Origin of the sequence: Streptomyces sp. NPDC002580 (assembly GCF_042889485.1) — a bacterium.
GTDB lineage: Bacteria > Actinomycetota > Actinomycetes > Streptomycetales > Streptomycetaceae > Streptomyces.
This window is the reverse complement of the sequence record NZ_JBIAQZ010000008.1, coordinates 160,975-276,317: the sequence shown is the minus strand read 5'-3', so window position 1 is coordinate 276,317 and position 115,343 is coordinate 160,975. Positions and strand designations below refer to the sequence as shown.

89 protein-coding genes (1 of these 89 running past the window's edge) are annotated in these 115,343 nt (G+C 73.0%); 55 read left to right on the top strand and 34 right to left on the bottom strand.

Annotation, left to right across the window (positions count from 1 at the left end; all coding sequences use genetic code 11):
- The 4 genes from ACFYW7_RS25120 to ACFYW7_RS25105 form a co-directional block, all read left to right on the top strand.
- A protein-coding gene (locus tag ACFYW7_RS25120; protein WP_389506056.1) for a non-ribosomal peptide synthase/polyketide synthase crosses the window boundary here: on the top strand, window positions 1-4,722 show its 3' end. 17,556 nt of this gene lie to the left of the window's left edge; 4,722 of the gene's 22,278 nt are visible here — the last part of the coding sequence; its start codon lies off the left edge, out of view; the stop codon is at window positions 4,720-4,722.
- Window positions 4,723-4,817: 95 nt separating this feature from the next.
- Window positions 4,818-5,033, top strand: coding sequence for an MbtH family protein (locus tag ACFYW7_RS25115; RefSeq protein ID WP_389506054.1), 216 nt, complete (start codon window positions 4,818-4,820; stop codon window positions 5,031-5,033).
- A gap of 8 nt (window positions 5,034-5,041) precedes the next feature.
- The gene (locus ACFYW7_RS25110; protein WP_389506052.1) at window positions 5,042-6,616 is read left to right on the top strand and encodes an amidohydrolase; all 1,575 of its coding nucleotides are present in this window, start codon (window positions 5,042-5,044) and stop codon (window positions 6,614-6,616) included.
- Entirely contained in the window at window positions 6,613-6,843 is a 231-nt protein-coding gene (locus ACFYW7_RS25105) for a hypothetical protein (RefSeq protein ID WP_389506050.1), read from the top strand. The genes ACFYW7_RS25110 and ACFYW7_RS25105 overlap by 4 nt, the downstream gene beginning before the upstream one ends.
- On the opposite strand, the gene ACFYW7_RS25100 is transcribed toward ACFYW7_RS25105, so the two are convergent.
- A complete protein-coding gene (locus ACFYW7_RS25100) occupies window positions 6,819-7,514 on the bottom strand; it encodes an isochorismatase family protein (RefSeq protein ID WP_389506048.1) in 696 nt (231 codons plus the stop codon). The two genes, ACFYW7_RS25105 and ACFYW7_RS25100, sit on opposite strands and share 25 nt — an antisense overlap.
- 277 nt (window positions 7,515-7,791) lie before the next feature.
- Here ACFYW7_RS25100 and ACFYW7_RS25095 point away from each other — a divergent pair, with 277 nt between their 5' ends.
- Window positions 7,792-8,295 (top strand): NUDIX hydrolase, encoded by a 504-nt coding sequence (locus ACFYW7_RS25095; RefSeq protein WP_389506046.1) that lies wholly within the window; start codon window positions 7,792-7,794, stop codon window positions 8,293-8,295.
- A gap of 112 nt (window positions 8,296-8,407) precedes the next feature.
- Here the strand turns inward: ACFYW7_RS25095 and ACFYW7_RS25090 are convergent, their stop codons facing one another.
- Together ACFYW7_RS25090 and ACFYW7_RS25085 are read right to left on the bottom strand one after the other, a co-directional pair.
- A complete protein-coding gene (locus tag ACFYW7_RS25090) occupies window positions 8,408-12,478 on the bottom strand; it encodes a molybdopterin-dependent oxidoreductase (RefSeq protein ID WP_389506455.1) in 4,071 nt (1,356 codons plus the stop codon).
- A 348-nt stretch (window positions 12,479-12,826) separates the two neighbouring features.
- Window positions 12,827-14,404, bottom strand: coding sequence for a hypothetical protein (locus ACFYW7_RS25085; protein WP_389506044.1), 1,578 nt, complete (start codon window positions 14,402-14,404; stop codon window positions 12,827-12,829).
- 619 nt (window positions 14,405-15,023) lie between these two features.
- Between ACFYW7_RS25085 and ACFYW7_RS25080 the strand changes: the two genes are divergently transcribed.
- From ACFYW7_RS25080 to ACFYW7_RS25070, 3 genes are all read left to right on the top strand, one after another.
- Window positions 15,024-15,170, top strand: coding sequence for a twin-arginine translocase TatA/TatE family subunit (locus tag ACFYW7_RS25080; protein ID WP_389506042.1), 147 nt, complete (start codon window positions 15,024-15,026; stop codon window positions 15,168-15,170).
- Window positions 15,171-15,629: 459 nt separating this feature from the next.
- Window positions 15,630-15,833, top strand: a complete 204-nt coding sequence (locus tag ACFYW7_RS25075) for a cold-shock protein (RefSeq protein ID WP_037751662.1) — start codon at window positions 15,630-15,632, stop codon at window positions 15,831-15,833.
- 1,216 nt (window positions 15,834-17,049) lie between these two features.
- Window positions 17,050-17,589: a lamin tail domain-containing protein gene (locus ACFYW7_RS25070; protein WP_389506040.1), complete on the top strand. Its 540-nt coding sequence runs from the start codon at window positions 17,050-17,052 to the stop codon at window positions 17,587-17,589.
- A gap of 315 nt (window positions 17,590-17,904) precedes the next feature.
- On the opposite strand, the gene ACFYW7_RS25065 is transcribed toward ACFYW7_RS25070, so the two are convergent.
- The gene (locus ACFYW7_RS25065) at window positions 17,905-18,777 is read right to left on the bottom strand and encodes a UbiA family prenyltransferase (protein ID WP_389506038.1); all 873 of its coding nucleotides are present in this window, start codon (window positions 18,775-18,777) and stop codon (window positions 17,905-17,907) included.
- Between the two features lie 142 nt (window positions 18,778-18,919).
- Between ACFYW7_RS25065 and ACFYW7_RS25060 the strand changes: the two genes are divergently transcribed.
- The 4 genes from ACFYW7_RS25060 (at window position 18,920) to ACFYW7_RS25045 (ending at window position 22,291) form a co-directional block, all read left to right on the top strand.
- Complete coding sequence (locus tag ACFYW7_RS25060; protein ID WP_389506036.1) at window positions 18,920-19,978, top strand: type III polyketide synthase; 1,059 nt, start codon at window positions 18,920-18,922, stop codon at window positions 19,976-19,978.
- Window positions 19,979-20,030: 52 nt separating this feature from the next.
- Window positions 20,031-20,564 carry an isoprenylcysteine carboxyl methyltransferase family protein gene (locus tag ACFYW7_RS25055; RefSeq protein ID WP_389506453.1) on the top strand — a complete coding sequence of 178 codons (534 nt, stop codon included), beginning with the start codon at window positions 20,031-20,033 and terminating at the stop codon, window positions 20,562-20,564.
- Window positions 20,561-21,574, top strand: a complete 1,014-nt coding sequence (locus ACFYW7_RS25050; RefSeq protein ID WP_389506035.1) for an NAD(P)/FAD-dependent oxidoreductase — start codon at window positions 20,561-20,563, stop codon at window positions 21,572-21,574. Before ACFYW7_RS25055 ends, ACFYW7_RS25050 begins: the two co-directional genes overlap by 4 nt.
- A gap of 96 nt (window positions 21,575-21,670) precedes the next feature.
- On the top strand, window positions 21,671-22,291 hold the full coding sequence (locus ACFYW7_RS25045) for a dihydrofolate reductase family protein (protein WP_389506033.1): 621 nt from the start codon (window positions 21,671-21,673) through the stop codon (window positions 22,289-22,291).
- Window positions 22,292-22,804: 513 nt separating this feature from the next.
- Here the strand turns inward: ACFYW7_RS25045 and ACFYW7_RS25040 are convergent.
- On the bottom strand, window positions 22,805-23,593 hold the full coding sequence (locus tag ACFYW7_RS25040) for an SAM-dependent methyltransferase (protein ID WP_389506030.1): 789 nt from the start codon (window positions 23,591-23,593) through the stop codon (window positions 22,805-22,807).
- 155 nt (window positions 23,594-23,748) lie between these two features.
- On the opposite strand from ACFYW7_RS25040, the gene ACFYW7_RS25035 reads away from it, so the two are divergent.
- The gene (locus ACFYW7_RS25035) at window positions 23,749-24,945 is read left to right on the top strand and encodes an RNA-guided endonuclease InsQ/TnpB family protein (protein ID WP_389506028.1); all 1,197 of its coding nucleotides are present in this window, start codon (window positions 23,749-23,751) and stop codon (window positions 24,943-24,945) included.
- A gap of 96 nt (window positions 24,946-25,041) precedes the next feature.
- On the opposite strand, the gene ACFYW7_RS25030 is transcribed toward ACFYW7_RS25035, so the two are convergent.
- Entirely contained in the window at window positions 25,042-27,099 is a 2,058-nt protein-coding gene (locus ACFYW7_RS25030; RefSeq protein ID WP_389506026.1) for an NAD-binding lipoprotein, read from the bottom strand.
- A gap of 253 nt (window positions 27,100-27,352) precedes the next feature.
- Between ACFYW7_RS25030 and ACFYW7_RS25025 the strand changes: the two genes are divergently transcribed.
- Window positions 27,353-28,801 carry an MFS transporter gene (locus ACFYW7_RS25025; RefSeq protein WP_389506023.1) on the top strand — a complete coding sequence of 483 codons (1,449 nt, stop codon included), beginning with the start codon at window positions 27,353-27,355 and terminating at the stop codon, window positions 28,799-28,801.
- 503 nt (window positions 28,802-29,304) lie between these two features.
- The gene (locus ACFYW7_RS25020) at window positions 29,305-30,261 is read left to right on the top strand and encodes an Ig-like domain-containing protein (protein WP_389506020.1); all 957 of its coding nucleotides are present in this window, start codon (window positions 29,305-29,307) and stop codon (window positions 30,259-30,261) included.
- 28 nt (window positions 30,262-30,289) lie between these two features.
- Here ACFYW7_RS25020 and ACFYW7_RS25015 read toward each other — a convergent pair whose 3' ends face one another.
- Window positions 30,290-31,171, bottom strand: a complete 882-nt coding sequence (locus tag ACFYW7_RS25015) for a YegS/Rv2252/BmrU family lipid kinase (RefSeq protein ID WP_389506018.1) — start codon at window positions 31,169-31,171, stop codon at window positions 30,290-30,292.
- A gap of 146 nt (window positions 31,172-31,317) precedes the next feature.
- Complete coding sequence (locus ACFYW7_RS25010; RefSeq protein ID WP_389506451.1) at window positions 31,318-32,907, bottom strand: FAD-binding oxidoreductase; 1,590 nt, start codon at window positions 32,905-32,907, stop codon at window positions 31,318-31,320.
- 72 nt (window positions 32,908-32,979) lie between these two features.
- On the opposite strand from ACFYW7_RS25010, the gene ACFYW7_RS25005 reads away from it, so the two are divergent.
- The 3 genes from ACFYW7_RS25005 to ACFYW7_RS24995 all read left to right on the top strand — a co-directional run bounded on the left by ACFYW7_RS25005 (window position 32,980) and on the right by ACFYW7_RS24995 (window position 37,369).
- A complete protein-coding gene (locus tag ACFYW7_RS25005; RefSeq protein WP_389506016.1) occupies window positions 32,980-33,579 on the top strand; it encodes a TetR/AcrR family transcriptional regulator in 600 nt (199 codons plus the stop codon).
- The gene (locus ACFYW7_RS25000) at window positions 33,576-35,174 is read left to right on the top strand and encodes a glycerol-3-phosphate dehydrogenase/oxidase (protein WP_389506014.1); all 1,599 of its coding nucleotides are present in this window, start codon (window positions 33,576-33,578) and stop codon (window positions 35,172-35,174) included. Before ACFYW7_RS25005 ends, ACFYW7_RS25000 begins: the two co-directional genes overlap by 4 nt.
- Window positions 35,175-35,545: 371 nt before the next feature.
- On the top strand, window positions 35,546-37,369 hold the full coding sequence (locus tag ACFYW7_RS24995) for an FAD-binding dehydrogenase (RefSeq protein ID WP_389506012.1): 1,824 nt from the start codon (window positions 35,546-35,548) through the stop codon (window positions 37,367-37,369).
- Between the two features lie 69 nt (window positions 37,370-37,438).
- Here the strand turns inward: ACFYW7_RS24995 and ACFYW7_RS24990 are convergent, their stop codons facing one another.
- Entirely contained in the window at window positions 37,439-37,861 is a 423-nt protein-coding gene (locus tag ACFYW7_RS24990) for a hypothetical protein (protein ID WP_389506010.1), read from the bottom strand.
- Window positions 37,862-38,118: 257 nt separating this feature from the next.
- Between ACFYW7_RS24990 and ACFYW7_RS24985 the strand changes: the two genes are divergently transcribed.
- Complete coding sequence (locus tag ACFYW7_RS24985; protein WP_389506449.1) at window positions 38,119-38,793, top strand: YoaK family protein; 675 nt, start codon at window positions 38,119-38,121, stop codon at window positions 38,791-38,793.
- An 87-nt stretch (window positions 38,794-38,880) separates the two neighbouring features.
- Here ACFYW7_RS24985 and ACFYW7_RS24980 read toward each other — a convergent pair whose 3' ends face one another.
- Window positions 38,881-40,275, bottom strand: coding sequence for an alkaline phosphatase PhoX (locus tag ACFYW7_RS24980; protein WP_389506008.1), 1,395 nt, complete (start codon window positions 40,273-40,275; stop codon window positions 38,881-38,883).
- A gap of 231 nt (window positions 40,276-40,506) precedes the next feature.
- On the opposite strand from ACFYW7_RS24980, the gene ACFYW7_RS24975 reads away from it, so the two are divergent.
- Both ACFYW7_RS24975 and ACFYW7_RS24970 read left to right on the top strand, forming a co-directional pair.
- Entirely contained in the window at window positions 40,507-41,880 is a 1,374-nt protein-coding gene (locus ACFYW7_RS24975; RefSeq protein ID WP_389506006.1) for a hypothetical protein, read from the top strand.
- A 145-nt stretch (window positions 41,881-42,025) separates the two neighbouring features.
- Window positions 42,026-42,841 (top strand): hypothetical protein, encoded by an 816-nt coding sequence (locus ACFYW7_RS24970; RefSeq protein WP_389506004.1) that lies wholly within the window; start codon window positions 42,026-42,028, stop codon window positions 42,839-42,841.
- 106 nt (window positions 42,842-42,947) lie between these two features.
- On the opposite strand, the gene ACFYW7_RS24965 is transcribed toward ACFYW7_RS24970, so the two are convergent.
- Both ACFYW7_RS24965 and ACFYW7_RS24960 read right to left on the bottom strand, forming a co-directional pair.
- Window positions 42,948-43,829, bottom strand: coding sequence for a ribonuclease BN (locus ACFYW7_RS24965; RefSeq protein ID WP_389506002.1), 882 nt, complete (start codon window positions 43,827-43,829; stop codon window positions 42,948-42,950).
- A gap of 151 nt (window positions 43,830-43,980) precedes the next feature.
- Window positions 43,981-45,882, bottom strand: coding sequence for an arabinofuranosidase catalytic domain-containing protein (locus ACFYW7_RS24960; protein WP_389505999.1), 1,902 nt, complete (start codon window positions 45,880-45,882; stop codon window positions 43,981-43,983).
- A 490-nt stretch (window positions 45,883-46,372) separates the two neighbouring features.
- Here ACFYW7_RS24960 and ACFYW7_RS24955 point away from each other — a divergent pair, with 490 nt between their 5' ends.
- The 9 genes from ACFYW7_RS24955 to ACFYW7_RS24915 all read left to right on the top strand — a co-directional run bounded on the left by ACFYW7_RS24955 (window position 46,373) and on the right by ACFYW7_RS24915 (window position 57,504).
- The gene (locus ACFYW7_RS24955; RefSeq protein WP_389505997.1) at window positions 46,373-49,156 is read left to right on the top strand and encodes a phosphoenolpyruvate synthase; all 2,784 of its coding nucleotides are present in this window, start codon (window positions 46,373-46,375) and stop codon (window positions 49,154-49,156) included.
- Window positions 49,153-50,805 carry a hypothetical protein gene (locus ACFYW7_RS24950; protein ID WP_389505995.1) on the top strand — a complete coding sequence of 551 codons (1,653 nt, stop codon included), beginning with the start codon at window positions 49,153-49,155 and terminating at the stop codon, window positions 50,803-50,805. Before ACFYW7_RS24955 ends, ACFYW7_RS24950 begins: the two co-directional genes overlap by 4 nt.
- Window positions 50,806-50,864: 59 nt before the next feature.
- Window positions 50,865-51,956: an SDR family oxidoreductase gene (locus ACFYW7_RS24945; RefSeq protein WP_389505993.1), complete on the top strand. Its 1,092-nt coding sequence runs from the start codon at window positions 50,865-50,867 to the stop codon at window positions 51,954-51,956.
- The gene (locus ACFYW7_RS24940) at window positions 51,953-52,897 is read left to right on the top strand and encodes a nucleoside-diphosphate kinase (RefSeq protein ID WP_389505991.1); all 945 of its coding nucleotides are present in this window, start codon (window positions 51,953-51,955) and stop codon (window positions 52,895-52,897) included. Before ACFYW7_RS24945 ends, ACFYW7_RS24940 begins: the two co-directional genes overlap by 4 nt.
- A 10-nt stretch (window positions 52,898-52,907) precedes the next feature.
- The gene (locus ACFYW7_RS24935) at window positions 52,908-53,888 is read left to right on the top strand and encodes a ScbA/BarX family gamma-butyrolactone biosynthesis protein (RefSeq protein ID WP_389505989.1); all 981 of its coding nucleotides are present in this window, start codon (window positions 52,908-52,910) and stop codon (window positions 53,886-53,888) included.
- Window positions 53,885-54,829, top strand: a complete 945-nt coding sequence (locus tag ACFYW7_RS24930) for a hypothetical protein (protein WP_389505987.1) — start codon at window positions 53,885-53,887, stop codon at window positions 54,827-54,829. Before ACFYW7_RS24935 ends, ACFYW7_RS24930 begins: the two co-directional genes overlap by 4 nt.
- Entirely contained in the window at window positions 54,826-55,470 is a 645-nt protein-coding gene (locus ACFYW7_RS24925; RefSeq protein WP_389505985.1) for a nitroreductase family protein, read from the top strand. Before ACFYW7_RS24930 ends, ACFYW7_RS24925 begins: the two co-directional genes overlap by 4 nt.
- Before the next feature lie 130 nt (window positions 55,471-55,600).
- Window positions 55,601-56,149, top strand: coding sequence for a SigE family RNA polymerase sigma factor (locus ACFYW7_RS24920; RefSeq protein ID WP_389505983.1), 549 nt, complete (start codon window positions 55,601-55,603; stop codon window positions 56,147-56,149).
- Window positions 56,146-57,504 carry a PQQ-binding-like beta-propeller repeat protein gene (locus ACFYW7_RS24915; RefSeq protein WP_389505981.1) on the top strand — a complete coding sequence of 453 codons (1,359 nt, stop codon included), beginning with the start codon at window positions 56,146-56,148 and terminating at the stop codon, window positions 57,502-57,504. The genes ACFYW7_RS24920 and ACFYW7_RS24915 overlap by 4 nt, the downstream gene beginning before the upstream one ends.
- Before the next feature lie 128 nt (window positions 57,505-57,632).
- Here the strand turns inward: ACFYW7_RS24915 and ACFYW7_RS24910 are convergent, their stop codons facing one another.
- Window positions 57,633-58,220, bottom strand: a complete 588-nt coding sequence (locus ACFYW7_RS24910; protein WP_389505979.1) for a DUF1990 family protein — start codon at window positions 58,218-58,220, stop codon at window positions 57,633-57,635.
- Between the two features lie 163 nt (window positions 58,221-58,383).
- Window positions 58,384-59,124, bottom strand: coding sequence for a DUF4142 domain-containing protein (locus tag ACFYW7_RS24905; RefSeq protein WP_389505977.1), 741 nt, complete (start codon window positions 59,122-59,124; stop codon window positions 58,384-58,386).
- A 465-nt stretch (window positions 59,125-59,589) separates the two neighbouring features.
- Between ACFYW7_RS24905 and ACFYW7_RS24900 the strand changes: the two genes are divergently transcribed.
- From ACFYW7_RS24900 to ACFYW7_RS24890, 3 genes are read left to right on the top strand one after another with little or no spacing between them, the layout of a single operon-like run.
- Window positions 59,590-60,252: a TetR/AcrR family transcriptional regulator gene (locus ACFYW7_RS24900; protein WP_389505975.1), complete on the top strand. Its 663-nt coding sequence runs from the start codon at window positions 59,590-59,592 to the stop codon at window positions 60,250-60,252.
- Window positions 60,249-61,616, top strand: coding sequence for an MFS transporter (locus tag ACFYW7_RS24895; RefSeq protein WP_389505973.1), 1,368 nt, complete (start codon window positions 60,249-60,251; stop codon window positions 61,614-61,616). The genes ACFYW7_RS24900 and ACFYW7_RS24895 overlap by 4 nt, the downstream gene beginning before the upstream one ends.
- Window positions 61,613-63,115, top strand: a complete 1,503-nt coding sequence (locus tag ACFYW7_RS24890) for a pyridoxal phosphate-dependent decarboxylase family protein (protein ID WP_389505971.1) — start codon at window positions 61,613-61,615, stop codon at window positions 63,113-63,115. The genes ACFYW7_RS24895 and ACFYW7_RS24890 overlap by 4 nt, the downstream gene beginning before the upstream one ends.
- A gap of 170 nt (window positions 63,116-63,285) precedes the next feature.
- On the opposite strand, the gene ACFYW7_RS24885 is transcribed toward ACFYW7_RS24890, so the two are convergent.
- On the bottom strand, window positions 63,286-63,459 hold the full coding sequence (locus ACFYW7_RS24885; RefSeq protein WP_389505969.1) for a hypothetical protein: 174 nt from the start codon (window positions 63,457-63,459) through the stop codon (window positions 63,286-63,288).
- A 75-nt stretch (window positions 63,460-63,534) separates the two neighbouring features.
- A complete protein-coding gene (locus ACFYW7_RS24880) occupies window positions 63,535-63,891 on the bottom strand; it encodes a PRC-barrel domain-containing protein (protein WP_389505967.1) in 357 nt (118 codons plus the stop codon).
- 283 nt (window positions 63,892-64,174) lie between these two features.
- On the opposite strand from ACFYW7_RS24880, the gene ACFYW7_RS24875 reads away from it, so the two are divergent.
- The 4 genes from ACFYW7_RS24875 to ACFYW7_RS24860 all read left to right on the top strand — a co-directional run bounded on the left by ACFYW7_RS24875 (window position 64,175) and on the right by ACFYW7_RS24860 (window position 67,274).
- The gene (locus ACFYW7_RS24875) at window positions 64,175-64,552 is read left to right on the top strand and encodes a hypothetical protein (protein WP_389505965.1); all 378 of its coding nucleotides are present in this window, start codon (window positions 64,175-64,177) and stop codon (window positions 64,550-64,552) included.
- A gap of 147 nt (window positions 64,553-64,699) precedes the next feature.
- The gene (locus tag ACFYW7_RS24870) at window positions 64,700-65,011 is read left to right on the top strand and encodes an NIPSNAP family protein (RefSeq protein ID WP_389505963.1); all 312 of its coding nucleotides are present in this window, start codon (window positions 64,700-64,702) and stop codon (window positions 65,009-65,011) included.
- Window positions 65,012-65,243: 232 nt separating this feature from the next.
- Window positions 65,244-66,071 (top strand): DUF427 domain-containing protein, encoded by an 828-nt coding sequence (locus ACFYW7_RS24865; RefSeq protein ID WP_389505961.1) that lies wholly within the window; start codon window positions 65,244-65,246, stop codon window positions 66,069-66,071.
- 63 nt (window positions 66,072-66,134) lie between these two features.
- Window positions 66,135-67,274 carry a winged helix DNA-binding domain-containing protein gene (locus ACFYW7_RS24860; protein ID WP_389505959.1) on the top strand — a complete coding sequence of 380 codons (1,140 nt, stop codon included), beginning with the start codon at window positions 66,135-66,137 and terminating at the stop codon, window positions 67,272-67,274.
- 180 nt (window positions 67,275-67,454) lie between these two features.
- Here the strand turns inward: ACFYW7_RS24860 and ACFYW7_RS24855 are convergent, their stop codons facing one another.
- Complete coding sequence (locus ACFYW7_RS24855; protein ID WP_389505957.1) at window positions 67,455-68,987, bottom strand: alpha/beta fold hydrolase; 1,533 nt, start codon at window positions 68,985-68,987, stop codon at window positions 67,455-67,457.
- Between the two features lie 96 nt (window positions 68,988-69,083).
- On the opposite strand from ACFYW7_RS24855, the gene ACFYW7_RS24850 reads away from it, so the two are divergent.
- Window positions 69,084-69,998 (top strand): MerR family transcriptional regulator, encoded by a 915-nt coding sequence (locus ACFYW7_RS24850; RefSeq protein WP_389505955.1) that lies wholly within the window; start codon window positions 69,084-69,086, stop codon window positions 69,996-69,998.
- Window positions 69,999-70,069: 71 nt separating this feature from the next.
- On the opposite strand, the gene ACFYW7_RS24845 is transcribed toward ACFYW7_RS24850, so the two are convergent.
- Window positions 70,070-70,627, bottom strand: coding sequence for a pyridoxamine 5'-phosphate oxidase family protein (locus ACFYW7_RS24845; RefSeq protein WP_389505953.1), 558 nt, complete (start codon window positions 70,625-70,627; stop codon window positions 70,070-70,072).
- Window positions 70,628-70,761: 134 nt separating this feature from the next.
- Here ACFYW7_RS24845 and ACFYW7_RS24840 point away from each other — a divergent pair, with 134 nt between their 5' ends.
- Window positions 70,762-71,094, top strand: a complete 333-nt coding sequence (locus ACFYW7_RS24840) for a hypothetical protein (RefSeq protein WP_389505951.1) — start codon at window positions 70,762-70,764, stop codon at window positions 71,092-71,094.
- Here the strand turns inward: ACFYW7_RS24840 and ACFYW7_RS24835 are convergent.
- Window positions 71,064-71,321, bottom strand: coding sequence for a hypothetical protein (locus ACFYW7_RS24835; protein ID WP_389505948.1), 258 nt, complete (start codon window positions 71,319-71,321; stop codon window positions 71,064-71,066). The genes ACFYW7_RS24840 and ACFYW7_RS24835 overlap by 31 nt on opposite strands.
- A 208-nt stretch (window positions 71,322-71,529) precedes the next feature.
- On the opposite strand from ACFYW7_RS24835, the gene ACFYW7_RS24830 reads away from it, so the two are divergent.
- The 3 genes from ACFYW7_RS24830 (at window position 71,530) to ACFYW7_RS24820 (ending at window position 74,690) form a co-directional block, all read left to right on the top strand.
- A complete protein-coding gene (locus ACFYW7_RS24830; protein ID WP_389505945.1) occupies window positions 71,530-72,474 on the top strand; it encodes a sigma-70 family RNA polymerase sigma factor in 945 nt (314 codons plus the stop codon).
- A gap of 57 nt (window positions 72,475-72,531) precedes the next feature.
- Window positions 72,532-73,089: a dihydrofolate reductase family protein gene (locus ACFYW7_RS24825; protein WP_389505943.1), complete on the top strand. Its 558-nt coding sequence runs from the start codon at window positions 72,532-72,534 to the stop codon at window positions 73,087-73,089.
- A 767-nt stretch (window positions 73,090-73,856) separates the two neighbouring features.
- A complete protein-coding gene (locus ACFYW7_RS24820) occupies window positions 73,857-74,690 on the top strand; it encodes a hypothetical protein (protein ID WP_389505941.1) in 834 nt (277 codons plus the stop codon).
- Window positions 74,691-74,801: 111 nt separating this feature from the next.
- Here ACFYW7_RS24820 and ACFYW7_RS24815 read toward each other — a convergent pair whose 3' ends face one another.
- Window positions 74,802-76,121 (bottom strand): MFS transporter, encoded by a 1,320-nt coding sequence (locus ACFYW7_RS24815; protein WP_389505939.1) that lies wholly within the window; start codon window positions 76,119-76,121, stop codon window positions 74,802-74,804.
- Between the two features lie 311 nt (window positions 76,122-76,432).
- Here ACFYW7_RS24815 and ACFYW7_RS24810 point away from each other — a divergent pair, with 311 nt between their 5' ends.
- Window positions 76,433-76,933 carry a GNAT family N-acetyltransferase gene (locus ACFYW7_RS24810; RefSeq protein WP_389505937.1) on the top strand — a complete coding sequence of 167 codons (501 nt, stop codon included), beginning with the start codon at window positions 76,433-76,435 and terminating at the stop codon, window positions 76,931-76,933.
- A 24-nt stretch (window positions 76,934-76,957) separates the two neighbouring features.
- Here ACFYW7_RS24810 and ACFYW7_RS24805 read toward each other — a convergent pair whose 3' ends face one another.
- The 8 genes from ACFYW7_RS24805 to ACFYW7_RS24770 all read right to left on the bottom strand — a co-directional run bounded on the left by ACFYW7_RS24805 (window position 76,958) and on the right by ACFYW7_RS24770 (window position 92,383).
- Entirely contained in the window at window positions 76,958-77,563 is a 606-nt protein-coding gene (locus ACFYW7_RS24805) for a hypothetical protein (protein ID WP_389505935.1), read from the bottom strand.
- Window positions 77,564-78,159: 596 nt separating this feature from the next.
- A complete protein-coding gene (locus ACFYW7_RS24800; RefSeq protein ID WP_389505933.1) occupies window positions 78,160-78,777 on the bottom strand; it encodes a TOPRIM nucleotidyl transferase/hydrolase domain-containing protein in 618 nt (205 codons plus the stop codon).
- Window positions 78,778-78,959: 182 nt separating this feature from the next.
- Window positions 78,960-79,532, bottom strand: a complete 573-nt coding sequence (locus tag ACFYW7_RS24795) for a hypothetical protein (RefSeq protein ID WP_389505931.1) — start codon at window positions 79,530-79,532, stop codon at window positions 78,960-78,962.
- 151 nt (window positions 79,533-79,683) lie between these two features.
- A complete protein-coding gene (locus ACFYW7_RS24790; RefSeq protein ID WP_389505929.1) occupies window positions 79,684-81,600 on the bottom strand; it encodes a hypothetical protein in 1,917 nt (638 codons plus the stop codon).
- Complete coding sequence (locus tag ACFYW7_RS24785) at window positions 81,597-85,364, bottom strand: DUF5682 family protein (RefSeq protein WP_389505927.1); 3,768 nt, start codon at window positions 85,362-85,364, stop codon at window positions 81,597-81,599. Before ACFYW7_RS24785 ends, ACFYW7_RS24790 begins: the two co-directional genes overlap by 4 nt.
- A complete protein-coding gene (locus ACFYW7_RS24780) occupies window positions 85,361-86,521 on the bottom strand; it encodes an AAA family ATPase (protein ID WP_389505925.1) in 1,161 nt (386 codons plus the stop codon). Before ACFYW7_RS24780 ends, ACFYW7_RS24785 begins: the two co-directional genes overlap by 4 nt.
- 88 nt (window positions 86,522-86,609) lie before the next feature.
- Window positions 86,610-91,520 carry a DNA-binding protein gene (locus ACFYW7_RS24775; protein WP_389505923.1) on the bottom strand — a complete coding sequence of 1,637 codons (4,911 nt, stop codon included), beginning with the start codon at window positions 91,518-91,520 and terminating at the stop codon, window positions 86,610-86,612.
- Complete coding sequence (locus ACFYW7_RS24770; RefSeq protein ID WP_389505921.1) at window positions 91,517-92,383, bottom strand: DUF4132 domain-containing protein; 867 nt, start codon at window positions 92,381-92,383, stop codon at window positions 91,517-91,519. Before ACFYW7_RS24770 ends, ACFYW7_RS24775 begins: the two co-directional genes overlap by 4 nt.
- A gap of 176 nt (window positions 92,384-92,559) precedes the next feature.
- On the opposite strand from ACFYW7_RS24770, the gene ACFYW7_RS24765 reads away from it, so the two are divergent.
- Together ACFYW7_RS24765 and ACFYW7_RS24760 are read left to right on the top strand one after the other, a co-directional pair.
- Window positions 92,560-93,198, top strand: a complete 639-nt coding sequence (locus ACFYW7_RS24765) for an SMI1/KNR4 family protein (protein WP_389505919.1) — start codon at window positions 92,560-92,562, stop codon at window positions 93,196-93,198.
- 355 nt (window positions 93,199-93,553) lie between these two features.
- The gene (locus tag ACFYW7_RS24760) at window positions 93,554-94,363 is read left to right on the top strand and encodes a spermidine synthase (RefSeq protein ID WP_389505917.1); all 810 of its coding nucleotides are present in this window, start codon (window positions 93,554-93,556) and stop codon (window positions 94,361-94,363) included.
- Window positions 94,364-94,620: 257 nt separating this feature from the next.
- Here ACFYW7_RS24760 and ACFYW7_RS24755 read toward each other — a convergent pair whose 3' ends face one another.
- Window positions 94,621-95,652, bottom strand: coding sequence for a saccharopine dehydrogenase NADP-binding domain-containing protein (locus tag ACFYW7_RS24755; protein ID WP_389505915.1), 1,032 nt, complete (start codon window positions 95,650-95,652; stop codon window positions 94,621-94,623).
- Between the two features lie 110 nt (window positions 95,653-95,762).
- Between ACFYW7_RS24755 and ACFYW7_RS24750 the strand changes: the two genes are divergently transcribed.
- The 4 genes from ACFYW7_RS24750 (at window position 95,763) to ACFYW7_RS24735 (ending at window position 101,140) form a co-directional block, all read left to right on the top strand.
- Window positions 95,763-96,749 (top strand): helix-turn-helix domain-containing protein, encoded by a 987-nt coding sequence (locus ACFYW7_RS24750; protein WP_389505913.1) that lies wholly within the window; start codon window positions 95,763-95,765, stop codon window positions 96,747-96,749.
- Between the two features lie 396 nt (window positions 96,750-97,145).
- Window positions 97,146-99,545, top strand: a complete 2,400-nt coding sequence (locus ACFYW7_RS24745; protein ID WP_389505911.1) for a beta-L-arabinofuranosidase domain-containing protein — start codon at window positions 97,146-97,148, stop codon at window positions 99,543-99,545.
- Window positions 99,546-100,160: 615 nt separating this feature from the next.
- Entirely contained in the window at window positions 100,161-100,853 is a 693-nt protein-coding gene (locus tag ACFYW7_RS24740) for a hypothetical protein (RefSeq protein WP_389505909.1), read from the top strand.
- Window positions 100,847-101,140, top strand: a complete 294-nt coding sequence (locus ACFYW7_RS24735) for a carbohydrate ABC transporter permease (RefSeq protein ID WP_389505907.1) — start codon at window positions 100,847-100,849, stop codon at window positions 101,138-101,140. Before ACFYW7_RS24740 ends, ACFYW7_RS24735 begins: the two co-directional genes overlap by 7 nt.
- 10 nt (window positions 101,141-101,150) lie before the next feature.
- Here ACFYW7_RS24735 and ACFYW7_RS24730 read toward each other — a convergent pair whose 3' ends face one another.
- Window positions 101,151-102,437, bottom strand: coding sequence for an MFS transporter (locus ACFYW7_RS24730; protein ID WP_389505905.1), 1,287 nt, complete (start codon window positions 102,435-102,437; stop codon window positions 101,151-101,153).
- Between the two features lie 133 nt (window positions 102,438-102,570).
- Between ACFYW7_RS24730 and ACFYW7_RS24725 the strand changes: the two genes are divergently transcribed.
- The 3 genes from ACFYW7_RS24725 to ACFYW7_RS24715 all read left to right on the top strand — a co-directional run bounded on the left by ACFYW7_RS24725 (window position 102,571) and on the right by ACFYW7_RS24715 (window position 105,429).
- Window positions 102,571-103,506: a LysR family transcriptional regulator gene (locus ACFYW7_RS24725; RefSeq protein ID WP_389505903.1), complete on the top strand. Its 936-nt coding sequence runs from the start codon at window positions 102,571-102,573 to the stop codon at window positions 103,504-103,506.
- Window positions 103,507-103,749: 243 nt separating this feature from the next.
- Window positions 103,750-104,862, top strand: a complete 1,113-nt coding sequence (locus tag ACFYW7_RS24720) for an ABC transporter substrate-binding protein (protein ID WP_389505901.1) — start codon at window positions 103,750-103,752, stop codon at window positions 104,860-104,862.
- 195 nt (window positions 104,863-105,057) lie between these two features.
- Window positions 105,058-105,429 carry a winged helix-turn-helix transcriptional regulator gene (locus ACFYW7_RS24715; protein ID WP_389505899.1) on the top strand — a complete coding sequence of 124 codons (372 nt, stop codon included), beginning with the start codon at window positions 105,058-105,060 and terminating at the stop codon, window positions 105,427-105,429.
- A 125-nt stretch (window positions 105,430-105,554) separates the two neighbouring features.
- Here the strand turns inward: ACFYW7_RS24715 and ACFYW7_RS24710 are convergent, their stop codons facing one another.
- Window positions 105,555-105,893 carry a hypothetical protein gene (locus ACFYW7_RS24710; RefSeq protein WP_389505896.1) on the bottom strand — a complete coding sequence of 113 codons (339 nt, stop codon included), beginning with the start codon at window positions 105,891-105,893 and terminating at the stop codon, window positions 105,555-105,557.
- Between the two features lie 565 nt (window positions 105,894-106,458).
- Between ACFYW7_RS24710 and ACFYW7_RS24705 the strand changes: the two genes are divergently transcribed.
- The 3 genes from ACFYW7_RS24705 to ACFYW7_RS24695 all read left to right on the top strand — a co-directional run bounded on the left by ACFYW7_RS24705 (window position 106,459) and on the right by ACFYW7_RS24695 (window position 112,436).
- On the top strand, window positions 106,459-109,677 hold the full coding sequence (locus tag ACFYW7_RS24705; RefSeq protein WP_389506447.1) for a TIM-barrel domain-containing protein: 3,219 nt from the start codon (window positions 106,459-106,461) through the stop codon (window positions 109,675-109,677).
- Between the two features lie 347 nt (window positions 109,678-110,024).
- Window positions 110,025-110,495: a GNAT family N-acetyltransferase gene (locus tag ACFYW7_RS24700; protein WP_389505894.1), complete on the top strand. Its 471-nt coding sequence runs from the start codon at window positions 110,025-110,027 to the stop codon at window positions 110,493-110,495.
- A gap of 732 nt (window positions 110,496-111,227) precedes the next feature.
- Window positions 111,228-112,436 carry an MFS transporter gene (locus ACFYW7_RS24695; RefSeq protein WP_389505892.1) on the top strand — a complete coding sequence of 403 codons (1,209 nt, stop codon included), beginning with the start codon at window positions 111,228-111,230 and terminating at the stop codon, window positions 112,434-112,436.
- A gap of 48 nt (window positions 112,437-112,484) precedes the next feature.
- Here ACFYW7_RS24695 and ACFYW7_RS24690 read toward each other — a convergent pair whose 3' ends face one another.
- The 3 genes from ACFYW7_RS24690 to ACFYW7_RS24680 all read right to left on the bottom strand — a co-directional run bounded on the left by ACFYW7_RS24690 (window position 112,485) and on the right by ACFYW7_RS24680 (window position 115,042).
- On the bottom strand, window positions 112,485-112,856 hold the full coding sequence (locus tag ACFYW7_RS24690; protein ID WP_389505890.1) for a hypothetical protein: 372 nt from the start codon (window positions 112,854-112,856) through the stop codon (window positions 112,485-112,487).
- 238 nt (window positions 112,857-113,094) lie between these two features.
- Window positions 113,095-113,718, bottom strand: coding sequence for a histidine phosphatase family protein (locus ACFYW7_RS24685; RefSeq protein ID WP_389505888.1), 624 nt, complete (start codon window positions 113,716-113,718; stop codon window positions 113,095-113,097).
- A gap of 484 nt (window positions 113,719-114,202) precedes the next feature.
- Entirely contained in the window at window positions 114,203-115,042 is an 840-nt protein-coding gene (locus tag ACFYW7_RS24680) for an endonuclease/exonuclease/phosphatase family protein (RefSeq protein ID WP_389506445.1), read from the bottom strand.
- Window positions 115,043-115,343: the final 301 nt, after the last annotated feature.

Here is a 115,343-nt window from a genome sequence, read left to right as displayed (position 1 = left end):
CTGGCCGCCGTCGCCGCCGACCTGGACGGTGCCGCGGGCACCTTGTCCGACACGGAACTGTTCGCGGCCCTCACCGAGGACGAACGCGCCGAACTCTCCGGGCTCGGCGCCGCCGAGGTCCTGCCGCTGTCGCCCCTCCAGGCGGGCCTGCTGTTCCACGCCTCGTTCGACTCCGGCGCCGACGGCCCCGACGTCTACACCGTCCAGGTGTCCTACGACCTCGACGGCCCGCTGGACACCGGGCGGCTGCGCCGTGCCGGTCAGGCACTGCTCGACCGGCACGGCAACCTCCGCGCCGGCTTCCGCTACCTCGCCTCCGGCCGTCCCGTCGCGGTGGTCCCACGCACGGCGGTACTGCCCTGGCGGCAGCTCGACCTCTCGGAACAGGAGGAGGCCGCGCGCGAGGAACGGTGGAGCCGCTGCCTGGCCCAGGAGCGGCGCCGGTTCGACCCCGCCGAGCCCCCGCTGCTGCGCCTGATGCTGGTCAAGGTCGGACCAGCGGCCCATCGGCTGGTCCTGTCCCACCAGCACCTGCTGCTGGACGGCTGGTCGGTTCCGCGGCTGATGCGCGAGCTGTCCGAGCTGTACGCGGGCATTGAACTCCCCGCCCCGGCGCCGTACCGCGACTACCTGTCCTGGCTCGGCCGCCAAGACGCCGCGGCCTCCACCGCGGCCTGGGCGGCGGCGCTGGACGGCCTGGAAGAGCCCACCCACCTCGTGCCCGCCGACCCCGGCCGGACCCCGGCGGTACCCGAGACGCTCACCACATCACTGACCCCGGCGCTGACCGAGGCGCTGACGGAACTCGCCCGCTCGCGCGGTCTGACCGTCAACACCCTGGTCCAGGGCGCCTGGAGCATCCTGCTGTCCCGGCTCACCGGACGCGCCGACGTCGTCTTCGGCGCCACCGTGTCCGGACGGCCGCCGGAGCTGGACGGCGTGGAGTCGATGATCGGCCTGTTCATCAACACCGTGCCCGTGCGGGTCCGGGTCGACGACCGGGAACCGGTGTCCGCGTTCCTGGACCGCCTCCAGGACGAGTGGTCGCGGCTGATCGTCCATCAGCACGTCGGCCTGTCCGACATTCAACGGAGCGCAGGACTGGGAGAGTTGTTCGACTCGCTCATCGTCTTCGAGTCCTATCCCGATGCCGGAGGTCCCGGTCTCGGGTCCGACGACGGGTTGCGCACCGAGGTGCGCGACCACCAGGACTCGACCCACTACCCGTTCACCTGGGCCGTCGAGCCCGCCGAGCGGCTGACCCTCACCGCCGAGTACCGCACCGACCTGTTCGAGCGGGCCATGGTCGAGCGGATCTCCGCCGCGATGGTCCGCCTCTTCGAGGCGATGACCGCCGACGCCACACAGCCGCTCGGCCGGATCGACCTGCTCACCCCCGAGGATCGTCACACCGTCCTGGAGACCTGGAACGACACGGTGCTGCCCGCCGCCCCGGGCGCGCCGGCGACCGTACCGGAACTCTTCGAGGCACAGGCCGCCACCGCCCCGGACGCGGTCGCGGTGGTCTCGGGCACCGTCACCTGGAGCTTCGCCGAACTGAACGAGCGCGCCAACCGGATCGCCGGACTGCTCGCAGAACACGGAGCGGGCCCCGAGGAGATCGTCGCCCTGTCACTGCCTCGCACGGCGGACTTCATCGCGGCGATCCTCGCGGTGATGAAGTCCGGCGCGGCCTATCTGCCCATCGACGCGGACCTGCCCGCGGAACGCGTCCTCGCCATGCTCGACGACGCCCGGCCCCGGCTCGTCCTCACCACCACCGCGCTGGCCGCCCACCTGCCCGACAGCGACGTACCGCGGCTGGTCCTCGACGGGGACGGCACCGCCGTACGCCTGGCCGGTCAGCCCGCCGACAACCGGGCCGGCGGCCCGCACCCGGACCACCCGGCCTACGTCATCTACACCTCCGGCTCCACCGGGCGGCCCAAGGGCGTGGTGGTCCCCCAGCGGGGCGTGGTCAACCTCTTCCACAGTCACCGGCGCACGCTCCACGACCTCGCCAAGTCCCTCACCGGCCGCCGTAGGCTGCGGGTCGGCCACGCCTGGTCGTTCTCCTTCGACGCCTCCTGGCAGCCGCAGTTGTGGCTGCTCGACGGACACGCCCTGCACGTCCTGGACGACGAGACCCGGCGCGACCCGGAGCTGACGGCCGAGGCGATCCGGTCCCAGGGCCTGGACTTCATCGAGGTCACGCCCTCCTTCCTGGCGCAGATGGCCGACACGGGTCTGATCACGGACGGCGCCTGCCCGCTCGCGGTGGTCGGCGTCGGCGGCGAGGCCGTGCCCGACGCCCTGTGGAGCCAACTGGGAGCCCTGGAGTCCACCGTCGCGTTCAACCTCTACGGACCCACCGAGGCCACCGTCGACACGCTCGCGGCACGTGTGGGCGAGAGCGACCGGCCCCTGGTCGGCCGCCCGGTCGGCAACACCCGCGCCTATGTGCTGGACGCCGCCCTGCGGCCCGTACCGCCCGGCGTGACAGGCGAGTTGTACCTCGCGGGAGCGGGACTGGCCCGCGGCTACCTGGGCCGGCCCGACCTGAGTGCCGAACGGTTCGTCGCCGACCCCTACGGTGCACCGGGTACCCGGATGTACCGCACCGGCGACCTGGCCCGCTGGAGCGACGACGGCCGGCTCGACTACCTCGGACGCGCCGACGACCAGGTCAAGATCCGTGGATTCCGCATCGAACTCACGGAGATCGAGGCTGTGCTGGACCGGCACGAAGAGGTCGGGCAGGTCGTGGTCGTGGCCCGTGAGGACCGCCCGAGGGTCAGGCAACTCGTCGCCTACGTCGTTCCCGCCGAGGGCGCCCCGGTCCCGGAACCGGCGGGCCTGCGCGCGCACGTGGCCGCCGTCCTGCCGGACTACATGGTCCCGGCCGCCGTGCTCGTCCTGGACGAACTGCCCCTGCTCTCCAACGGCAAGCTCGACCGCAAGGCGCTGCCCGTCCCGGAGTTCACCCGCACGGTCGGCGGACGGCCGCCCGCGAACGACGTCGAACGGGCCCTGTGCGCCCGGTTCGCCGAGGTACTGGGGCTTCCCGGGATCGGCGCCGACGACGACTTCTTCGCCCTCGGCGGCGACAGCATCGTCGCCATGCAACTGGTCAGCAGGGCCCGCGCCGCGGGACTGCGCGTCACCCCGCGCCAGGTCTTCCAGCACCGGACGGTCGCCGCCCTGGCCGCCGTCGCCGTGGAGCTGGGCCCGGACGCCGGACGCCCGGCCCGCGACGACGGATCGGGCACCGTGCCGCTGACCCCGATCATGCACGCGCTGCGGGAACAGGGCGGTCCGATCGCGCGCTACCACCAGGTCGCGTTCGTCCAGACACCCGCAGCCCTGGACCTGGCCGCGTTGCACCTGGTCCTCCAGGCACTCACGGACCGGCACGACCTGCTCCGGGCACGACTGGAACGGACCGGGACCGCGGGCGCCGAAAAGTGGTCGCTCCAGGTGCCCGAGCCCGGCGGCCAGGACGTCGCGTCCTGGCTGGCGCGGGTCGAGGTGGCCGGCGCCGACGAGCCCACCCTGCGCGCGGCCGTCACCGAGCACGCCCGCGCCGCACAGGACCGGCTCGACCCGGACGCCGGACGCATGGTGCAAGGCGTCTGGTTCGACGCCGGCCCCGACACCCCCGGACGGCTGCTCCTGCTCATCCATCACCTGGTCGTCGACGGCGTGTCCTGGCGCGTCCTGCTGCCGGACCTGGCCGCCGCCTGGCAGGACGTCACGGCCGGCCGCACCCCGGACCTGGCCCCCGTCGACCTGTCGTTCCGCCGCTGGTCGCGGCTGCTCGCCGAACGGGCCGCCGATCCGGCCCGCGAGGACGAACTGCCGCTGTGGACCTCGATCCTGGCCGACGCCCCCGAACTGCCCCTGACCCGGGCGCTCGACCCGCGGCTCGACGTCACCGAGACCTCGCGGAGCCTGTCCCTCACCCTGCCCGCGGACATCACGGAACCGCTGCTCGGCCGGGTGCCGAGCGTCCTCGGCGGGACCCTCAACGACGTGCTCCTCACCGGCCTCGCGGTGGCCGTCGCCGACTGGCGCGGGCGGCGGAGCACGACCGGGGACACCGGTGGCGAGGACTCCGGCGGCGCCGTGCTGGTCGACCTGGAGGGCCACGGCCGCGAGGAGGAACTCGCGGGCGACGCCGACCTGTCCCGCACCGTCGGCTGGTTCACCAGCGTCGTCCCCGTCCGGCTCGACCCCGGCACCCTCGACCTGACCGACGCCCTCGCGGGCGGTACCGCGCTCGACCGGGCCCTGGCACGGATCAGGGACCACCTGGCGGCCCTCCCCACGGCTGGCGTCGGCCACGGTCTGCTGCGCCATCTCAATCCGGTCACCGGTCCCGGCCTGGCCCGACTCGCCCGCCCGCAGATCGAGTTCAACTACATGGGCCGGTTCGGCGTCCCCGAGGCCACCGACTGGTCGTACGCCCCCGAGGACGACGCGGCGGACCTGGACGGCGATCCGCGGATGCCCCTGTCCCACGCCCTCACCGTCAACGCCCTGACCGAGGACCTGCCCACCGGTCCCGAACTCTCCGCCCACTGGACCTTCGCCCCGGGCGTGCTTCCCGAGGAGTCGGTCCGCGACCTGGCGCAGACCTGGTTCCGCGCGCTCCGCGCCCTGGTGACCCGGGCCGCGGCCCCGGACGCCGGCCGCAACCCCCGGGGGCCGGTATCCCCCTGACCCCCCACCGTGCCGAACCCCCGACCCGTCCGCTCCCGACCCCGCCTCCCGCACCCTGAAGTTCCCGACCCCCGACAGATCGTGAGGAAGACCCGATGACCAACCCGTTCGAGAACCCCGAAGGCCTCTACCGCGTACTCGTCAACGACGAGGGCCAGTACAGCCTGTGGCCCGACTTCGTCGACGTCCCGGCCGGCTGGACCGTCGTCCACGGCCCGGGCCCGCGCCGCGAGTGCCTGGACCACATCGAGACCAACTGGACGGACATGCGCCCCAAGAGCCTCGTGGAGTCCATGAAGCGGACGGGCTGACCCGGGCGATGCTCTGTACTCGACTGACGAACGCACGCTTCGTCACGATGGACCCCGCCCGTCCCGTGGCCCACGACCTCGGGATCTGGCGGGGCCGGATCGTGGGCCTGGACGAGGCGGTGACCTCGCTGCCGGCCCGCAGGGTGGTGGACCTCCAGGGCGCCACCGTGCTGCCCGGGTTCATCGACAGCCATGTCCACATGGCCTGGACCGGCTTCAAGGCCGGGACGCCGAGCATCGCCTCCTGCGACAGCGTGGAGCAGGTGCTCGACGCCGTGGCCGGAGCCGTGGCCCGAGTTCCCGAGGGCGGCTGGGCGCACCTCGCGGGGTACGACCAACGAGCCCTGGGGCGCCATCTGACCGCCGCGGAACTGGACAAGGCCGGCGACGGGCGCAAGGTGTTCCTGATGCACGACTCCGGACACGGCTGTGTGGTCAACACCGCCGTCCTGGACCTGCTGCCCGCCGAACTCCCGCACGAGGACGGCTTCCTCGCCGAGGCCGCGATGGGTGCCGCACGGGCCCTGTGCCTGCCCCGCTCCCAGGAGGACCTCGCGGACGCGATCGGGCGTGCCGCCCGGGGCTGCCTGGCCGAGGGAGTGACGGCCTGCGCCGAAGCCGGCATCGGAGGCGCCCTGTTCGGCCACAGCCCGGTCGAGCTGGGCGCCTACCAACTCGCCCGCGACACCGGCAGACTGCCCCTGAGGGTGCAGTTGATGGTGGCCGCGGACCGGTTGCACCCGGTCGCCGCCCACCCGGCCGACGGCATTCCACGTGCCCTGGACCTCGGCCTGCGCACCGGGTTCGGTGACGCGTGGCTGTCGGTCGGAGCCCTCAAGGTCTACACCGACGGCGGCATGATGGCGCGCACCGCCGCACTGGGCAGACCCTACGAAGGGCTCGACCACGCCGGTCAGTTGCAGGACGATCCCGAAGTGCTCGCGGAGGCGATCGTCGACGGGCACCTGGCCGGCTGGCAGCTCGCCGTCCACGCTATCGGGGACCGGGCGGTCGATGTCGCCCTCGACGCGCTGGAACGGGCCCAGCGCGTCCGGCCGCGCCCCGACGCGCGGCACCGCGTCGAACACGCCGGTCTCGTCCGGCCCGACCAACTGGCCCGGTTCGCACGGCTCGGCGTGCTCGCGGTCGTCCAGCCGAACTTCCTGCGCTCCTTCGGCGACGACTACGCCGCGATCATGGGCCTGGAGCGGGCCCCCTGGCTGTACCGGGGGAAAGGCTTCCTGGACCACGGCGTCACCCTGGTGGGCAGCTCGGACCGGCCCGTCACGGACGGATCCCCTTTGCGGGCCGTCCAGTTCATGGTCGAGCGGGCCTCCGGATCGGGCAACACGATCGGCCCCGACGAGGGCATCACCGTGGAGGAGGCGCTGCACGCCTACACGGTCGCCGGAGCCCACGCCTGCCACTGGGAGGACACCCTGGGCAGCCTGACCCCGGGGAAGCACGCCGACCTGGTCGTACTCGGCGACGATCCGCGAGACGTCGAGACCTCGGCCATCGGTGACATCGAGGTGGTCGCGACCTTCGTCGACGGCCGGGAGACCGAGGAGGCGACGCCGTGAACGCACGGACGGAGGGCACCGATCCCTACGCGGACCTGGCGGAGCCGTCACCGGACCCGCTGCGATGGGTGATCTGGAACACCACGCCGGAGGCCATGGTGTTCGACAGGGACGTCAACTGCCCCTGGCTGATCGACGACGAGGCGACCCTGCGCGAGGTCCTTGGCCGGATGCGCGCGGCGGGCGTACCCGAGAGCGACGGCTATCCGGGCCGCCGCTGCTCCTGAGGCGGACACGCCCTCCGGTCCTGCGCCGCGCCGCCGTGCAGCAACTCGCGCAGCAACTGGTCGGTGGCGCACACGACGCCGGTGCGGGCGACCCAGCGCAGTGCCATGGCGTGGTCCTCGGCGCTGAGGTCGGCGACCGCGTCGGCGACGACGAAGGGCTGGATGTCGTTCACGAAGGCGTCGGCCGCGGTCAGCAGGATGCCGAGATGGGCCCGTACTCCGCAGAGGATCAGCTGGTCGCGCCCGGTGGAACGCAGCAGCCGGCCGAGATGGCTGCGCAGGAACGCGTTGTGACGGGTGTTGATCAGGACGTCCTCACCCGTTCGGGGGGCGAGCTGTCCGACGATGCCGGCGGCGTCGGGCCCGGGCCCCCTGTCGGCGGGGCCCCAGATCCCGTTCGCCACCCCGGGCATGTCTGGTTCCCGCGGGGCGGGTTCGGCGCTGAACACGACCGGTGTGCCGAGTGTTCCGGCGAGTTCGCGCAGCGTGGAGATGTTGTCGATGAGTTCCACGACGGGAGAGCACTCCGCCGGGAAGGCGTCGACGAAGTGGTTCTGCACGTCGTGGATCAGCAGCGCCGCGCGGGACGGGTCGATCGCCGAGGGCGGCGGGGACACGGGGACCGCGGAGATGGCGGGCATCGGATACGAGGTGACGGCCGGCAGACCCATGGGAAGGTCTCCTCCCTGATCGAATGCGGGCCGGGCCAGGGGAGCGGACGCGCGTGGGCCTGAGGGACGACGTCCGACAACCCTGGGGGGTTGTCGGCGGGCCTCGCCGTCGGATCCGTGATCAGACCCAACACCGTTATGGAAAAGGCTAGTTGAGGCCGGGTCGAGTGGGTGGCCGGATGGACGCCGGACGGTACGCGGGGCGCGGCGCGGGACCGGCCACATCCTGTCTCCTTCGCCGATCGACAGTGCTGGCGGCCTCTGCCAGGGTGAGGTGATGCGGACACCCAGACAGGCGGCCAGAGTCGTGGTCCTCGACCCGACCGGAGCCGTCTTCATGTTCCGGTACGACAACGAGGAGGTCGGCGTCCACTGGGCCCTGCCGGGCGGCGGGATGGACCCGGGCGAGACGCCGCTCGAAGCGGTCGGGCGCGAGTTGCGCGAGGAGACCGGCTGGACGGACATCGAACTCGACGGCACGCTGCTCTGCCTGTGGGAACACGACTTCACCCGGGCCGGGGTGCCGGTCCGCCAGCACGAGCACATCTTCCTCGCGTACGGGCCCCGCCGGGACCTGACCGGTGAACTCGGCGCGGCCCATGCGGCGGACGGGATTCTCCGGGGGAGATGGTGGTCGCCCGACGACCTGGCGGACGCCGTGGAGCAGCTGTGGCCGCCGCAGCTCCCCGAACTGCTGGCCGCCGTCCGACGGGACGGGCCACCGGCGGCACCCGTCGACCTCGGCCTCGTCCCGGTCCGGCTCGCCGGCGAATCGCCCTGACCGCGAGCGACGAGGGACGAGGTGACCCTGGCGCGGGACGGCCCGCGTGCGTCCGTCGGCCGGAGCCCCGACGCCGGTCCGGCGCCGGCGTCACCGGCGGTCGCGCGGACCGTCAGTACACGTCACGCACGTACCGCTTCTCCGCGGCCAGTTGCTTGACGTACGCGGCGGCCCCCTCCGCGCTGAGGCCGCCGTGGGTGGTGGCGATGTCCCGCAGCGACCGGTCGACGTCCTTGGCCATGCGGGAGGCGTCCCCGCACACATAGAAGTGCGCTCCCTCCTGGAGCCAGGACCACAGCTGGGGGCCGTGCTCGCGCATCCGGTCCTGGACGTACACCTTGGCGCGCTGGTCGCGCGAGAAGGCGGTGTCCAGACGGCTGAGGGTGCCGTCGGCGAGGAACGCGGTCAGCTCGTCCTCGTAGTAGAAGTCGGTCGCCCGGTGCTGCTCGCCGAAGAACAGCCAGTTGGGCGCGCGATGGCCAAGGGCGCGGCGCTCGTGCAGGAAGCCGATGAAGGGCGCGATCCCGGTGCCGGGACCCACCATCACCATCGGCGTGGCCGGGTCGGCCGGCGGCCGGAACCGCGGGGCGGACCGGACGAAGACCGGCACCGGCGTCCCGGGGGCCGCGTCGGCGAGGAAGGGCGAGCAGACGCCCTGACGCGGCCGCCCGGCCGGGTTCTCGTACCGGACGACGGAGACCGTGAGCGAGACGAGATGGGGGTCGACGCGCGGGCTCGACGAGATGGAGTACAGGCGAGGCTGGAGCGGCTTGAGCACGTCGGCCCACTCCTGGGCGCTCACCCGCACGGGGTGTTCGGCGATCACGTCGACCGCCTGGCGGCCCCAGGACCACTTGGCCAGCTCGTCCTTGTTGTCGGGGCGCAGCAGCTTCTTCAGCGCACGGTCATGGGTGCGGTCGGCGACGAAGCGCAACAGGTCCGGGGTGACGCGGGTGATGTCCAGGCACTGGTGCAGGGCTTCGTGGAGCGGGACCCGCCCGGTGCCGTCCAGGTCCACCTCGGACAGGGCGTCGAGCCCGGTGGTGGCCAGCCACTCCGTGACCAGGTCCGGGGAGTTGACCGGCCGGACACCGAGGGCGTCCCCCGCCTCGTAGACGAGGGGCGTGGCACTGTCCCGGGTGTCGAAGGTGAAGCGGCGGACCTCCTTGCCCGCGCCGGGCAGGCTGAGCAACCGGTTGCCGGTGAGCCGGGTCGTGACGGGGGCGGGCTTGCCCGCCCGGGAAGGGGACACCGACGGCGGAGCGGGCGTCGGCGTCGGCGCGAACGCTGGCGCGGAGGGCGCCGCCGCCTGCGTGGTGTCGGTCAGCGAGGCGAGGACCTGGTCGAGCCAGGCCGTGGCCGAGGGCGTGTAGTCGGGTTCACAGTCCGTGCGCGGGGCCAGCCGTACGGCGCCCAGCTCGTCCAGACGCAGGTCGAGGCGGCGACCGTGGCCGCAGAAGTCGTCGTAGGAGGAGTCGCCGAACGCCAGGACCGCGTAGCGCACTCCCTCCAGCCGAGGCGTGTCGGCCGCGGCCAGGGCCTCCCAGAAGCCGGTGCCGTTGTCGGGGGCGTCACCGTCACCGAACGTGCTGGTGATCAGGAGGATGTCGGCCCCGTCGGGCAGTTCGCCCGGGTGGGCGTCGTCCATGTCGACGAGGGTGGTCCGGTGCCCGGTCGACGTGAGGCGGTCGGCGGCGGCCGCGGCGAACTCCTCGGCGTTGCCGGTCTGCGAGGCCCACAGGACGACGACCTCCCGGACGGAGGCGGCCGGCGCCGCGGCCGGGAGGGCCACCGCCGGGACGGCTCGGGAGTACATGCCCGCCAGGACGCCGTTCACCCACAAGGCGTGCGCGGGGCTGAACGGCGCGCCCGGCGGCAGCACCGGCACACCGGGAGCACCCGATTCGATCCCGGCGAGGAAGCCGACCAGGTACTGACGCTCGTGCTCCGCCAGCACCGGCGGTGGAGCGGGCTCGTACCCGAAGGCGCCCGCGGCCGCGGGCGGCGCGGTCGGCGGGTGCGGCACGGAGGGGGCAGGCGCCGTGGTGCCGGGGAGGGCCTCGGGGGCGGCCGGAGTCAGTGCCGCGACGGAGACCGGGGTCGCCACCTTCGTCAGTGACACCGCGCAGACCTTGAACTCGGGCTGGAACGAGAGGGGGTCGACCGCGTCGTTGGTGACGGCGTTGACACTGAGGTACTCGCCGAACAGGTCGTTCCAGTGGAAGGGCGCGAAGCAGCAGCCCGGCCGTACCCGGTCGGACACCACGGCGGGCAGCACGGCTCGCCCGCGCCGCGACGCGACCTCCACCGAGTCGCCGCCCGTGACACCGAGCGCGGCGGCGTCGTCCGGGTGCAGCTCCACGAACGGCCCGGGGTCGAGCCTGTTGAGCTTGGCGACCCTGCCGGTCTTGGTGAGGGTGTGCCACTGATGCTGCAGACGCCCGGTGTTGAGGACGTACGGGTAGTCGTCGTCCGGCATCTCGGCCGCGGGGAGGTGCGGACGGGCGTGGAAGACCGCCCGGCCGCTCGCCGTGGGGAAGACGGGACCGCCGCCGTCCTCGGCCACATAGCGGATCGGGTTGCGGTCGGGCCCGTCCTCGTCGGCGGCGGGCCACTGCACCGGGGTGGACCGCAGCCGTTCGTAGGTCACGCCCCGCAGGTCGTAGCCGGTCTTCGGGTTGTGGGCGCGCTTGATCTCCTCGAAGACGTCTTCCGCGCTGTCGTACGAGAAACCCCGTTCGTAGCCCATCGCGCGGGCGACGGCGGCGATGATCCGCCAGTCCGCCATCGCCTCCCCGGGCGGCTCCACCGCGGGCCGGGCGAGGGTGAGGTTGCGCTCGCTGTTGACGAGGACGCCCTCCGTCTCCGTCCACAGGGCGCCCGGCAGGACGACATCGGCGTACGCGTTCGTCTCGGTGTCCGCGAACACGTCCTGGGCGACGACGAACTCGGCCCGCTCCAGACCCTCGATGACGGTTCTCCGGTTGGCCACGGAGGCGACGGGATTGGTGCAGATGATCCAGCACGCCTTGATGTCCCCGTCCGCCATCTTCCGGAACATCTCGATCGTGCCCTGGCCGACGCCGTCCTCGCGGACCGTGCCCGGGGGCAGGTCCCACAGTTCCTCGACGAAGGCGCGTTCGTCGTCGACGAGCACCGACCGCTGGCCGGGCAGCCCCGGGCCCATGTAGCCCATCTCCCGGCCGCCCATGGCATTGGGCTGGCCGGTCAGCGAGAACGGACCGCTGCCGGTCCGGCAGATCGCACCCGTCGCCAGATGCAGGTTGACCAGCGCGTTGGTGTTCCAGGTGCCGTGCGTCGACTGGTTCAGGCCCATCGTCCAGCAGCTCATCCACTCCCCGGCCTCGCCGATGAGCCTGGCCGCCTCGCGGATGTCGTCCTCCGGGACACCGGTGATGTCGGCGACCGAGGCCGGCGGGTAGTCGGCGAGGAACTCCGGCATCGCCTCCCACCCCTCGGTGCGCGCGGCGATGAACCCGGCGTCGGTGTGCCCGTTCTCGTGCAACAGGTGCAACAGGCCGTTGAGCAGCGCCAGGTCCGTCCCGGGGCGGACCGGCAGGAACAGGTCCGCCTTGTCGGCGGTCGCGCTGCGCCGCGGGTCGACGACGATCAGCTTGGCGCCGCCCGACTTGACCCGGTCCATCATCCTGAGGAAGAGGACGGGGTGGCAGTCGGCCATGTTCGAGCCGATCACGAGGAAGACGTCGGCGTGCTCGAAGTCCTGGTACGAACCGGGCGGGCCGTCCGCGCCCAGCGACAGTTTGTATCCGGTGCCCGCGCTGGCCATGCACAGGCGGGAGTTCGACTCGATCTGGTTGGTCCGCACGAAGCCCTTGGCCAGTTTGTTCGCCAGGTACTGGGCCTCCAGGCTCATCTGCCCGGAGACGTAGAAGGCGAAGGCGTCCGGGCCGTGCTCGTCGATCACCGCTCGCAGCCGCCGGGCCGTCTCGGCGATCGCGGCGTCCACCGGGGCGGGTTCGGCCTGCGCCCCGCGTTCGGCGCGCACGAGGGCGGAGACCAGCCGCCCGGGGGCGGCGAGCATGTCCGCCGTGGTCGCGCCCTTGGTGCACAGGCGACCGAAGTTGGCGGGGTGCGCCTTGTCGCCGGACGCCTTGAGGACCGTACGCCGCCCGTCGGGGCCCATCTTGATGTCGAGGACCATCCCGCAGCCGACACCGCAGTACGAGCAGACCGTCCGCACCTGCTGGGTGGTCGTGGTCACGAGCGGGCCTCCGGATGATCGGTTCCTTGCTCCACCGACGCTACGAAGATCCCATTACGCGGCTGTCACACCGTGTGATCACACGGGGTTACGCGCTCCACACACCTGCGCTCGGCTGCTTGTGAGGAGGGGCGGGGCCCGGGAGGACCGGGTCGCCGCGTGCCGGGCCCGGACGGTTCCCGCCCCGGGCCGGCCGTCGTGCGACGGCCGGTCCGGCGCGGTCCGGTCCGGCGAGGCAGGTCCGCTCCGGTCCGGTCCGGGAGACCCGGGCCGGACCATTCCGGACCGTCAGTAGCCAAAACTCGTCGTGTACGCGCACTCGGTGTAGACGTAGCCCGACCGCAGTTTGGCGGTGTCCGAGGCCGGGGACGTCCCGGTTCCGGTCCCGGTCCGGGACTTGTGCACGAAGTACGTGGTGCCGACGGGCAGCCGGATCGTCTTCTGCGGGTAGCTCTTGCCGCTGCTGCACGGCTTGAAGAGGCTCGACGACGTCGTGCCGAGCGGGTACGAGGTGCAGCTCCCGCAGGCCTTGAGCGTGAAGCTGCCGGTGACCGGTCCCGTGAACAGGACCCTGATGTCGTCGGGGCTGTCGTTCTTGACCGTGACGGAGATGCTGCCGCCCGACGCCGTGGTCGGCAGTCGCTTGCCCGCCGCGGGCACCGTCTGCGCCACCTCCGCGGCGATGGCGATCTTCTGGGCGCGCGCCCGGTTCCGGTGGTGCGGGTTGTTCTTGGCGAAGGCGTTCATGCTGGTGACGGCGTCACTGAACTTCTTGTCCCGGTACTGGTCCACACCGCAGGCGTACGTGCCCGAACTCGCGCTCTTCGAGGCCCGGTCGGCGTCCTTGCCGAAGGTGTCGGCCAGGCCGGCCTTGTCGCCGGGCAGCCCGCGCACCTGGTCGCCGAGGCCCTCGAGCCGCTCGACGGCCGTACAGGGGTCGTCCCCACCGACGGACGTGACCGCCTTGTCGACCGCCGTCTTCACCGCGGGGCCCGTCCTCCCGGCCTGAGCGGACCTGGGGAACAGGGTGAGGAGCTCGCCGAACCCGGTGGTCCAGTCCCCGCTCCCGCTCCCGCCGCCGAGGCGGTCCGCCGCACACTCGTAGAGCGAGGTGGCCAGCCGGTCGTCGGGCCACTCGGTCAGGGACCCCAGCTGTTTCTCGTCCATCGTGCGCGGAACCGTTCGGAGGTACTTCAACGGCGCCACGGCGGCGCAGTAGTCCTTCTTCGTGTAGGGGGTGGCGACGGTGGCGTAGTAGGTCTTGAGCCGGTCGGGAACCTGGCGGGCGGCGCGTGAACCGGGGTGGTCGTCGCCCAGGGCCCCGTACACGCGCAGGGCGCGGCGATAGTCGGACTTCGCGGTGTCGAAGGACTGGTCGCCGGCCTTCTCCACCAGTTCGTCGGCCTGTTCGAGCCGGTCCAGGAGCATCTGCTCGGTGGCCTCGTCGCGCGCTCCGTCGTACAGGGCGACGCCTCCGGCGGGCACGGCCAGCAGGACGACGCCGAGCACGGCCGCGATCAGCGCGCTCGGCAGCAGGGCCAGCGGGGTTCGCAGGCCCACGGCGGCGCCGTGCGCGGCCGCGAGCACCAGGAAGATCAGGTAGAGCACGAGCGCCGCGCCCGGAACCCCGTCCGGATCGGCGGGCAGGGCCACCAGGAGCAGGAACGCCGTGGCGGCCCAGCACACCGCCGTCAGCCCCCAGCGCCGCACGACGGCGTAACCGAGTCCGAGACCCGAGAGGTTCAGCAGGGCCACCGCGACGGCCCGCCAGGGTTCGGCGGGAGCCGGTGGCGGAGAGGGCGGTGGTCCGGGCGGCATCGGTGGCACGACGAAGCCGCCATGAGCGTCATGGTGGTCCCAGGACATGACGGTTCCCCCCGTCAATCACGCCTGAAGTTCTGTGGCTTGTCAGAGTACGGTCAGTCGGCGATCGGCGACAGTGCCCTTTCCGAAGCGCTTGCGCCCCGCCTGTCACGCCGGGTGACTGACACCCCTGGCGCCTCGGCTGACGGCTCGGCCCGGGCGCCGGACCGGCCGAGGCCGTCGGGCCGGGCCCGCTCATCGCGCTCTGTGTCTCCTGGGAGCGTCCCGGCTGGTACGTCGTCTGGGTGCTGTTCGCGCTCACCGGGATGGCGGCGCCCCTCGCCGTCCGCCGGGCGGAAGGCCGGCGGCCCGGCCGAGATCCTCGCCCCGGCCTTGCCGCACCGTCCCAAGTCCCTTGCCCCGGGGCCTTGTGGGCCTCGGTGGGCCAGCCGTTCCGCCCCGGTGGGACGTCCTGCCCGACAAGCCCCTCGCGGGCGTCCCCCGCCTGTCCCGCGACGACGTCCGCGCTCACACCCCCGGCCCTCCCGGTTCGCGCCAACGGCCGGACGGCGGGCTTGTTGAACGATCACGCGGCGGGAGACACTTCTCCGGCAACGCAGAGAGCGGTGCGTCACCGGCTCGCCGGTCGGCCGCCGTCCGCCCCCGGCAGAGAGCAGCCCCGATGTTCGGCCTCAGTGAACTCGTCGTGATCCTCCTCGTCGTCATCGTGATCGTCGGGATCAGGAAGCTGCCGGAGCTCTCGCGTTCCGCGGGCAAGGCCGCCCGGATCTTCAAGGGTGAGGCCGAGGCGCTCAAGCGCGAGGAGTGACGAGTTCGCCGCCCGGCTGTCCGGTGGTGACCCCGGCCGAAATCGGGCCGACCGTCGGGGACGGCACTCGGCGGCAGGGAACGGATCGGCCGGGAGGACCTCTCGGGGCCTGATCATCGAGGCCGGGGAGCGGTATGGCCGCCTCCTTGATCCCGTTTGATGCCGTCTTGCCGGGCGGCCCCGGACGGCGAGCCGTTCGCAGCCCGCCCGTCGACCGCGTCCCGCGGCCGAGCGCCCGTGTCGGCGGGACACATGAGTGTCGGCGCAACCGCTCCACCTCAGGGCCCTTGCTCTCTGGTGAGTGGCGCTCTCGCCGTGTAACGTCGCTGGCAGATGTCGTGGTTCGCAGTACCTGCCCGCGCCGTGGTGCGGGCGTTTTGCTGTGCAGTGCCCGAGGACCAGGACGACTACCTCCGGGTCCGCGCGGTGCGGATCCGTCATCGAGTGAGAGGCACTGGCATGGCCAGCGGAACTGTCAAGTGGTTCAACGCCGAAAAGGGTTTCGGCTTCATCGCGCAGGACGGGGGCGGCCCGGACGTCTTCGCGCACTACTCCAACATCAACGCCAGTGGCTTCCGTGAGCTCCAGGAGGGCCAGGCGGTGACCTTCGACATCACCCAGGGTCAGAAGGGCCCGCAGGCGGAGAACATCACCCCTGCCTGACGCCTGAACCACGCAGGCACGGTGCCTCACGCGCGACGCGCTCGAGGCACCGTGCACCGCGGCTGATTCACCCGGGCTTCGCCGGTCCCCCGACAGGGCGGCGAGCCATGAACGACACCACGGCGGCGTGCCGACCGCCCGTGGGGCAGGATTCCCCCGCCCCTCCGGTGTCACCGGCGCCGAGCGCCGACCGGCCCAAGTGCCGTCCCCTCGGGTCCCTTTCCCGCACGCATCCGACCCTCGCGGGGGATCGCCGCGAGCGGGCGGACCCTTCCGATACGCGGCCGACGGCGACCGTCCGGACCGAGACGCCCTCGTCCGCCGCGAGGATCACCGAGCACCACCCTTCGATCGCGCGGCCCGTGGCGGTGTGGACACCCGCCGGTGCGCTCCCCGAAACCGCCGAAGCGATCGTCGATCCGCTTCCTGGGCGGTGCCGTTCCGGTCCCGACGGACGCCCCTCTCCACGACCGGTCCGGCGTGAGCCGCGCGGACCGGCACCGCGTCGACCCGGGCCGCCTCGCGGCCGGTTGGGATCCGCCGGCACCGGGCCCGCACCACTGCCGGTCCTCGCGCGGTCCGCCCGGCGGCTGTTCGCCCGCGGGGCCTCCCCGGGCCCCCGGCCCGCGAGGCCCGAAGCCCGACCCTCGGAGTCCGGCCACGAAGCCCCCTTCCGAGGCCGAGTGCCGGGGTCCGGGGAGGTGGCGCGTGTCCCGCCCTCCGCGTCGACCGATCGGCAGTCGAGGCCGTTCGGGACATTTGCTCGTCGAACACCCGTTGCAGATGCAGGGTGTGTCCTCTCGGCGGGGAAGTGCGTCGCGACGGGGTTCCGTGGAGCGGCAACTCCGGTCGCGTGCCTGCCGTGTCGTCGGATCGGACCGGAGGGGTGTTACCCACTTTCGAGTGACGGGCCTGTGAGGTCTGACGATCCGCGAGATGCCCGCTTATGGCCTGGAAGCTTCAGGAGTAAGGGAGTTGGCGATGACAACCACGTACTCTTCGGCTTTCAGTACTTAAAGGCCTGCTACAAGTGCCTGTAACCGACATGTTCGCAATTGGTAACAGGGGTCGGGTATGGCTCGTACCGAGCCGGGAGGAGGAGGAACTTATGAGTCCTCGGCCACCGGGCCGGGACTCGCACAGGGTCGCACCGTGCAGTTCCCCGAGGGGGGTGCTGTTTTGGGGTGTGCCGGCTCTCGAACCTTGAGGAGCATTCATGTCCGTTTCCACGTCTGTCACGGTCCGCCGTCTGGTGGCCACGGCCCTTGCGGCCGGCACGTTGATCGGATCGGCCGCGGTCTCCGCCACCGCCGCCGAGCCGCGCCACGAGCGCACGCGTGTCGACATCAGCAGGGTCCAGAGCGACGCGCCGGGCTTTGACGACCGCTCCCGCCGTTCCCTGAACGCGGAGTGGGTGGAAATCACCAACACGGCACGCCGGAGCGTGAACCTGGACGGGTGGACGCTGTCCGACGAGGACGGCAACCGCTACACCTTCCGTCACTTCCGTCTCGACGGCCGTTCCACGGTCCGTGTCCACACCGGCTACGGCCGTGACACCCACCGGGACCTCTTCCAGGACCGCCGCAACGAGGTGTGGGACAACCGCTCCGACACCGCCACCCTGCAGAACGACCACGGTCGCTTCGTCGACAGCGTCTCCTGGGGCCGCCACCACGGTCACGACCGTGGTGACAACCGTGGTCACGACCGTGGTGACAACCGTGGTCACGACCGTGGTCACGGTCGCGGCTGAACAACCCTCGCCCGCACGCCCGTTCATCGCGCGTGCCGACGGTGACAGAGGTTGGAGGAGGCTGGTGACCGGCTGACGGAAGGGCCCTGCCAGGCCCCCGGACACCGGCCCCCGACGTCCTCGTCGGGGAAGACCCGCACCACTTGGTGCGGGTCTTCTGCGTGAGGGGCCCCCGGGCTGCTCCCTCCGAAGGACCTCAGGCCGAGAACCGCCCGCCCGGCCCCCGGCGGGTCCGAATGCACACGTCCCGGGGTCGCCCAGGTGGTGACCGCGAGACAACCGCCGCTGGCCACCGGCTCGACAGGCGCCACCGCCTCAACGAGGGCCGACCCCGAGGCCGTCGAGCAGCAGCGCCACGTCCACCGCCGCCACCGCGACGGCCGTCGCGAACGCCACCCGCTCCCAGCGCCGCCCCAGCACCGTCCCCGTGACCGCGAACAGGCCGACCAGCGTGAGCGCGACGGCCTCGCGTCCACCGGGCCGCCCCGCGGGCCCCAGCGCCAGAAGCGCCGACGCGATCACCAGCGGCACCGGAAGCAACCGCCGGGCACGATCGGCTCCCAGCCGCTGCGGCCACCCCTGTACGCCCGTCGCCAGATCCCCACGGATGTCCGGCAGGACATCGCCCAGATGCGCTCCCACACCCAGGAGCGCGCCGGCGGCGACCACCCACCAGGCCGGCCACGGATGCCCCGGCAGCCCGAGGGTCACGAACGCCGGGAGCGCGGCGAACGCCAGCGCGTACGGGACCCAGGACCAACGGGTGGCCTTGAGCCGCAGGTTGTACGCCCACGCCGCGGCGACCGCGGCCAGGTGAACGGCGCCGGCCGTCGGACCGCAGCCGAGCGAGAGCGGCACGCACAGGGCGAGCGCCGTGTACGCGGCGGCCCAGAGCCGCGGTACTTCGATCGCACCGTCGGCGACGGGTTTGCCCCGGCGACCCGTGGCGATGTCCCGACGCGCGTCGAACGCGTCGTTGCACCAGCCCACCGACAGCTGACCCGTCGCGACGGCGGCGGTGGCCAGGACGCACCCGCCGGCCCCCCGGCCGGCGCCGACGGCCAGCGCGGCCGTGAGCGCGGTGACGGCCACGGCGGGTCCCGGGTGACAGGCCCGGCCCAGAGCGACCGCCCGGCCGGTCCGACGCCCTGCCGCGGGACCGGGCGTCACGTGCTCGGGAGTACCCATCCGGCGATGGTAGGAGGCCCGGCCCACCGGGTCGGCTCGCGCCACGGACGAACCGCCGGACGGGCGATCCCTGGTGGCGGAGCGACGGTACGGGGAAGGCCTGTGGAGCAGCCCACCCCAGTCGGTTCCGGACGGGAGCTCTATGACGCGGATCGCCGCCGTGCACGGTGCCCTCGCGCCGCACCGCCACACCCAGGGCGAGATCACGGACATGGTGGCCCGGACCTGTCTGCCCGAGGGCGCGGACCGCCGGCTGCTGGACCGGCTGCACCGGGGCGCACGGGTCGACACCCGCCACATGACCCTGCCCCTCGACCAGTACGAGGCACTGGACGGGTTCGGCGCCGCGAACGACGTCTTCATCAGGGCCGCCACGGAGATGGGGACCAAGGCCGTCCGGGAAGCGCTGCGCGTCGCAGATCTGACCGCGGCCGACGTGGACCTGCTGATCTTCACCTCCGTCACGGGCATCGCCACGCCCTCCATCGACGCCCGGCTGGCCGGCCGCCTCGGACTGCGACCGGACGTCCGGAGGCTGCCGCTGTTCGGCCTGGGCTGTGCCGGGGGCGCCGCGGGCCTCGCCCGGATGCACGACTATCTGCTGGGCCGGCCCGACCAGGTCGCGGTGCTGCTGTCGGCCGAGCTGTGCTCGCTGACCTTCCAGCGCGACGACGCCTCGCCGGCCAACCTGGTCGCCACCGCGCTGTTCGGCGACGGCGCCGCCGCGGTGGTGGCCTGCGGCGCGAACCGTCCGGGCGGGGCCGCCGGTCCCACGATCGTGGACACGCGCAGCCGGCTGTATCCGGACACCGGTCGTGTCATGGGCTGGGAGATCAAGGACTCGGGCTTCCAGGTCGTCCTGGATCCGGAGATCCCCGATCTGGTGCGCCGTCACCTCGCCGACGACGTCGAGGGGTTCCTCGGCGACCACGGTCTGAAACCGAAGGACGTGACCGCCTGGGTGTGCCACCCCGGCGGCCCCAAGGTCCTGGAGGCCGTCAGCGAGGCCCTCGACCTGCCCGCCGGAGCCCTCGACGTGACCTGGCGTCATCTGGCCGAGGTGGGCAACCTCTCGTCGTCGTCCGTGCTCCATGTGCTGCGCGACACCCTGGCCACCGGCCGTCCGCCCGCCGGTACACCGGGTCTGCTCCTGGCGATGGGTCCGGGCTTCGCCTGCGAGCTGGTACTGCTGCGCTGGTAGGCCGACCGCGCACGGCGACCGGCGCACGAACGGAACGGTGGGACACGGACACATGATCTGGTACGGACTGCTGGTGGCCGCCGTCGCCGCCGAACGGGTCGGCGAGCTGATCGTCGCCCGCCGCAACGAGCGGTGGAGCCTCGCCCGCGGCGCGATCGAGACGGGCCGGGGCCACTACCCGGCCATGGTCGCGCTGCACGTCGGTCTGCTCGTCGGCTGTCCCCTGGAGGTGTGGCTGGCCGACCGGCCCTTCGTCCCCGCCCTCGCCTGGCCGATGGTGGCCGTGCTGGCGGGCGCGCAGGCACTGCGCTGGTGGTGCATCGTCACGCTGGGACCCCGCTGGAACACCCGGGTGATCGTCGTGCCGGGCCTGCCCCTGGTGGCCGGCGGCCCCTACCGGGTGCTGCGGCACCCGAACTACGTGGCGGTCGTCGCGGAGGGCGTGGCGCTGCCGCTCGTCCACACCGCCTGGGTCACGGCGATCGTCTTCACCCTGGCCGACGCCGCCGTGCTCACCGTGCGCGTCCGGTGCGAGAACCGGGCACTGACCGCCGTGAGCACGCCGCTCACCTCCGTTTCGGCATGATCGACGTCCTGGTGGCCGGTGGCGGACCGGCGGGGCTGGCCGCCGCCGTCCACAGCGCGCTGGCGGGCCTGGAGGCCGTGGTCGTCGAACCACGGGCCTCACCCGTGGACAAGGCCTGCGGCGAAGGCGTCATGCCCAGCGGTGTCGCCGCGTTGCGGAGACTGGGTGTCGAGGCCGACGGAAGGGAACTGCGCGGCATCCGCTACGTGGACCACGCGACCTCCGCCGAAGCGCTCTTCCACACAGACCGGGGGCTGGGCATCCGCCGCACGGAGCTGCACCGCGCCCTGCACGAGCGCGCCCTCGGCGTCGGCGTGCGGATCGTGCAGGGCAAGGTGGGGGAGGTGCGCCAGTCCCCGGACAGCGTCACCGCCGCCGGTCTCACGGCGCGTTGGCTGATCGCCGCCGACGGTCTGCACTCGGGTGTCCGCCGTGGCCTGGGGCTGGAGCTGCCGGGCGGCGCGCACCGGCGCTACGGACTGCGCCGGCACTACCGCGTGGAGCCGTGGACGGACTTCGTGGAGGTCCACTGGACGGGGCACGGCGAGGCCTATGTGACACCGGTCGCCGGCGACCTGGTGGGCGTCGCGGTCCTCAGCCGTGCGCGCCGCGGATACGACGAGCACCTGGGCGAGTTCCCCGCCCTCGGCGCGGTGCTGCGCGGGACCGCCGCGACCGAGGTGCGGGGTGCCGGGCCGCTGTCGCAGCGGGCGCGCCGCCGGGTCGCCGGGCGGGTCCTGCTCGTCGGCGACGCGGCGGGCTACGTGGACGCGCTCACGGGGGAGGGCATCGCCCTCGGGCTGGCGACCGCCGAGGCCGCGGTCCGCTGCATCGCCGCGCACCGCGTGCCCGCGTACGAACGGGCCTGGGCGTCGCTGACACGGCGTCACCGGTTGCTGACCGGGGCGCTGCTGGCCGCGAGCCGCCGTCCTCGCACCGCCCGCCTGATCGTGCCGGCCGCGTCCCGGATGCCGCCGGTGTTCGCAGCGGTCGTCCACGCTCTGCAGTAGGCCACGGAATCGTTCGCATCGTTCGTGTACGACCGGATCGCGCCGTCCGCCCGGCCAGGGTGGCAGACGGCGCGGCAGAGGAAGGGAGGAAGCACGGTGAGGTTGGTTCTGCAGGAGTTCCTGTCGCTGGACGGCGTGTCCCAGGGCCCCGGATCTCCCGAGGAGGACGTCAGTGACGGGTTCACCCGGGGAGGCTGGATGGTGCCGCACCTCGACGACGCGTTCATGCGGATCGCCAGGGACTGGATCGGCGCGGCGGACGGGTTCCTGTTCGGGCGCCGTACCTACGTCAACTTCGCGCGTGACTGGCCGCAGATGAACGACCCGGACGACCCGGTGGGCTCCAGGCTCAACGGCCTGCCGAAGTACGTGGCCTCCAACACGCTGACCGAGGCCGGCTGGGAGCCGACCACGATCCTCTCCGGCGACGTGCCGGGCCGGGTCGCCGAGCTGAAGCGGCGACCCGGACGGGAGTTGCAGATCCACGGGAGTGCCCGCCTCGGCGCGTCACTCCTGGCGGCCGGTCTCGTCGACGAGGTACGGCTGATGATCGCGCCGGTGGTCGTGGGCGGTGGCAGACGGCTGTTCCCCGACGACGGCGTTCCGGTCGGGCTGCGTCTGCTGAGCAGCGAGACGACACCGAACGGGGTCACGGCCCAGCGGTACGAGCCGACCGGGCGGCCCCGGTTCGGGACCTACGAGGCCGACGCCGGGTGAGACGGCCCCGGCGGCGGCCCCACCCGTGAGGCCGCCCGATCGCTGCGCCGTCGCATGCCGGGGGCGACGTGGGATCAGCGGTTGCGGATGGCGCTGGTGGTGAAGAATCCGGTGGCCGCGGCGGCGACGAGGGCGCAGACGGACAACAGCATGGTTCGACGCATGGGACGTCCTTTCCAGGTGATCGTTGGCAAGCGATCTGCACAACGCCCGTCAGGCCTTCGGGGGCTCGCCGCCGTCTCATACGCCACCCGCATGGACGCGCCCGGCCCCGGGTGCCGACGGAGCCGAGCCCCCGGCGTTCCGCTCGCACCAGGGGCCTGCCGAAGGACCCGAGCATCCACATCACCCGGACCCCGAGCGTCGTATGGACCACCAGGGCGGGGGCCGGGCCGCGTGGCCAGGGGCCCCGGAGCGGCCGTCTCCCGCCACAAGTCACCGTCCCGGCCGTGGTGTTGGACCGTGACCGTGTCACCGGCCGGCGACACGGTGGCCGGGTCCGGCCCGTCCGGCTCAGCGGACGCGGGCCACTCCCGCGTAGATGCCGCTGCCTTCCGGCGTCGGTGCCGAGGACGACGTGAACCACTCCGTCGCCGTCACCAGGCCGGGCCCGACGAGATCGAGGCCGTCGAAGAAGCGCTCCACCTCCGCCCGCGTGCGGAAGCCGAGTTGGATGCCTCCCTTGGCGTACTCGGCGGTGACCTGTGCCGCGAGTTCCGGATACAGGTCGGACGCGGCGTGCGACAGCACCAGGTAACTGCCCGCAGGCAGCGTGTCGATCAGGTCGCGGACGATGCCGTGGGCGTCCTGCTCGTCGGGGATGAAATGCATCAGGGCTATCAGCGACAGCGCGATCGGACGGGAGAAGTCCAGGATGTGCCGGGCGTGTTGGACGATGTCCTTCGGCCGCCGGACATCCGCCTGGATGTAGTCGGTGACTCCCTCGGACCCGCTGACCAGCAGCGCCTCGGCGTGCCGCAGCACGATCGGGTCGTTGTCGGTGTAGACGACCTTCGCCGTCGGCGTGATGTCCTGGACGATCTGGTGGAGGTTGGGCTTGGTGGGGATCCCCGTTCCTATGTCCAGGAACTGGTCGATGCCCTGCTCGGCGAGCCAGGCGGACGCCCGGTGCATGAAGGCGCGATTCTGCCGGGCCGCGTCCTTGGCCTCGGGCGGCAGCTGCTCTCCCACCGCTTCGTCGACCGGGTAGTTGTCCTTGCCGCCCAGGAGCCAGTCGTAGACCCGCGCGGGATGCGCCCTGCTGGTGTCGAGCGGTGGAAACGACTGCGGATCGATCGTCATCGGGATACCTCCGTGGATACCCCGGCCTGCAGGCCGGGGAGGAATCGGACTCCTGCGGAGCAGGGTGGGGAATGCCGGTTCGCCTTCAAGGCGGACCGACGGCCACCCCGACAGGCGTGCCGGGTTTCACCATCCGGCCTGCTAGCTTGTGAGGCGTGACCACTCGCGTGAAGCGGACATTCAAGTTCCGCTTCTTTCCGACGGATGCACAGGCGGCTGAGCTGTCGCGCACCTTCGGATGCGTGCGGAAGGTCTACAACATGGCGCTCGCAGCCCGTACGCAGGCGTGGGCGCGGCAGGAGCGGGTCAACTACAACCAGACGTCGGCGATGTTGACGGCCTGGAAGAAGTCGGAGGAACTGGCTTACCTTGCCGAGGTGTCCAGCGTTCCGCTCCAGCAGGCTCTGTGGCACTTGCAGGTGGCGTTCACGAACTTCTTCGGCAAGCGGGCGAAGTACCCCCGTTTCAAGTCGCGGAAGAAGTCCCGCAGGAGCGCGGAGTACACGACCAGCGGGTTCCGCTTCCGTGACGGGAAGCTGACCCTGGCCAAGATGTCCGAGCCGCTGGACATCGTGTGGTCCCGGCCGCTGCCCGAGAGTGTGGAGCCGTCGACCGTGACCGTGTCGCAGGATCCGGCCGGCCGCTGGTTCGTCTCCCTCCTCGTCGAGGACCCGACCGTGAAGCCGCTGCCCGCCCTCGGCACGGCGGTCGGCGTCGATGTCGGCCTGACGCACCTGCTGACCCTGTCCACCGGGGAGAAGATCGCCAACCCGCGGCACGAGCGCTGTGACCGTGTCCGCCTTGCGCTCGCCCAACGGCGTCTGGCGAAGAAGGCCAAGGGCGACGGAGCCAACCGGGCCAAGGCCCGTCGAAAAGTCGCCAAGGTCCATGCCCGGATTGTCGACCGCCGTCGCGACTGCCTGCACAAGCTGACCACCCGACTCGTGCGTGAGAACCAAACGCTCGTGATCGAGGACCTGAGTGTCCGCAACATGGTCAGAAACCGGAGCCTCTCCCGCGCCGTCAGCGATGCGGCATGGGCCGACTTCCGGATGATGCTGGAGTACAAAGCTGCCTGGTACGGGCGGGAAGTGATCGCTGTCGACCGGTGGTTCCCCTCCTCCAGACTGTGCTCCCGCTGCGGCACCCTCCAAGGGAAGATGCCGCTCGACATCCGTGAGTGGACGTGCGCCTGCGGCATGGTCCACGACCGTGACGTGAACGCCGCGAAGAATTTGCTGGCCGTCGGACTGGCGGTGTCTGCCTGTGGAGCCGGTGCAAGACCTCAACGGGAGTACTCCCGGACGGGGCAGTCGGCGACGAAGCAGGAAACCCCACGGCGCGAGCCGTAGGAATCTCCCTCCTTCAGGAGGGGAGTAGTCAAGGTTGCTCCCATCGCACCACGGAAACGCGCCAGGCCAAGTGTTCGATCATCCTACTCGGACGGGTCATGTGGTCTGCGTGGTACGGGAGTTGGATCGAACGGTGGAGTCCTGGGCGGCCGCGGCCCGCGCGGCGGGGTCCGGCGTCCGGTCGGCGTGCCGGTCGGGACGGACCGACTCGGTGGCCACGACGACCACTTGGTCCTCCGGACCCCACGCGCGGCGCTCCTTCTTGTGCGGGTTGAGCCGGACACCGTGGTCCGGCGGGGACGACCACCGGTCGCGACTGCGGTAGCCGATCGCGCACTCGCCGCGGTCGCGTGCCGCCGCCACCACGGTCGCGAAGGTCGCCGTCCGGCCCACCCGCACGTAGTGTCCGGCCGGCCGCAGGCAGATGCCGCTGCCCTCCGCGGAGAACAGCTCGTCGAACACGGGGGCCAGCCGCGGATCGTGCGCGATCTGCGCCATCAGCAGCCCGGTCAGTTCACCGCTGACCACGACGTCCGAGCCCGGCGTGAGCGGGGCCAGGGCCCGGTTGCGGTCGTCGGTCAGCTCCGTGACCACCCGCACGTCGTACCCGGCGCGCTGCTCGAGGAGGCGGAGGCCCAGCAGCGTGACCAGGGTCCAGTCGTCGGGGCGGTCGGGTCCGGTGCCGGGATCGGGGCCGAGGACCACGACCGTGTCGTAGGAGGCGAGGTCGAGTCCGAGGAGGGACTCGGGCCGTGACAGGGCCGCCGAGCGGAAACGCACCCGCAGCCCGTCGGCCCGCACGGCGGCGGGGTCCGCTTGCCGGGCGGGACCGGGCACCGTCCTCTCGACCCCGGACACCTCCCCGGACACGTCCGCTTCGGTGAGAGCACCTTCGGTGAGGACGTCCAGCACCGAACCGGGGCGGGCGGTGTCGCGTAAGTGGCCGAGGACCAGCGGTGCCCGCCGGTTCCAGCCGAGCAGGAGCAGCCGGGCGGTGTCCCCGCCCGGTGCCGGCCCGGTGACCCGGGCCGAGGGATCGACGAGGTGCCGGCAGTCCTCGGTCTGCGTGGAGGTGTCGTCGCGGGTGACGACGATCAGACGACTGCCCGGCTCGACGACGGTCCGGGGGCAGGGGTTGAGCACCGGGCGCCCCTCGGGGGTGAGCAGCCCGACCACGGAGGAGGTGGCATGACCCAGCAGGGTCGCGCCGAAGGGCCGTCCGTGGAACGCGGTCGCGTCGCCGAGATGGAACTCGTCCCCGGCGAAGTCGAGGAGGTCGCGCAGCACGAGGGAGAGACCGGGGCGCCCGGCGCACTGTGCGATCAGCCGGGCCGTCACCGCGTCGGACTCCAGCACCGTGCCGTGCGGCCCGGCGGCCAGCCGGGCCGGCGCCCGGAACCGGGCGTCCCGGACCGCGGCGAGCACGGGCGGTCCCCCGGCCCCCTCCCCGAGCACCGTCCGCAGCGCCAGGAGCACCCGCAGCACCTCGGCGTCGCCCGTGGCCCCGCCCGACGGCAGCACCAGCACCGTGCGCGCGGTCCCCGGACTGACCAGTGCCAGAACGGCGGGGTCGCTCGCGGGACCGCTGCGGCAGACGACGCGCCCACGCCCCGTCGCCCCGAGGTGGGCCGCCAGGGCCCGCTCCATCTCCGTATTGTCCCGGTCGGCGAGCAGGACCACCGCCCGCGACCGCTGCGCCGCGACCAACTCGGCGACCACCGTGAACACCTGGTCCGACCAGCCGAGCACCACGGTGTGCCCCCGCTCCAGCACGGTCGACCGTCCACGGCTCAGCTCGGCGAGGCGTTCCCCGAGGCCGGTCGTGATGACACCGACCAGTGTCGAGACGCACAGCAGGGCCACCAGGCCGAGCAGCGCCGACAGCGCCATGCGCGTCGGCGTACCCGTCACCTCGCCCAGCCGAAGCGTCCGGGCACTCGTCCGCCACACCGCCGCCAGCCGCCCCGGAAGGGCCCGTGGCGAGCCGGGATCCGTCCACACCAGCAGCGCGCTCACCGGCACGACGACAGCCAGGCAGGCGACGACCAGCCAGCCCATCAGCGTGCCCGTACTGCGCGCCAGCGTCCGGTCGAACCGGTACCGCACCCGCTCCCGCAAGGAGACCGGACGCCGTCCCTCCCGCTCCACTCCCACCCCCACACGGAACCCGGCACAGCCGGACCCGGCCGTCGCCCTCACCTGCCCGCGCACCGCCGGGCCGCGCTTGCACAGTGCGGGTTCCGCCACCGGGACACGCGGTTTTCGCGAGGCGATTCATTCTTTCGGGCTGCCCGGAAGGCCGCCGGTCACCGCCCCGGACCTGGAGCGGACGCCGGGAGACTCGGTTTGCGGGCCCCCGCGAGCACACGCAGGCTGAAGGGGACACCCGTGGCAGGGGATGGTGCTCGTGAGCGGATCCGCAGGCCGACGGGCCGGGCTCTTCTCGCGCCGGGACCGTGCCGTCATCGCGGCCGCCTCGATCGCGGTGCTGCTGGTGGAGATGGACTGGTTCGCGCTGAACCTGACGCTCCCGGTCATCGCCCGTGACTTCGGAACCCCGGCGACGGACCTGCAGTGGCTGGTCAGCGGCTACATGTTGACGCTGGGCGCCCTGATGGTCGTCGGCGGCCGGGCGGCCGACATCCACGGCCGCAGGCGCGTCATCGTGTGGGGGCTGACCGGCTTCGCCGTGATGTCGGTGGTGTGCGGTGCCGCGCAGAACACGGTGTGGCTGACCGCCGGACGAGTGGTCCAGGGGATGACCGGGGCACTGATCCTGCCCATCGCGGTGGCGGTGGTGACCTCGCACTTCCGCGACGATCGGCAGGGCCGGGCCGTGGGGACGGTTCTGGCCTTCAGCGCGGTCGGAACCGCGCTGGGGCCCTTCGTCGGCGGGGTGTTCGCCGAGCGCGTCAGCTGGCGCGCGGTGTTCTTCCTGAACGTGCCCTTCTGCGTGGTCGCGGTCGTCCTGATGCTGCGATGCGTGACGGAGTCGCGGGACGAGAACGCGGCGCGGGGCATGGACCTGCCCGGCGCACTCGCCCTGGCCGGAAGCCTGACGGCGATCATGCTCGCAGTGGACCAGGGGGCGGGCTGGGGCTGGGGCTCGGCGGCCACCGTCCTGTGCTTCGCCGCGGGCGGGCTCCTGATGTGCCTGTTCGTGGCCATCGAGCGGCGTACGGCGGAACCTCTGATCGATCTCTCCCTGCTGCGCAACCGGCCGTTCGTGACGGTCACGGCGGCCGGCACGGTGTCCAACATCGTGTACTGCCTGGTGGCGGTGTTCTCGGCGCTGTACCTGGAGCAGGCGCGCGGGCTGTCGCCGTTCGAGTCGGGGCTGGTCTTCCTGGCGCTGTCGGCGGGCGGGGGCGCGGCGAGTCTCTGCTCGGGGCACCTGGCCCGCCGTTGGCGGGCGGAGGCGCTGATGGCGGTGGGGCTGGTGCTGAGCGGGGCCGGTCTGTTCGTGCTGACCTGGGTGGATTCGCTGCCGCTCTACACGGCCGTCTTCGCTGTCGTCGGATCGGGCCTGGGCCTCGGCTGGGCGCTCACCAACATGGCGACCCAGTCGTACGTCTCCACCGGGCGGCTGGCGGCGGCGTCGGGCCTCGTCCTGACGTCGCTCGTGCTCTGGGGCGCGGTGGCCGTGTCGGTGGCCGCGACCGTCCTGGAGGTGCTGAGCGGCACCGTCGCCGGGGCGGCCTCCGACGGTTCGGCGATCGAGGGGGTGCTGCGCGTCGCGGCCGTGCTGGCGGTCGCCGGTGCCGGTCTGCTCGTGCCGCGCATCCGCGCCCGTGCCGGGACGGCCCCCGGGGAGAGCGCCACGAAGGAGCCGGAGGCATCCCCCGGAATCCGCTGACGGGCCCGCCCGGAGTCTCTGCTCGCGCGCCGTCGTTCGCCCCGCTGGAGCCGCTGGAGCCGCTGGAGCCGCTGGAGCCGCTGGAGCCGCTGGAGCCGCTGGAGCCGCCGGAGCCGCTGGACCCAGAACCGCGCCCGGACCCGGACCCGGAGCCCGGTCCTGTCCCGGATTGGCTCAGCCGCCTCAGTCGGCCCAGCCGTCCGAGGCGGCGGAGACGGCGTCTTCGAGGGCGGCCGGCCCGCCCGGCGGACGAGAAGCAGCACGCCGGGACGTCCACCCGCCCCACCGGTCTCGTCAACCGGCGTTCCGTGTACGTGACTTCGGACAGCCGGTGACCTCGCCCCTCCCGTCACTCCGCGTGTCCGGTGACGTGGCGTGTCCGGTTTTGAACCGTGCTTTACGCGCGGGTTGCAACCGCGGACGGGTACCCGGAGTCCAACAGTGTAGTGAGGCAGGGACGATTGCGAGCCGGGGTAGATGTGAAGCGACGTAGCGGTATATCGATGGCACTCGTCATGGTCGCGGTGCTGGCGGGCACCAGCGCCTGCGGCGGTGGGGGGACACCGAAGGCTGGTTCCGACGACGGGAAGGGCGCCTCGCGGAAGGCGACGGCGACCGCGAAGCCGTCGCCGCCGAAGCCCTCGGGACCGCCCATGCTGCTGGAGACGATCACGCCGCAGACCGGAGCCACGGTCGGTGTCGCGATGCCGATCTCGGTGATCTTCACCAACCCGGTGGCGCAGAAGGCCCGGGCCGGCATCGAGAAGCACATGAAGGTGACGTCCTCCCAGCCGATGACGGGAGCGTGGCACTGGTTCGGGGACCGGCGCGCCGACTGGCGGCCCAAGTCGTACTGGGCCAAGGGGACGAAGGTGAAGATCGCCGCGGACCTGGAGGGCGTCGCCAACGGCAACGGCCGCTACGGCACGCGTTCCTACGTGCACGACTTCACCGTCGGCGACGACGTCCGGGCGGACGTCTCGGTCACCGGGCACACCCTGAAGGTCACGAAGAACGGCGCGCCCGTACGGACCCTGTCGATCAACGCGGGGAGTGCCCAGTACCCCACCTGGAACGGCGTCATGGCGGTGATCGACAAGCAGGAGGAGGTCCACATGACCTCGTGCAGCGTCGGCATCAGCTGCAACAAGGGTGACGCCGACTACTACGACCTGACCCTCCCCTGGGACGTCCACCTCACCCAGTCGGGCACCTACGTCCACTACTCGACGGGTGACCCGAACCCCGGCAGCGGCAGTGCCCGGGGCTCGCACGGCTGCGTCCACCTGTCGCTGTCCGACGCTAAGTGGTTCTACGGCCAGGTCAAGCAGGGGGACCCGGTGACGGTGACGGGCTCCCCGCGGGCGAAGGCCTCGGCCGACAACGGCTACGCCGCGTTCAACCTGTCCTGGGAGCAGTGGCTTTCGGGCAGCGCCGGCGGAGCGGTCACCGCCGGGTGACGTGATCCGACGTGCCGGGTCCGGTCCGTCAGAACAGCATGGCCAGATCGCCCGGCCGCACCCGGGCCGTGACGGGGAGGTCGGCCTCGACCTCCCCGTCGGCGCCGTACGGCACGGGCCGGTCCGCCTCGATGCGGATCTCCCGGCCCCGCAGGATGACGACTTCGGGCCGCTCCGTGTGGGCGCCCGTCCTGAGCTCGTTCATCAGGGTGAAGAACAGCCGGCGCGGGGCCTCCCGGATCATGACCACGTCCAGCAGACCGTCGTCCACGAGGGCCGAAGGGGCGATGATGCGCCCCGAGCCGTAGTAGGCGGAGTTGGCGGCCACGACGGTGTAGCCGCGGTGACGGTGTTCGGTTCCGTCGACGGTGACGCGGTAGGACGCAGGACGCCAGCCGGTGACCGCGCGCAGCCCGCCGGCGTAGTACGAGGCGGCTCCGCGGAGCACGCGCGCGTTGTTGGCGTGCCGGTTGGCGAGCGCGTCGACCCCCGCGTACACACTGCCCAGGACCACGGACCGGGGGTGCCTCGCCGATTCCACCTCGATGGTGTCGACGCGGCGCGGCTCGTGCCGGAGCAGGACGCGGGCCAGGTCCACGGCGGCGGTGGGCAGTCGCAGGGCCCGCGCGAAGTCGTTGCCCCGGCCCGCCGGCACCAGGCCCAGGACGGTGTCCGTCCCGCTCAGAGCGCCGCCGATGCCCCCGGCGATCCCGTCACCGCCGACGGCGAGGACGATCCTTCCCCGCTCGCCGGCGCTCAGCGCGAGTTCCCGGGCATGGGCGAGGCTGCGGCTGTACTCGGTGTCCAGCTCGGCTCCGGACTCCCGCAGCAGGCGGGCGACCTGGAGCAGCGCCGCCGCCCCGGTGGAGCCACCCGCGGTGGGATTGACGACGGCGGTGAACTGTCGCATCGATGTGCCTCCGGGCGGTGACGGGTGGGGCGGGCGGGTGAGTGGCGGAACGTGTGCAGGGCAGGGGCGGCGCCGATGGCGCCCGGGCCGGGGCCCGATGACGGACCGGCGGGTCCACGGCCGGCGGCGCGGCCGGGCGGCGGGAGTCAGTCCACGGGCAGCAGGATCCCGGGATTGAGCAGGCCGTCCGGGTCCAGTCGCTGCTTGACGGCGCGCAGGGCCTCGATGCCCAGCTGTCCGGCCTCCCGGACGTACCAGTCGCGGTGGTCGGTGCCCACTCCGTGGTGGTGGCTGATCGTTCCGCCCGCGTTCAGGACGGCCTCGTTGGCGGCCCGTTTGGCCGGTGCCCAGTGGGCCACGGCGTCCTCCCCCTGGGCGGAGACCACGGTGAAGTAGAGCGAGGCACCGTTCTCGTAGACGTGCGAGATGTGGCACATGACCAGGGGCGGGGTGCCCGCCGCGGTGAGCGTGTCGGTCAGCGCGGCGCGCACGGCGGCGTAGAGCTCGGGAACGCGCGACCAGAACGCCGCGGTCTCCAGGGTCTCGGCGAAGGCACCGGCGTCGAGCAGGGAGTCCCGCAGGTAGGGCGCCGAGTAGCGGCCGTGCGCCCAGCGTTCGCCGGGCTCGGCCCCCAGGAAGGTGCCTCCCGCGGCGCGCAGGACGGCGGCGGCCTGTTCGCGGCGGAGGGCCGTGTCCTCCTCGGTCCCCTCGTACCCGGCGATCGCCGTGCATCCGGCGCTCACCGTCGCCTCGGTGGACCCGATGGCATCGGGCTGGGCGAGTCCGACGAAGGTCTCGGTCTCGTCGGAGAGCCGCAGCACCGTGGGGCGCGGCCCGTCCTGGGCGAGCCGGCGCAGGGCGGTGGCGCCCTCCTCGAAGGTGGCGAACCGCCATCCTTCGTAGACCCGGGTCCGAGGCTGCGGCCTGATCCGCACGGTGACGGCGGTGATGACTCCGAAGGCGCCCTCGGAGCCGAGGACGAGCTGCCGCAGATCGGGCCCGGCCGCCGAGCGGGGCGCCCGGCCCGCCTCCAGGGTGCCTTCGGGAGTGGCGACGGTGAGGCCGAGGACCATCTCGTCGAAGCGGCCGTATCCGGCGGAGGCCTGTCCGCTGGAACGGGCCGCGGCGAATCCGCCGATGGTGGCCCACTCGTAGGACTGGGGGAAGTGGCCGAGGGTGAACCCGTACTCGGCCAGCAGCGCCTCCGCGTCGGGGGCGCGCAGGCCGGGCTGGAGCGTGGCCGTGCGGGAGACGGTGTCGATGTCGATCAGGCCGTTCATGCGGCGCAGGTCGAGGGCGACGAACGCGCTCCGCTCGGGGGCGAGGCCACCGACGACGGAGGTGCCGCCACCGAACGGGACGACGGCGAGGCCGTGCACGGCGCACGCGCGCAGCACGGCCAGCACCTCGTCGTGGGTGGCGGGCAGGACGACGGCGCCGGGGGCGTCCCGGGCGTCGCCCGCGCGGATCCGCAGCAGGTCGGGGGTGGACTTCCCACGGGTGTGCCGGATCCGGCTCTCCGCGTCGGTGCGTACGTGGGCCTCCCCGCCCACGGCGTCCGCCAGCGCCCGCAGGGCGTCCGCCGGCGGGGGCTCGGGGAGGGAGATCTCCTCGAGGGCGTACGTGTCGGTGTCCCGCGGCTTGACGCCGAGCAGGTCCCGCAGCAGCCCGGTCACCGAGTCGGGCAGCGGTGCCGCCTTGGCGGGGTCGCCCCAGCCACTCCACAGCATGTCCATGAACGTTGTCCTCATCGGTCGGTTCGTGACGCCGTCTCCCGCACGGCCGCACAGGGCGTTACACTGTGACACATGACGCCTATTCGTCACAACCACTCGGACAGCGATCCCGTCCTCGACGCCGTACGCGACTGCGTGCTGGCGGTAGGGGTCCGGCGCACCACCCTGACCGACGTGGCCCGCCGCGCCGGCGTCTCGCGCATGACGCTCTACCGGCGCTGGCCCGATGTGCGCTCGCTGGTCGGCGACCTGATGACCCGTGAGTGGATCGACGTGGCCACCGGCTCCATGCCCCGACGGCAGCCGGGCCGGGAGGCGCGCGCCCTGATCGTGGACGGGCTGGTCGACGGGGTCGAGGCCTTCCGCGCCCACCCGCTCTTCCGCAAGATCGTCGACGTCGATCCCGAACTCCTGCTGCCCTACGTGCTGGACCGCCGCGGAGCCAGCCAGGAAGCCCTTCTGGATCTCCTCGCCGAGGCGCTGAAGGAGGGCCACGCCGACGGGTCGGTGCGGCAGGCCCCGACGAGGCGACAGGCCCGCGCCGTCCTGCTCGTGGTGCAGTCCTTCACCCTGTCGCTGCGGACCATGACCGACGAGGACGACCCCGAACTGACCGCCGCCGCCTTCCTCGGCGAGCTGCGCACCCTTCTGGAGAGGACCCTCGCGCCATGAGCCCCAGCAGCACTCCCTCCCGTCCGGCCGCCCCGGTTCCCGGGTCGTCGCTCTCCGCCGCCCGCCGACGCCGCGAACTGACCGAGGCCGTGGGCGGCGACGTGGTGGACGTCCTGGTCGTCGGACTCGGCGCCACCGGGGCCGGGGTCGCCCTGGACGCCGCCGCGCGCGGACTGAGCGTCGTCGCCGTCGACGCCCACGACCTCGCCTTCGGCACGTCCCGCTGGAGTTCCAAACTCATCCACGGAGGACTGCGCTACCTGGCCTCCGGGCAGCTCGACGTCGCCCACGAGAGCGCGGTCGAACGCGGGGTCCTCATGGGGCGCACCGCCCCTCACCTGGTGCGCGCCCAGCCCTTCGTGCTGCCCCTGACCCCGTTGGTGTCGCGTGGTCAGGCCTCCCTGGCCTGGGCCGGCTTCCGGGCCGGGGACACCCTGCGACTGGCGGCCCGCACCTCCCGCGCCACCCTGCCCGCACCGCGCCGGCTGTCCGCGGTCGAGGCCCGTCACCTGGCTCCCTCCGTACGCCCCGGCGGGCTGCGCGGCGGCCTGCTGTCCTGGGACGGCAGGGTGACCGACGACGCCCGCCTCGTCACCGCGCTCGCCCGGACCGCCGCCGCCCGCGGCGCGAAGATCCTCACCCGGGTCAGGGCCCTGGAACTCGGCGGGACCGGCGCCCGCGTCCGCGACGAACTCACCGGGGAGCGCGGCGAGATCAGGGCCCGCGCGGTGATCAACGCGTCCGGCGTGTGGGCGGGCGGCCTGGTCGACGGCATCGGCATCCGTCCGTCGCGCGGCACCCATCTGGTCCTGCGCGCCGACCTGTTCGGGCACCTGCCCACCGGACTGCACATCCCGATCCCGGGCGAGACCAACCGGTTCGTCCTCGTCCTGCCGCAGGACGACGGCCGGGTGTACGTGGGCCTGACCGACGAGCCGGTCGACGGAGGGATACCGGACGTGCCGGAGGTGCCCGAGTCGGACATCGGCTTCCTGCTGGACGTCCTCGGCTCGGCCCTGGACACCCCCGTGCGGCGCGACGACGTCGTCGGCGCCTTCGCGGGCCTGCGCCCCCTCCTGGACACCGTGCCCGCGGGGTCGTCGCAGACCGCCCGCACCTCCGACATCTCGCGCCGGCACGCCGTACTCACCTCCGGCGAAGGGGTGATCACCGTGGTCGGAGGCAAGCTCACCACCTATCGGCGCATGGCCCAGGACGCCGTGGACGCGGCGGTCGAGGTCCGCGGCCTCGATGCCGGTGCCTCGACCACCGCCTCCCTGCCCCTGGTCGGAGCGGCGGCTCCGCACCGGCTCGCCTCCCTCGCGGCCCCGGACCACCTGATCCGCCGCTACGGCGCCGAGGCTCCCGCCGTCCACGCCCTCGAGGCCCGCGACCCCCGGGGCGACGAACCCGTGGTGCCCGGACACCCCGTCACGCGGGCCGCCCTGCTGTGGGCCGTGCTGCACGAGGGCGCCCTGGACGAGGCCGACCTCCTGGACCGGCGCACCCGTATCGGCCTCGTGCCCGAGGACCGGGCCGCGGCCCTGACAGCCGCCCGCGAAGCGCTCGAGGCGGGAGCCGCCCAACCCGCCTGACGCCTCGTCACGAATGGCCCCCTGCGCGGACGGTGGGGCCGGTGCGCCGCAGCACTCTTGTGCCGGCACTCGTTCGTGCCGCCACGGTCTCGGTGCCGTTGCCGTTGCCGTGCCGTGCCGTGCCGTGCCGTGCCGTGCCGTGCCGTGCCGTGCGGTGCCGTGCCGTCGCGCCGCAGCCGTGCCGCCCGTCCTGACGTCCGGGCGGGTGCGGTTGATGCCTCAACTCCCTTTATTCCAAGGTCTGTTGTAGGGCGGACCTCATGAGCTACCGTCGGTAACACCTGGCGGTGACCCATCGGTAACACCGTGGCGCCCCGGCATCCCGCGCACCCATCTCCCGTACCTCCGGCACCTCTTGACGAAAGGCAGCCATGGAGAACTCCAGAGGCAACTCCGCATCAGGCCACGGGAACGACGCGGAGGCGGGAGGGGGCATCACTCGCCGGCGCGCCCTCACGGTCACCGGCGGAGTGCTCGCCGGAGCCGCCCTCGCCGCCCACGCCTTCCCCGCCTTCGGCGCCGAGTCGCAGGACGCCGACGCCATCGTGGTCGGCCACGGGCTCGCCGGACTCGTCGCGACCGCCGAACTCGCCGCGGCCGGACGGAAGGTGCTCCTCCTCGACCAGGAGCCGGAGACCGGCCTGGGCGGTCAGGCGTTCTGGTCCTTCGGCGGACTGTTCTTCGTGGACTCCGACGAGCAGCGGCTGATGGGAGTCAAGGACTCCCGTGACCTCGCCTGGCAGGACTGGCTCGGCAGCGCGGGCTTCGACCGGGGCGTCGGCGATCCGGCCGGACAGGACCACTGGGCGTACAAGTGGGCCGAGGCGTATGTGGACTTCGCCTCCGGTGAGAAGCGGTCGTGGCTGTCCGGCCTGGGCGTGCAGTGGTTCCCGGTCGTCGGCTGGGCCGAGCGGGGCGGTGGGCTCGCGGACGGGCACGGCAACTCGGTGCCCCGCTTCCACGTCACCTGGGGCACCGGTCCCGCGGTGGTCGAGCCGTTCGAGAAGAAGGTGCGCGCCGCGGTGGCGGCCGGCAGGGTCACCTTCAGGTTCCGGCACCGGGTCGACGGGCTCGTCACCACCGGCGGTGTCGTCACGGGCGTACGGGGAGCGGTCCTGGAACCCAGCGGCGCGGCCCGCGGGAAGCCCAGTTCCCGTACCGTCGTCGGGGACTTCGAACTGCGCGCCCCGGTCGTCGTCGTCACCTCCGGGGGCATCGGCGCCAACCACGACCTCGTACGGCAGAACTGGCCGGCCCGCCTCGGCACCCCGCCCAAGTTCATGGCCACCGGAGTGCCCGCGCACGTGGACGGCCGCATGCTGGCCATCACCGAGAAGGCGGGCGGCCGGATCGTGAACCCGGACCGGATGTGGCACTACACCGAGGGGCTGCGCAACTACGACCCGATCTGGCCCGGCCACGGCATCCGCATCCTGCCCGGTCCGTCGTCGATGTGGTTCGACGCGCGGGGCCGTCGCTTCGGCAGTCCCGACATCCCCGGCTACGACACCCTCCACACCCTCAAGTCGATCACCGACTCCGGCTACGACTACTCCTGGTTCGTCACCACGCAGAAGATCCTCGCCAAGGAGTTCGCGCTCTCCGGATCGGAGCAGAACCCCGACCTCACCAACAAGGACGTCTGGAAACTGCTCTCGCGGATCTGGCAGAGTCCGGAGCCCATCGAGAAGTTCAAGAAGAACGGCGCGGACTTCGTCGTCGCCACCACCCTCGCCGACCTCGTCACCGGGATGAACAAGCTCACCGGCGACAACCTCATCGACCGTGCCGATCTCCAGCGGCAGATCGAGGCGCGGGACCGCGAGATGGACAACCCGTACACGAAGGACGTCCAGGTCATGGGCATCCGCAACGCGCTCGCCTACGTCGGCGATTCGCTCAGCCGCACGGCCCCCGCCCACAAGATCCTGGATTCCGGTGCCGGGCCGCTCATCGCCGTACGGCTCAACGTCCTCACGCGCAAGACCCTCGGCGGCCTCCAGACCGACCTCTCGGGCCGGGTCCTGAACGCCTCCGGCAGCCCGGTCCCCGGCCTGTACGCGGCCGGCGAGGTCGCCGGCTTCGGAGGCGGCGGCGTGCACGGCTACCGCTCCCTGGAAGGCACCTTCCTCGGCGGCTGCCTGTTCTCCGGCCGGCAGGCGGGACGCGCGGCGGCGGCCGCCACCGCGACCTGACGGCCGACGGCCGGGGAGGAGCCGCGTGGCCGGCTCCTCCCCGGTGCCGAGGGTGGGCTCGCGCCCGGCTCAGTCCGAGGTGACACCCCAGTAGCCGATGAGCGCCGGCTCGCCATCGGCGTACAGGACCGTGCATCTGCCCTGCGAACGCCAGGGGAAGTCCAGCCGCTCGGAGTCCAGGGCCTCGTCCCATTCGGCGTAGGTGGGGTGTCCGTCGGGGGCCCAGGCCCGGATCTCCTCGTCCGTCAGAGGGCGCATGTACGGGCCGTCGCCGGAGTACGTGGCCTCGACCAGCTCGGGCTGGTCCAGGACGGTGCCGGTACCGCCGGTGAAGATGTACTCGTGCCACTCCGGGTCCCGCCACAGCTCTTCCACCGTCCGGCCGGGGAAGCCGTGGTCCTCCTCGGCCAGTTGTTCCTCCTGGGCCCGGCGGAACGCGGCCGCCAGATCCTTTTCGTACGGGCCCGTGTGTGTCCAGGCGTTGCCACCCATGCCGATCCGTTCCCCTCAGCTCATCGAGTCTGTCGGCGGGCAGCCTAGAAGAGGGCACTGACAGGGGGCCCGGTGCGCCCGCTGGTCCCGCCGCACCGTCCATTGGCGGCACGACCGGCGTGTGTCGGCCCTGACACCCCGGTCGGGGACCGGGTGGTGCCGAGACTGACTTCATGAGCGAAGAGTCCCCACCACATCCGCCACCGCCGCCCTCGGACGGGCAACGCGAACGACGCGAACGTCAGGAGACCGTCGTGATGGCGACCCTCACGGTTCTGGCCGGAGCGGTCGACGCGGTCAGCTTCCTGACCATGGGGCACGTCTTCACCGCGCTGGCCACGGGCAACGTGCTCTTCCTGTCCTTCGCCGTCGCCGGTGAGGGACAGGTGCCGGTGGCCCGGCCCGCGATCGCCCTGATCGCCTTCGTCCTCGGGGCCGCGACCGGAGCCCTGGCCACCAAGGGGCTCGTCGCACGACACCGGCACTGGTTCGCGGCCGCGCTGACCGTGGAGGGCCTGCTGCTGGCACTCGCGGGCGCGACAGCGCTGTGGCGGCACGGCTCCGGCTCCCTCACCGAGCACCCGGACAACCTGGTCATCGCCATGGTCGGCTTCGCCATGGGGCTGCGCGCGGACACCGCCCTGCGCGCGGCCGTCCCGGGCATGCCGACCCTGCTGGTCCAGGTCTCGCTGGTCCGCCTCATCCACGGACTCTCCGGGGCCGTTCCCGTGACCCCGGAGCGGCGGACGATCCGGGTCCGGCTCGTCGCGACCGTCGTCGGCATCTTCGCGGGTGGGGCTCTCGGGACCCTCATCACGCCGTGGGGCACGGGCCGCGCCCTGCTCGCCGTCGCGGCCGCGGTCCTGCTCATCGCCGTACTGAACGTGCTTCTGGCGCGGTATCACCGGCTCGCGCCGGAACTCATCGGCTGAACGCCCTCCGGGACAACCCCGCCCCGCGACGGTGCGACGCACACGACGCGGGGCGGGGCGGGCTGTCGCCGGTTCCGCGACCGGAACCTAGCCGCGCCAGGGACCCGTCACCGCGAACGTCGTTCCGGGCGTGTAGCAGTTCACGTACATCGTCTCGCCGTCCGGGGAGAACGTGACGCCCGCGAACTCGCCCCACTCCGGGGCTTCGGGGCTGCCGATGTTCTGGGCGCCGCGGGCCAGGGCGTAGACCTCTCCGCGCCGTGTCACGCCGAAGACGTGCTGGGCGCCGTTGCCGTCCTCGCAGACCATGAGACCGCCGCCGGGGGCGAGGCAGATGTTGTCCGGGGATTCGCCGGGCAGCTGGACGTCGGTGTCGGGGCCGAAGGCGATCACGAGGGTGAGCCGGCGTGCCGACGGGTCGTACCGCCAGATCTGGCCGTAGTGGTCGGCCGAGGATCCGTCGGCGCCCCGGGCGAAGGAGCAGACGAAGTACACGCAGGCGCCGCCCCAGTAGCAGCCCTCCAGCTTCTGCGCGTGCGTGATGCCCTTGGGTCCGAAGTCCTGGAGACGGACGGGTGTCGTGGTGGCCAGTGGATCCGGCACGTCCACCCATTCGACGCCGTGGAACGCCGTGCCGATCTCCTGGACGGAGGAGAGGTCCGGGACACCGGGGACGCGCATGGCCTGGAGCCGGCCTCCGGCGCGCAGTGAACCCGTCCCGCCTCGCGGCCTGTCGGGCAGGAAGCGGTAGAAGAGGCCGAAGGGCGCGAGAAACGCGTCCTCGGTCTCGTAGACCACGCCCCGTTCCGGGTCGACGGCGATCGCCTCGTGCTGGAAGCGCCCCATGGCCGTGAGAGGTACGGCACCGGTCCGACGCGGGTCCGCCGGATCGATCTCGAAGACGAAGCCGTGGTCCTTGGTGTAGCCGTTGGTCCCGGCCTTGTCCTCGGTCTCCTCGCACGTCAGCCACGTTCCCCAAGGCGTGGGCCCACCGGCGCAGTTGACCGCGGTGCCGGCGACGGCGACGCGCTCCGACAGGACGTTCCCCCGCCGGTCCAGTGTCAGGGCCGTACACCCGCCCTTGCCCGCCGGGTCGTAGGTGAGGCCTTCGACGGTGGGGACGGGGATCTTCGCGGTGACGCGGTTCTCGTGATTGCGGACCAGGTGGACGAGGCGCCTGCCGTCCCGGGACCGCCCGGCGAAGGCGGCCATCCCGTCGTGGTTGCTGGGCACCGGACCCTCGCCGGAGCGGAGCGGGTCGCCCTCGCGGGACAGGACGCGGTAGCGGAAGCCTTCCGGGAGGTCGAGCAGACCGTCCGGGTCGGGGAGCAGCGGGCCGTAGCCGCGGTGGCCGAGGGTCTGCGCGGCGGCGGTTCCCGCGAACAGTTCCGAGAGATTTCCCGCGAAGGCGAGGGAACCGCCCAACGCCGCCGTGCGAGCGATCATCTGTCGTCTTGTCGTGGAGGGGGTGTTCTCGGGCATGGGGCGACCTTCCTGTTGGCGGACAGGACTGTGACCCAGCTGTGTGTATCACGCGGGGGAGGTCGCCGGAACCACTCCCGTCATCGGGGTCACTCGTGCCTCCGGACTCGCGTGGCCGTGGGCACGGTTACCGAAGGGGCGCGACGACGGCATCGTCTGTGCAGGTCACGGCCCTGCATCGGGAGGGGGAGCGGTGCGTGGCCGAAGACCGGCGGCGGCTATTCTCCGCCTATGTCCCCAACCGCCGGGCCGCGTCCGCTGCGTGACGACCCGCGCACCGCCGACGTGGCCGCCCGCGAGGTCGTCCCCCTTCCCCTGGGCAAGGCACACGCCCTGCTCCGGGCGCTCGGCCCCCGGGAACGGGTGCTCGCGCTCTACCACCAAGGGCTCGGGTACGCGGCGCTCACCGAGGACGCGCTGATTCTCCTGAACGGGGAGGCGCCCGCGCGGGTCGCGCGGCCGCTGGTGATCCTGCGCCCCGCGTACGGGGCCGCCTCCCGCGTGGACGTGTCCGCGAACGGGCGGCGGATCACCGTGTGGGGGTCGGTGATCGACGTGTCCGGCAAGCTCCTGCGGGGGACCGGAACGGCGGTGCCGGTGTCCTCCGGCGACGATCCGAGCCTGGGGGAACTCCTCGGGGAGACGGCAGAACTCCTGTCCGCCGGCTCCTCCCCCCGACCCCGCCGTGCGGCCCGGTTGTCGGCATGGGCCCGCAGACGCCCCGTTCTCGCCTCCTTCGTCGCGGTGGCGACGGCCGCCGCCGTCTGGGGGGCGGGGCACGAGACGCCCGCCCGGGCGGGGGCCGTCTCCGTCAGCGTGTCGGACTTCAGGGGAAAGACGCTCGGCACGGCCGTCGCGCACGCCCGACGCCAGTCCTGGCGGACGGTGACGACGACCGATGCCTCCTCGGCCCACCGGCCGGTGAGGGCCTCGGAGTCCGGGTGGAGAGTCTGCTTCCAGACACCGTCCCGTGGTGCGACGGCCCGCCCGGCCACCGGCACGCTGACGCTCTACGCGGTCCCGGAGAAGGAGACGTGCCCGGCGAGGGCACTCGACCCGCGGCGGGCCGTCGTGCCGGACGTCGTCGGGAAGAGGTTCGACGAGGCCGCACAGGTCCTCGCGGGCGTGGGCATCGACTACCCGGCCCGCCGGCACGCCCACACGGGTCGGTACCTGGACGGCTCGTCGCACGACGTGGACGACTGGCGGGTGTGCCGGCAGGACCCGGAGCCCGGCCGCGAGGACGCGCTGCCCATCCCGACCGGCCTGTGGCTGATCGGCCCCGGAGACCCCTGTGCCAAGCCCAGCCCGAAGCCGAAGCCGAAGCCGAAGCCGAAACCGAAGTCCAGGTCCGAGTCGAAGCCGGGTACCGGTGGCACCAGCGGTTCCGGCACGTCGGGCGGCACTTCAGGCGGTGGTGCTTCCTCCGGTGGTTCATCCGGGACTTCGGGCGGTACCACCGGCGGCACCGGAGGGCAGTCCGGCATCGGATTCGGACAGTACTGCTCGCCCGTCGGCGCCGTCACGACCACCGCCGACGGGCGGCCCGCGAAGTGCTTCATGGGCAGGGACGGCAATGCCCGGTGGGGGTACAACTCCGGCTGATCCGGGCGGGGCCGGCCCGGATCCGGATCCGTCGTTGCCGGTGACCGGCAGTCCCGCGGGGGTTCTGTGTTCCGGGGCGTGACCTGCCGATGATCACCGGGGTCTGACTGACTGATGCCCGAACGCCGGGAACTTGGGAGTGGTTGTGCGGACGGTGGACACGCGGGCGCCGGAGCGGATACGACGGCGGGAGTGGCGGCGAGCGGCGGCCATGGCCCTGCTCGGCACAGCCCTGCTGGCGGTGGCCGGGGGACTGGGCGCCGCCGTTCCCGGACGGATCGCCACGGAACGGGCGTTCCTGGACGCCCGGCCGTGCGGAAGCGCGGCGGCGGCCGCGGGCCGGGACCCGTCCGACTGCCTGCGCACGATCCATGGCACGGTCCTGTCGGCCGAGAAGGCCAAGAGCGGCAAGGCGACGGTCTTCCGGGTGCGGCTCAGGCAGCCTGTTCCGGCTCCCGCCGATCAGCCCATGGACCTCGACGAGTACGGCGACCTGTCGGAACTCATCGAGCCCGGCGAGGAGGTGGACGTCACCACCTGGCGGAACGTCGACGTGTCCGTCGGCCAGGACGGGGTCCGCGAGACGCTCGACGGGTTGCCGGACGAGATGCCCAGCGTGTTCGTCGGGTTCGCCCTGGTCGCCGTCTGGTCGGCGGTCCTGTCCTTCGTAGCGGCGTTCGGCGGCGTCCGGCGGGCGCGGCGGCTCGCCGTGGGGAAACCCGTCGTGGCGCGGATCTCGTTCGGCAAGGTGCAACTCTTCGGTGTGGCGGTCCTGCCGGTCCTCAGCGCGATGTGCGCGGGCCGGCTCTGGGACACCTGGACGTCCGCCGTCATGACGGTGGTCCTCTGCGCGGCGACGGCGATACCCGTCACCGTTCTCGCCCTGCGCTGGGACCGGGACCCCTCCCCGGCATCGCCGTCGGACGGGCGACTCGACGCCGAGCCCAGCCGCTCCGGCTGACGTGGCGTGCGGCGGCCTTTGTGGCACCGGCCGACGGCCGACCTGAGGCTTCGCCCGCTGTTCCGGCCTTCGGCACGCGGTGTCGTCCGGCAGCGGCCGCCCGCCGTCACCGCCCCCGATGCCGGGTGCGTCGCTTCAACGCCTGGCTCGCGGTGGGGAGTTCCTCGTGCACCAGCCGTCCCAGCATCGCGCCGCCGAAGACGACGACGCCCACACCGACCAACCAGGACTGGACGACCAGCACGGTGCCGAAGGGGCCGTAGGTGACCGCGCTGGACGCGATCAGGGGGGAGAAGACGAGACGCGAGAACCCCCGGAGCCCGAGCAGCCCGAGCGCCGTCAGGACCGCGCCGGGCAACAGGGCGCCCAAGGCGATGCCTCCCCCGAGCAGCATCCACTGGGACCACCAGAAGAACAGGACGGCGCTCAGCGTCGCTGTCAGTGTTCCGGCCGCAGAGTGACGCCACAGTGTGGTCGTCGCGGTCACGTAGAGAGTTCCGACGAGGACGGCGAGCCACACCACCTGGCGCCATCTCGCGTACCAGCGGGCCGGAGCCAGGTCCCAGATCTTCTCGTAGCCGGTCTGTACCGCCGCGCCGAAGCTGAGGCCGAAGACGGCGAGCGCCGCGAGACCGAAGGCGGTCGTGGTCTGCAGTACCTGGCCGGGCCGCGCGAACAGTTGCGCGACCTGCAGCCGGGCGGCCCTGGACACACCGAGCCCGTCCCCCAGCCATTCGGCGAAGCCCCGCCCGTGCGCCGGATCGGCGGCGGAGACGACGACCAGGAGGGGGACCAGGGTGAGGAATCCGAGCGCCGCGAAGCCCAGCGACCGCTGGCCCAGCTCGATCTCCCTGCTCCGTCGCCAGCCCCGGCCGGCGGGCGAGTCGCGCAGGACGCGGACCAGCCGTGCGGACACGGGCCCGCGTTCGTGGGGGCCGTGGTCGGGATCGAGTTCGGGGTCGGGGTCGGGCGGAGCCTTCTTGGGCATGCAGGTCGCTTATCACGGATGGAGCCCTCGCCGACAGCCCGCAGGGGGTGTCGTAGCGGCACGCCTCCGGTGGATCTCGACGGCGGACGGCCCGGGCGCACCCGGCCGGACGGGGAGCGTCCGGCCGGGTGCGGGGTTCCCTGAGGTGGCGTCAGCCGAGGGCGAACTTCTGGGCGGCCGATCCGTTGCAGTCCCAGATCCGCAGGCGGGTGCCGTTGGCGGTGGCGCCGTCGGGGGCGTCGAGGCAGCGGCCGGACTGCGGGTTGAGCAGTGAGCCGTCGGCCTGCTGCTGCCAGACCTGACCGCCGGCCGCGTTGCAGTCCCAGAGCTCCACCTGGGTGCCGTTGGCGGTGCCGTCGCCGTTGATGTCGAGGCAGCGGCCCAGGGTGTGCAGCCGGCCGTCCGAGCTGTGGAACCAGTGCTGGTCGACCGCGTACGACTGGCAGGACCACAGCTGTACGGCGGTGGCGTTGGACCCGTTGTCGTCCCCGGCGACGTCGGCGCAGGTGCCGCCCGGACCGATGACGGGCGCGCCCGCGGCGACGGTGAACTTCTGGGCGGCCGATCCGTTGCAGTCCCAGATCCGCAGGCGGGTGCCGTTCGCGGTGGCGCCGTCGGGAGAGTCGAGGCAGCGGCCCGACTGGGGGTTGAACAGCGAGCCGTCGGCGCGCTGCACCCACTTCTGGCCTCCGACCCCGTTGCAGTCCCACAGCTCGACCTGGGTGCCGTTGGCGGTGCCGTTGCCGATGACGTCCAGGCAGCGGCCGATGGTGACGAGGGAGCCGTTGGCGTTGTGGGTCCAGTGCTGGTCCTCGGCGTAGGACTGGCAGTTCCACAGCTGTACGGCGGTGCCGTTCACCCCGGTGTCGTCCGCGGCGACGTCGGCGCACTGGTTGCCGGGGCCGGTGATCGTGCCCTGCGGGCCGTTCGGGACGTTGGTCTGGCCGGAGTAGCCGACCGAGACGATGTTCGTCTGCACGGCGTTCTCGGCCGCGTCGGTCGGATAGCCGGAGACCATGACGCCCTCGAAGAAGGTCCCCATGTTCCAGTTGCTGTTGTCGCCGCCGGTGCCCAGGATGATGCCGCCCTCCTGCCGCATCGGCCGGTAGCCGCCCCGAGAGGGCAGGGCCCCGTCCCACCAGGTCGTCAGGCCGCCCGACTGGGAGTTGCCTCCCTTGAGCGCGTAGGTGGTCTGCCCGTTGTTCTTGAGGACGGCCGTCACGTACGTGCTGCTGTTGCCCTTGTTCGCGGTGTTGGAGCCGTTGTCGCCCTGGAACATGCCGTTCTCCAGGTCGGCCTCGACCCAGGGGCCGGAGCCGCTGCAGGGGGCGAAGTAGCAGGTGGTGGCGATGGACACGGCGTCCATGTGGCCGTTGCCCGTGTCGGCGGGCGTGGCTTCGGCGTTGCCGTAGTCGAAGCAGCAGGCGGAGCCGACGTGGGTACCGCTGGCGACCATGTAGGCGCCTTCCGGCTGTCCGTTCACGGCGGTGCCCGACGCGGCACCGTGCGAGCGGTAGCCGACGCCGGGGGAGATCCAGATCCCGTACACCTTGTGGCCGCCCGCGACGACCGACAGCTCACCGGCGTCCGCGCCTCGGTCGGCACCCATTCCGGCCGTGCCCGCCGGACCCGGGAACAGGTCGTTGTGGCGGGACGTCTGGTCGTACACGACGGAGATGCTGCACGTGCTGTTCGCGCAGAAGGTGTCCTGCCGGCCGGCGTTGGCGTAGCCGCCGGCCGACAGCGGCCCGATGCCGGTGGTCGCGCCGTCGGACGCGCGGGTCACCTGGTAGAGCGGGCCGTTGTACGCCGAGAAGAGCGCGCGGGTGGAGCTGTGGGCGGCGACGCACGGGGTGCCTGCGGCGGCGTAGATGTCGCAGGGTCCCGATCCCGCCGCCTGGGCGACGCCGGGCAGACCGACCAGGAAGGTCACCAGGAGACCGAGGGCGGCGGCGACGCAGAGCAGGGCGTGCCGCGGTCGGCGTGGTCGGGGTACCGGCCCGGCCGCCGGGGAGGGGAAGAGACGCGAGGAGGCAGATCTTCTTCTGCGCATGTGTGCTCCCAGGGTGGAGGGTGGAGCTACAACTCGCCCTCAGGACAGCCGAGTTCAGGCTGCCTGGCGACTGTGACGGAAGTTACGCGCGCTGGTCGATTGCGTCAATATTTGTTGCTTTTCTTTTTTGTCTACCCTTCTCGATGTCCGAACGTGTGGCTTTGGGTGGCCCGCGGCAGGCGTGGGGGCCCGTCCCGCCGATGCCTCCTCCGCGCCCGGGGTGCCTGCGCGGACCCGGGCGTACGCGGTGGTGCCGACGGTTGTCGCCGACCACCACCGGCGCGGCTCCCGGCGGCCGGTCCTCCCGTCGTGGCCGGATCCTCCGTCGCCCCCGCTCTCCGCGGTGGTCGTGAACCCCGATGAGGCCGTCGGAAATTGAAAAGGCGACGACGACCGAAAAGTGCCCCCTCCGCTCGGCCCGAGTGTTTTTGAACTGCCCCCTGTGAAACTCTCGGTCGAGGCCGAGTAACACCCATGGAGGGGAAACACGTTGTCGCCCACCACGGGATCCGAACGGCGGTCCCCGAACGTCCTCACGCCGTCCAGTGACGAATCCCTGACCGCCGAATGGGCCGGTGGAAAGGGGAAGAACCTGCACGCCCTGACCCTTTCCGGATTTCAAGTACCACGCTGGTCGATCATCGGGCTGGACGTATTCGCGGAATTCCGGCGCGGCGGCGGGCTCGACGAGCCCCTGGCCCGCCTGCTCTCCCGCGGCGGGCCAGGGGCCCGGCGGGCCGCCGCCGAGATCGCCCGGCTGATCGAGACCGCGCCGATGGACGACCGCGTCGTGGACGCCATCGGGCTGGCCTACGGGCTGGCCGGCGGCGGCGCGGTGGCCGTCCGGTCGTCCGGCGCGCAGGAGGACGGCGCACGGCACTCGTTCGCCGGCCAGTTCGACAGCTACCTCAACATCCGCGGACTCGACGAGGTCATCGCCCACGTCCGGCGCTGCTGGGCCTCGGGATTCTCCGAGCGCTCCCTGAACTACCGCGCCCAGCGCCGGCTGCCGCCCAACCCCGGTGGCGTCGCCGTCGTCGTCCAGCGCATGGTGGCCGCCGAGCGCAGCGGCGTGCTCTTCACCGCCGACCCGATGACCGGCCGCGCCGACCGCCATGTCGTGAGCGCCGTCCACGGACTGGGGGAGGGGCTGGTCTCCGGCGCGGTCGACGCCGACACCGTCGTCCTCGACGCCGCCACCGGGGAGCCCCTGACCACGGTGATCGGCGACAAACGGGAGCGCTACGACGCCGGACCGGGATCCGGCTGCCAGGTGTCACCGGTCGCCGACGCGGACCGCGCCGCACTGTCCCTGACCGCCGCCGACCTCTCCCGGCTGCACGAGACCGGGGTCCGCGTCACCGCCCACTACGGAGCCCCCCAGGACATCGAGTGGGCCATCGCCGGGGACACCCTCTGGATCCTGCAGAGCCGCCCGGTCACCACCCTCGCCGCGGTCACCGCCCACCCCCGGGCCACCGGCCCCGCGCCGGGCGGTCTCGGCGGAGAGCCGCGGCTCTGGGACAACTCCAACATCATCGAGAGCTTCAGCGGAGTGGTCTCCCCGCTCACCTACAGCTTCGCCGCCGACACCTACGCGAAGGTGTACGACAGCTACGCCCGCGCCCTGGGCGTCCGGGGCGAGCGACTGCGCGAGGTCCGCGAGTGGACTCCGTACCTGCTCGGCTATGTCCACGGGCGGGTCTACTACAACCTGTTCCACTGGTACCGCATGGTGCGCCTCGCTCCTCTGTACCCGCTCAACCGGCGCGTGCTGGAGAAATCCCTCGGCGTCACCGAGAGCATTTCCGACGAGCTCGCCGACACGCTCCATCCGTTCGCACCCCGGTCCGGGCCGCGCAGTCGGCTCTCCCGCCTGCGGCGCACGGTGATCTTCGCCTGGAGATTCCTCACCGTGCGGAAATCCATGGAAATGTTTCACCGAGATTTCTATCGGGCGTACGAGGTATTCAACAAGGTCGACTACGACGCACTGCCCGGCGACGAGACCTGCCGTCGATTTCGGCGGCTGCAACGGGAACTCATCGAGAAATGGGGTCCCCTGCAGACCCTGGACGCGACGATCCTGCTCTCCGTCGGACTCCTCGCCCTGCTCACCCGCCGATGGCTCCCGGAGGCGCCCGAGTGGTTCACCTGGGCCGCCGCGGCCCCGCGCGGCGCGGTGGAGTCCGCCGAACCGGTGTGGGCCCTGCGCGAGTTGGCCGCACAGGCCCGCGCCGACACCGGGATCCGCCACCTGCTGGAACACACCCCCGACTCCGAGACCCACGCGGCACTGCGCGACGCCGGCCACACCCGGTTCCTCGCCGCCGTCGACGCGTACACCGCCGCATACGGCTACCGCAGCCCCGACGAACTCAAGCTGGAGGTCCCCGACCTGCACGAGAACCCGGCAGGCGTGTTCACCCTGCTGCGCGCCGCACTCCCGGACACCACGGAGAAGAGCGAGCCCGACCGCGGCGGAGAGGCCGACGCCCACCTCGACGAGCACCTGCGCGGACCGCGCCGATTCGTGTACGAGCGGGTGCGGAACAAGGCCCGGACAGCACTCGCCGACCGGGAACGGCTGAGGTTCTGCCGCACCCGCGCCTTCGGAGCGGCCAAACGCATGCTGCGCGGCATCGGCCGCGACCTGGCGCGCGCCGGGGCCGTCGACGCCTGGGACGACGTGTTCATGTTGCGCCTGGAGGAGGTCCTCGGCGCCTACGAGGGCACGATCGCCCACACCGAAGTGCGGGACCTGGTCGCGCTGCGCCGCCGACGACTGGCCGCCGACGCCGAACTGCACGCCCCCTCCCGCTTCACCACGCGCGGCGCCCCGTACTGGTCCGGCAACCTGGAACGGGCCGGCTGGAGCAGCGGTCCGGCCGCCCCCAGCGGTGCCCGCGAACTGCGCGGCGTCCCCTGCTGCCCCGGCGTCGCCGAGGGCCTTGCCACGGTCACCGACACCCCGCGCGACATCGGCGGCGGCATCCTGCTCGCCTACCGCACCGACCCGGGCTGGGTGACCGCGCTGCCCACGGCCGCCGCGCTCGTCATCGAGCGCGGCAGCCCGCTCACCCATGTAGCCGTCGTGGCGAGGGAGTTGGGAATCCCGACGGTGGTCCAGGTCAAGGGCGCCACCACCGAGATCCGCACCGGCGCCAGGCTGCGCGTCGACGGGGCCGCCGGGACGGTCACCGTACTCGCCGACCCGCCCGGCGACAGCCCGCCCGCCGCTCCGGACCGCCCCCGAACGGAGACACCCCAGTGATCCTCACCGAGGACCGGCTCCAGGACCTGCTCGACAAGTCCCTCGCCGAACTGCCCCACGGTCCCGACTGGGCCGTGACCCTGGAGGGCTCCATCGCGGAGGGATTCGGCAACCCTTCCTCCGACATCGACTTCCTGCTCGTCGGCCGCTCCGAGGCCGACCTGCCGACCATGCCCTCCCTCCTGTTCGTGGACGGCCGGCGGGTGGAGATCCGCACCCGCTCGGTGCGTCAACTCGCCGAACAGTTGAGGGCGGTGGAGGCGGGCGCCGCCCGGCCCGGCCGGCTCTCCGAGGATCTCCTCAACCGCTGCCAGCGGATCCTGCACAGCCACCCGCTGCGCGGCCACCCCCTGATAGCCGAGGTGAAGGCCGCGCTGCCCGCCGAGCGGTTCCGCCGGATCACCGCCGACTGGTGGGCGCACCGGGCCCGTCAGTCCCTGCGGCACGCGACGGCCCTGCTGTGCCTCGGGGAGAGCGCCGAGGCCGCCGACTGGACCCGCGCGGGACTCGTGCAGAGCGTCAAGTCCTGGGCGGCAGACCTGGGGGAGACCTACCTCGAACCCAAGTGGCTGTCCATGCAACTGGACCGGACCGGCCGGACGGACGTACGCGACCGCTACTGGGAACTGGAAGCGGCCATGCCCGGCGCCGACGACACCGCGGCCGTCCAGGACCACCTGACCGCCTGCCTCGACTTCGCCGAGGAGCTCGGACTCAGCCGCCTGCCCCGGAAACCGGAGCGGCTCACCGTCGAACGCAGGGCCGCGGTCACCACCTGGCAGATCGGGGAGCGGGTCCATGTGATCCGCGGCCGGCGCGACGTGTTCGCCCTGGGCGACGACGCCGGAGCGGTCTGGCGCTCCCTCGTCCTCGGGCGGTCGCTGTCCCGGGTACTGGCCGACGCCGCCGACACCGGCGTCACCGACTCCGGCCGGCTGCTCGCCGCCTTCCTGCGCTACGGGCTGGTCCGCCTCGCCTGGAAGGGCGGCGGCACCGTCGCTCCCGCGCTGCCGCTCGCCGCCCCGCCCGGCCCCGTCACCCCGCCGCCCTCCGCCGCGCGGCCGCTGCTGTCGGTGCGCGGCGCGACCGTCGGCGGGCCCCGCGCCGTCGATCTGATGCCCCTGCCCGCCGACCGGTTCGCCGCCGCCGCCATGGCCCTGGTGTGGTCCAACGTGGTCGTGGAGAACGCCGTCGAGGATCTGACCGGCGCCCTGCGCCGCGGCCAGTGGCGGGTCGCCGAACTCACCGCCCGCCGCGCCGTGCACGCCGCCCTGCGCGGACTGGCCAGCGCCCACGGCGTCCACCCGCTGCCGGCCGACTCGGACCTCGTACGCCGCACCGACCTGCTGCCGCCCGGCCCCAGGGCGATCGGGGCGCGCGCCGGGGAACTGCTGCTGCGCGGCGTGGACTCGGCGGACGACGGGGACGCCCTCCTCGCGGAGCTGCGCTCCTACATCTCCCTGGTACGCGGCGCCCAGGGATCCGACTCCTTCCCGCTCTCCTTCGACTCCGCGGACTCCTGGCGGGCGACCCTGCGCCTCGGCCACGACTGGCTGCGCCTCGGCGCCCACCTCGGTGCGGAGCTGCCCATCGAGGAAGCCCGCGACCTGCTGGCGGGGAACGGAGCCCAGCCGCACCAGGCCCTGTGACGGCCCCCGATCCGGCCCCGGACAACACCGACCCGACCTACCGCGCGGAGGATCCCCTCATGTCCGATCCGATGACGGTCCTGGTGACCGGCGCCAGCGGTCACGTGGGCACCGAGGTGACCGCCCGGCTCACTGCCGTGGGCCACACCGTGCTCGCGCTGACCCACCGCAACGGCGACCTCGTCCGCAACAACGGCAGAAGGCTGACCCCCGGTCCCGGCACCCTGACCCGGATCACCGGCGACATCACCCGCCCCGGCCTCGGCCTGAGCGACGACGACCGACGGGTCGCGGCGGCCGCCGACAGGATCGTGCACTGCGCCGCCGTCACCGACTTCGGACTGCCGGACAACCGGTACGACCGCGTCAACGTCGACGGCACCCGGCACCTCCTCGACCTCGCCGTGTCCGGCCGCACCCCGCTCGTCCACGTCAGCACCGCCTACGTGTGCGGGGAACGCGACGGCATCGCCCGCGAGGACGAACTCGACGTCGGCCAACGCCCCGGCAACGGCTACGAGAAGAGCAAACTGGCCGCCGAGACCCTGGTCCGCAAGGCCGCGGCGGACGGCCTGCCCGTGACCGTGGTGCGCCCGACCGTCGTCACCGGCGACTCCCGCACCGGCCGCGTCCGTGACCTCAAGACCATCTACCCCGTGCTCCGGGTCCTGACCAGGGGCCTGCTGCGCACCGTGCCCGGCCACCACGACGCCGTCCTCGACCTCGTTCCGGTGGACCGCGTCGCCGACCTGGTGACCGGGGCCGCCACCCGTTTCCAGGACGTCGCGGGCCACACCCTGCACGCCGTCGGCCACGAGCTGACCCTGCGGGACATCTCCGACGTCCTCGCCGAGTACCCGTCCCTCCGGGTACCCCGGTTCGTCCCCCCGTCCGCCTTCGCCGCCGCGGACCTGCCCGACCATGAACGCCCCTACTACGACCGCGTCGTCTCCCTGTACGCCACCTACTTCCGGCGCCGGATCCGCTTCGACGACACCCGGGCCGCGCTCCTCGGCCGCAGGCCGGCCCCCACGGGCGCCCGGCCCTACCTGCGCCGCCTCCTCGGCCACTGCCTCGCGACCGGCTACCTCGGCCCGGCCCCGCGCACCCGGCCGGCCGCCGCCCGACCCGACGGGAGCACCCACCGATGACCCTCGCCCACCTCGCGGAGCCCACGCACGGCATCCCCGTCTCCCCGCTGCTCACCCTTAACCCCGACAAGCGGGCGCTGTACGGCGCCGACACCTACTACCAGGAGAGCCACGGACAACTCGCCGCCCTCACCGACGACATCACCGGTTTCGCCCACCGGCACGCGGCGCTGCTGCTGAAACCGGACGCCGTAGTCGCCCGGAGACTCGGCGCGGCCGTGGACTGGCTGAGCGACCGGGGTTACCGGATCGTCGGAGCGGCCGTCACCCGGCTGACCCGCACCATGATCCGCTCCCTGTGGTACTTCCAGTGGAACCTCGCCACCCCGTACCGCAGGCGCCTGGCCGCGCTCTTCCTGGAGGACGCCGACGCCCTGGTCCTGCTGGTCCGCCCCGACCACGACCCGGACATCCCCGCCTCGGTCGAACTCACCCGGCTCAAGGGCCCCACCGACCCAGGCGCCCGGCGGCCCGGCCAGCTCCGCCACCTCCTCGGCAACTACAGCTACCTGCTGAACCTGGCCCACACACCCGACGAACCGGCCGACGTCCTAAGGGAGTTGGCCGTCCACTTCGACGCCTCCGCACGCGAGCGCCTGTTCCGCTCGGCCCTCGCCGACGAGGACCGCACCGCGGACGCCCTGGAGCTGACCGGCCGGCTGTACGCCCGCACCGAGCAGCGGGACCTCGCCCTCGACCCCGCCGTCGCCCGACTGCGCGACGCCGTCTCCCGGCACCGGGGCGCCGACCCCACGGCCACCCCGCGCACGCTCCTGGAGACCGCGTGGGACCGGGGCATCGACCTCGACCCCTGGGACACCGTCATCGTCGGCTCCCAGGTGCTCCCCATGCGAGAACCCGGCCGCGCACCCGTCCTCGACGGGGCCGACGCGAGCGCCTGGCGCCGTCACCTGGAAACCGTCCGCGCCACCCCGAGCTGAGGAGCGGCCCATGCAGTTCACCCGGACACTCCCCAAGGAACTGGTGCACCGCTCCGCGGTCGCGGAGGTCTTCCTGACCGACACCGAACGCCACGACGAGGACGAGCTGCTGCTGGCCGCGCGGCTTCCCCGCCGCCACGCCTTCTACGACGACAGCCTGACCCCCCGTACCCACCATGACCCCCTCATGCTGCTGGAGGCCTGCCGGCAGGGCATCTTCGTGGTGGCCCACCGCTACCTCGACGTCCCCCTGGGCCACAAGTTCCTGCTGCGAGCGGTCGAGTTCGAGGTGCCGGACCCCGCCGCGCCCACCCGCGACGACCGACCCACCGAAGCGCTCATCACCACCCGCGTCGAGCGCCGCTTCCGCGGCCGGACCGGACTGACGGGCCTGCGGCTGCGGTTCACCCTGACCGTCGGCGCGCACGTGGCCCTGCTGGCCCACATCACCTACTCCTGGATGCCCCCGCGGGACTGGACGAAGCTGCGGTCGGTGCAACGCGGCACGCTCGGCCTGCCCGAGGTGCCCGTCGCGCTGCGCGGACCCCGCGTCGAGCCCGCCCTCGTCGGCCGGCGCACCCCCGTCAACACGGTCATCTCACCGCCGCGCACCGCGAACGACGGCGCCCGCACGGCACGCCTGATCGCCGAGACGACGCACCCGACCCTCTACGACCACTGGGTGGACCATGTGCCCGGCATGCTGGAACTGGAGGCATTCCGTCAACTGGCCCTGCGCGCGGCGGCCGAGGCCGGCACCGTCCGCGCCTCCACCGCCCTGCCGGTCGCCCTGGCCGCGCGGTTCCGCCACTTCGCCGAGATGGACCTGCCTCTGGAGTGCCGGACCGCTCCGGTCGTGCCCGGAGCCGACATCGAGTGCACCCTGCGCCAGCCCGGCAGGCTGGCGGCCGAAGCCCGGATCAGACTGGCCGACCCGGACCCGGCTGGCGGGGGACGGGCCCTCCCGGCGTCCGCCCACGATGCCGCATGAGCCCGGCCCCCCGGCACGCGTCCGGCCGACGGCCCCCGGCGACGGCCGCCGTCACCGTCTCGCGGGTACCCGCGAGGCTGGGCCGCTTCGTGCTGACCAGATTCACGCCACACCTCTACGCCACCTACGGACTGCTCTGGGTCCTCGCGCTCGAGGGTTCGGCGTCGGCCGCGTCCGGCACGGTCTGGCGCCCCTCCGGCGCCACCTGGGCGCGCGTCGTCACCGTCGTCCTGGCGCTGCTGTTCCTGCGGATGCTGGACGAACGCAAGGACCTCGCCCACGACCGCGTCCACCACCCCGACCGGCCGCTCGTCACCGGGGCGATCATCGCGGGTGAACTGAGCGGCGCGATGACGCTGATCACCGTGGTGGTGACGGGCCTGAACGCCGCCCTGTCCACCGCCGCGGTCCTGCTGATCCTCGCCACCCTCGCGTACGGGCTGTTCCTCGCCGTACTGGAACGGCGCTCATCCGCGGTACGCGACCGGCAGTTGCTCAACCTGGCGGTCACCTACCCGGTGCAGGTGCTGCTCGGCTGCTATGTGTACGGATCCCTCGTCGCGGCCGGGACGGTGGCCGCCGACCGGCGCGGTGCCGTCCTGCTCGGCCTGTGCGCCTGTGTCTTCCTGCACTTCGAGTTCGCCCGCAAGACGGCCTGGGAGACGCCCCCCGGAGCCCGCCTGTACTCGACGGACCTCGGACCGCGACGCAGCGCCGCGGTCACCGCGGGCCTCGCGGCCGGGGCCGTCGGCTGCCAGATCCTGCTGTTCGCCCCGCGGGGCCCGTCGGGACTGCTGCCCTGTGCCGCCCTGCTCCTCCCCGCCTGGGGCACCCGGCGGTTCCTGGCCGCGGGGCGTGGCCCGTTCCCGACGGCGGCGGCGACCGCCTTCGTCGTGACCACCCACCTCGGACTGGCCGTCCGGGCCGTGCTGCCGTCATGACCGACGAACAGCGGCTTTCCTGCGAGGAGTTGCTGACCACCACGCGGTGTGTACGGCGTGGCCTGGACCTGGACCGCGCGGTGGACCCGGAACTGGTGAAGGACTGCCTGCGCGTCGCCCTGCAGGCACCGAGCGGAAACAACCGGCAGAACTGGCGCTGGATCCTGCTCACCGATCCGAAGATCCGCGCGGACGTCGCCGAGGTGTACCGGGCCGCGTTCCACGACCGCCACGCCGCGCGACCGGAGCGGCCGACGGCGCCGTCCGGGGCGGCACGCACCGTGATCACCGACGCCCGGGCGCTGGCCGACCGGCTGCACCGGGTGCCCGTCCTGGTGATCCCCTGTCTCGAAGTGCCCGACGGGGAACTGCCGACGGGCAACCAGGCAGGCCTGTGGGGGTCGTTGCTGCCCGCGGCCTGGAACTACGCGCTGGCCGCCCGCAGTCGGGGTCTGGTCACCGCCTGGACCTCGGTCCACCTGGACCGCGAGCGGGAGGTCGCCGACCTCCTGGGTCTGCCGCCCACGGTGCGCCAGGGCGCGCTGCTCCCGACGGCCCACCCGCTGCGCCCGACGTTCCGGCCGGGACCACGACTGCCGCTGGAGCGGGTCCTGCACCACGACGGCTGGCAGGGCGCCTGACCTGCCTGCGGCCGCGCTCCCCGGCGGTGACGCGGCTCACCGGCACTCGGCCGCACGAACTCGCCCGCCGAGGGATAGCGGCGGGAGACTCATCGCGTCGTGATGGGTGCCAAGAAGGGGAGGGCCGAGGATGGCGTCGAATCACGACGAGTTCCGGGAGTTCGTAGCGATGCGCTCCACCGCGCTGCTGCGGCTCGCGGTGCTGCTCACCGGCGGGGACCAGCACGCCGCGGAGGACCTGCTGCAGATCGCGCTGATGAAGGCCTACGGGCGCTGGGGGCAGATCGAACAGCCCGAGGCGTACGTCCGCCGGATCCTGTACCGCCAGCAGGTCAACCGGTGGCGGCTGCGCAGACACCGCGCCGAGACGACCGTGCCCGTACTGCCCGAACCCGACAGGGACGCGGGCGCCGAGCCGGACTCCGAGCTGCGGATCGCGCTGTGGGCGGCGCTCGGGCACCTGACGAAGCGGCAACGGGCCGTGGTCGTCCTGCGCTACTTCGAGGACCTGCCGGAGGGCGAGGTCGCGACGCTGCTGGGCTGCCCGGTCGGCACGGTGCGCAGTACGGCGTACAGGTCGCTCGCCAAGCTACGGGCGCTTGTGCCCGAGCTCGCACCAGAAGGTCCCCCGGAACAGGTGCGGCCGCTCAACTACGCGTCGAAGGGAGTCCAGGCATGAAGACGGAACAGGTGGAGGAGAAGGTCCGGGCGACGCTGCGCGCGGTCGCCCTGGACGGGGTACGGGCGCCCGCGGACCTGGCCGAGAAGGTGGTGCGGCGGCACGGCCGGCGCCGCTTCTCGCAGGCGGCGGGGGTGACCGTGGCCGTCGCCGCGATCTCCGCCGGGGCGGTGTTCGGCTTCGGGGGCGGTGGAGCGGGCGACCACGACCGGCCCGCGCGGCCCGCGGTGTCGCCGCAGGGCTGGAAGCCGTGGCAGAGCGACGTCCCGGGCGGCAGCGACTACGGCTGTGTGGTGGACGGGTCCGCGCTGTACTGCGGCGGATCCAAGTACGACGCCGCGAAGTTCGACGCCAACACCGGCGAGCGGCTGTGGACTGTGAAGGTCAATCGCGAGGGCGACGGACTCCGTGGCCCGATCGCGGTGCGCGACGGTGTGGTCTTCGCCTACCGCAACCACACCGCGAAGAACCTGCCGAGCGGCGACTACATGGGCGGCACCGACCTGATGGCGGTGGACGCCGGCACCGGCGCCGTGCTGTGGAAGGTCAGGATGCCGCAGGACGACCGAACGCCCCAGGCCGCCATGCTCATCAAGGGCGCGGTGCTGGCGAACACCCCCTCGCTCCGCACGATGTCGGCCCTGGATCCGCGGACCGGCAAGGTGATGTGGAGTCACACCTGGGCCAAGGGAACCATCTGTCAACGGGCGGTGCTGGAAGGGGTGCCGCATCTGGCATGCATGCGGGACGCCGAGAAGCCGGACCACACGGATGTCCTGCGCCTCGATCCCGCCACGGGACATGCCGAGAAGGTCACGACACTTCCCGGCGGGCAGCAGCTCATCGGGACCTCGGGGAACCGGATGGTCCTGGCCGCGGCGAGGGAACCGGGCTCCAAGGACCTGAAGCTGACCGTCATCGACGGGTCCGGGGAGCAGACCTCACGTTCCTGTCGGTCGGAGCGGAAGCCGGCGAAACTGGATGTCGTCGGTGATCACCTGATCTCCGTGTCGTGGAAGGGTGAGGCCTCGGCCTGTTCGCTGACCACGGGGAAGAGGCTGTGGACCGCCCCAGCGGGCTTCGAGCTGTCCGAGAAGGACATGGCGGTGGGCAACATGGCGCCTGCCGTGGTGTCGGCGACGCGGGGGGTCGTGTACCTCTTCGGCCCGGGCGGAGATCTGTCCGGCCTCGATCTGCGCACGGGTGAGCAGGTCTGGCACCGTCACATCGAGACCGGTGAACCGAGTTCGGGGAACATCTTCGAGGGTTCGCCCCAGGTCCTGCTCTACGAGGACGTGCTGGTCGCCCGGAGCGGCAGCAAGATCGTCACCCTTCTGCCGGGCAACGACGACTGACCGGAAGGGGCGCCGGCCGGGGCGGCGTCTCCGCCCCGGCCGACGCCCGACCTGCTGTGGAGAGGGGGGTGTCGTAGCCGGAGCGGTAGGAGTACCGGGTCGGGGCTTGTCCGGCCCCGGTCAGGAGCTCAACCGCCCGCGGGCTGTCCTCGGACACCCCTGAGGGCGCGTTCGTAGCGGCGACGGCAGAAGCGTTGTGCGACCAGGAGCAGTGGGAACAGGAGCCGCCGGATTCCCCTGGGAGCGGGCGCGGTCAGGGAACGCAGGGTCAGGGTGACCCGGCCGTCGGGGGCCCTGCGCACGATGAAGGCCTCCTCGCCGGACACGGGGTGACCCGGCAGCGTCCCGTAGGCGAAGCCCCGCGTGTCGGGTGTGTCGACGACGGCGACGACGCGGACCGGCTCGTGAACGGCCAGAGGCCCCCACGCCGCCGTGATCCTGTAGTACGCGCCTTCGCCGACGCGAGCGCCGGCGCCCCGCAAGGGCGTGACCTCGAAACCGCTGCGGCGCTTCACACCCCAGCGCAGGAGCGCGTCGGACACGGCGTCCCAGTCCAGGTCGCCCCGCCCGACGACGACGGTCCGCTCATGGCGCCGGTGGCCCGGAATCCCTCCGGACCACACGGCGTCACCGGGGCGCGTGGCGCCGCTCGGAGCGTAGGTGAGGGTGTCGGCCGACGGTACGGGGCCGGGAGGCGCGGGTCGGTCCGACGGCACGGGAACTCCTGACGCGCGAGAGACGCGGCCGGCCGTGAGCGCGCCGCGGGCCGCGTCGTGACCCGGCACACGGACGTCTCTCAGGTGACGACCGCCGATGGACCAAGGATGTCATCCTGGGCCCCGGCGTACCGCGGACGGGAAGCCTGGGGCCCGCTGCCGGTCAGCCGACCGTCGGGCTGGGCGTCGGGGACGTCGTGTTCACCTTCAGGTCGGGCCGCGCGGTCAGCACGACGACCGGGGCGCCCGGCGGCGGCGGGGGCGGCGTGAGCTGGTCCTTCGGGAGGCTCGGCGCGGCGTTCTGCTGGGCCAGTACCTGGCCGAAGTTGATGGTGCCGGTCTTCTCCATCATGGTGATGTGGTCGAGGACCGTGTCGTTGGCGAGGTTCGCGAGCTTCCGCACGAGCGAGTTCTCGGTGGTGGCACGGACCTTGGCGATGGGCGGGAAGATCTGGCCGTGCGTCACGCGCATGATGTTGGCGGCCGTCGTGTCGAACTGCTTGCCGGACTGGGCGACGGCGGTCGCCACGAACTGCTGCTGTTGCGGCGAGGCCTGGTTGGGCAGCGTGATGTTCAGCTCGACGGCGATCTGGCGGCACATCTCGTCGAGCCGGGCGTGGCCCACGATCAGATGCTTACCGGCTTCGCGCATCTCCGGCGTCGAGCCCTTCTTCAGCGCGATCTCGCCCAAGGGGTACTCCCAGAGCCCGGCCGCCCGGACCTTGACGACGAAGTCGCGGTCCATCTCGGTGAGCGGGCCGTAGCGCGTGTTCGCGATGACGCGGGTGGGCGAGCTGGACGTGTTCTGGACGCCCAGCATCGTGGGATAGGCGATCGCGCTGAGGGTCAGAATCAACGCGCCGCCCACGAAGATCGTTCCTGCCAAGTTGCGTGAGACGGGCATGATGCCTCCTGACGTGACCATCCGATACGGCAAGAGGTACGGACGAGACGGGCCGATTGATCATTTGAGCCGGGTGAAACTTGCGTTCTGCCATGTGTTCTGCGTCACAGTCGGATGGGTGCGGTGCGGGGAGAGCGCCCCGGCGCGGGCCGTGGCCGTGCGATCGGGCGAGGTCACGCGCGACTCCCGGCGCGGCGACTCGCCCCCGGCGGCGACGGACGCGTGTTCGCTGTCACTCGACGGCGGAGCGACGCCACGCCCGGAGGGGGTCGGTGCCGCGGCGGACCGGTGGGACGCCTGGCGCAACCGCCGGGAGTCGGTGAGGGGCCTGGCGAAATCGCCCGGAGACGGTGCGGGGCCCGGCGGAACCGTCGGGAGGCGGGGCGAAGGGGTCCGAGGAAGGCGCCGGAACTGGTCTCCATCAATCGATTGATCGGTACCCGCCGGCGGCGTATCCTCCCCGCCATGTCCGACTCGCCACCCGCCGCACCGGCCCCCGCCCCACCGCCCGCCGACGCCAGTCGAGAACGCATCGTCGCGGCGGCCACCGCCCTCTTCGCCGACCACGGCTACGACGGGACCAGCACCCGTCGGATCGCCGCCGACGCGGGACTGAACATGGCCACCGTCGCGTACCACGTCGGCGGGAAACCGGACCTCTACCGGGAGGTCATGCTCCGCGCCCACCTCGCCGAGCAGCGCGTGCTGACCGACGCGCTGGTCGCCTTCCGGGCACTCGCGCCCACCGATCCGGTCGCCGCCGTCACCGGCCTGGTCGACCGCTACCTCGACTTCTGCCTCGACCAGCCGCACATCCCGGCCCTGTGGATGCGCCGCTGGCTCTCGGACGCCGCGGAGTTCGCGGACCTGGAGGCCACCTACGCGCGACCGCTGATCGAGTCCGTCCGCGACACGGTCCGCGAGGGCGTCCTGGCCGCGCTGCCCGCCGGTTCGGCCGGACCCGCCGACGTCGAGATGACCGTCTGGACGGTGCTGTGGAGCACCCACGGGTTCTGCCGCTCCGGCATCCGGGCCGAGGTCCCGCGCTTCCGCGCCCACCTGCGCGCCCTCGCCGTCCGTGAACTCGGGCTCGGCGCCCTGGAACCGCGCGACCAGGAGCACGCGTGACGACCGCCGTCCTCCCCACGACCCCAGCCGAGGGAATCACCCGCCGCCGCCTCTTCGTCTACGGCCTCGGCTCCGTCGGCACCGGCGTCTTCTCCACCGTCCCCGGCCTGTTGCTGCTGTACTTCATGACGGACGCGCTGGGCGTCCCCGCGGGCGTCGCCGGACTCGTGGTCACGCTGCCCAAGGCCTGGGACGCCGTGTTCAACCCCCTGGTCGGCGCGGCCAGCGACCGGGAGGCCGTCCGCACCGGACGGCGCACACGCCTGCTCGTCGCGGGCGCCCTCGCGCTGCCCGCCGCGTTCGCGGCGATGTTCCTGTCACCGATGACCGGTGGCGGAGCGGCCGTCTGGGTGACCGTCACCTTCGTCCTGGCCGCGAGCGCCTTCTCGCTGTTCCAGGTGCCCTACGTCGCCCTGCCCGCCGAGATGTCCTCCGTCCCGGCCGTCCGCACCCGGATCATGGTCTGGCGGATCGTCTTCCTGACCCTGGGCATCCTCGTCGCGGGCGGCGCCGCCCCCCTCGTGGTCGACGTCGCCGGCGGCGGCCGGACGGGCTACGGGGCGATGGGACTCACCGTGGGCCTCGTCATCGTGGCGGTCCTGCTGGTGCCCGCCCTCGGCACCCGCTGGGTGCGCTCACGTCCCGGAACCGAACCACTCGGCCTGGTCGCGGCCTTCCGCACCGCACGAGGCAACCGCGCCTTCTTCGCGCTGCTGGCCTCCTTCGTCCTGCAGGCCGCCGCCGTCGCGATCATGCTCGCCGCCGCACCGTACGTCGCCACCTACCGACTCGGTGGTTACGGGCTGACCTCGTTGCTCTTCGTCTGTCTGGTCGCACCGAGCGCCGTCGCCGTCCCGCTCTGGGCCAAGGCCGCCGGACGCTGGGGGCGCCTGCGCTGCCTCACGGTCGCCACCTGCGGCTACGCCCTCGGTGCGGCGGCCCTGTTCCCGGCCGCGGGCAGCGGCAACGGCACCGCCGCGGTCGCCGCGACGCTCGCCCTCTGCGGTCTGCTCGGCGTCTGCTACGCGGCGCTGCAGGTCCTGCCCCTGGCCCTGCTGCCCGACACGGTGCACGCCGACACCGCGAGAACCGGCCATGTGCAGTCCGGCGCGTTCACCGGACTGTGGACGGCCGGTGAGACCGTCGGCCTCGCGGCCGGGCCCGGCGCCTACTCCGTCGCCCTGGCCGCCACCGGATTCGTCTCCTCGACCCTGGACCATCCGGTCGCCCAGAGCGCCACCGCGCGCACCGGCATCCTTCTGGGCTTCAGCCTCGTCCCCGCCCTGCTCATGCTGCTCTCCCTGCCCGCCCTGCGTGCCTACGGCCGCCGCCGCGACCGGCAAGAAACGGAAACCTCCCGATGACGACTCCTCAGCAGGACACCGCCCTCGCTCCGACGGCCCACCCCGGCCTGCCCGAGACCGGCCGCCCCGGTGCCGAACTCCTCGCCGAACTCGCCGTGCTCACCGCCGCCGACCTGCCGACCCGGGGCGGCCACACCACGGCCTACGTCTACGACAGCGGCCGTCCCGAGGTGCGCGAAGCCGCCGAACAGGCCTACCTGACCATGATGGAGGTCAACGGCCTCGACCCGACGGCCTTCCCCAGCATCGTCACCCTGGAACGCCAGGTCGTCGGCGCGACCGCCGCACGTCTCGGCGGCGACGACGCCACCCCGGGCATCTTCACCAGCGGCGGAACCGAGTCGATCATCCTGGCCGTCAAGGCGGCCCGGGACGCCCGCCCGGACGTCCTCGCCCCCGAGATCGTCGTCCCGGTCACCGCCCACGCCGCCTTCCACAAGGCCGGCAGCTACCTGCGGGTCACCGTGCGCAGCGCACCCGTCGACCCCGCCACCTACCGGGCCGACCCCGCGGCGATGGCGGCGCTCTGCAACGAGAACACCGTGCTCGTCGTCGCCTCCGCCCCCTCCTACGCCCACGGCGTCATCGACCCGGTCGCCGAGATCGCCGCCGACGCCGCCGCCCGCGGCATCCCCTGCCACGTCGACGCCTGCGTCGGCGGCTGGCTGCTGCCCTGGCTCGCCGAGGCGGGCGCCCCCGTCCCCGCCTTCGACCTCTCCGTCCCCGGTGTCACCTCGCTCTCGTGCGACCTGCACAAGTTCGGCTACGCCCCCAAGGGCGCCTCCGTCCTGCTGTTCCGCGACGAGGCCCTGCGCCTGGGCGCCTACTACGCCTGCGCCACCTGGCCCGGCTACAGCGTCGTCAACTCCACCATCCAGAGCAGTAAGGGAGCCGGCCCCCTCGCCGGGGCGTGGGCCACGCTCCAGGCACTCGGCGCCGACGGCTACCGCGAACTCGGCCGCGCCGCGCTGTCCGCCACCCGCACCCTGATCAGCGGCGTCGAGGCCATCGACGGCCTCACGGTCCTCGGCACCCCCGAGGCGACCCTCGTCGCCATCGGCGCCGACCCGGACGCCGACGTCCCCCTGGACCTCTTCGCCCTCGCCGACGAGACGCGTGCCCGGGGCTTCTTCCTCCAGCCCCAGCTCAGCCTCGACGGACTCCCGGCCAACCTGCACCTGACCCTCACCGGCGTCAGCGAGACCGGAGTCGAGAGCCTTCTCGCCGTCCTGCGCGAATGCGTGGAGGTCGTCCGTCCGCTCGGCCCCCCGACGCCCCCGGCCGACATCGTCGACCTGCTCGGGCAGGTGGACCTGACCGAACTCGACAACGCGTCCTTCGCGGCGCTGCTCCCCGCCGCGGGTGTCGACCTGACCGGCGACGACGCGGCCCGGATGGCCCCGGTCAACCGCCTCCTGGACGCCCTCCCGGCGACCACCCGCGAGGTCGTCGTCACCCGCTTCCTGTCCGCGCTCTACAGCCCGTACCTGGGCGGGTGAGGAAGATCCGTCCCGTGGGGTGACGGCGCTCGCGACGAGCCGCGATCACGACGAGCCCGTGGCCGGGTCCCGTCGGGCGCCGCCCGGACCACCGGCGCCCCGTCCTGCTTCGTCCCGTCCCGCCACGTCGGCGCTCGGCGGCCGTGAACCCCGGGTGGCCCACCCGGGGTTCACCGGGCGGTGCGCTGCCTCCGGCCGCCGCGGTGGAAGCGCATTCCGGCGTAGGCGAGATCGGCGAGAAGGACGACGACGCCGATGACCAGCAGATAGAACAGTCCGTGGGCGGCGAACCCGATGATGCCCAGGACGAGGGCGACGAGGATCAGGAACAGAAAGAGGCTCATCGGTTCTCCTGAGGTTTCGGGGGCTTCGGCGTTTCCGGGTTTCCCGGGCGCCGGTGGTTCCGGGGGCCCGGCGGATCAGGGCCGGGCGAGCCGACGCTCGCCCTTGACGCCGGGCACGTAGTCCAGTTCGTAGTGGGCGAAGACTCCCGGCTCGTCCTCGGCGGGCAGCACGTCGTCCGTGCCGATGGAGGGAGCCCTCTTCACCAGGCTCCTGTCGTGCGCGACCCTGAGGTACCCCGGCCCGACGGTCGCGCCGTCCAGGGGCACGAACACCAGACGACGGCGCGTGGGCAGGCCCACGGTCACCGTGGCGAACGACGGACTGTCGGTCGCGGTGTCGACGTAGACGGACTCCAGGTGGCCGATCTTGCGGCCCCCTGGATCCACCACGTCGTGACCACGCCATTCGCGGATGTCACCGGCCTCGAACATCTTGAACCTCCCCCGGGGGAGTACCCCCGATAGCGGGTCTGATGCCCCGGTCCTCTGCGATGCCCGGCCGGGAACCGGCGGCCGGCGTGCCGAGACGCCGCGCGCGCATCGCTCCGCCCCAAATCGCTGGGTGCCCTGCCCCGGGGTCTGCCAGGATCGTCGAACACCGACGGCGTTCCCGGGCCCCGTCCCGCGGGCGAGGTGTCCGCGGCCGGCGCCCGCGCCGCCGGCCGGTGACCCCGTGCCGGAACGCCGCACGCGAAGGAAAGGACGGTCGGCCCCGGTGCAGGACCAGGAGCAGGGGCAGGAGCAAGAACGGGAGCGGGAGCGGACGCCGGCGAAGCAGGCGCTGAGCCGTTCGTTCGTCACCGCCGACGGGGTCCGTTTCGACGTCGACGAGATGTCGGTCGAGCACCACCCGGGCCGCGCCGTGACGCTGACCTACCGGCTGACGGTGCGCCGCCGAGACCACCCGGACGAGCGCTGGGTGGTCAGGCTGCCCTGGGAGGACAAGTCCTGGCTGGACGTGTTCACCTCACCCGCGCCCCCTCCCGACCGGCTGCTACACCTCGTCCACCTCGTCCGCGCCCATCTGGAGGAGTGGTGGGACACCAAGGCACACAACCGGAGGTCGGCGAAACTGGGACACCGACCGGACTGACGCTCCCGCCCCGCTCTCCGTGTTCGCCCGGTGCGCGGACGGGCCGCCCCGCGCACCGGGACAGGGCCCCGGCCTCGTCCAGCGAGCGGGCGCCCGGACACCTGAGGCGTCCACGGGCCCGCACCCGGCGTGCACCATCATGAGGACGTGATCACCATTCATCTGAAGTACGAGATCGACGCCGACAAGCTCGAGGACTTCGAGGAGTACGGCCGCCGCTGGGTCGGGATCGTGAACCGGTTCGGCGGAACCCACCACGGCTACTTCCTGCCGAGCGAGGGCGACAGCGACATCGCGTACGCCCTCTTCTCGTTTCCCGGGCTCGCCGCCTACGAGCAGTACCGAACGGACAGCACGACCGACCCGGAGTGCCAGGAGGCCTTCGCGCTGGCGCGTGACACCCGCTGCATCAAGCGGTACGAGCGCCGCTTCCTGAGGCCGCTCGACGTCGAGTCCTAGGCCGCCGGTCCCGGGGGCGGGGGAGAGGACCGGGCGGCGGCGCACGATGCGCGGTGGGCCCGCGGACCGGGGCGACTTCGGCACCCGAGCCGTGCCACTGTGGAAGTGAGCCGGAAGGACATCGGCGAGCGCCCTCGGGTGTCCCGCGGCCCCGGGCAGCTCACGGAGCCGGGGGAGAAGCGCCCCCACCTCGCCGAAGTCACCATGTGGGCGAGGCGAAGGAGGTCCGGTGATGGGCATGTTCCCCACCGAGCGAGCCGTCCGGACCACCCCGGAGGGTCTCCTGTGGGAGCCGAGCGAACGCCGGGTGCGCGGCCGCGCGGGCGAGGTCACCGTCGTGGACAGCAGGCATCCCGTCCTCGTGTGGGAGCCCGGCGTGCCGGTGCCGCTGTACGCCTTCCCGCGCGCGGACGTCCGCGAGGACCTGCTCCGCCCCGCCGCGCATCCCGCGACGGGCACGCACACCGGATCGCGGGTCTTCTACGACCTGGAGCTCGACGGCGAGTCACGGGAGAACGCGGCCTGGACGTTCCCCGCGGCCGACCTGGCCGGCCACATCGCCTTCGAGTGGTTCCGCCGGGTCGGCCGAGGCCTGGACCACTGGTACGAGGAGGAGGAAGAGATCTTCATCCACCCCCGGGACCCCCACAAACGCGTGGACGCCATCGCCGGGAGCCGCCACGTCCGGGTGGAGATCGACGGCACCGCCGTCGCCGACACCCACCGGCCGGTCCTGCTCTTCGAGACCGGCCTGCCGACGCGGTTCTACATCCCGCCCGAGGACGTCCGCCTGGAACTGTTCGCACCCACCGACCACGGCACCGGATGCCCCTACAAGGGCACGGCCCGGTACTGGTCGTGGCGCGGCGAGGCCGCCGTGCCGCCGAACGTCGTCTGGAGCTACCCCGACCCCCTGCCCGCGGTGGGCGCGATCAAGAACCTGCTGGCCTTCTACAACGAGGCGGTCGACATCACCGTGGACGGCGAGGTCCTGGAGCGACCCGTCACCCCGTTCACCAGGACGCTCTCGGACCCGGCGGAGCGCCGTCGCCCCTCGTAGGCCGCCTGCCTTCCCGGGGCGGACGACATGCGTCCGCGGCGACCGCGACGGCATAATCCGGGCGTGACCCTCACCGCGCGACAGCTCGCCCTGGCCACCCTGGACCGTCAACTCCTGCTCGAACGCGGGGACCTTGACGTGGCGGAGGCCGTCCGCCGACTCTGCGCCCTGCAGGCGCAGTCACCGGCCTCGCCGTACCTGGCCCTGTGGAACCGTGTACGGGACTTCGTGCCGGAGGATCTCGACGCCGCGTTCCAGGAGCGCCGGGTCGTGAAGGCGACCCTGATGCGGATCACGCTCCACGCCGTCCACGCCGATGACTACGCCCCGTTCCACGCTGTCATGATGCCCACGCTGCGGGCCTCGCGGCTGTACGACCGCCGCTTCACCTCGACCGAGCTGACCGACGCCGACGCGGACGGGCTGCTCCCCGAGCTTCCCGGGCTCCTGGAACGACCGCGCACCGGCGCCGAGATGGAGGAGGAACTCGCCGGACGATGGGGAGAGCACGCGCGTCGCGTGTGGTGGGCGCTGCGGACCTACGCGCCGCTCCAGCACGTACCGATGGGCCGGCCGTGGTCGTTCACCCAGCCGAACACCTACGTGGCCTCGCCCGCTGACACCGGGTCCCTGCCGTGGGACGCGGCGGTCGGCGCGCGGCGACTCCTGCTCTCCTACCTGCGGGCGTTCGGACCCGCCTCGGCCCAGGACTTCGCCCGGTTCACGTTGCTGGGGCGCCAGGTGATCACCCAGGCCCTGCGCGAACTCGGCGACGAGGTGGTGCGGGTGGCCGGACCGGGGCGCGCCGTCCTCTTCGACCTGGCGGACGCCACCGTGCCCGCCGAGGACACCCCCACCCCGCCGAGGCTGCTGCCGATGTGGGACAGCACGCTGCTGGCCCATGTCGTCCCCGGACGGCTCATGCCCCCGGAGCACCGGCCGTGGGTGGTCCGGCGCAACGGAGACGTACTGCCCACGCTGCTCGTGGACGGGGAGGTCTCCGGGGTGTGGCGCACGGTCGACGGCGGACTGGAGATGACCGCCTTCCGCGAACTCGGCAAGGCCGCCTGGCTGGGGGTGACCGAGGAGGCGGAGCGACTGGCGGCGCTGCTGGCCGACCGTGACCCGGCCGTCTACCGGCGCTATCGACACTGGTGGGACAAGGGGATTCCCGGCGTCGAGACCAGGACGGTCAAGGTGTGACCGCACGCCGGGACGGTGCGGCGCACCTCGTGGATGCCGCCGGCGGTGCCGTCCCTCGTCCAACAGGGTCCCGTTGAGACCCTGTTGGGGCCGGTTCGCGTTGCCGGGGTTCCGCCCGGCGGGAGACGGCGCCGCGACCCGGCCGGGAGGGACGGTGATCGGGGCACGGGCGGCGACGCGTCAGGGCGACAGGTGTCCCAGGACGGACCGGACCGCCTGTTCCACCGCGTGCCTCGCCCGCTCGGCACCACCGGCCGTCTCGAAGCCGTGGCGGCCGAGCGGAACGTCGATCACCTCGACCCCGGCCTCGCTCTCCGCCGCCGCTGCCAGGAACTCCTCGACCGTCACCGCGATCTCGGCCCGCTCCAGTTCCACCCGGGTCAGCACGATCGGCAGCCGGCCCGCGGTACGCACCGCGACCGCCGGGCGGAACCGGGAGCCGACGAGGTGCCAGTTGGGCATGGGGGCGAGGACCGGATAGCTCGCGGCCACACACCTCAGCCACGGCGGGGGCGCCGCGAGCCAGTCCGCCGACAGCAGCCCGCCGGCGGAGAAGAACCACAGGGCCACGCGGTTCTCGTCGACGCGCGGATCGGCCCGTACGAGGTCGACGGCGGCGGCGATGTCCTCGGCGGCCCGCCCGTAGTCGGCGAGATCGTGCAGCCGATGGTCCACTGTCACGCCGACGGCTCCCAGGCCCGCCACGTACCGGCCGTACCCGACGAAGGCCGGCCAGTCCCTCGGCGTCGGCCGCGTGTCGGGGTGCACCGGGCCGCCGTGGACGAACACCACCGCCGGACGAGGCGACGTGTCGTCCGGGAGTTCGCCGGTGACATCGTCGGGGAAGTGGAGATCGACCCGGCCCACCCGCTCCCGACGTCGCTCCGGCACCTCCATCAGGAAGGGGCGCAGGTGCGCCGGTGGTTCGCTCGGGGTCGCGGCCAGCCGCCGCCCTTCCCCCGCCGCGGCCCTGAGCAGCACGTCGGTCACCTCGGCGGGGCGGGAGAGCATCGGCCAGTGCCCGGTGTCGAGTTCGAAGAAGCTCACCCGGGGGTCGGTGAGCCGCTGGAAGCGCGGGTCCCCCAACCCCACCAGGCCCTCGACCATGGCGATGCTCGAACCGTTGGCGACGCAGAGGACACCCGTCGACGGCAACTCGTAGACGGCTCCCGACAGCTGGAGCGGCTGAGTCAGCGTGCCCGCCGGCTGCGGGACGGACTCGTCCGTCAGGCGATCCAGAAGGGCCGGTGCGAGTCCCTCGACGCTTCCCCAGCGCTGCCACTCCTCGGGCCGCGGCGGCGGGACGCGCCAGTCGTCCCCGGCCGCGTCGGAGAGCTTCGCCAGCCGCTCGCGCAGGGCCTCGTCGGGCACGAGGGCGAGTGCCCGGTCGCCGTGCCGCGGCATGCCCGCGTCCAGGTGGACGATCCGGGCGATCCGCTCCGGGCGCCGGTCGGCCGCGCCGAGCACCGGGTGGATGCCGTAGCAGTGACCGACCAGCACCATATCCGTGGCGTCCAGTCGGTCGATCAACCGCAGCAGGTCCTGGACATGCGTCTCCAGGTCCGTGTCCGGTCCCGCCGCGCCGTCCCGGTCGGCCATGCCGGTGAGCGTCACCGGGTACGCCTCGGCCCCCGACTCCCGCAGCCGATCGGCCACTTCACGCCAGATCCAGCCGCCGGTGTGGGCACCCGCCACCAAGATGAAAGCCGTCATCACGTCTCCTCGCACACGGTGTTCCGCGGGGCCGGTCGCCCCGGCGTCCCGCGCTCGCCGGTACCGTAGGAACTCCCCCTGAGGGAGGTTCAAGCCGTGCCGCCTGAGAGCATGTGGACGATCGGCGAACTCGCGGAGCGTGCGGGCGCCACCGTCAAGACCGTCCGTTTCTACTCGGACCGTGGGCTGCTGCCCGAAGGCGCCCGGAGTACCGGCGGGCACCGCCGCTACGGGCCCGAGGCGCTCGACCGGCTCCACCTGATCCGCTCCCTGCGCACGCTGGACCTGCCGGTTCCCGAAGTGGGCCGGGTCCTCGACGAGCAGGACACGCTGGAGGACGTCGTGGCCAGGCGGCTGCGGCACATCGGCTCACAACTGGCGGTCCTGCGTTGGCAGGAGGCCGCCCTCCGGCTCGTCCAGGAGTGCTCCCCCGAGGAACGCGCCGAGCGGCTGCGGCTCGTCGGAGCCGTTGCCGTCCCGCCCAGCACGGCTCCGCTGGCACGCTTCTGGCGGCGCTGGCTCCCGCCGCGCCTCCCCGCCCGGCTGGTCTCCGCCATCGTGGACCAGGCGGTTCCGCAGCTTCCCGAGGGCCCGACTCCGGCCCAGGTGCTCGCCTTCACCCGGCTGTACGCCTTCGTCACCGCGCCCTGCCCCGGTACCGGGCAGGGGCAGCCCGCGGCGCACCTGCCCGACGGGGGCCGTCCGGCCGTGCTCTACGACGGTCTCGGTGAGGCGCACGCGCTGGCCGCGCGGCAGGTGCGGGAGGAACGGACACCGCACGCGGGCGAAGCGCTCGACTGCTTCGTCTCCGCCTACGCCCGATCACGCGGGACGAAGGACACACCCGCCTTCCGCCGGCGGCTCGGCACGCTGCTGGCCGCGGACCCCCGGATCGACCACTACTGGAACCTGACCGCCGAACTCTCCGACCCGTCCGAACCGACCCCCGGCGCCACCCACGACTGGCTCTGCGCCGCGCTGGACGACGAGATCGCCGACCTGGCCGGCTGAAGCAGCGCACCGCCGCCCCGGGCGCTCGCCTCGGGAACGACGGCGCGTGCGCCTTGCGGTCCGCCGACGGCTCAGAACGTCCAGCGCGTATGGGTGTAGACGCCGTCGTCGCGACCGAAGCCGTAGGCGGTGACCGGGGCCACCGCGAACACCGTCGCGTCCCCCTTCCGGAAGGCGTCGCCGATGCCGTGGAAGGTGCCCTCCGGCGAGGTGATGTGCGCCCCGTACTGCGCCTCGTACGCCCCGATCACCGCCTCCAGCGCCGTCGGGTCGGAGACCGGGACCGCCTCGCCCTCGATCACGAGGTCGAGCCCCTCGTCGAGCGAGTTCCGCCCGGTGATCAGCGCGCAGTGCCCGTCATGAGCGAGGTTCCTGGCCTTCTGCTCCTGCGGGCCGGTGGAGAAGTACAGCACTCCCTCGTGCCAGGCGGCGATCACGGGTGTGACGTGCGGACGTCCGTCCGGCCGCACCGTGGACAGCCAGAAGATCTCGGCCTCCGTCAACCGCCGCCGAGCCTCGTCCCAGTCGGTGGCGGTGACGTCCGCGGCACCGGGGCGGGGATGGAGCGCGGAGCTGTAACGGGCGTCGAGGTGGGTCGTGGGCCGCTGGGCGGGTTCGTGCGTCGGCATGGCGGATCTCCTGTCTTCTCCTCTTTCGAATAACGACCGGTGAACCGTGCCGAAATCATCGCCGGGGGAGGAAGCGCGCCCGTCCCCCTGAACGGCGGTGTGCGGCCCGCCCTTCTCCCTCACTTCTCCACCCGGTGACGGCGGCCGAGGACGACCTGCGGGCGCTCGATCGCCTTCGCCGGGCCGTTCGCCTCGGCGCCGAATCCGTTCCCTCCCTGTCGGTGAAGCGCCGGGCCGACGGTTCGGCGGACATCGAGCACGTGGCGGGCTCCGGCGACTGCCGGGGCACGCTCGACCGGACGGTGGCCGTTCTCACGCTCCCTCCTGACGAGGACGTCGCGATCCTGGTCGACGCCCTCGCCCCCGGCGGCACCGCCCGCGATCACGGCAGCACCCGTGACGGCGGGTCGGTGGTGCCGCCGTCAGGGCGACCGGGTCAGGGAGCGACCCTCGCGCTCAACCCGTAGTCCAGCTCGGAGCCGTCCACGAGCAGCGCCTCGACCGTTCGCGTACGGAGGTCGACGTCGGCGACGATCCCGTCCCCGGCGAAGCGGGGACAGCCCGTCTCCCCTGTCTCACCCGTCGCCTCGACGACGGCCGAGCGCACGGCCGAGTCCTCCACGGAGACCGGGTCCGCGTTCAAGATGTGCTCGGGGACCAGCAGGATCGTCAGACGCTGAGGTTCGGTAGTCATGGCCGGTATTCAAGTGCTTCCGCCGCCGACCGCCGCGTAGGCGCACGGCGGTCGACCGAGGACATCGCGCCCGCAGCGCCCCCGGACCCGCTGTTCGTTCCGCCGGTCCGGTCCCTTGAAGGCGGACGGACGGTCACCGGCCGTCCCCGGGCCGGCGGCCGAAACCTCGTACCGGACTGCCGGGCCCGGGGTGCGGCATGATGCCCGGGTGGAACTGGAGCCGTACCGAGGTGAGTTGCTGGCGTTCTGCTATCGGATGCTGGGTTCCTTCCACGAGGCCGAGGACCTGGTCCAGGAGACTCTGCTGCGTGCCTGGAAGGCCCGTGACCGGTACGACCCGACGCGCGCGTCGGTGCGTACCTGGCTGTACCGGATCGCGACCAACGCGTGCCTGACCGCGCTGGAGGGGCGCGCCCGGCGCCCGCTGCCGTCGGGGCTGGGCGCGCCGAGCGACGACCCGGGGGCACCGCTCGCACCGGCGCTCGACGTTCCCTGGCTGGAGCCGTTCCCGGACGCCCGGTCCGACGTGGACGCGCGGTCCGACCTGCGGCTCGCGTGGGTGGCCGCCGTACAGCTCCTGCCGGCCCGGCAGCGCGCCGTACTCGTGCTGCGCGAGGTGCTGGAGTTCTCGGCCGCGGAGGTCGCCGGCCAGCTGGGCATCACGGTCGCGGCGGTCAACAGCGCCCTGCAACGCGCCCGCGCCACCATCGCGGGCGCGGGCACCGGTGACCCCGGCGAGATCCGCGAGCCGGGCGACGCCGAAGCGGTCGCGGCGATCCAGCGGTACACGCGGGCCTTTGAGGCGGCCGACGTGCCCTCCCTGGTACGGCTGCTGGCCGACGACGTGGTCCTCGAGATGCCGCCGCTCGCGCTGTGGTACCGGGGCAGCCGGGCGTACGGCCTGTTCATCGACCGCGTGTTCCGGACGCGTGGACCGGGCTGGCGGACGCGGGAGCTCACCGCCAATGGGCAGCCCGCGCTCGCCGCGTACGCGCCGGAGCCCGGCGGCGGTCACCGGCTGCACTCCCTGCAGGTCTTCGACGTCGTCGGCGGCCGCGTCGCGCACAACGTGACGTTCGCCGACCCACGCGTCCTCGGCGCCTTCGGCCTGCCGTCCGGGATCTCCGCCGACGAGTTCGACCGGGAGCGATGAGTCGGGACGGTGCCGCCGGTATGTACCGGTGACCACCGAACCGAAGGGAATCCCATCATGAGCGTCATCGTGATCGAGTTCATCACCGTGGACGGGGTCGTGGCCGACCCCGACGGGTCCGGGGGCACGGAACAGGGCGGCTGGGCGTTCCGCTACGGTCCGGAGGCGGTGGCCGGGGACAAGTTCCGCCTCGGGAGCGCCCTGGACGACGGGGTCCTGCTGCTCGGGCGGACGACCTGGCAGCTGTTCTCGCGGCTGTGGCCGGGCCGCGACGACCCGTTCGCCCTGCGGATGAACGCCGTACCGAAACTGGTGGTCTCCCGCACGCTGACCGACACCTCGGCCTGGGCCGACTCGCGGGCCCTGGAGGGCGACCTGCTCGACGCCGTGGGGCGCGAGCGGCGCGATGTGGTCGTCACCGGCAGTCTGAGCGTCGTGGGGCAGCTCATGGCCGAGGACCTGATCGACGAGTACCGGCTGATGACCTTCCCCACCGTCCTCGGAACCGGCCGCCGCCTGTTCCCGGCCGACGCCCCTCACACGGAGCTGCGGTGCGAGTCGGTGGAACAGGTCGGCGCCGCCGTCCTCACCCGCTACCGCAGGGCCGCTCGATGACGGCCGCCCACATCGGCGCCGCCCGCCGGCAGACGCCGAGCCACGCCCGGTCCGGGTGAGGTGAACGGCTCCGCACCCATCGGTCCGGCGGAGGTGCCCACGATGCTCGTCGCGGGCACCTCCGCCGGCCGTGACCGAGCCCTTCGAAGGCGCGCCGCGTCGGGCGCACCCGGGAGTGGATCCCGAAGCCCTCCGGCGGGCCGGCATGACCGCGCGGCGCCACGCCCGCGGCCGCCGGTGACGCACCACCGTCCGCCGAGCGGGTGGGTGACGCGTGCTCAAGAGGGCCGTCGGCCCCGCCGGCCGACGCACGGTGCGTGGCGGCGGCGCCCAGCGCAGCTCGGGCGGGAGGTGACGGACATCCGACGCCGCCCGGCACGGCCGCCGCCCCCGACGCCGCCCGGTGGTGCCGGGACCGCAGCCGTGCCGGCGGGGGCGGGTCGGCCGAGCGGGCGACGGTGGCGGGACGAGGCGCACCAGGGGGAAGGCATCGATCATGCCGCCCACCTGGTCGCTGCCGGAAGACACGACAGCGCCTCCGGTCCGGAGCACCGCCGGTCGTACGACCGGCGGTGCTCCGGACCGGAGCGGCGGCATCCGTTTCCCGTGGACGGTCGGTGACGCGCCGACTGTCGAGAACAGATGGGTGAACCGTGAGGCGCATGTCAGCGGAATCACGACCGTGCGAGAGGCCGTCGGCCGGCGGCCGCAGGAGAGGACGGGCCCGGCGGCTGGCGGCCGTGACCGGGTGCCTCGTCCTGTGGGCGATGCCTTCCGCGGTGGCGGGAGCCGTCCAGAAGGACGTCCGGCCACCGGCCCGGCCCCCGCTGTTCGTGTCCGACTACGGCAACAACCGGGTGGTGAGACTGCCGGCCGACGGAGGAGGACAGACGACCGTTCCGCTCGACGGCGTGGTGCGCCCCACCGGCATGGCCTGGAACGCCGCCCGCGACCTGTACGTGTCCGACACCGGCAACAACAGGGTCGTGAAGCTGCCCGGGAACGGCGGGGACCAGGTCACCGTGCCCGCCGACGGTCTGTCACGGCCGCTGGGCCTCGCCGTCGGTACCGGCGGCGACCTCTACATCGCCGACAGCTTCAACGACCGCGTCGTGAAGGTGCCCGCCGACGGGAGCGGCCAGACGACCGTCCCCACCACAGGGCTCCTCCACCCGTGGGGCCTGGCGCTGGAAGGCGACGGGGACCTGTACATCTCCGACTTCGTCAACGACCGCGTCGTGAAGGTCGCCGCGGACGGGAGCGGGCAGACCACCGTGCCCACCGTCGGCCTGTCCCAGCCGACCGGGCTGGCGCTGAACCGCGCGGGGGACCTCTACATCTCGGACAGCGGCAACAACCGTGTGGTCAAGGTGTCCGCCCGCGGCGGTACGCAGAGCACCGTGCCGATCACCGGCCTCAGCGATCCGCTCGGCCTCGCCCTCGACGCCCGCGGCGGCCTCTATGTCGCCGACGCCTTCAACAACCGGGTCGTACGGGTCCGGGAGACGGGCGGCGGACAGACCACCGTTCCGGCTTCCGGCCTCAACACGCCGACGGGTGTCGCGTTCCCGGTGACGGGCGGGCGCCCCGGAGGGAAGTGAGCACCGGCGGGGCGGGATGGCAGCGCGGCCCAGGGCGGGCGGTGCCCGGCGGGGCCGCCCGCCGGGCACCGGCACCCTCCGGAAGCCGCTCGCGCGGGACGCACCACCGGTTCACGCTCCGTCCGGTACGGAGACGCCGACCGGCTGGGGAGGCGTGATCCCGCGGAGCGGCTCGGGGACGGATCCACCGCGCAGGCCCGGCTCCTTCACACCGACCCAGACGACCGCGACGAGACACAGGAGCCCACCGCTGACCAGGGCGGTCGCTCCGGAGGTCCAGCCGGCGACCACGCCACCCCGCACGCTCCCGAGGTGCGGGCCCGCGTGGCCGACGATCTGCTCGGCCGCCGTCACCCGGCCCAGCAGGGCGTCCGGCGTGTGGGTCTGAACAATCGTGGCTCGCGAGATCACCGACACGGCGTCGGCGGCCCCGGCGACCACCAGGAACCCGAGCCCGGCCCACGGATCACGCACCAGTCCGAAAGTAGCGAGCGCCGCACCCCAGATCGCCGCGCCGCAGAGCATCACCGGCCCGGGGCGCCCGAGCCGGGTGACCGTGCCGGACAGCGCGGACGCGGTGACGCCGCCGACGGCGAGCGCGGACAGGAACAGACCGAGGGTGCGTGGACCGCCGCCGAAACGTTCGGCGTTGACGAGCGGGAAGAGACCGGTCGGCATCGAGAGCACGGTGGCGGCCAGATCGGTGATCAGGGCGCCGCGGACCACCCGGTGTCCGGCCAGGAAGCGGAGACCGTCGAACACGCCGTGCAACCCGGCCCGGGACGGCTCGCCCGAGGGCGGCAGGGCGGGCAGCCCGAAGGCGCCGTAGAAGGCGAGCCCGAAGGACAGGGCGTCGACGAGATAGCAGGTGCCGACGCCGGCCCAGCCGAGCAGGAGTCCGCCGAGCGCCGGACCGGCGAGCATCATCGCCTGACCGGTGACCTGCTGGAGCGCCAGCCCGGCCGCCACCTGGTCCTTCGGCAGCAGCCGCGTCACGAACACGCCCGCCGCGGGACCGCCGACCGCCGAACAACAGGACTGCGCGGCGACCAGCGCGAGCACTCCCAGCACCGGAAGGTGCCCGGTGAAGCCCTGCACAGCCAGCAGCAGCGAGAAGGCCGCCTGGCCGACGGTGGCCAGCAGGAAGATGCGCCGCCGGTCCCCGCGGTCCACCCATGCGCCGGCGAACAGCCCGAACACCACCATCGGCAGCGCCTGCGCCAGCCCCACCGCGCCGGTCCAGACCGCGCTGTGCGTCAGGTCCCAGACCTGGTACATGACCGTGACCATGGTCATGAAGCTGCCCAGCACGGACACGGTCCGGCCGATCAGCAGACGCCGGAAGACGGGGGACGTCCGCAGCGGCCGGACGTCGATCAGGGTTCGGGTGAGACGCGTGGAGGAACGGCGGGACGCTCGGGGGTGATTCACGCCGCGGAGGCTAACCGCCGCCCGGGCGGCGGGGCGACTTCTTTGTCCGCGGCCGTCGCCGCCCACCCGGACGGCCTGCCGAGGCCGAGGGCGGCGCGATCCCCGCGGGCCGGAACCACCGGGTCCGCGCGCGACCCGTCGCGTCGGGCCACGACGGACGGACACACGGCGTCAGCTCATGCGGTTGCGGGCCCGCCGCACCTCGCGGCGACGGCCCAGGCGTCGGCGACCTCCCTCCTCGCCCGGCCCGCCTCCGCCCCCGTCGTTCCGTCGCGGGGAGGCGGTCCGACGCGGCTGGATACCCTGCCGGGATGTCACCGTTGTCGCTCTCCCCGCTCCGATTCACCGCCGATGAGACCGCGGCGGTGGTCGGCCTCTACGCGAGCAATCCGGAGTACTGCCGTGCCGCGGGCGAGTACGAACCCGAGGATGTCCCGGCCGACCGGGTCGAGGCGGATCTGCGGGAGGAAGCCGGTACCGAGGGCTGCGAGGTGCTGCTCGCCCGCGACGGACAGGACCGGATCGTCGGCCTGCTGTGCCTGCTGGACCGGCACCCCACCGACGGGCATCCGTGGATCGGGCTGCTGCTCGTGCACGGGAGCCTCCACCGCCGGGGCGTCGGCCGACAACTGGCGGGCATGGTCGAGGAACGGTTCCGCCACGAGGGCAGGGAGGGTCTCCGGCTGGCCGTCCTGGAGAACACCCCGGCCTCCCTGGCCTTCTGGACGTCCCTGGGCTGGCGGGAGATCGACCGCCGTTCCGACCGGCGGCTCGGCCGCCCCTGCGTCGTCCTGCACAAGCCACTGGTCTGACGGCCGCCGGGCCGGCCGCCGTACTCAGGGCCGCAGGCCCGCCCGCCGGAGGCTGACCCTGGACAGTTCGGCGATGACCCGCTGGTCCCCGCGCCGCCAGGCATCCGCGAGGCCACCGGCCGGCACGGAGATCGCGGCGAGATCGCGCTGCGGTCCGGTGAGCGCGCGCAGGGCGAGCAGGTCGGCGCCGCCGGGCGCGTCCAGGAGGCGGCGCGTGGTGGCGCTGCGCCGGATCCAGCGCAGGCGCGGCGGAAGCCACAACACCAGGACGAAGGCCACCGGGAGGACGATCAGGGCGAGTGCCGTCAGGGTGGCCAGGTGGTGCACCATGTCCTCCAGGGACCGCCCGGCGTCCGAGAGATCCGTCGCGGCGTCGGCGGCGGACTGGAGCGGCTTCTTCAGGGAGTCCCCGACGAGCGGCACTTTCGAGGCCGCGTCACCGGCGTCGTCGAGACCGTCGGCGAGGCTGCCACCGGCACTCTGGGCCTTCTTGCCCGGTTCGGCCAGTACCAGGATCGCGTCGTGGACGACCAGGGCGAACTTCACCACGGCCGCGATCACGGCCACGACGATCAGATCGGCGACCAGTTGACGGCTGCGACGCGCGGGGGTCTGGGCGTAGAGGCGCATGGGCGTGCTCCTGTTCCGGCGATGCCATGGAAGCGGCCCGGTTCCAGCCCAGTGCGGTGTGGCGGTCGTACAGGCGAGGTTCGGCCGGTCGCTTGCGTACGGGGACTCGAGACGGATTTCGCGGTACGGGTGTCCACGGCCCGGGAGCCGAAGCGGTCGAGAGCGGTGTCGTGCCGGATGCCGACGGGTCGGCGGGCCTGGGGGGAGGGTGGCTGGGATCGGGCCCCCCGGGCAATAGTGACATTTCGACAAGGAGTCTTCGGGTCGTCGGGAAGGCGGTCTTCGTGGATCGGGTCGCGCTCGTGCTGAGCCGTCTGCCCATGGAGGCGACCGCGAAAACGGGCGCACGGGTCGACGCGCGCTCGGAGTCCGCCGTCGGTCCGTCAAGGTCGGGCTAGGCCGGGCGATTCGACGGAGGCGGCGATCGGCACGGTCGGTCGGGTCCGCGAGACGCGCGGCGCGGGGGGTGGTCACCGTCCGGACGGGAACCAGGGTGTCCGCGGCGGGGCGGCGAAGCCCGGGCGCGGGTTCTGAGGCCGCCGCACGACGAGGGGAGGCACGCGCGTCCCACCGCCCGGGCCGGCACCGTCCGGCGGTCAGAGTGCGGCGAACAGGTCGTCGAGCGGGGCGGGCACGCGGTCGGGGTCGAGGGCCTCGACGAGGACGCGCCCGTAGCGGATCTTTCGCCCCTTCTTCGTGCCGAGGAAACGCCGCAGCTGCTGCTGGGAGGTGCGGTCCTGCTGTGCGGGCTGGCGCAGAAAGGTCCGCAGGGCGCGCAGGTCGCCCTCCTCCTCGACGAGCTCCTCCACCCGGGTCACGCCCAGCGCGCGGATGAGTTCGTCCTCCAGATCCGCGGAGCACACGAAGAACGCCGGCCGTGCCGCGTCCGTCGGTTCCAAGGCGCGGGCGTAGTAGCGGCCCTCCCGCTCGTCGCACAGCCCTGTGAGGTGCAGGCCCAGGCCGGTCGGCCCGAGCAGGCGGGCGAAGTGCCCGACGCTCATCGCACCGCCCATCGGCAGGACGCACACGCCTTCGGCCCCCAGGTCCCGGCCGCGGCGGTCGGCCAGCGCGTCCACGGCGGCGGCGTCACTCGGCCCCTCGAGGAGGACGGCGGTCCGGACGGACAGCCGCGCGGCGAGTTCGCGCGCCGGGTCGCCGGGGCCACCGGCGGCCCACGCGGTGACCGCTTCCCGGAACGCGCTCATGTCAGCCACGAGACGAGTCTCCGTCTTTCCCGGCCGTCACGGTAGGGATTTTCCGTCCCTGGAGCCGGAGCCGGAGCCGGAGCCGGAGTCCGAGTTCGAGTTCGAGCCGGAGCCTGCCGCGCAGTCTGGTCGGCGTGCGTGAAGCCGGCCGGTCCGGTCGGCCGTCGAACGGACCGGCCGGGTCCCCCGCCTCAGATGCCGCGGTTCTCGGCGAGGACGTGGGCCCGCTCCATCATGCGAGTGGGTTCACGGCCGTTCGCCCAGGCGTCGTTGAAGGACGGCACCGATTCCACGTGCGGACCGAACCGCCCGCGGATCGCTTCCATCAGCACCCCCGTCGCCTGGGCCTCCAGGTGACGGTCGCCGCCGGACTCCCCACGGATCGCGCCGAGCGAACAGACCCGCCCTTCCTCGTCGGTCATCGCCCCCGCGCACCAGCCGCTCTCCCGCAGACGCAGGGCGGCGCGGCGCAGGAGGTCCGCGATCGGCGTGGCGTGCGGGCCCGGGGTGGACACCGGTGCCGGTAGACCTTGCGGGGCTGTGATGCGGGACCAGTCGACGGGCGTGGTCTCGATGTGGGCGGTGTTGACCTCGTAGGCGACGGCGGCGAGTGCGAGCCGCGCGTCCATGTCCTCCTTGACCGCGGCCATACGGGCCTCCAGTCCCTGGACGGGAGGCCGCGCCGCCTTCGTCTCGGCGGGCGGGGCGCCGCTCGGGGCTCGGGCGGGGGCCTGTTCGCGTGGGGCGCGCGTGGGGGGCTGCATGAGAGATGGATTCCTGGGCGGCGCCGCGCCCAGCGCCGCCGAACGGGCGGTACTGGGCGCGGCGGCGGCAGGCCGGGCAGCGGTCGGGCGGCGGTACGGCCGGGCCCGGGGCGGACCGGAACTCCTTCGGGTTCCCCGCCGGTTCGGTCGATCAGGACCGGGTGGCCTCCGGTTGCCAGGTGGCCTGCACCAGGGCCCGTTCGACGCCCCCCAGATAGACGGCGGCGGCGAGCCACGCCCGCGCGTAGCGGTCCGGGTCGGCCTCGTCGGTGCGGCCGAAGACATCACGGGTGCGCCGGTCGGCCTCGGCGGTGAGGCCGGCCGCCAGTTCCGCGGCGGTGTGGAAGCCGCCGCGTCGCAACGCCGGCCCGTCCCCGCTCCGGTCACCGTCGCGCGCGGGTTCGGCGACAGCCCTGCGGCCACCCGACACGGCGATCTCGACGAGCCGCCGCAGCCTCCACAGCGGGGCCTCCGCCAGCGGGTCCGGCGGGACGGCACCGAGATCGTCCACGGCGGGAAGCGCGGACACGACATCGGGGGAGGGGAGGTGGGCGTTCTCCAGGCGGTCGTAGCCCAGGTCGGCGTGGCCCTGCCAGTCCGCGGGAAGCCGCAGGGTCGCCTCGCTGTCCGGCAGCGGGGCGACCGCGAGCGGCCGGAGCGTGGCGGCGCGGTCGGGATCCAGGCGGCCGATCACCCGGAGCCGCAGCCCCGGCCGGGACGCGAGCCGCCGGAAGTTGGCCGTGTGGGCGAGGCCGGGGTGCCCGTGGGCCGGGGCCAGCCGGATCAGGAGGCCCCGCGCGCCCGGCCGCCCGTGCGGCAGTTCCCGGGCGATCAGATGTTCGCCGGCCGCCCCCAGGAGGACCAGGTCGCAGCCGATCAACTCGCGCGCCGCCCGCTCGGCCCGCTCCGGATCGCCGCTCCGAGCCACGTCGAGCCGCTCGGCGACGGCCTCGGCCGGTGGGCGGGCGAACAGGGCGGCGAGCGGGCCCGAGGACCACGACAGACCGGGGACCGGAATCGCCCGTACGCCCTTGCCGGAGCCGAGCCGGCCGTCGGGGGAGACCGTCGCACCGGTGATCAGCAGCCCGCCCCGGGCGAGTCGGGAGTGATCGAGGCTGCCCGAACCGAGGGCGACGCTCGCCGTGGCCGCGCCCTGGGCGCGGGCCGCGCCGCCGGGCAGGACGTCGGCGACCGAGAACCAGCGTCCGTCGTCGGAGACGAGATGGGTGACGACACCGCCGTAGCCGGTGGCCGTGATCACCGGTTCCCGGCACACCCCGTGGACCCGCAGACCGCCGCCCGGCCGGTAGCCGCGGCGGGCGGTGCCGAGCAGCGCCGGATCCGGGTCGGCCGCGGCGAGCAGACCGGTGGTGAGCAGCAGTTCCCGCACCTGCGCGACGAGATCGGCCAGCCGGTGGCCGTCGTGGCGGTCGCGTGCGCCGCGCAGCCCGCGTACGACCCGCAGCGCGGCCGCCTCGGCGCGGTGCAGCCCGGCGAGCCGGGCCGTGTGCGCGGCCCGCAGCAACTCGGACTGGGGGACCGCGCCCGCGGCGGGCACCCCGGCGGCGAGCACGGCGGCCGCGGCCGCCCACAGCTGCGACGCGGCGGCCACCTGGGCCTTGGTGGGCGGAACCGGTTGCGCGGGCTCCGCCACGGACTCCGCGGGCCGTGCGACGGTCTCGCCCGCGCGGGGTGTTCCCGGCCGGGTGGCGGCCGACGCCTCGGTTCCCTCGGCCGTCGTGGCGGGGACGTCCTCCCCGGGCACGCCGGCGTCCGCGTCGGCCAGTGGGCAGGCGCCGAGGACGGCCGCCCGGTGCAGGCACCGGGGGGCGAGCAGACAGCTGCAGACGACCTGACCCGGGTCCGTGACGGTGCCGGTGGCACCGGGGGCGAGAGTGACCTCGGCGTCCTCCCCGCACCGCACGCGCCGGACGGTGCCGTCGGCGACGACCGGCAGCGCGGCGTACGAGTCGATCGAGGCGTCCAGCTTCTTGCGCAGCCGGGAGGTGAGGCTCTCCACGGCGGAGGCCACCACGTCGGGTGCCACCGGGGGCAGTTCGGTGTTCATCGGGTCTCTCCGCGGAGGCGGTCGCCCACCCAGCGGGCGAGGGCGAGGGGACTGAGCGCGGCGACGGGCATCCCGGCCGCGACGAGCTGCTGGGCGACCGGCACCGAATAGCGCGGGGTGCCGGTGTCGTCCAGGGCGGCGCATCCCATCAGATGCACCCCGGAACTCGCCAGGGCCCGCACCTCGCCGAGGAGTCCGCCCAGCGGGTAGCCCTCCTCGAAGTCGCTCACCACCGCCACGAGGGTCCGGCTGGGCACGGTGACCAGGGAACGGGCGTGCGCCAGTCCGGCCGCGATGTGGGTGCCGCCGCCGACCCGTACCTCCAGGAGCAGCGACAGCGGGTCGTCGACCCGGTCCGTCAGGTCGATCACATGGGTGGAGAACGCGAGGAAATGAGTGGACAGCGTGGGAACGCCGCCCAGGACGGCGGCGGTCAGGGCCGACCAGATGACCGACGCCTCCATCGACCCTGACACGTCGACCACGAGGATCAGGCGCCAGTCGGCCTCCTTGCGCGAGCGGCTGCTGAACACCGGCCGCTCCGGTACGACGACGGTCCGCCCGTCGGCTGTCCGGCGGGTGTGGGCGAGGTTGGCCCGCAGCGTGCGCGGCAGGTCGAGCCGTCCGCCGGGACGCCGGGTCGGGCGAGGGGTGGCGAGTCCGGTCAGGGCCGGGCGCATGCGGGTGGCGAGTTCCTCGGCCAGTTCGTCGACGAGACGGCGAACGAGCGGGCGGAGCTTGGCCAGTTGCTGTTCGGGCATTCCCCCGGCGAGGGACAGCACCGAGGTCAGGAGGTCCACCGACGGGCGGACCGCCGCGGGGTCGAGTTCGGCCAGTACGTCGCTGCGGCCCTGGTCGGCGGCGCGTGCCAGGACTTCCTCGCGAACGTCCGCGCCGAACAACGTGTCCAGTTCCGCGGCCCATTCGCGGGCGGTGGGGAAGGACGGTTCCCGGCCGCCGCCCCGCCCCTGGGCTCCGCCTTCCCGGTCGAGGTCGCCGGAGCCCTCGCCGCGGCCGGTGCCGTACAGCTCGTCGAGCGCGTGCGCGTACCGGCGCGCGCTCTGCGGGAGCTTCCCCGTCTCCCGGCCGAGGAGCAGCCGCCAGCGGTCGGTGGGGGTGACGCGGAGGGTGGTGGACCGGGTCGTGGAGGAGGCCACCGGTGCGGAACGCGGGACGGCGCGCGGGGCCGGCCCGGGGTGATCCGGGACCGGTACGGGGTGATCGGAGACCGCCGGTACGAGGCGATCGGGGTCGGCGGTGCCCTGGTGGGCCCAGGAGTCCACGGACGTCGGTCCCGATTGGAGCGGAGGGGTCGGCAGACGCAGCGCGCGCAGGGCCGCGAGGCCCGCCGCGTCCGCAGCCGTCCACAGGGCGACGAGCTGGGGTGAGGCGGTGAGGGACAGGTCGAGGCGGTCGCCGAGCCGCTCGGTGACGGTGCGCAGCAGACGGTCGCGGCCCGCCGGGCTGAGCGTGTCGAACCCTCCGCGCAGGGCGGGCAGCCGGTCGAGGAAACCCTGGTCGGTGAGCGTGTCGATCCGGTCGAGGAACGGGTCCAGCGCGGTCGGCGCCGACTGGAGCAACGCGGCCGCACCGCTGAGCAGCCCGCCGAGCCGACGGCTCAGGGCATGCCGCTCCTCCGGACCGGTGGCCGTGTCGATCCAGCCGGCGCACCGCGCGCCGAGGGTGCCCGCGTCGTCGAGATCCAGCAGGACCCGGGCGGCCAGGGCCGCGCCCTGGACGCGGGGCGAACCCTCGCGGGCCAGGGTGCCGAGGGCGTCGTCCATCCGCAGCCCGAGGCGGTGTCCACCGGCCCGCGAGGCCAGCTCGATGAGCGCGGCCGTGTCCTCGGGCCGGTCGCTGCCCGCCAGACCGGGCAGGGTCCGGATCGCCGAGTCCAGCAGGTCGGTGGCCAGTCGGGCGGCAGCCTGTCGGCCGTCCGGTGTGGTGCCGGGCAGATGGCCCCGGCACAGTGCCTCCAACAGGTCCAGCGCGGTGAGCAGTTCGGGGAGCGTGGCCGAGGCGGGGAGCACCGCGGCGGCATCGGCCAGACGCTCGGCCACCAGCGCGGGCAGGTCGCAGCGCGCCGCCGCGTCGAGCGCCGCCAGGACGTGGGCGCAGGTGGGCCCGCCGTCCGCGGCCTCCCCGCGGAAACCCTCCCGCAGGGTGCCCTCGGCGGCCAGGGCCGCTGTCACCCCCCGTATCCCGGCCAGGTCCAGCCGGACGGGGACGGCGGGGGTCCACGAGATCCGCCACCGGGTCGTCAGGGCGGCCGCGTCGCCCGTGCCGGCGACCGCCACGGCCTCGCCGTAGCCCACCCCGCACACGGCGAGACGCTGGAGCAGGATCTCGCGGCGGCGGTCGAGGGCGGAGCGGAGCGGGTCGAGACGTACCTCGCGTGCCGCCGGATCGTCCGGTCCGGGCAGCCGCAACGCGGCGACCTCCGCCTCCACGCACGGGCCGAGACCCGAGCGCGGGGTGCCCGGCGCGATCCGGCCCCGGCCGGTACCGACCAGCACCACTTCGAGCGCTCGCGCGAGGGCTCGGCCGCGGCCCAACGGCTCACCCTGGCCCATGACGGTCGTCAGGGCTTCGATCACCTCGCCCCGGCCCGGAGCGGCGAGCCCACGCACACCGGCGAGGTCGCACGCCATGCGCAGGGTCTCGGCGGCCTCACCCGTTCCGGCGGTGTGGCCCGCCGCCCGGAGCGCGCGGCACACGTCGGTGACCGCTCGCGCGGCGGCGGCCCGCACCCGCTCGGGATCACCCTCGGCCTCGAACACGGCCTGCTGCCACCGGGGGTCCCTGATGCCGGCCGGGTAACCGGAACGGGAGTCCAGCAGATCGAAGGCGTACGGGACGAGCGAGGTGACGACGCCCGGGTGCTCACCGACGACGCCGCGATCGACGGAGGGCGACACCGGTTCGGTGACCCCCGTACCGACTGCCTTTGAACCGGCCCCCGGACCGGCTCCGGTCGACGCCACCGCCTTGGCGGGAACGGGTCCTTGTCCCTGCCCCTGACCCGGATCGGGCGGCAGGGCGACAGCGGTCAGCGCGGGGGCGTGGAAGGCGCCGACGACGGCGGCGACCCTGCGCCCGTCACGCGTGGCGCGCGCGATCGTCTCGCGCATGTGGGACTCACGGGCCGTGTCCACCGCCGGTACCCCGCCCGCCGCCGCGGCGTCCCCGCGCAGGGCCCATCCGACGGCGAGGGCGGCCCGGCGGACCGCCTCGGGAGGGGAACCGGGAGCCAGGACCTCCACACAGCGATCCCACAGATCGTCGTCGTCCCGCCCGGTCCCGGCCGCGGCGAGCGCGTCCCCGAACGAGACGGGCGCCGAAGCGGAGGCACGGTCGGTGACGGTGGTCCGCAGGGCACCCGGCGACGGGGGTGCGTCGGCGTTCCACCGGGGATCGGACATCGGCAGATCGCAGCACACGACCTCCGCTCCCCGGTCACGCGCCCAGCGGATCGCGGCCAGCTCCGGGGAGAAGTCGGCGAACGGATAGAAGCCGAGGCGTCCGTTCTCACCCGCCCCGGCGAGCGCCACCGGTGCGATCGTGCCCGGCGCGGCCAGATGCGGGAGCCACGGCTGGAAGTCGGCGGGCAGCTCCACGCACACCACCTCCGCTCCCGAGGCGTCGAGCAGGGCGGGCACCGCGGCGGCGAGGGCGGGACTGTGATGCCGTACACCCAGCAGATAGGGCGTCACGGAGCCGGCCAGGGCGGCGACCGCCGCCCGGGGGTCCTGGGTGTGCGTCACCGGAGGTTCTCCCGCAGGTCCCAGAGCCGGCGCCACACGGCGGACCCGTCCTCGGCGCGACGGCGCACCGGTCCGTCCCAGTAGCCGAGCAGCCGCGCGTGGTCGGCCGGGTCGTCCTTGCGGACCACTCCCAGGAGATGACCGGGTACCAGATCGAGGGAGTCGGCGCCGGGCAGATAGGCGGCGGCCACCCCGAGGGAGACGGCGACCTGCACGGCCTCGGCCGTCGACATCACCGTGCCGGGCCGTTCCACGTCCCAGCCCTCCGCCGACCGTCCGGCCCGCAGGTCGCGGAAGACGGTGACCAGGACGTCCAGCACCGCGTCGTCGACGCCGAACGCGGCGCCCGCCCGCTCGACGGCCGCCACGGCCTGGCGGCGTACGAGCGCGGTCTCGGCTTCGACGTCGGCGATCGGGTGCACGGTCTCGAAGTTGAAGCGGCGCTTGAGCGCGGCGGACATCTCCGAGACGCCGCGGTCGCGGAGGTTGGCGGTGGCGATGACGGTGAACCCCGGGGCTGCCGCGACCTGCGCGGCGTCCGTGCCCGCCAGTTCGGGCACGCTCGTACGCCGGTCGGACAGGATCGACACCAGGGCGTCCTGCACCTCGGGCAGGCAGCGGGTCAGTTCCTCGACGCGGGCCACCCGGCCGGAGCGCATGGCGGCCAGCACCGGGGAGTCCACCAGGGCCTGGGAGGTGGGTCCCTGGGCGAGCAGCAGGGCGTAGTTCCACCCGTAGCGCATGGCGTCCTCGGTGGTGCCCGCGGTGCCCTGCACGGTCAGCGCGCTGGTGCCGCACACGGCGGCGGACAACAGCTCGGAGAGCATCGACTTGGCCGTGCCCGGTTCACCGACCAGCAGGAGGCCGCGCTCCCCGGCGAGGGTGACCACGCACCGCTCCACCAGGGCACGTTCGCCGACGAACTTGGGCGTGATCACCAGACGGCTCGGCAGCGTCGGGTGGCGCTCGGGCAGTTCGAGGGGCACGCCGAGGCTGCCGCAGACGAAGGTGATCACGGAACGGGGGGTCAGCCGCCAGCCGGGCGGACGGGGGCCCGTGTCGTGAGCGGCGAGGAAGGCGAGTTCGGTGGCGTGGCGCTCCTCGGCGGGCAGGGTCTGCCGCGCGGGAACGGCCGTCGCCGTGTCGGTCGGGGTCATGCGTGTCCTTGTCCGGTAGGTCGGTCTGTCGTCGTGACGGGGGAGTCGCCGGGGCGCGGCCGGTACGGCCGGCGCCCCGGACCGGTCCTCAGCGGCGGCGTCCCCGGCGCGTCGCCCTGAGCTCCTCGAAGCGGGGCCCGTCGCCCTGCCGAACCAGCTGCCAGGCCCTGCGGTACAGCTCCGCGGGCGGCTCGGTCGGCACGATCACGCCGAGAAGGGCCTCCTCGCCGTTCAGCAGGTCGCCGAACAGCGGGAGTTTCCACCGCTCCAGCGGAACGCGGGGGGCCTTCGGGTCGACCCAGCCACCGGGCAGGAAGAGCGAACGTCCGGCCCGGGTGCGGGTGGCCTCCACCACCAGGCCGGTGCCGGCCAGTTCGGCACGGGCCGCCTTGAGCCGAGCCGGCTTCCACCCCGTCCACCGGGCCGTCATGCGGTCGGTGGGGTCGGGCATGGCGAGCAGCATCAGATACACCGTCGCGGCGTCCTCACCGATGCCGTGCTCCTTCGCCACCTCGGTGACCAGGTCGGGCACGGAGCGGCCGGGATCCTGCGGCCACCAGGTGCCGTCCTTGCCCCGCTCGCCCTCCCGCGGTTCCCCCGGGTCGGCGAGGAGCGCCGCGAAGCGGGGGGAGCGGGCCAGGCGCAGAGACACCTCGGCCAGGTAGGGGCGTTGGCCGTCGACGCGCAGCGCGGGCAGGTACGGGTCCTGACCCGCCTCGTCGAGCAGCGCCACCCGGATTCCGGGGGCCGGCTGGTCGTCCACGGTCGCGAGGACGACGGCCCCGTACCGCTCGAACCCGGTGCCGACCTCGGTCGGCGCGCCCGCGGTCTTCCGGAAGTCCGAGAGGCTGACGTACTGATCGAGGTCGAGCACCAGCCCGGGGTGCGCCAGCCGGTCGTGCACGGCCGCGAGCGCGGCGGGCAGCGCGGCGCGCACCGGGTCACCCGCGGGGAGACGGTGGGCGAGCCAGGAGGAGAGGCCGATGGCGCCGATCAGGGTCCGCGCGGTGAATCCGTTCGTGTCCGTGCCGACGGGCTTGACCCGGTCGCCGTCGACCGCCCATTCCAGGTTCCGCGTGAGCCGCGGCTCACCGGCCGGGTCCAGCAGGGCGGGCAGCGCCTCGCGGGCGTGCCACTGACTGTGCTTGAGCGCCCGCACCGCGTCGTTGAGCAACTCCTCCGGTACCGCGGGCCGTCGGCCCATTCCGCTGATCCAGACCTCGGCGGCCGCCGCCCAGTCCGGTCCCTCGGTCCACAGGAGGGCGGGCTCGGCGGGCAGCAGGGCGGCCACGACCGCGGAACGCAGCGTGGGGTCGACGCCACGCAGCTCGTCCTTGGCGACGGCCGCGGGGGCCGCCTTCACACCGATGGCATCGCGTGCCGCCGTGGTCAGGAACGTCCGTTCGTACATGTCGATCCGCGGCAGACCGGCCACGATCAGCCGTGCCGTCGTCTCGGTGACGCCGGTGAGCCGGGCGAACTCCTCGGCCGCCCGCGGGAACCAGGGCGCCGGACCGCGTGCGGCCAGTTCCCTCAGGAACACCCCGAGCCGGTCCGCGTCCGCGTCCTTGCCCAGCGGGGCCGACGAGCGGAGCGTGAAGGGCTCCGGCGTCGCGAAGGCTCCGGCGGGGTCGTGGAAGTAGCCCGTGAGGACGCAGCCGTCCTCGTCCGTGGAACTGCTTCTCAGGAAGGTGATGAAGGATCCGTCGCCCAGGGGAAGCAGGCCGTTCCGGACGCCCTCGCGCAGGTCGCCCGGCAGGGTGCCCAGCCGGCCGGGCGCCAGGTGCAGGTCCACCTTGCGCCAGGGGGATGACTCGGCGGTCTGGTCCAGGCCCAGCGCGTCGAACTCGGTGAGCAGCGCGCGCAACGCCTCCCGGTGGTCCTCGGAGGTGGTGACGGCCGCCGCCCGGAAGGCCAGGGCGCCGATCCGGTCGACCAGGGTCTCCAGGCCGGGTCGGCCGACCGGAAGCCGTCGCTCGTCGGGGTGGAGGGGCGCCGCCGGTTCCCGCACCGCGGCGGGTCCGGAGTCTTGCGCCGCCCGCTTCATCTCGCGCAGGGCGCGGAAGACGCTGTCGGCCTCCCTGCCTCGGTTCCACCAGTAGTCGGCGGGTCCGCCGAGACCGTTGGTCGTGTCGAGGAGCACGGCGTCCGGCGGTCCGGCCGGGCCCTCGTCCTGCGAACCGTCGAGAGCGCGGGTGAGCCGACGCGCCGCGGCGTCCAGGACGGCCTGCTGACCGGCCGCGTGACGCACCACCCCGGCGATCCCCGCGAGGAGCGCCGCGTGGGTGACCGGGAGGAGGGAACGGATCGTGCCGGGCAGCGCTTCCTCGTCCTCGTGAGCCGCGGCGGCCAGCAGCGCCGCCGCCGTGTCGCGCTCGATGTGCCGCAGGGACTCGGAGCCTTCCGGGTCGCGGGCCGTCAAGCACTCCCAGTACTGCACGGGCGGCAGCAGCGGCGAGCCCTCGCCGAAGACACCGGGGGCCCGGTCGGTCTTGGCCACCGAGGTGATGACGCCGTCCGTGTCCACGATGGACAGCTGCCAGCTGTCGCGGACCACGGCGCGGGCCTCGTCGGAGCCGGGGAAGACCACGAGCGTGGCGGGCCTGCCGACGCCCGTGGGCAGGGTGACGGTGTGCCCGGCGAGATCCTGGGCGCGCACGGAGCCGTCCGGCAGTGTCACCACCCGCAGACCGACCAGGCCGTCCACGGGCGCGGAGCCCGGCGTGGCTTCGGTCGTCGGCGAGGGCCGCAGCCGACCGTCTGCGAAACCGCTGCCCTCGGGGGCGTCGCGCAGCGCGTCGGCCAGGAAGGCGGGCCTGCTCATGCGGCCCCGCTCGCCCGTCACGGGGTCGTACTCGTACCAGCCCCGCGCCGTGCCGTCCGCGCCCTCCGCGGTCCACACCCAGTACGAGCGGCCGTCGCAGAGCACCTGCCGCTCCTGCGGCACGGTGGTGTCCCCGGCGTGCAGGACGCCGCCGCCGGTGGTCCGGCCGCCGCCCGGCAGGGGCAGCGTGATGGGCATGCTGCCCTGGTACCAGTCCATCTGGGTGCCCCGGGTGTTCCGGTCGCCCTCCAGCGACACGGGGTGGTCGGCGCGGGTGTGCCAGTAGCCGCGCAGGCCTTCGCCGCGGTCGTTCCAGTAGACGAGGAGTTCGCCGTCGACGTGGTGGAAGCCGGGATCGCCCCAGCTGCTGTTCGCGGGGACCCGCAGGTCGTGGGTGAGGACGGTGCCCTCGTCGCCGATCACCCGGGCCTGGGCGGCGCCGGCCACGATGAGGTGGGGCCACGCGTCGGCGACGATCAGGTCCTCGATGTTCTTCTGGGGGACGAGGGCCGCGGCGGCCTCCTCCCAGGCGGGCCAGCCGAGTTCGTCGAAGAGTCCGGCCCGCAGTGTGCGAGCGAGCACCGGCGCGAGATCGGTGGCGACGGCCGCCCGCACCTCGTCCTCGGCGAGCGCCAGGGCTTCGGCGGGCAGCCACTTCAGCCGTCCCAGCGCGTCCGGGAGCTGAGGCAGGCCGACCGCGGTGAACCGCTGTACGACGGTACGCACCCAGTCCGCGAGCAGGGGGCCGCCGCCCGGTGACACGGCCAGGAGCCTCATCGCCCGCCGCGCGTGCTCGTCGTTGACGAACCGGTCGGCGCCTCGCCGGAAGGCCTCGTGGAAGCGGGTGTCGGCACGCAGCGAGAGCAGGTCCCGGCCGCCCTCGTCCACGCCCCACTGCGTCAGCAGCAGTGCCGCGTCCTTCTGCGGGGACGCCACCGGAACGTCCAGGGACAGCAGCAGGTCGATCAGGTCGATGTCGTGGATCACCCTCAACGCGCCACCGGAAGCGGCGAGTTCGGGCCGGAGCCGGTCCGCGACGCGCTCCACCAGCGGATACAGCTCGGCCATACGACTGGAGTCACGCCACGACCGTGCCCGCTCCCGGTAGGTCAGGAACCGTTCCAGCCAGCCCGCCGCGCCGTCCCGCGGGCGCTGGTCCTCGGGCAGGGAGACGTCCCACAGTCCCGCCGTGGCACCGGAGGCCTCCAGCAGCCCCAGCCACATGGACGGCATCTCGTTGTCGTGGTTGGTGGGGATCAGGTCGAGCAGGGTGCCCCGGACACGCGGCTCGCGCACGGCCAGCGCCACGAGTGCCGCACGGTGGCCCTTCCACCAGCCGGCGGCCGAGCGGAGGGTGGCCGGCAGGTCGAGGAGTTCGGACAGGTACTCCTGCTCGGTGAGGCTCGCGTCCCGGCCCGCGGCCCGGGCCAGCTTGCGCAGGTCGTTCGCCATCTGCGCCGAAGGCGGCAGCCCGCCCGCGGTACGGCGTACACACAGGCGGGTGAAGCGCCGCAGCGCCTCCTCGGCCGGAACCCGCGCCGCCAGTTCCCTGGCGTAGGCCGACAGCACCTTCACGGGGAGCGCGCCGGCCAGCGCGAACTCCAGGAACACGGCGTCCAGTCGCTCCTCCTGGACCGTCAGTCCGTGTTCCGCCTCGGCCTTGCGGGCGCGGGTGAACAACTGGGCCGCGTACGTGGCGTTCTCCTCGGCGAGGAACACGCGTCCGGCCTGTTCGTAGAACGTCGGCAGGAAGTGCGGCACCGATGCCGCCAGCCGGTCACCGAGTTCCACGAAGGCGTCCAGGGCGTTCTTCGGACGGGACTTGGCCTGCCGGGAGGCCCGCTCCAGGTCCGGTACGACGCCCAGCGCGTGGTGGCCGTCCTCGGGGTGGTGCACCAGCACCCACTCGGGAAAGCCGAGCGACTGACGCGGTCCGAATCCGACCACGTGGGGTTCGGCGTCCTGCTCCAGGCCGAGGAATCCGGCGGCGAGGTCCTCCGCCGCCCCCAGTTCGCCCGCGACCAGTCGCACCACCACCCGGTCGTCGAGACCAGGGTGACGGTACGTCCGTGCCGTCAGCGGCACTCCGAGGTCCCCCACTCCGTCCGCGTCCGGCGGCAGCACCCCGCCCGCCGCCAGCACTTCCTCGTTCGACACCCGCGTCCCCCCGCTCATGCGTTCTTTCCCTCCTCGATGACACGGCCGGCGTACAGCGCCGCAGCCATCCGCATCCCCTCGGACCAGGCCACCGGCCCCACCTCGCGCAACGGCAGGGCGCGACCGTCGGCGTCCTGCCAGGTGAGGGCGCCGGTCTCTACCGCGTCCTCCCAGTAGGGCTCCCCGATCCACACGCAGGCCTCGACGGTGGCGCCGCCGTCGCGCACCCGGGTGGTCGCGTACCCGCCGGAGACGCGGTAGCCGAGCGAGCCGGCCCGTGCGGCGAGCGCGAAGCGGGAGCGGAACGAGCCACCCGTGAAGTCCCGCACCTCGCGGGCCGCGGCGTCCAGGTCCTCGGGCCGACGCCACATCGCGCGGTGGATCTGCTCGACGCGCTGGACGATGCCCAGTTCGGACGCGAACTCCCGCACGTCGTCCAGGTCCGGCAGCAGCACCGGGTGCGGCAGCGTCACCGTGCGCGGGGCCATCCGTACCGTCTCGCCGTCCAGGTTCACCAGCCGCAGTTCCCCGGATTCGGTGGCGCCGCGCAGGAAGCCGACCTCGTCCGGGTCGTCGCCGACGACGGCCAGGTCGCGCAGCGCGGACTGCCAGGCCTCGTCGGGCCACACCCTGGCCAACAGGCCGGTGGGCACGGGCAGCGACGACACCATCCAGGTGTCCACCTGCGCGACACATGCCGCGGCGTGCCGGTCCAGCCACTCGGCGAACCGGCGCAGCCGGTCCACCTCCGGGTGGTCCTTGAGCGCGCGCGGCAGCGACTTCAACTGCCGTCCCGCCGCGCGGCCCGAGGTGGCGCGCACCGCCACCCGCCCCTCCACAAGAGCGACTTCATACCCGTCACCCGCCGACAGCCAACCCACGCGCCACAGCCTTCCGCGTCGAAGAACCAGGATGAGAGCACAGCTCGGCCAGGGGAGTCCGTCCCGAACCGAGTGCGACTATGAGCGGAACGCTAGCCCCGGCCACTGACAACCGGTGCGGCGTACTGTGGACGCGCTCGGTCCGGCAGGGCGCGGGGGGTCGGTAAGGTCGGCGCGTGACCGATGACTTCGACGCCGTCCTCACCCGGTTCGACACATGGCTGAGGTCCAACGCGCCGGCGGACCACGCCAGCCTGAATCCCCCCGCCGCGCGGCACGACATCGACGCCGTCGCCCACCTCCGCTTCCCCCTCCACCCCGACCTCGTCACCTGGCTGGAGCGTCATGACGGGGTCACCGCCACGCAGGGGCACGCCGGTCCCGGCGTCGTCCTGCCCGGCGGGCTCATGCTGGTCACCGCCCGGGGAATGCGCGAGGGGCAGCGGGACATGGAGCAGGCGATCGCCGACTGGGTCGACGAGAACGAGTCGGAGCGGCCCGACCTCCGGGACATCTACGAAGGCGTGTACGGGTATCTGTTCCACGCGCGCTGGGTTCCGATCGCCACGGACGTCACCGGCGGGCACCTGATTGTCGACCACCGCGACGGGGAGCGGTTCGGGAACGTCCTCTACGGCTTGCACAAGGGGGACACGTCCGGTCCGGTGAAGGTGTGGGACAGCCTCCCGCACATGTTCCAGGACCTTCTCGTGGCCCTTGAGGAGGGATCGGAGATCCGCCTGGCCGAGTACACGGATCCGGTGGCACCCCGTGTGTCGGGCACCGGGGACGACGCGTACGTGACGTGGGCGTGAGGGCGTGGGCGAGGGTCCGAGGCGTGAAGTCCCGGCCCCGCCCACCGAGGACCGGGCGGGCGGCAGCCGACGCGCGGGTGGGAGGGCGGACCGGGCCGCCGCCTCGCGCTCGTGGCACCGACGCCGGTTCCCCGTGCCGACGGCGGCGCGCGGGCGATCCGCGTCGACACGGGACCGTTCGGCCGTTTGAGCGCTCCGGGGGAGGCCCTCCGTGTGAAGATCCTCCAGGGCGGCGGGACCGAGCCGGACACGTTCCCGCGGCGCGTCCCGACCCGGCCGGTGACGATCGACCCGGCCGAGCGTCTGGCGGCGGGGCCCGCCATGGTCGTACGACAACTGGGGAGCAGGGCATCGGATGAGCGCACGTTTCGAGGAGCTGGACTGGCGGCCGACGCCCATGGGCGAGATCAGCCTGCGCCGGCGGCGGGACCCGTCGTCGGGCGAGGACGTGTACGAGGTGAAGCTCGGCGACGAGTACCTGATGTCCAGTCTCTTCACCGAGGGAGAGGTCGAGTTGGCTCGGCTCGGCCTCGCCGAGCTGCCTCCGGAGAGCGGGCTCGACGTCGTCGTGGGAGGCCTCGGCCTCGGCTACACGGCCCGGACGGCGCTGGACGATCCCCGCGTGCGTTCGCTGATCGTCGTCGACGCCCTGTCCGAAGTGATCGACTGGCACAGGCGCGGGCTCGTACCCCTGGGGGCGGGGCTGGCCTCGGACCCCCGATGCCGCCTGGTGCGCGGGGACTTCTTCGCGATGACCGCCGCGAGCGCGGCGGCGGGCGGATCGCCCGCCGCGGACGGCACGCCGACGCCGGCTCCCGCGTTCGAGGGGGACAGGGGCGACGCCGCACCCCGCGGTCTGGACCCCGAGAGCCCCGGCCGTCGTTTCCACGCGATCCTGCTGGACGTCGACCATTCGCCGCGGCACGTGCTGCATCCCAGCCATGCCGGGCTGTACACCGCGAACGGACTGCGGGCCCTCGCCGAACTCCTCTGTCCAGGCGGCGTGTTCGCGCTCTGGTCGAACGACCCGCCCGACAACGAGTTCAGCTCGGTGCTCGCGGAGGTCTTCACGGGAACCTCCGCGCGGGTCGTCGAGTTCGAGAATCCGCTGCAAGGCGGCACCGCCACCAACACCGTCTACCTCGCCCGCAGGCGCGACGTCTGAAGGACGCCGGAGCCGGTTCCCGTCTCGATCGCGCCGCCACCGCCCGGCCGAGACGAGGACCGCGACGAGGGGCCCCGACCTGGCGAGCCCTGCGGGCAGGTCGTCGGTGCCGCTCAGTATGCCCACCACGCCGCTCAGCGTCGCCAGCGTGATCACCCACAGGAACGCCCGCGTCCGGGACGGACTCAGCCGGTACTCCGCCGCGCGGGCACCTCCCGTCCCCGCCCCCGACCGGCGGCGAAGAGGGCGGCCCGCCGCTAGTCGGGCAGCTCGAGGGACAGGTGCGCGGACAGGGAGCGCAGGAAGTCCTCGGCGTCGAAGATCTCGCCGGCGGAGGCGACACCGACCGTTCTGGTCCGTCCCGCGAGGACGCGGTCGACGGCTTCCACCGCGAGCGGTGCGGAGACGGCGTAGATGTCCCGGCCCCGGGCCACGGCTCGCCGTTCGACGCCTTCGGAGCGTACGACGGCGTCGACGAGGAAGGTCTGCGCGGACCGCCCGTGCTCGTCGACCGCGGTGGGGGCCGGTGTGTCCGGGGCCGACAGCTCCCCGGCCGCCTCGACGGTCATGTAGTTGCGCACCTCGGGGATCGCCAGGTGGCTGGGCACGGTGACCACATCGGCCATCGAGAACTCCCCGAGCACGGCCCGCGGGCCCATCGGGTCGGGGAAGGGCCACCGCAGGGTCGGCGCGGGGTCCCTGGTGTACTCCAGCCTCCCTCCGGTGAACCGGACGCGTCGGCCGTCCCGCCGCTCCCTGGAGACCGCGCCCGCCGCGCGGGTCCCGGCGGTGGGATGCCAGCCGCTCAGCCCGTACGCGATGTGCGCCTCGTCGGCGGACTTCCAGTCACCCATCGCCGCGGTGGTCAGCAGGTCACCGAGGCCGCCGTAGAAGGCCATCGCGGGGACGATCACCGCGCCCTCGGCCCGGGCGCGGTCCGCGAAGCGCGCGAACGTGTCCGTGTTGGCCTCGATCTCGGCCGCCACGTCCACATACGGGATCCGGGCGCGCAGCGCCGCCTCGATCACGGGAGCGGCGGTCGTGGCGAACGGTCCGGCGCAGTTGATCACGGCCGCGGCTCCGGCCAACGCGTCGTCGAGCGAACCCGGATCGCGGACCGACGCGGGACGGACCTCCGATCCCGGGTGGGCGGCGGCCAGCGCCTTCAGCTTCTCGGCGTCCCGGCCGGACAGGACCGGGACGAACCCGCGCTCCCGCAGCCGCGACACCACGAACCGTCCGGTGTGCCCGTACGCGCCGAACACCGTCACCGTCTGTCCCGATCCCATGAGTTGCCTCCGAGCTGAAGTGAACCGCCTTGATCCGTCCCGCACATCCTGTCGAGGACTCCCGGGCCCGTACGAGTGTCCGGAACGCCATGCCTCGTACAATTCCGGACATGGACACTGTCGCGCTGGCCGTCACCGACGGGATGCTGCACTTCGAACTGGCCCTGGCCTGCGAGGTCTTCGGCGGCTCCGCCCCGGCCGGAACGCCGGGCTCCTGGTACGACCTCATGATCTGCGGTCCGGCCGCCGTGGGCGTCGGCCCGTTCCGGCTGGAGCCCGACCGCGGCCTCGATCAACTCCCGTACGCCGAAACGGTGATCGTCCCGGGCTGGGCCGACGTGGACGAGGACCCGCCCGCCGACCTGGTCGACGCGGTGCGCGCGGCTCACGAGGCAGGCGCACGCGTGGCCTCCCTGTGCACCGGCGCGTTCGTCCTGGCCGCCGCGGGCCTGCTGGACGGGAGGCGGGCGACCACGCACTGGGCGCACACCCAGGTCCTGGCCGCCCGTTACCCCCGGGTGCGCATGGACCCGGACGTCCTCTACGTGGACGAGGGCAGCGTGCTCACCTCCGCGGGCAAGGCGGCCGCCATGGACCTGTGCCTGCACCTCGTCCGGCTGGACCGCGGTTCGGCGGTCGCCAACACCCTCGCCCGCCGCCTGGTGGTGCCGCCGCACCGGGACGGCGGCCAGGCCCAGTTCGTCACGACCCCGGTTCCCGCCCCCGACAACCACCCGCTCGCCGAACTGCTCCCCTGGGCGATGGAACGGTTGGACCACCCCCTGACCGTGGAGGACCTGGCCCGCCGGGCGCGCATGAGCTCGCGCAACCTGGGCCGCCACTTCAGGTCGGTCACGGGCACAACCCCGTTGCAGTGGCTGCTCACCCAACGGATACGCCACGCGCAGGAGTTGCTGGAGACCACCGACGCCGGGGTCGACACCATCGCGGCGGCCACCGGCATGGGCACGGCAACGACGCTGCGCCGGCACTTCAACCGCACGGTCGGGGTGCCCCCGGACGCCTACCGCCGCACCTTCCGCTCGCGGTCCGGCCCCGGCCCGAACGGCGGGGACCACCGGGGTCGACAGGCCTGACGGGGGAGTGGTCCGGGCCGTGACGCGTACGCCGACGCGGTGATCCGGGTGTGCGCGCAGGAGGGCCGGCGAACGGTCTCGGCCGGCCTCTGCCTGCAGGGCCGGCGCCGTACCGCGAGGATGACGCTGGTGATCGCCGGGCCCGCGATCGTCTCGACGGAAGCCTGGAGGGGGTGTTCCTCCCTCCGCGACCGTCTTGGCGCGCGGGAGTCCTGGACAGCTGGATTCGACCATGCTGTCATGTGCATTGCATTCTTTCCAACGTTGTAGAAGGCCTCGGGGTTCACGGTCCCGTGAGGTGGCGCCGTGGTGCCGGACGAGGGAACCGGCGCCGCACGATCGCCGATGGCAACGTTGTCGCACGCCGAGCCGCCCCCTGGAAGGCAGGTCACCCGCATGTCACTGAGCAGACGAAAGCTCCTCGGACTGGGCCCGATCACGCTGGGGGCCGCGGCCCTTGGAGCCGGGTTACCGGGAATCGCCGCCGCGGCTCCCCGCCCCCTGGCCGACACACGGCTGCCCGACGCCTTTCGGAAACTGCCGCCCGGCAGCGTGACAGCGCGCGGCTGGCTCGCCGGACAACTGAGACTGCAGCTCGACGGCCTGTGCGGCAGGTACGAGTCCTTCTCGCACTTCCTCGACTTCTCCACCTCCGGCTGGGTGCGTCCCGAGCACGACGCCTGGGAGGAGTTGCCCTATTGGCTGCGCGGCTACATCCCCCTGGCGATCGCCACGGGCGACGCGCACGCCCTGGCCCGGTCCCGCGCCTGGGTGGACGCGATCCTCGCGACGCAGGCCACCGACGGCTTCTTCGGGCCGCGCGCCCTGCGCACCGCACTCGACGGCGGTCCCGACTTCTGGCCCTTCCTGCCGTTGCTGCAGGCCCTGCGCACACACGAGGAGTACACGCGCGACCAGCGGGTGGTCCCCTTCCTCAGCCGCTTCCTCCGCTTCATGAACGCCCAGGGTCCGGGCGCCTTCAACAAGAGCTGGGTGTCCTACCGCTGGGGCGACGGCCTCGATGTCGTCGTGTGGCTCTACCGGCGAACCGGCGAGCCGTTCCTGCTGGATCTCGCCGCCAAGATGCACACCGAAGGCGCCGACTGGACCGGTGCGACCCCGAGCCGGCACAACGTCAACATCGCCCAGGGCTTCAGAGAGCCCGCTCAGTACGCCCGGTTGACGGGCTCCGACGACCTCACCCGAGCCACCTATCGCGCCTACGAGTCCGTCATGGACACCTACGGGAGGTTCCCCGGCGGCGGCATGGCCGGGGACGAGAACTTCCGGCCGGGCTTCACGGACCCGCGCCAGGGCTTCGAGACCTGCGGCATCGTCGAGTTCATGGCCAGCCACGAACTCCTCACCCGGATCACCGGGGACCCGGTGTGGGCCGACCGTTGCGAGGACCTGGCCTTCAACATGCTCCCGGCCTCACTCGACCCCGACGGCAAGTCCGTCCACTACGTCACCGGCGCCAACAGCGTCGATCTCGACAACCACCCCAAGACCCAGGGGCAGTTCCAGAACGGCTTCGCCATGCAGGCCTTCCAGGCGGGCGTCGACCAGTACCGGTGCTGCCCCCACAACTACGGCATGGGCTGGCCGTACTTCACCGAGGAGCTCTGGCTCTCCGACGCCGACGGCGGGCTGGCCGCCGCGATGTACGCCCCGAGCAGGGTCCGCGCCACGGTCGCGGGCGGGACGACGGTGACCGTCACCGAGGACACCGGCTATCCCTTCACGGACACGGTCACCCTCACGATCTCGACGCCCCGACCTGTGCGCTTCCCCCTGCGACTGCGGGTGCCCGGCTGGTGCCAGGGCCCCCAACTGCGCGTCAACGGTGCCTCGGTGGCCGCCGCGGACGGTCCCTCCTGGGCGCGGGTGGAACGCACCTGGCGCGACGGCGACGTCGTCCGCCTGCGGCTGCCCCAGCAGGCCCGGCTGCGCCACTGGCCCGACGGGCCCGGCGCGGTCGGTGTCGAGCGAGGCCCGCTGGCCTACTCCCTGAAGATCGGCGAACGCTACGACCGCTACGCGGGAGACGAGAACTTCCCCGCGTACGAGGTCCACGCCACCACCGCCTGGAACTACGGCCTCGTCCCGGAGACCCCGCTGACCCCCACACAGACCAGCCCCGTCGTGCCGGATCAGCCCTTCACCCCCGACACCACCCCCCTGCGCATCACGGCGCGGGCCCGGCGGATCCAGGAATGGATCGCGGACGACGAACACGTCGTCGCGCCGCTCCAGGACTCGCCCGCCCGCAGCGATGCCCCGATGGAGACGGTCACCCTCATCCCCATGGGAGCGGCGCGACTTCGCATCACGTCCTTCCCCACGGCGGCGCCCGACGGCAGGCACTGGACGCCGGAGCCGCCCTTCCGCAGAATTGCGAACAGGAACAGCGGCAAGGTCCTCGCCGTCGACGGCATGTCCACCGAGAACAGCGCGCGCGTCGTCCAGTTCGACAACACGGGGACGGGCGACCACGCCTGGCAACTCGTCGACAAGGGCGACGGCTGGTTCCTGATCCGCAACGGCCAGAGCGGCAAGGTGCTCGGCGTCGATCGCATGTCCCTCGACAACAGCGCGATCGTCGTGCAGTTCGAGGACAACGGGACGGCCGACCACCTGTGGACCCTGGTGGACAACGGCGACGGCTGGTACCGGGTCCGCAACAAGAACAGCGGCAAGGTCCTCGGCGTGGACCGCATGTCCATGGAGAACAGCGCGCAGGTGGTCCAGTTCGACGACAACGGCACGGCCGACCACCTGTGGCGGTTCCTGTGACGCACTGAGCTGCTCCGGCGTGCCACCGGACCATGATTCCGGCCGATTCCCGCCCGCTTCCGCCGACTTCGGGTGCCCCGTGCCCGTGGTCCCAGCAGGCAGGCACTCGCCGCCGTTCGTCACGGCCCGGCGCTCCCGCCCGCGGACATCCGCCGAATTCCGGGCCGGCGCCAGAGGCGTCCGGCGGGCGTCGCCGACGGTCCGGCGCGTGGTGCGAGGGCCGGGCCGACCGATCTCGGTCGGCCGCGGCCGACTCCAGGCCGTGGCCCGTGTGCCGAGGACGGTCACCTTCAGGAGGGGCGCCGCCCGCTCGTAGCGGACGATTCGCTGCCGGTGTCGGCAAGTCGCCACGCCGGCGTCGGTGGTGTCCTCGGCGGCGGACGAGGACCCGCGGTGCGGCCGGTGTGAAGGCGGCGCCCTCCGGTGCCGCCCGGCGCGCCGCACTCTTCCGGGGCATCGGGCGCGCGGACACCGTGACCGGGCGGCAGGGTGATGGTGCCGGGGTCGTGGAGGGCCGATCGGCGGCGCCGTCCGGACCCGGAGCGGCCCGCGGTTCCCGTCCCGGACGAAGGCGGCTCTCGGGGGCATCCGTACATCCACCCAGCGGGAGGACTCGTGCACGACAAGCCACTCCTCAAGAGCGCCGGTGAACTGCTGCGCCGACGGCACGGCTCGTCGAGCCGTGCCCCGCGGACGGCGCCGGAGGGATTCGCCCTGGACAGCGCGACGGTCGGCGCGTTCGTCGCCGGGACGCTCGGCCCCGAGGACGAGGCGACGCTCGCCGGCCAGGTGGCCGGGCTCCTGCCGCACCACTGGGGCCTGCCCACGAAGTCGGTCGAGGCGCCGACCCCGCTCGTCGGCCACCTCGTCGGCCGGACGGAGCTGATGGCCCGGCTGGACCGGCACCCGGGGCGGCCCCGGCTGACCGCGCGGATCTACGTACTCCTGGGCCGTCTCGACCAGTACAACGAGGACCCCGAGGTACTCGCCTGTGTGCGGCACGCCCGGGCTCAGGACCCGTACTCGGTCGGGCTGCGCGGCCACCTGACGCCGGAGACCAACGACGAGACGCTGGACGGCCTCGCCTTCCGGATCGAGGAACTCCTGGGCGACAGCCGTGAACAGGACGCCACCGCGCTCGCCCTGGCCACCGCCGACTGGCTGCGCGGCGCCGCACGGAACGCCGAGACCACGGACGACCACCTCCGCGAGACGGGCGAGCTCATGGGTCACCTGCGCGAGGGCATCGGCGCGGCCGCCACGGGTTCCCGTGGTTCGGCAGCGCGGGCCACGCCTTCTGGGTGCTGATCATCATGGACATCTGGCGCTCCATGGGCTTCTACGCCGTCCTCCTCTTCGCCGGCCTGGTCGACATCCCTGAGGAGGTGCTGGAGTCCGCACGCCTGGACGGCGCCTTTGGCCTGCGCCTCGTCCGCCCCATCGTCCTGCCGATGTCCTTCCCGGTCCTCATGTCGTCGCTGATCTTCAGCATCAACGGCACGCTCAAGGCCTTCGACTCCATCGTGGCCCTCACCAACGGCGGCCCCGGAGAGCACCACCTGGACACCGGCGACCTCGCCCGCGCCGCGGCCTGACAGCCGCCCGTCAGGCGCGGTTCGCCGCCGGGTCCGGATCCGGCGCGGGAACACGCGCCGGCGCGCGGCGGGGGAGCGCCAGCGGAGTCGCCAGCAGGATCGCGCCGGCCAGGCCGAGGGCCGTACGCGGGCCGAGCAGGGCGCCGAGCACGCCCCAGGCCGCCGTCAGGAGCGCGGTCGACGCCTTGGTCGTCACCGCCCAGGCGGACAGCGTGCGGACGACCCGGTCGGCCGGGGTGCGCTCGAGACGGAAGGTGGCGTGCACGGGATTGAAGACCCCGCAGCAGAAGATGAGCCCGAGCTCGACGCCCATCACCAGCAGCAGTCCGCCGGTGCCCGGGCCGAGGAAGGCCAGGCCGACGAGCCAGATCGCGCGCAGTGTCCCGGACACGACCAGGACCCGGTGCTGCCCGAACCGGGCGACGAGAGGCCGGGCCAGCCGTGACCCGAGCAGACCGCCGATCGAGGGCACGGCGAAGGCCAGGCCGTACTGCCACGGGGTGAACCCCAGCCGGCCGAGCATCAGGACGGCCAGCAGCGGCTGGGCGGCCATCACCAGGCCGTTGAACAGGGCGGTGTTGAGGAACAGCGGACGCAGCGTCGCGTCGGCGAGGATGAACCGCCAGCCGTCGAGCAGCTCCCCGGCCCGCAGGGGCGCGGACCTCCGGTCCGCGGGCCGCGGCTCGTGCCCGCCCATCGCGTGGATGCCCAGAGCCGAGAGCAGATAGCTGACCGCGTCGGCCACCACCGTCACGACCGGACCGAGGAGCCCGATCGCGGCTCCGCCCAGCGGCGGTCCGACGATCGTGGTCGTCCAGGCGGTCGACTCGAACCGGGCGTTGGCGACGAGCAGGTCCTCGGCCGCCAGGAGCGTCTTCAGATACGCCCCGGAGGCGGCGCGGAACGTGATGTCCGCCGCCGCGACGACCACCGAGACCAGCAGGAGCTGGAGGAAGGTGAGCACGCCGAACGCGAAAGCGGCGGGGACGGTCAGCAGCGCGGCGAACCGCACCAGGTCCATCGCGATCAGCACCGGCCGCTTGCGGCGGAACTCCACCCACGGGCCGAGGGGCACCGCCGCGGCCGCGCCCACCGCGGCCCCCACCGAGGAGAGCGCGGCGACCTCGACCGGTCCGGCGCGCAGCACTTGGATGGCGATCAGCGGGAACGCCCCGAAGGCGAGCCACGTGCCGAGCGCACTGGTTCCGTACGCCCCCCAGAGCCACCCGAACCGCCGCCCCAGCCGATGCCCGCGTCGAGGGCCGGGCAGATGTCCCGGCCGGTGCCCGTCGCCCATTTCCGAGCCCCTCTCCACTCACCCGTACAACCGATCCGCGACCGGTAGCATCAAAGCGGGGACCACAGTCATGGATCAAACAACCGCGGAGCCACCCAGGCACAACCATCGGTTGTGCCTTTAGGGTGGCGGCATGGACCTCGACGCCGTCCGGACCTTCGTCGCCGCCGCCGAGGCGGGGCAGTTCCAGGAGGCCGCCGCCGAGCTGGCGATCACCCAGCAGGCCGCCTCCAAACGCATCGCCGCGCTGGAGCGCAACCTGGGCGTGCGCCTGTTCACCCGCACCGCGCGGGGCGCCGAACTCACCATCGACGGGCAGGCGTTCCTGCCGCACGCCCGAGAGCTGCTGCGCGTCGCCGAGCGCGCCGTCACGTCCGTGCACGCCGGCCGCCGGCCGCTGCGCGTCGACGTGATCGCCTCGCGCGGGGCGGCATCGGGCCTGATGCGCGGATTCCACCGCGCCCACCCCGAGATCGAGCTCGACGTGGTGTGGCTGTTCGACATCGAGACGGCCGTCGCCGCCGTCCGCTCGGGTGAGATCGACGCCTCCTTCCGCGCCGTCGCCGTACCCGGCCGGCCGCTTCCCGAGGACATCGAGTCCGTCCGCGTCGTCGACGAGTCCCTCCAGCTGCTCACCGGTCCCGCCCACGCGCTGGCCGGCGCCCGGTCGGTGACCCTCGCCCAGCTCGTCGGGCACCGGATCTGGATGCCCGGCATCGTCCCCGGTACCGAGTGGGCCGTCTACTACGCCGACCTCGTCGCCGAGTTCGGCCTCACCATCGAGGCGACCGGCCCCAACTTCGGTTCCGACGCCCTCCTCGACACGGTCGCCGACACCCCGGCCCTGGCCACCTTCATGGGCGAGCGGACCCGGCTGGTCTGGCCCGCCGGCCACGACCTGCGCCGCATCCCGGTGACCGACCCGATGCCCGTCTACCCGCACTCGCTCCTCTGGCGCCGCGACAACCCGCACCCGGCGCTGGCCACGCTCCGCGCCCACCTCACCGCCACGGCGCCGGGCCACAGCGCGGTCGGGACCTGGACACCGGACTGGGTGCTTCCACGCTGAACACCGGAGCGCCTCCGACGACTTGCACCACGGCGTGGGGTCGCCGTGCCGCGAGCGCGGTGGTCACGACGTCCGGCGGGGCCACGGCCACCCAGGCGCGCCCGGCCCGACGCGATGACAAGAACCCGTACGCCGAGACCCCGTTCACCAACACCCCGTACCGCCAACAACCCCTACCGCCAGTCCTTACCGCTCGCCATCCGGCCAGGCTGGAACCGACTCGTCACACGGAGGCGCCAACGCATGAACTCATCATCAACTGAACCTGCACAGAAGCGAATTGACGGGTCGTCCGTCCGGATCGGAGCTCTGGTTCCGCTGTCCCCGCCCGGCTGGGTCGAGGCGGGCCGGCACCTGCTCGCCGGACTGGAGCTGGGCGTCGGCGAAGTCAACGAAGCCGGCGGGATCGTCGGACGGCCGCTCGAACTCGTGGTCCGAGACACCGCGGCCGATCCCCGCAGGGCCGTGGCGGCCGTGGACGAGCTGGCCGGCCTGGGCGTGGCCGCGTTGGCGGGGGAGTACCACAGCGTCGTCGCCCGCGCGGCCGCCGCCAGGGCCGACGCGCTCGGCCTGCCGTTCCTCTGCTCGTCGGCGGTGCTCGACGCACTCACCGGACAACCCACGGAATGGGTCGCCCGCCTCGCCCCGGCACAGTCCCACGGCTGGCGCGTCTACGCGGAGTTCCTCCTCGGGGCGGGCCACAGCCGCGTCGCCGTGGCAACCCAGGAGAGTGCCTACTGGGCAGCCGGGACCCGCGTCCTGCGGGACCGTCTGACGCCCCGCGGCGGCACCGTCATCGAACTCGACACGCACGAGCTCGCTCCCGCGGCCCTGTGCGACGAACTCGCCGACCGTCGCGCGACAGCCCTCCTCCTGCTGGTCGGCCACCCGGAGCCGGCGGTGTCGATCGTCAAGGCCGTCCGGGGTGACCGGCGCCTCGCCGAGGTCGTCATCGGTGCTCCGGCCGGGCAGCCGGAGTTCGCCGCATGGCGGAGTTCGCTGGGCGCCGACGGCGCGGCGATTCCGTTCCTGCGCTATCTGCCCGAGCGCCCGAGCCCGCTCGGCACCCGCGTCGGCACGGCGCTCCACGAGCGGCTGGCCGAAGCGCCGTCCTTCGTCGCCTTCGAGGGCTACGACACGATCGCGGTCCTCGCCGACGTGCTGCGCGCGCACGGCACCGACCGGGCGCGCACCGCCGAGGCCTGGGCGCGGGTGGACGTCGAGGGCACCCGCGGCCGGATCCGCTTCTCCCGTACGCCGGGCATCGACGTCCGGCAGTGGGCCTGGCCGCCGGTCCAGGTCGTCGACCGGGACCCGGCCGACCCCGATCGCTTCCGGATCCTTCACACCGGCTGAACTCGGCCGTCCAGCCCAGGAGTCGACGCACCCACGGTGATCACGCGGTGACCGCTCCGGCCCTCACCCGGCTCCGGCGCGGGACCGCGGATCAGGACCGACAATCCCGATCCTCATCATGCCCGGCCTCCTCGAGATGACCTGTCCGTCAGGTCCGGGACGACACCAGGAAACCGCTGGGGCGCCATCTGGTAAGTGGCCGCCGACCACGGCTTCATCGCCGACTGCCGAGCCCGCCTCGCCTTCGATCTGCTCGCCAACACCTGGAACGCCGTCGTGGTGTGGGCGCTGCGCGCGGGGCCCTCGCGGCCCGGCGAACTGCGCGAGCGGATCGGTGGGATCAGCCCCAAGGTCCTCACCGGGACGCTGCGCCGGCTCCGGTTCAACGGTCTGGTGGAGCGCCGCGCGTACGCCGGGTCGCCGCCGCGCGTGGAGTACACCCTCACCGGGCTGGGGCTGACCCTGCTGGAGCCCGTCGAGGCGTTCGGCGTCCGGGTCTTCGAGCACGGCGAGGACGTGATGGCCGCCCGGGAGCGGGCGGAGGCGGCGGAGCACGCGCCCGGGTGATGTCCGGGGGCGCGCGGCACCCCCGCCACGCCCGCCCCCGGACCGGCGTTGTGGCGGCCCCCCGATCACCCTGGAGTGCTCCGGGCGGTGGAGCACGCCTGCGGGAGACCGCCCTGGATCACTCGTCACTCACTACCGGCGCGCAGGGCGAGCTCTCGTAGCACCTGGGCGGAGGAGACCTCGGGATCGTCGCGATCGTGTTCCGCCGCGAGTTGGTGGAAGGCGGCGGCGAACGCCCCGAACGCGGTGAAGATCGGACCGCTCATCGCCCTGGCGATGGCGTTCGCCACCTCCTGCGGGGCGGCGTCGTCGTCGATGTCGACGCTCCTCGGGAAGATGTCCTTCACCAGTTCGTTGAGGAGGGCATCGCTCTCGCTGTCCGGTTCGGGGGCGTCCTCGCCCACGTACTCGCGCGTCTTGGTGAGGATCGCGACGACGCGAGCCATCACCTCTTCGTCGGTCATGGGCAGAGCCTAGATCTTGGGAGCGCGGTCCGGAGTGCCGGAGCACCTCGCCCGCCTCAGGAGCCGCGCCGTTCGAGGCATCCGCGCGTTCTCGTCATGGCCGCCGATGGGCCGCTCACCGAGGCGTCCTTCGTCCCGGCGGCCGGGGGTGCTGCCTGAGCGACGACCCGTGCCGACGAGCCACGACCGGGCCCGGACCGGCCGGAGTCGAGTGAGGGGGACGCCGGTCGCGTCGCGACGTATGGACACCGTCCAGCGCATGTGTTGTCATGCCACAGACATCATTTTGCAACGATAGAAAGCGCGCGGGAGGCGCCTGCCACGCCTCCGTACTCCATCATGCCGCCGACTTGACCCGACCGCCCAGGACTCCGGACGAACGGCTTGTGACAACGCTGTCAGCGATCCTCTCGGGCGACCGTGGCGACCGGCGGGCCTCATGACGGGCCGACAGGGCCCGCTTCAGGACGGAGCTGTCTGCGTGAGAAGAAGAACCGCGTGGCGTACGACGCGTCTCCTGCGACGGCTGGGCACGGTCGTCGGCCTCACCGGCTGCGTGGCGGCCATGACCGTGGCCGGTCCAGGCCCGGCGTCGGCGGCTCCGGCCGGTCCGCACGGTCCGGCCGCGGATCATCGCGTGCGCGCCGTGACTTCGGGCGACGCACGGTTCCAGGTGCTGTCGCCGACCTTGATCCGCACCGAGTACGCGCCCGACGGGAAGTTCACCGACCAGGCGACGTTCAACGCGATCGGCCGGGGCGCGTTCGCACCGGCTCCGTACACGACGAGCACGTCGAACGGCTGGCTGACCATCACGACCGACGCGATGACCCTGCGGTACCAGGTGGGTTCCGGCCCGTTCGACACACGGAACCTGTCCGTGCGCCTGAAGGCCGGTGCGGCACAGGTCACCGCGACGCCGTGGCAGCAGGTGACGTGCGCGCTCGGCGCGCTGTGCGAGGCCGAGACACTGTCCTTCGACGGGCTCGGCGTCGCGTCGGACCACACGGGCCACACCGGCTCCGGCTTCCTGGCCGGGTTCCAGGGGACGGGCAGCTCGATGACGGCCACCGTCGACGTCGCCACGGCCGGGACCTACCAGTTCGACACCCGGTACGCCAACTCCCGTGCGGGCGACGGCCAGAACACCACACGCACCCTCACCCTGACGGTGGACGGCGGCGCGAGCCGGACGCTGAGCCTGCCCGTCACCGGCGGCTGGGACTCCTGGAGCCTGCTCGGCAGTTCGCTCCAGCTCGGTGCGGGCCGTCACACGATCACCCTGACCAGGACGGCCACGGACTCCGGCAACGTCAACATCGACAGCGTCGCCCTCGTGGCCCCGGGCGCCGGTTTCCCTCCGGCCTCGGCGACCGCGATCAAGGACTGTGGTTTCGGCGTGAGTTGTGAGGCCGAGGCCGGTCGCGCCGCGGGCTCCGCCGTCGTTGCCACCGATCACGGCGCGTACTCCGGCGACGGGTTCCTCGCGGAACTGAACCAGGGCGCCGGCGTGTCGGCCCACGTGGTCGGTGTGCCGGCGGACGGGACCTACGCCCTCCAGGTCCGCTACGCCAACGCCCTGGGCGGCGACGGCCTGAACCAGACCCGTACCGCAGTGGTGTCGTCCGGAGGGGCGTCCCAGAACCTGTCGCTGCCCGTCACCGGAGACTGGGACACCTGGCGGACCGCCTCGGTGCCCGTGACCCTGAAGGCGGGCGACAACGACATCACCATCGGCTGCCCGGCCACGGCGAGTTGCCACATCAACCTCGATACCGTCTCCGTCACCGCGGCCGGCGCCGCGGCGCCCGAGCCGCACCTGGCGCTGGGCGGCTACCGTCGCAGCCTGGACGGGCTGAACGGCGACAACGGCGATCCCACCACCACGCCCGGCCTGTTGCACAAGGACGGCTGGTACCTGCTCGACGACACCTCCTCCGCGCTGTACGACCCCGCCACCAAGAAGGTCACCCAGCGCTCCGCCCACCAGGGCACGCCCTACCAGGACGGCTACGTCTTCGGCTACGGCCACGACTACAAGCGGGCGCTGTCCGACCTGGCGACACTGACCGGCCCGCCGAAACTGCTGCCGCAATGGGCGTACGGCGTCTGGTACTCGGAATACATCGACCGGACCGCCGCCGACTACCGGGGCCGGATCCTGCCCGCCTTCCGCTCCGAGGGCGTTCCGCTGGACGTCCTGGTGACCGACACGGACTTCAAGTCACCCAACACGTGGAGCGGATGGGAGATGGACCCGGCCAAGTACCCCGATCCCAAGGGGTTCTTCGACTGGTCGGCAGCCCAGGGACTGCACAACACGCTCAACACCCACCCCAGCATTCTCGCGTCCGACCCGCAGTTCACCCAGGCCCAGACGACCGCGAAGGGGAGACTGACCAAGGGAGGCTGCGCCTCGGCCGCGAGCTCCGGCGGTGACTGCTACACCTTCGACTTCGGCGACCCGGACCAGCTGAAGGCGTACATGGACCTGCACCGGACCATGGAGGACCAGGGCAACGACTTCTGGTGGCTCGACTGGTGCTGCGACAACTCCCAGTCCTCCCTGCCCGGCGTCACCCCCGACGCGTGGATCAACCAGCAGTACGCGAGCAGCGCCGACCGGACGATCGGCCGAGGCTTCGTCGTCTCCCGCGCCTACGGATCCCTGCAGGCCGGTGGGTACAGCGGTCAGCAGGGGCTCCCGACCGGGCCGTGGGCGGACAAGCGCACCACGGTCCACTTCACCGGCGACACGGCCTCCACCTGGGGCACGCTGCGCTCCGAGGTCGGCTACACCCCCGGCGAGTCGGCGGCCACCGGGATGTCCGCCGTCAGCCACGACATCGGCGGTCACAACGACACGACGGGACTGACCGGTTCGGAGACGTACACCGACGGCGGGCAGCAGCGCACCACGCACAAACTCCCCGACGACCTCTACGCCCGCTGGGTGCAGTTCGGCGCCTTCCAGCCCATCGACCGCCTCCACAGCAACCACAGCGACCGGCTGCCCTGGCAGTACGGCGCACAGGCCCGGCAGTCGGCGGACAAGTTCCTCAACCTCCGCGAGAACCTGGTGCCCTACACCTACACGCTTGCGCAACAGGCCGCCACCACCGGTGTTCCGATGGTCCGGGCGGCCTATCTGGAGTACCCCGACGAGCCCCAGGCGTACGCCACCGCCGACAGCGAGTACTTCTACGGCGCCGACATGCTCGTGGCCCCCGTCACCGCACCCGGAAGCACGGCCACCACCTCGGTGTGGTTCCCGCCCGGCCGGTGGACCGACTACTTCACCGGGCAGACCTACACCGGCGGCACCACGCGGAACATCACCACCGGCCTGGACACCATGCCGGTGTTCGTCAGGGCCGGAGCCGTCGTCCCGACCCGCACCGACAACGTCACCAGCCACGACAAGGCGCCCCTGACGAAGGTCACGCTCACCATCGCCACCGGGGCCTCCGGCTCCACCTCCCTGTACGAGGACGACGGGACCACCGGCGGCCGGGGCCGCGCGGCCACCACGAAGATCCGCTACCGCGAGAGCGGCCCGCGGCACAGCGTCACCATCGGCCCGGCCGTCGGTACCTTCCCCGGACAGGTCAGGAACCGGAGGTGGACGGTCTCCCTCCTGGGCGTCGCCGAGCCCGCCCGTGTCACCGCGGGAACGAAGCGGCTCTCACCCGACTCCTACGCCTACGACAGCGCCACCCGCACCCTCACCGTCACGCTGCCCGCGGGCAGCGTCCACACCCCGCGCACCATCAGCTTCGACTGACACAAGGACGACCCCGGTCGCCGCTCCGGGCGCTCGCCAGGTCGTGTCAGGGACGACGGGCGGGCCCGGCCCGGACCGCGACTCGCGGTCCGGGCCGGCGGCCTGCGGCCGGCCCGGACCGCCGTCGCACCGGACCGCGCGGATTCCGTCGACGCTCCGCGTCCCGGCCTGGACACGCCCGACGGCGACCTTCGCGACGCGGGCGGAGCCGAAGGCATGCGCCGGACGACATGCCAGGACTTCTCGGCGCGACCCGCTCGACCAGCCCGTACTCGCTCGGCTCCGGCCGCACCGGGATCGCTGGTCACGCCGGGAAAACCGATTGACCACCCTCATACGATTTTCGTATGACACCTACGCTCCGCTTGGCAGCGGTCACGGCCGCCAACATCGACGCCGCGATCGGCCTGAAGGTCCGCCCCGACCAGGAGCACCTGGTCGCGCCGGTCGTGAAGTCCCTCGCCGAGGCGTACGTGCACCCGGACACGGCCTGGCCCCGCATCATCCTCGACGGGGAGCGGCCCGTCGGCTTCCTCATGGCTTTTTTCGACATCGACTTCAAGGGCGACGGTACGGGCCGGGACATCCGCTCGGGGCTGTGGCGGCTCAACATCGCGGCAGGCGAACAGGGCCGCGGCTACGGCCGCTTCGCGGTGGAGTCCGTGGCCGCCGAGATCCGACGCCGGGGCGGTACTCGCCTGACCACCACCTGGCACCCCGGCGAGGACGGTCCCGAGGCCTTCTACCTGGGGCTCGGATTCCGGTTGACGGGGGAGACGAGCGGGGACCAGCCGGTCGGGGAGCTGGAACTGGGCTGAGGGCCGTCCCGCGATCCGCGGTGGCCGAGGGCTCGGCGGTGGACGAGCGCGCCGCGGTCGCCGAACCTGCGGCGCCGGCCGAGCGCGCCGCGTCGGACGCGGGAAGCGGCGCCTCGCGAGGCGTAGGACTTCAGCGGCGGGGCGCTTCGCGAGGCGGGGGGCGGTCCTCGCACCGCGGGTAGCCGGGCGATCCGATATCGAGGCGGGTCGCCGGGGCGGGCTGTCGTCCGTGCGCCCGTCGGCGATGCCGGGCCGGTCCTGCGGGACGAACAGGTCGCGCGGTCGAGGTACCGCGCCGGGGCGAGGGCCCCTGACGCGCCTCCCGGCCCCGACGCTCCCTGCTCGGCGGGCCTGGCCCCGGCGGGACACACGACGTCGGGCTCGTACATCCCTGCGATATCGTGGCGGTCTCCGAGCGAAGGATCGCACCGGGCGACGTCATCGCGGCCGCACCGCCGCGTCGGTGCCTCAGCCGCAGCGACCTCCCCTCACCGGTCGGCCGGGACCGACCGCCGCAGCCCGGGCCCGCTCGCCCGTCCCGTACAGCAAGCCGTAGGTCGATCTTGGAATGTAACGCCCCTTGACGTCGCTGCACCGTCCACGGGCCCACCCCGTTCCTGGAGTGTGCCGGGCAACGCCGCCCGGCCCGACCGGACACGAGAAGTGCCGACGAGTTCGACCCCGCCGGTTCTCCGGTCCCCGCCCCCTGTCTTCGAAAGGCTCTACCGCACCATGCCCTTGGCTCTGCTGGCCCTGGCAGTCGTCGCTTTCGGTATCGGCACGACCGAATTCGCCACGATGGGGCTGCTGCCCCAGATCGCCGACGGGATCGGCGTGTCCGTGCCCCACGCCGGCAACGTCGTGTCGGCCTACGCGCTCGGCGTCGTCGTCGGCGCGCCGGTCCTCACGGGCATCGGCGCGCGCGTCCCGCACAAGCGCCTGCTGCTGCTCTTGACCGGACTGTTCGTCGTCGGAAACGTCGCCTCCGCGTTCGCGCCCACCTTCGGCACGCTCTTCGCCGCGCGCTTCCTGGCAGGTCTGCCGCACGGCGCGCTGTTCGGCGTGGGAGCCGTCGTCGCCTCACGACTGGTCGCCCCGGAGCGCGCGGCCCGCGCCGTCTCGAAGATGTTCCTCGGTCTCACCATCGCCAACATCGTCGGCGTCCCCGCCTGCACGGCCCTCGGACAGCAACTGGGCTGGCGCTCCGCCTACGTGGCGGTCGCCGTCATCGGCCTCGTCGCCCTCGCCGCACTGGCCGCCTTCGTCCCGCACCAGCCGCGCGGACAGCAGTCCGGCATCCGTCACGAACTGCGGGCCATGGGAAACAAGCAGGTGGCCATCGGCCTCGCCACGGCCGTCGTCGGATTCGGCGGCTTCTTCGCCGTCTACAGCTACCTCGTCCCCATGCTCACGCACCTGACCGGCGTCTCCGACACGTCGACCACGCTGGTCCTCGCGCTCTACGGCGTCGGGATGACGCTCGGCACCCTGCTCGCCGGACCGCTCACGGACCGCGCCCTGCGCCCGACGCTGTACTGGGGGCTCGTCCTGCTGGCGGGGGCGCTGGTGACGTTCTACTTCACGGTGCACAGCACCGTGCCCGCCCTGGTGACGGTCACGTTCATCGGCGCGATGGGTTCCCTCATCACCACACCGGTCCAGATGCTGCTCATGGCCAAGGCGAAGGACGCGCCGACGATGGCGGCGGCCTCCAACCACTCCGCCTTCAACCTGGCCAACGCCGGTGGCGCCTGGCTCGGTGGCCTGGTCATCGCGGCGGGCTGGGGCTGGGCCGCCCCCAACCTGGTCGGCGCGGCGCTCGCCCTGGCCGGTCTCGGCCTCGCGTTCACGGGTGGATTCCTGGACCGGGGTCACCGCCCCTCCACCGTGATCGCGGAAGCCTCGACCGTGACAGGGCAGGAGACCCGCTCCCTCACCTGACCGACAGCGTCACAGCCCGCTCCCGAGGCCGGTACGGGAGCGCCCCGATCAGGGCGCTCCCGTACCGGCCTCGGCCTTGCGCAGCATCAGGGCCAGCAGCAGACCGCAGCCGGCCGCCGCGCCTCCCGCCGCCAGGAAACCGCCGGTGGAACGCCAGGACATCACCGACCACCGCGACTGCGCGGAGAGCACGGACCCCGTACTCAGCCACGACCCGGCCGAGATCAGCGACAGCGAGGAACCGATCGACCCGATCGACAGCGCGCTCCCGATCGAGCCGACCGACAGGGCCGAACCGACGGACCCCACGGACAGCACCGACCCCACCGAACCGATCGACAACACCGAATCCTGCGACCACAACGACAGCGTCGAACCTGAGACGGCACGACGGGCCGACCGTACGGACACCTTTGTCATGAGGCCATCTTGCCCGCCGGACGTCCGTTCCCGGTGAAGCTCGGGACAGGCGGTGCCGTCCTGGGCGCGCGTTCAGGACGTCCGGACGTCCTGAACGGTCCACCGGGCAAGCCGACCTGGCTGTCCGGTCTCGGATAAGTCCGGGTGGGGCGGTCCCCTGACCTGTGGTGCCCGGACTTGAGTGGGACGATCTCGCGAAACCCGTCTCACTCAAGTCCGGGCAAAGGGTCTTCTTGGGTCAGATGCGGAGTTCGGAGGGGAAGCCGGTCCAGCGCAGTTCTGCGGGTAGGTGGCGCATGTCGTTGCAGAAGAGCACGGAGGACGGCCTGCCGGGTGCGTATCGGATGGCCGTCAGAGCTGCGTTGCCGTGGTTGAGGCCCATCCAGCGCCACTCGGGTGCGTCGAGGGCGGCTCGGATCAGCCATCCGATGAGGAAGTTGTGTGTGACGACCAGTTCATGGCGGGGGCGATCGCCGTCGACCGGGCCTGTGAATTCTGCGAGAGCTTCCCGGGCCAGTGCTGGACCACGGTTGCGTTCCTCTTCCGGAACCTGAGCGAGGAAGCTGAGCATGGCTTCGGCTGAATCCGGCGGCAGCTCCTCCTTCGCAGGCAGGTAGGGGATGTAGTCGCCGGCCAGTTCCGATGGGTGCAGTGGGGCGGCGTCAAGTTGTGCGCTGATCAGCTGGGCCGTCTGCTGCGCCCGGGGCAGTGGCCCGTGGTAGATCGCCGAAAGTGGGGTGTTCCGGAGCCGTTCACCGAGCAGAACGGCTTGGCGCCGGCCGCTTTCCGTCAGGGTTGACTCATCTGCCGATGCTTCACTGTGCCGAGCGAGGTAGAGGTATCGAGCAGCTGTGTCCGTCATGTCCCGGGTCTCCGTTGCCATCTGTGATCTTGTATGTCGGGATGGACGCTGAGCTCGTCGTGCATAGTTCCGTCGCGACTGCGCTGGCTCGGTCGGCGATGAGTGGGGGACGCCTTCGGGCTGCCGAGCCGATACTCGATCTCCGCGGCTGACGACTTCACAGTCTTCGTGAACCAGAGTTCGTGGCGGATGCAGCCGTTGTCGTGGACGGGCGCCCAGACCCGGGCGGGAAGCGTCGCGCCGGTGCGCGCGATGACGCAGCGGCGGCAGGCCCAGCAAAGAACGTGGTCATCCGGGACGGCTGGCGGGTCCGCAGAGCGGTCGTCGCTCTGAAGGTCGGGGAGCGTGCGGGCCGAGTGCTATCGAGTCTGACCGCTGAGGATGCAGAGGGCCTGGGCCTGAGCGCGGTCCCGGCCGGCCGGGCGACGGGGCGGGTCCGAGGGCGCCTCGGCACGCGCCGTGGCCGCCTCGAAGGTCCGGTGACTCAATTCGGGGCGACGTCGGCGTGCACGAGGTGGTGATCCGAGTACGGGGTGAGGTGGACGCCTTGTTTCCGCGGGGTGACGCCTCGAAGGAAGACGTAGTCGAACTTGCTCTGCCAGTCGGTGGTCGGCTCGCAGGCCCCGGTCGGCGAGGGGCGGCACTGTGCGTCCGCGTCCTCGGCCAGTGCCCAGAGGGGGGCGAGTTCGGGTGCGGACGGCACGGTGTTGAAGTCGCCGAGGACGATCGCCCGGTCGAACCGGGCGACTTCCGCGGCGAGCGCCTCGGCCTGGTCCGCCCGGACGGCCTCCTGGCGTCGTTGCGCGAGGTGTGTGTCGAAGACCCGGACGGACCGGCCGCCCACGAGTGTGGTGACGGCCAGGTATCCGCGGTCCTCGGATCCTCCGTCGCGGTACTCCACGGTGACGGGGTCCGTCATTGGCGCGGCCGACAGGATGGCCTGCCCGTAGGCTCCCGGACTCCACGGCACTCCGCCGCAGCGACCCCAATCGCGAAGAACCGTCCCGTACTCGACGTGGTAGACCAGCCCGTAGAGGCTCTCGAGTCGCCCCCGGAGCCGCTCGACGTCACGGGCGCACGCCTCCTGCAGACCGATGACCTGGGGCGCGTACGTGGCTATCTCCGCCGCCCGGTCGGCGTTGCCGGCGTCGCAGGGGTTGCAGACGTTCCACGTCATGACCCGGCCGGGGACGACTTCGCGGGCGGCTCCGACGGGCAGCGGTCTGGCGAACAGGTCGCCGCCCGGCGCGCTCGGGCCGACGAGCAGCACCCAGACCGCGGCCATGGCACAGGCGAGCAACCGCGTACCGCTTCCGAACACCATCGCCTCCTCGGTGTGGACAGGGATGGCAACTGACGTCTCCACAGCCGAGGTTATGGGACGCGGCTGTGGGTGACGGGTGCGGGGCGCCCGGACTCGGCGGAGCGGACGGGAGCGGATCGCCGTTGCCGATGACCGGTCGAGGCCCCGGGCCCGCCGACCGCCCTCCCGACGGCCGACGTGGACCGTCTCGAGCGCAGCGCAAAATCTTGCGCTGCTTGCGTCGGCTTGCGTCGGCGTGGCGCAAGCTTTTTCCGGCGGTCGCCCGGCGGGGGGGGGCCGGGGGGGGGGGGGGCCCCCCGGC

Excerpts from the sequence above, each read along its gene's own strand:
- ACFYW7_RS24775 (WP_389505923.1), bottom strand. The coding sequence starts at position 91,520 with ATGAGCGGGGGGACGCGGGTGTCGAACGAGGAAGTGCTGGCGGCGGGC.
- ACFYW7_RS24835 (WP_389505948.1), bottom strand. The coding sequence starts at position 71,321 with ATGACTACCGAACCTCAGCGTCTGACGATCCTGCTGGTCCCCGAGCAC.
- ACFYW7_RS24920 (WP_389505983.1), top strand. The coding sequence starts at position 55,601 with ATGGCGTCGAATCACGACGAGTTCCGGGAGTTCGTAGCGATGCGCTCC.
- ACFYW7_RS24820 (WP_389505941.1), top strand. The coding sequence starts at position 73,857 with ATGCCTTCCGCGGTGGCGGGAGCCGTCCAGAAGGACGTCCGGCCACCG.
- ACFYW7_RS24975 (WP_389506006.1), top strand. The coding sequence starts at position 40,507 with ATGTCCCCAACCGCCGGGCCGCGTCCGCTGCGTGACGACCCGCGCACC.
- ACFYW7_RS24980 (WP_389506008.1), bottom strand. The coding sequence starts at position 40,275 with ATGCCCGAGAACACCCCCTCCACGACAAGACGACAGATGATCGCTCGC.
- ACFYW7_RS24930 (WP_389505987.1), top strand. The coding sequence starts at position 53,885 with ATGAGCCCGGCCCCCCGGCACGCGTCCGGCCGACGGCCCCCGGCGACG.
- ACFYW7_RS24680 (WP_389506445.1), bottom strand. The coding sequence starts at position 115,042 with ATGGTGTTCGGAAGCGGTACGCGGTTGCTCGCCTGTGCCATGGCCGCG.
- ACFYW7_RS24985 (WP_389506449.1), top strand. The coding sequence starts at position 38,119 with ATGGCGACCCTCACGGTTCTGGCCGGAGCGGTCGACGCGGTCAGCTTC.
- ACFYW7_RS24745 (WP_389505911.1), top strand. The coding sequence starts at position 97,146 with ATGTCACTGAGCAGACGAAAGCTCCTCGGACTGGGCCCGATCACGCTG.
- ACFYW7_RS24700 (WP_389505894.1), top strand. The coding sequence starts at position 110,025 with ATGACACCTACGCTCCGCTTGGCAGCGGTCACGGCCGCCAACATCGAC.
- ACFYW7_RS24880 (WP_389505967.1), bottom strand. The coding sequence starts at position 63,891 with ATGTTCGAGGCCGGTGACATCCGCGAATGGCGTGGTCACGACGTGGTG.
- ACFYW7_RS24725 (WP_389505903.1), top strand. The coding sequence starts at position 102,571 with ATGGACCTCGACGCCGTCCGGACCTTCGTCGCCGCCGCCGAGGCGGGG.
- ACFYW7_RS24760 (WP_389505917.1), top strand. The coding sequence starts at position 93,554 with ATGAGCGCACGTTTCGAGGAGCTGGACTGGCGGCCGACGCCCATGGGC.
- ACFYW7_RS24810 (WP_389505937.1), top strand. The coding sequence starts at position 76,433 with ATGTCACCGTTGTCGCTCTCCCCGCTCCGATTCACCGCCGATGAGACC.
- ACFYW7_RS24845 (WP_389505953.1), bottom strand. The coding sequence starts at position 70,627 with ATGCCGACGCACGAACCCGCCCAGCGGCCCACGACCCACCTCGACGCC.
- ACFYW7_RS24730 (WP_389505905.1), bottom strand. The coding sequence starts at position 102,437 with ATGGGCGACGGGCACCGGCCGGGACATCTGCCCGGCCCTCGACGCGGG.
- ACFYW7_RS24685 (WP_389505888.1), bottom strand. The coding sequence starts at position 113,718 with ATGACGGACACAGCTGCTCGATACCTCTACCTCGCTCGGCACAGTGAA.
- ACFYW7_RS24690 (WP_389505890.1), bottom strand. The coding sequence starts at position 112,856 with ATGACAAAGGTGTCCGTACGGTCGGCCCGTCGTGCCGTCTCAGGTTCG.
- ACFYW7_RS25040 (WP_389506030.1), bottom strand. The coding sequence starts at position 23,593 with ATGACGATCGATCCGCAGTCGTTTCCACCGCTCGACACCAGCAGGGCG.
- ACFYW7_RS25070 (WP_389506040.1), top strand. The coding sequence starts at position 17,050 with ATGTCCGTTTCCACGTCTGTCACGGTCCGCCGTCTGGTGGCCACGGCC.
- ACFYW7_RS25010 (WP_389506451.1), bottom strand. The coding sequence starts at position 32,907 with ATGGACATGCTGTGGAGTGGCTGGGGCGACCCCGCCAAGGCGGCACCG.
- ACFYW7_RS25060 (WP_389506036.1), top strand. The coding sequence starts at position 18,920 with ATGACGCGGATCGCCGCCGTGCACGGTGCCCTCGCGCCGCACCGCCAC.
- ACFYW7_RS24865 (WP_389505961.1), top strand. The coding sequence starts at position 65,244 with ATGGGCATGTTCCCCACCGAGCGAGCCGTCCGGACCACCCCGGAGGGT.
- ACFYW7_RS25085 (WP_389506044.1), bottom strand. The coding sequence starts at position 14,404 with ATGTCCTGGGACCACCATGACGCTCATGGCGGCTTCGTCGTGCCACCG.
- ACFYW7_RS24805 (WP_389505935.1), bottom strand. The coding sequence starts at position 77,563 with ATGCGCCTCTACGCCCAGACCCCCGCGCGTCGCAGCCGTCAACTGGTC.
- ACFYW7_RS24705 (WP_389506447.1), top strand. The coding sequence starts at position 106,459 with ATGACCGTGGCCGGTCCAGGCCCGGCGTCGGCGGCTCCGGCCGGTCCG.
- ACFYW7_RS25115 (WP_389506054.1), top strand. The coding sequence starts at position 4,818 with ATGACCAACCCGTTCGAGAACCCCGAAGGCCTCTACCGCGTACTCGTC.
- ACFYW7_RS25095 (WP_389506046.1), top strand. The coding sequence starts at position 7,792 with ATGCGGACACCCAGACAGGCGGCCAGAGTCGTGGTCCTCGACCCGACC.
- ACFYW7_RS24710 (WP_389505896.1), bottom strand. The coding sequence starts at position 105,893 with ATGACCGACGAAGAGGTGATGGCTCGCGTCGTCGCGATCCTCACCAAG.
- ACFYW7_RS24795 (WP_389505931.1), bottom strand. The coding sequence starts at position 79,532 with ATGCAGCCCCCCACGCGCGCCCCACGCGAACAGGCCCCCGCCCGAGCC.
- ACFYW7_RS24695 (WP_389505892.1), top strand. The coding sequence starts at position 111,228 with ATGCCCTTGGCTCTGCTGGCCCTGGCAGTCGTCGCTTTCGGTATCGGC.
- ACFYW7_RS24945 (WP_389505993.1), top strand. The coding sequence starts at position 50,865 with ATGTCCGATCCGATGACGGTCCTGGTGACCGGCGCCAGCGGTCACGTG.
- ACFYW7_RS24790 (WP_389505929.1), bottom strand. The coding sequence starts at position 81,600 with ATGAACACCGAACTGCCCCCGGTGGCACCCGACGTGGTGGCCTCCGCC.
- ACFYW7_RS25110 (WP_389506052.1), top strand. The coding sequence starts at position 5,042 with ATGCTCTGTACTCGACTGACGAACGCACGCTTCGTCACGATGGACCCC.
- ACFYW7_RS25065 (WP_389506038.1), bottom strand. The coding sequence starts at position 18,777 with ATGGGTACTCCCGAGCACGTGACGCCCGGTCCCGCGGCAGGGCGTCGG.
- ACFYW7_RS24900 (WP_389505975.1), top strand. The coding sequence starts at position 59,590 with ATGTCCGACTCGCCACCCGCCGCACCGGCCCCCGCCCCACCGCCCGCC.
- ACFYW7_RS25075 (WP_037751662.1), top strand. The coding sequence starts at position 15,630 with ATGGCCAGCGGAACTGTCAAGTGGTTCAACGCCGAAAAGGGTTTCGGC.
- ACFYW7_RS24960 (WP_389505999.1), bottom strand. The coding sequence starts at position 45,882 with ATGCGCAGAAGAAGATCTGCCTCCTCGCGTCTCTTCCCCTCCCCGGCG.
- ACFYW7_RS24750 (WP_389505913.1), top strand. The coding sequence starts at position 95,763 with ATGGACACTGTCGCGCTGGCCGTCACCGACGGGATGCTGCACTTCGAA.
- ACFYW7_RS24755 (WP_389505915.1), bottom strand. The coding sequence starts at position 95,652 with ATGGGATCGGGACAGACGGTGACGGTGTTCGGCGCGTACGGGCACACC.
- ACFYW7_RS25015 (WP_389506018.1), bottom strand. The coding sequence starts at position 31,171 with ATGCGACAGTTCACCGCCGTCGTCAATCCCACCGCGGGTGGCTCCACC.
- ACFYW7_RS24780 (WP_389505925.1), bottom strand. The coding sequence starts at position 86,521 with ATGACCCCGACCGACACGGCGACGGCCGTTCCCGCGCGGCAGACCCTG.
- ACFYW7_RS25000 (WP_389506014.1), top strand. The coding sequence starts at position 33,576 with ATGAGCCCCAGCAGCACTCCCTCCCGTCCGGCCGCCCCGGTTCCCGGG.
- ACFYW7_RS24995 (WP_389506012.1), top strand. The coding sequence starts at position 35,546 with ATGGAGAACTCCAGAGGCAACTCCGCATCAGGCCACGGGAACGACGCG.
- ACFYW7_RS24925 (WP_389505985.1), top strand. The coding sequence starts at position 54,826 with ATGACCGACGAACAGCGGCTTTCCTGCGAGGAGTTGCTGACCACCACG.
- ACFYW7_RS25080 (WP_389506042.1), top strand. The coding sequence starts at position 15,024 with ATGTTCGGCCTCAGTGAACTCGTCGTGATCCTCCTCGTCGTCATCGTG.
- ACFYW7_RS24720 (WP_389505901.1), top strand. The coding sequence starts at position 103,750 with ATGAACTCATCATCAACTGAACCTGCACAGAAGCGAATTGACGGGTCG.
- ACFYW7_RS24965 (WP_389506002.1), bottom strand. The coding sequence starts at position 43,829 with ATGCCCAAGAAGGCTCCGCCCGACCCCGACCCCGAACTCGATCCCGAC.
- ACFYW7_RS24905 (WP_389505977.1), bottom strand. The coding sequence starts at position 59,124 with ATGCCCGTCTCACGCAACTTGGCAGGAACGATCTTCGTGGGCGGCGCG.
- ACFYW7_RS25090 (WP_389506455.1), bottom strand. The coding sequence starts at position 12,478 with ATGGTCCTCGACATCAAGATGGGCCCCGACGGGCGGCGTACGGTCCTC.
- ACFYW7_RS25055 (WP_389506453.1), top strand. The coding sequence starts at position 20,031 with ATGATCTGGTACGGACTGCTGGTGGCCGCCGTCGCCGCCGAACGGGTC.
- ACFYW7_RS24935 (WP_389505989.1), top strand. The coding sequence starts at position 52,908 with ATGCAGTTCACCCGGACACTCCCCAAGGAACTGGTGCACCGCTCCGCG.
- ACFYW7_RS25050 (WP_389506035.1), top strand. The coding sequence starts at position 20,561 with ATGATCGACGTCCTGGTGGCCGGTGGCGGACCGGCGGGGCTGGCCGCC.
- ACFYW7_RS24940 (WP_389505991.1), top strand. The coding sequence starts at position 51,953 with ATGACCCTCGCCCACCTCGCGGAGCCCACGCACGGCATCCCCGTCTCC.
- ACFYW7_RS24855 (WP_389505957.1), bottom strand. The coding sequence starts at position 68,987 with ATGACGGCTTTCATCTTGGTGGCGGGTGCCCACACCGGCGGCTGGATC.
- ACFYW7_RS25005 (WP_389506016.1), top strand. The coding sequence starts at position 32,980 with ATGACGCCTATTCGTCACAACCACTCGGACAGCGATCCCGTCCTCGAC.
- ACFYW7_RS25020 (WP_389506020.1), top strand. The coding sequence starts at position 29,305 with ATGGCACTCGTCATGGTCGCGGTGCTGGCGGGCACCAGCGCCTGCGGC.
- ACFYW7_RS24915 (WP_389505981.1), top strand. The coding sequence starts at position 56,146 with ATGAAGACGGAACAGGTGGAGGAGAAGGTCCGGGCGACGCTGCGCGCG.
- ACFYW7_RS24990 (WP_389506010.1), bottom strand. The coding sequence starts at position 37,861 with ATGGGTGGCAACGCCTGGACACACACGGGCCCGTACGAAAAGGATCTG.
- ACFYW7_RS24890 (WP_389505971.1), top strand. The coding sequence starts at position 61,613 with ATGACGACTCCTCAGCAGGACACCGCCCTCGCTCCGACGGCCCACCCC.
- ACFYW7_RS24825 (WP_389505943.1), top strand. The coding sequence starts at position 72,532 with ATGAGCGTCATCGTGATCGAGTTCATCACCGTGGACGGGGTCGTGGCC.
- ACFYW7_RS24885 (WP_389505969.1), bottom strand. The coding sequence starts at position 63,459 with ATGAGCCTCTTTCTGTTCCTGATCCTCGTCGCCCTCGTCCTGGGCATC.
- ACFYW7_RS25100 (WP_389506048.1), bottom strand. The coding sequence starts at position 7,514 with ATGGGTCTGCCGGCCGTCACCTCGTATCCGATGCCCGCCATCTCCGCG.